Raw genomic sequence first — 115,343 nt, forward strand, 5'->3', positions numbered from 1 at the left:
AGCCTCGATGACCGTGTTCCATACCTCGTCGTCACCGTGATGAGTACGTACGACCAGCGGGTTCTCGCTCACGGGGAGCCGAGACGGACGTCCTGTGCAGGGGCGATAGCGGGGAGGGGCGGACAGCAGGTCCAATTCGGCGCCGAACACCTGGTCGGGCTCCCGGGGCGGTGCGGCCCTGTCGGCACCCAGCACTACCGTCCCGGAGGAGAGCACCAGGTAGAGCATCGCCGCCTGTCGGGTTCCGATCCGCATCACACTCTCGCAGGGGAGGAAAGGTTCCTCTCGTGACTCGTTGCCCTCGGGAAAGGGCATGAAGGCGAGGAGGGGGCGGTGCACGGGATCGTCCATCGTGCGGCCGTCGGCCAGCAGCACCAGTTCCGGGCGCCAGGGGCCGGCCTGTTCCCATGCCGAGGCGATCTCGGCGATGGTGGCGTCCCGCCAGGCGGGATCGTCGACCAGGAACAAGATCCTGTCCTCCCGCGTGTGGGCGATCCCGTCGTCCCCACCCTGGGGGGACGGATACACACCGGGCAGGTCGATCAGGTGCGCAAGGGTGTTCCGCCACGCGTCCTGATCGTCGAAGGCCGTGCGCACCACCAGGAGGCCCGGGAGTGCCTCCTCGCTCGTGCCAGGGAAGGGAGGGGGCAGCGGGGGACGTCGCATGGGAGGCACCTCGTACGTGGAGGGGCGGGACTGTCCACATGGATATCAGGAGCCCGCGACAAAGCCATCGATTCCGGTCATGGCCCACCCCCGCGTGCGCGGGGAGCAGCGCTTCTTCGGGTCGGTGTTGGCTTGAAGGAAGGGTCCATCCCCGCGTGCGCGGGGAGCAGTTCGCGGCGTCCTGGATGCAGCCGCGCAGCGCGGGTCCATCCCCGCGTGCGCGGGGAGCAGAGAGACACCGCATGACGAAGCGTCGCGGCCAAGGGTCCATCCCCGCGTGCGCGGGGAGCAGCGCCGGGCGTGGCCGATCTTGAAGCTGCGCAGAGGTCCATCCCCGCGTGCGCGGGGAGCAGAGCGCCTACAGGAACGGGGTGAGAGCGACAATGGGTCCATCCCCGCGTGCGCGGGGAGCAAGTCGAGAACGCGTCTGCCAATACTGCATAACAGGGTCCATCCCCGCGTGCGCGGGGAGCAATGAGCAGAACCTTAATCGGCTCAGTGGCATTAGGGTCCATCCCCGCGTGCGCGGGGAGCAACCTTTCTGAGCTGCAATTCTATCCGCGTGCACCCCTCGAATATGCAAGTTGCCGAGAAACAGACATCTCACACATTTACATCCTCCATGCGTCATAAGACCCAAACGTTTTACGGCTATGCCCGCAACGGCCAGACCTCGACCACGCCCTGGGCGACCGCGCACGGGGTCTTCGACACGAGCTCGGCGGCCTCCTCGACGGTCGCGGCCTCGATGACCGTGAACCCGGCCACCGGAAGCGCCGAGGACATGAAGGGGCCGTGCCCCACCGTGATACCAGCGCCGCCGTGGTTGCTCACCTGCACAGGCGCTTCGGCGACGCCCATGAGGGCCCCGGCCTCACACAGGCGGGCGTCGTGCGCGTGTGCCTCGTCCCGGACCACCGCGTCAGTGCGGTCGTAGCCGTCCCGGTCCCCGTATCCGATGGCGATGAACTTCGCCATGACAGAACCTCCCTCTCGCTCGCGAGAAGCACCCACGGACACACCCCCGAGCGCGCACCACAGCACTTCCCTACCCTGATTTCGCTACTGTGTTCGATTAAGACAGTAGCGGAGCGGAGACGGCCTGTCAGGAGAACCGGCGAACTTCAGCCGACTTTCCCGATCAGCCGCCCAAAGGGAAGACGAGCGGCATGCACCTCACGCGTGCGGGCTCAGGCGATCCCCAGCAGCCGCCGGACACCGGGCCAGACCTCGTCCAGCAGACCCGGGTCGTCGCGCACCCGGGCCAACAGCACAGCACCCTCGATCTGGGCGACCACCGAGCGGGCGAGGGCGTGCACTGCGCGCCCCTCCCCGACCACACCCGCTCCCACGCCTCGGCGATGGGGCGGGAGGACCGGCTCAACCTGTGGTCGGGGCAGGCCGCCGCGCTGGCCTCCGGGGCGGGTGCCGGGCCGTACCTGGCAGCGCTCGTGGCGGAGGCGGAGAAGGCGCTCGGCACTCCGCTGTAAGCGCCCGGGGCCGGGGTCCGATCCTCACGGCCCCCTCGGATCCGTGCGTTTTCGGGAAGGAGGACCTCCCATGCGTCTCTGACGTTTCCCTCTGCTCTCCGCAGCCCGGTCGACGAAGGCCGTTCGAAGAGCGCGAGCGCTTCCACCGGGAAGGACGGCGGACTCCAGGAGGACAGCCGGACCGTTACACCTTGACTCCGCCACGTGACCGGGCGCTCTGGAAGATCACTGGTGCTTCCCGGAAACCAGGAGAAGCCGCACCGTTTTCAACGGATTTGTCGGCTGGCTCTGGTGCGGTGTCCCCGGGTGCCCTAGCGTTCGTTTCATGAAATTCCTGGTACGTGAACGCATCTTCGACATCGGTGACGACTACTGGGTCCTCGACGAGAACGACGAGAAGGTCTACCTCGTCGACGGCAAGGCCCTGCGGCTGCGCACGACCTTCGAGCTCAAGGACACCGAGGGCGAGGTCCTGGCGACCATCCGCGAGAAGATGTTCAAGATCCGCGACACGGTGCACATCAAGCGCGAGAACGGCCCCTCCGCCACCGTGCGCGAGCGCCTGTTCGACCCCCTGCGCGAGAAACTCGTGGTGGAGGTCGACGACGCCCCCGACTGGGAGATCACCGGCGACTTCCTCGGCAAGGAGTACGTGATCAGCGACGAGAACGGCACGGTCGCCCACATCTCGCGCAAGCTGCTCACGGTCGTCCGCGACACCTACGCGGTGGACGTCAACACCCACCGCGACGACGTCGGCGGCGACCCCGCCCTGGTGATCTCCGTGGCGGTGGCCGTCGACGCCCTGACCAAGGACGACAAGGAGGACGACGGGGAGGAGTGACCTCCCCCGGTCCTCAGGCGGCTGGCCACGAACTCCCGGTCATGTCGTAGGCCAGGTGGAACCAGACCTTGCGGATGCTGGGGTGCCCGTTGTCGCCCCAGGTGGTGGCGAAGCTGTCGACCAGGGCGAGCCCCCTGCCGCTCTCGGCGGTCAGCCGGTCGCCGGTCGGTACCTCGGCCGAGAGAAGGCCTCCCCCGCCGGGAAGCGAACGGGTGGGACGCCCGTTGTCCCTGCACACGAGCGTCAGCCCGTTCGCGGCCCGGGTCACCTTGAGGACGAAGGTCTGCCCCTCCTCTCCCGAACGGCTGTGCCGCAGGGCGTTGGTCGCCAGTTCCGTGCCCAGCAGGGTGAACAGGTAGCGGTAGTCACCCTCGCGCGAGGCCGCGCACGTGTCCAGGAAGGCGCGGACCAGGGGCATGTTCCTGGCCTGTCCGGGGAACTCCCAGTGCCGCTTGGTGTAGGGGACCGGGGGGCGGTGGTTGAAGTAGTGCCGGTACTCGTCCGGTACACCCGCCAGGACGGACTGGGTGTCCTCGGCGAGAGCGGGCACGGGAACGAGCGTGGGCATGGAGGGCTCCTTAGGGACGGTTCTGCGGGCGAGGGGGAACCGTGGCAGGGGGCTGCCAAGAGTCCGGGACCGTGTGGGGGGACGGGTCGGGACCGGCTACGACCTTACGCGATCGAAGCCCTGCGTAACAGGGGATGCGGCTATGGCGAGCGACCCGTTTCCCACCGCGCTGCCGCTCGGGTGCTCCCCCGCACGGGCGTCCGGGACAATGGGGACGTGACACGAGGCAAACTCCGCGTCTACCTGGGCCCGGCCCCGGGCGCGGGCACCACGCACAGCGCGCTGGCCGACGCCAGGCGCAGGGTGGCCGACGGGGGCGACGTGGTCGTCGCGGCCGTGCACACCCGCCACCGGGAGGGGACACTCGCCCTGCTCGAGGGGCTCGAAACGGTTCCCCCGCTCCCCTCCGGAGCGGTGGACACCGCCGCCGTCCTGACCCGGTCCCCGCAGGTGGCCGTCGTGGACCACCTCGCCTACAGCAACGGGGGCCGGTCTGCCAACGAGGCCCGCTGGCAGGACGTGGAGGAGCTGCTGGACGCGGGGATCGACGTCGTCTCCACCGTGGGCGTCCACCACTTGGAATCGCTCAACGACGTCGTGAAACAGATCACCGGCGTGCGCCCCGAGGAGACCGTCCCCGACCAGGTGGTACGGCGCGCGGCCGAGGTCGAACTCGTCGACGTCACGCCTCAGGAGCTGCGGCGGCGCATGGCGCACGGCGACATCCACCCCGCCGAGCGCGTGGACGCGGCCCTGTCGTCCTACTACCGGGAGGGCAACCTGGCGGCGCTGCGCGAACTGGCGCTGCTGTGGACCGCCGACAACGTGGAGGAGGGGCTGTCCCGCTACCGCGGCGAGCACGAGATCCGCAGCACCTGGGAAGCGCGTGAGCGTGTCGTGGTGGCGCTCACCGGGGGGCCGGAGGGGGAGACCCTGATCCGCCGGGCGGCGCGGGTGGCGGCGCGTTCGCGCGGGGGCCGGCCCCAGCCCAGCCACCTGCTGGCGGTGCACGTGGTGGGTCCGGACGCCATCGGACGGCCGCTCACGGAGGACCTGGTGCGCCAGCGCAAACTGCTCGCTGAGCTGGGCGGCACCTACCACCAGGTGATCGGCTCCGACGTGCCCAAGGGGCTGTTGGACTTCGCCCGGGGGGTGCACGCCACCCAGATCGTGCTGGGGTCGTCGCGCCGTCGGCCGTGGCAGTACGTGTTCGGCCCGGGGGTGGGCGCGATCGTCGCCCGGGAGTCGGGCGACGTCGACGTGCACATCGTCACCCACGAGCAGGTGGGGAGCGGGATGCGGCTGCTCCCCCGCCCCGGGCGCGGAGTGGGCGAGCACCGCAGGGTGACCGGCTGGGGGCTGGCCGGCGTGGCGCCCGCGGTGATGGCGATGGTGCTGCTGCTGCCGCCGTTCCAGGGTGTGGGGCTGTCCTCGGACGCCATGTTCCTGATGCTGGCCACGGTCGCGGCGGCGGCCGTCGGCGGCCTGTGGCCCGCACTGGCCTCGGCGTGCTGGAGCGCGCTACTGCTCATCCTCGTGCTGTCCCCGTACCACGGGCGGCCTCCGGTGTCGCTGGACAACGCGGTGGCCCTGACCGCTTTCCTGTCGGTAGGGGTGCTGGTGGCGGTGGTGGCGGAGATAGCCGCCCGGCGCTCGGTACAGGCGGCGCGGGGCCGGGCGGAGGCCGACATGATCGCTCTGCTGGCGGGGAGCGTCCTGGCGGGGAACGAGCCGCTCCAGGCGCTGCTGCGGAGGATCCGCAAGACCTTCGGGCAGCGTTCGGCGACCCTGTTGGAGCGGGTGGAGGGCGACCGGTGGCGGGCGGTGCACAGTGTGGGTGCCCCCGCGTGCGAGGCTCCCGACGACGCGGACGCGCTGGTGACGATCTCCGACTCCCTGGCGCTGGCGCTGCGCGGCCACGTGCTGCCCGCCGCCGACCGGGGGGTGCTGTGGGCGTTCGCCGCCCACCTGGGCATCGCCCTGGAGCACCAGCGGCTGGAGTGGGACGCGGCCGAGGCCCAGCGCAAGGTGGCGGGCAACCGTATCCGCACCGCGCTGCTGGCCGCGGTCTCGCACGATCTGCGCACACCGCTCACCTCGATCAAGGCGAGCACGGAGAGTCTGCGCGCCACCGACATCGCGCTCGCTCCGGAGGACCGGGACGCCCTGTTGGAGACCGTGGAGGAGTCCGCGGACCGGCTCAACCGTCTGATCGACAACCTCCTGGACATGAGCCGGGTGCAGACGGACAGTGTGCGTCCCAAGATCCGGCCGGTCGGTCTCGAGGAGGTCGTGGCGGCCACGCTGATCGGCCTGCCGGGCGGCGCGGTCACGGTGGACGTCCCCGACGGTCTGCCCCGGGTCAGCGCCGACGCGGGCCTGCTGGAGCGGGCGGTGGCCAACGTGGTGTCGAACGCGGTGCGCCACAACCCCGATCCGGACGTGCCGGTCCTCGTCGCCGCGAGCGCGCACGGCGACCGTGTGCAGTTGCGGGTGGTGGACCGGGGGCCGGGCGTCTCCGACGAGGGGAAGCAGCGGATGTTCGAGGCGTTCCAGCGGTTGGGGGACGCTCCGCAGGGCACCGGGGTGGGTCTGGGGCTGGCGGTCGCGCGTGGTTTCGTGGAGGCGGTACACGGCACGCTCACCCCGGAGGACACTCCGGGCGGGGGACTGACGATGGTGTTCGACCTCAGGGCCGAGGATCCGGGCACTGCGGACGAGACACGGGAGAGGGGCACCGATGCGGGTCCTGGTCGTTGACGACGACATGCAGATCATCCGTGCCATGCGGATCAACCTGCGGGCGCGCGGCCACGACGTGGACACGGCACCCGACGGGGCGGCGGCCCTGCGGCTGGCGGCCGAGCACCATCCGGACGTGGTGCTGCTGGACCTGGGGCTGCCGGACATGGAGGGCATGGAGGTCATCCAGCGGCTGCGCGGGTGGTCGCAGGTGCCGATCATCGTGCTGTCGGCGCGCCACTCGGCGGGTGAGAAGGTGCGCTGTCTGGACTCGGGTGCGGACGACTACGTCACGAAGCCGTTCGGGATGGACGAGCTGCTGGCGCGGATGCGCGCCGCCGAGCGCAGGTCGGTGCGCTCGGAGGAGGCACCGGTGGTGCGTACGCCCTGTTTCACCGTCGACCTGGGGGCCAAGCGCGTGCTCAGGGAGGGAGAGGAGGTGCGGTTGACCCCGACGGAGTGGCACATCCTGGAGATCCTGGCGCGCTGCTCGGGGCATCTGGTGAGCCAGCGCCGCCTGCTCCAGGAGGTGTGGGGGCCGGCGTACCAGAGCGAGACCAACTACCTGCGGGTGTACATGGCGCAACTGCGCCGGAAGCTGGAGCCGGACCCGGCGTGCCCGCGGTACCTCATCACCGAGGCGGGCCGGGGGTACCGGTTCGAGACACCGGAGGGGTCGGCCTGACCCTTACCGGGTCACCTGGCCTGGGCGCGGCCGTTGATGAGGGTGTCCTCCATCAGTTCCATGAGGGTGGCGAACTGGTCGGTGTGGCCCTGGGCCCGGTTGACCATGGCCACGGCCATGCAGGGGGCGAAGGCCCGGACCCACTCCATCATCCGTTGGCCGTCCACACCCATGGTGCGGGAGAGCACGTCCACCCTGCGCTCCACCTCGGTGACGCTCGCGGCCTTCCACACGGCCCAGTCCACGGCGTCCACCGCCCCGTCCCCATAGCAGGCGCGCGGATCGACGGCGACCAGTCCCCGCGGCCCCCCGTCCAGGACGTTGCCCGGGTGCAGGTCGCCGTGCAGGGGGGCGAGGTCGATCTCGCCGACGGCGAGGGCGCGGGCCCTGTTGTAGCCCTGGTGCATGGCCGTGGGGGAGACGATGTCCACGGCGGGCCCCTCGTTGCGTTCGCGGGACCAGAGGTCGAAGACGAACTGGACGCGGGCCATGAGCGGGCGCAGCTCCATGAGCCGTCGGCGCGGTACGTCGACGCCGTGGAGTTGGGAGATGAGGGTGCCGATGGTGGCCATCGGTGGGACGATCCCGGTCTCGGCGAGGGTGGTGTCGCGTTCGATCCGCTCCATGAGGATGGCGCCGTGCCCGGAGTCCACTGCCCACACCCGCGGTACCCGGCCCGTGGGTCTCCACATGCGGAGCATGGCGGCCTCGGAGACGGCCAGGCCGCTGTCAGGGGTCAGTTTGAGGACGCCCTTCCTGCCGTCGGCGAGGGTGGTGTAGAGGACCACGGACGTGCGTCCGTGCGTGGCGGGCCCGTCGACGGTCAGCCGCCACTCCGCCGCGAGCTTGTCCACCACGGCGGGGAGTTCGGACAGCCAGTCGGCCACGTGGCCTCCGAAGCGGCGTTTGAGCCGCCGCAACTGCCGATCATCGACGAACTGCGCCGTGATGTCGTTCATACGTCCACCTTCGGTTCGCTGACGTCGGCACCGTCGCGGTCCGGACACCGTGGCGGGGCGCACGCGCGCGTCCCGGCGGTCCGCCGTGGCCGGGGACTGCGGCGGGGGCCCTCCGTTGCGACGCGAGGGGCGCTTGGCCTGGGCGGAACCATGTCCGGCCCGTCCCGCGCCGCTTCCCTGCGGTACAAAGCCGTACGGTCGTGTGGGTGCGGGTTTTCCCACCCCCTGGGCACATACCCATCCGGGCAACTCCGGTAACGGTTGCGCCACAGTCGGGCCTGCCGGGCAACCGTCGCCGCCTCAGGCGAGGCGGCCCTTGGCCGCCCTGTGCTGGGCGAGCAGGGTGTCCACGACGAGCTCGGACGGCCAGAGCGGTGCGGTGAGGGCGGTGACGTCGAGTCCGCGGAGGAGGTCGAAGTCGGGCCCGTCCACCAGGCGCCAGGCGGCCACGGCCACGCGCTCGCGGCCGTCGCGGCGCAGCCGGTCGACCGCGTCGAAGACCGACGGCGCCCATGTGCGCAGGTAGCCGACCTGAACCGGGGCTCCGAGGCGTCGGCTGAGCATGCGGGCGACGTCTGTGACGACCTGGCGCTCGTCCGAACCGGTGGTGCCGTCAGCGGCGAGGACCACGCCGTCGTCGGTGCTCCACCCGGACTCGGTGAGGCGGCCGGCCAGGTCGGCGACGATGGAGGGGACCGCGCCCAGCGGGGTGGTCCGGCAGGCGTCGCCCATGCTGGAGAGGTCGAGCCGGGAGAGCAGGTTGGCGCTGGCCACGTCCCCTCCCGCGACGTAGGCGGGGACGACCACCTTGGGCCCCTGCACGGAGGCGATGGCGGAGGCCACCTCGTCCGGGCTTCCGAAGGCCGGGGCCACGGGGGCCTCACCGCGTTCGGCCACGGCCTCGGCCAAGCCGCACAGGGCGTCCCTCCGGTGGGCGTCGCGGGAATCGTCGGCTACGAGGACCATTGTGGGGACCATGTACGGCTCCTTGGGATCGCTGTGGAGATCTGCCGTTGCCCCGAGCGTAAAGCGACCCCGTTTCGGGGGCATGCACGCGTGTTACGCCGAGGAAAACATCGGACAATGGCTGTGATGGTTATCTCCGGATGCCGCCTTGGTGAACCATAACGATCCGGAGTTCCTTGTGGGCGCGACCATCATATCCGCCCCGATCTGCGACAATACTCCAAAAAATGGTGAAAGTGATCTCCGATGGGGCTGGAGAACTTCACGTGAATGCACAGAAGAGGATTCGGGAACACCACCGAACTCGATCCTGGAAGGTCTGCACAAAGGAATTCTCATGCATATGCATCAGACATATGCACATGCTTCTTCCGGCGCTCGCCGAGCCGGGTTCCCGGCTCGGTGCCGCAGCCGGAGCCGACCCTCTCATGCCACAAGCGGATGACACCTGTCAAGGGTGCGCTCTCCCCTTCCGGACTAGCCGCACACCACCTGGCATGGAGAGACCAGGGTGCGGGTACGGCGTGATCACTTGCTATCGCGCCCCCGCTCTGTCCAGACTTGATTGTCGGACGCGCACCGCGTCCCGGCCCCCGCCCCTCGGCGGAGCCGCCCCGAGCCGACGAACCTCTCAGACTGGAGTGAGCATGGCCGTCCACCCACGGGTGCAGACGCTGGCCCAAGTCTTCCTCGCGCACGCGGACCGGACCGCCCCCGGGCTGGTCGAAGGCCTCTATCTGACGGGTTCCGTCGCACTCGGCGACTTCCGGCCCCACACCAGCGACGTCGACTTCGTCATCATCACCTCCCGTACTCCGGAACCGCATCTGCTGCGCCGCGTCCACGCGCTCACCCGGGCCGACGTGCCGCAGCCGCAGTTCAACGGAATCCACCTCACCTGGGACGACCTCACCCGGGACCCGGCCTCCTGCGGCCCGGTCCCCTCGGTGGTCGGCGGGCGGTTCCAGGCCCGGGCCCGCAACGACGTCAACCCCATCACCTGGCACGTCCTGGCCGAGCACGGCGTGTCCGTGCGCGGGCCCCACCCGCTCGAACTGGACGTGTGGGACGAGCCCGGCAGTCTGCGCGCGTGGTCCCTCGGGTCGCTGGACGAGCACTGGAGCCGATGGCGTGAGAAGGCCGGGCGCCTGGTCACCCCGCGGGGTCTGGCCGTGCTCGGTTCCCTGGCCCCCTCCTGGAGTGTCCTGAGCGTCAGCCGACTGCACTTCACCCTCAAGACGGGGGAGATCACCTCCAAGTCGGGTGCGGGCGCCTACGCCCTGCACGCCTTCCCCGAACGCTGGCAGAGCATCCTCAACGAGTGCCTGCGCGTACGCCGCGGCGGCCAGGCCCCGTCCCTGTACGAGAACGCCCTGGCCCGCCGCCGTGCGGCCCTGGACTACATCGAGATGGTGCTGGACGACGCCCTGCGCCCCGGTCTGGCCGTCTGAGCACCCGCACGGGCGCACGCCACCGTGGGGAGGCCGGCACGGATCCGGGTCCTCGGTGAACCGCGCATGTCCTAATCTGTGGGGCATGGCCATGCACCCCATCGTCCGTTTCGGCGACCCCGTCCTCGTCACCCCGACTACCCCCGTCACCCGTTTCGGCCAGCGCACCGAGGCCCTGGTGCGTGACCTCTTGGACACGGTGGACGCGCCGGGCCGCGCCGGGGTGGCCGCCACCCAGATCGGGGTGGGGATGCGGGTGTTCAGCTACAACGTCGACGGACGCATCGGGTACGTCATCAACCCGCGGATCGCGGAGCGGTCCGCGCAGACGCAGGAGGGCGACGAGGGCTGCCTGTCGGTCCCTGAACTGTGGTATCCCACACGCCGCGCCCAGCACGCCGTCGTCACCGGGGTGGACCTGCGCAACGAGCCGGTCACGGTGGAGGGGACGGGGCTCATGGCGCGCTGCCTGCAACACGAGACGGACCACCTCGACGGCATGCTCTACATCGAGCGGCTCGACCCCGACACGCGCAAGCGGGCGATGCGCGACATCCGCCGCTCCTCCTGGTTTCTGCCGGACGCGGTGCCCTCCCCCGCCCCCGCACCGTCCCTTCCGAGCGCCTTCGGTGGTGCGGGTTGAGGCGGATCACCATTCGCCGCCTATCCGGTGCCCGACTCCAGGTATCTTTCAGGACACATCCCCGCACACTCCCCCGACGTCTCTTGAGTCGACACACCGCAACCGAGATCTCGTAGAGTCCGTCCTGCACTCCCCCGCCACGGCGCCTCCCACCCGCCACGGCAGGAAGCGCGCGGGCGGACCAGGTACGGAGTCAGCACGATGCCATCCTCTTCCGGCCCCACCGCCCTGCGCCGCGGGCGCAGGGCCCTCACGATCACCGCCCTCGCCTCGGCCCTCGTGGTCGCCGCGGCGGCCTCGGCCTACGCCGACCCCGAGGACGTCGACATTGACGAGCTCACCGAGCGCGCGGAGGAGCTGGAGGAGTCCTACAACGGCGAACTCCTCCAGTTCAACGAGATCCGCGACCGCGTCGAGGAGGCCGAGGAGGACCTGGCCGAGATCGAGGAGGAGCTGGAGGCCTCACGGGGCGGCGTCTCCGTCATCGCGCACTCGCGGTACAGGAACACCGGGATGGACCCCGCGCTCCAGATCGTGTTCTCCAGCGACCCCGAGTCGATGTTCGCCGACGCGGCGGCCGTCGACTACATCGGTGAGAGCCAGGCCGGGCAGATCAGCGGCCTCGTCCAGACGCACGAGGAGCGGGAACAGATCCTGGAGGACCTGAGCGACGAGCTGTCCGAGGCCGAAGAGCTCATCGACCACCTGGAGGAGCAGAAGGAGGAGGTCGAGGAGCAGATCGCCGAGTACGAGGCCGAGCAGGTCCCCGAGACCCGGGGCAACGGTACGGTCCCGGCGAGTGCCCAGGGCGGCGGCTGGAGTTCCACCACGCCCCGTATGGCGGCGATCCGCGACGAGATCATCCGGGTCCACGGCGCCCCCTACCCGGTGGGCTGCTGGCGCAACACCGCGGACGACCACGGCGACGGACGCGCCTGCGACTTCATGATGAGCTCCGGCGGCGCCTGGCCCTCGGACGCCAACAACGCGCTGGGCGACCAGATCGCCCAGTACGCCATCGACAACGCCTCCCGGCTCGGTGTGGACTACGTCATCTGGAAGCAGCGGATCTGGCAGCAGACCAACCCGTCGTGGGTGTTCATGAACGACCGCGGCAGCACCACCGCCAACCACTACGACCACGTCCATATCAGCTCGTACTGACCGCCCTCAACGGACGCCTACGGCACAGCCCCCGTGCGGCTCCGGGCCAGCGGCAGGGCGGCCGCCAGAGCGGCGGCGGCCAGAGCGAAGGCCGGGCCGTAGCCGAGCGACTGGATGAGCATCCCGATCACCATCGCCCCGGCGCCGGTACCCCCGTCGTAGCCCATGTTCCACACCGCACTGGCCCGGCCGACCCCGGCCGGGCCGGCGCGGTCCAGCATGACGGTGAGCGTCTCGTTCTGCACCGCGCCGAACCCGAGCCCGAGCAGGGCGGTCCCGGCCAGGACGAGGAGGACCGCCGCAGCCCCGTCCCCGCCGGACCGCAGAGCGACGGCGACGAGGCACACGCCCACCGCCGCCGCCACGGTGCCCGGCACCAGCAGCACGGTCCGCCCGAGGCGGTCGTACAGGTTCCCGGCCGTGCCCCGGCCGATGACGACGCCCAGCGCGTACCCGGCGAGGGCTCCGGCCACAGTCCACGCGGCCCCCTCGAAGGGGATCGCCAGGAAGGTGCTGACGGCGGCGCCCGCCGAGGCGGTCAGCAGCATGAGGACCAGCGGCGCGGCCAGGAGTGCCAGGGGAACCGGGGGCACGGGGGCGGCGGTCGGCATCCGCGCGCAGCCGGTGAGCGCCGCCCGGTTGCGGCCGCCGTCGGCGTACCAGATACCCATGGAGAACACGGCCCCCGCCACCGAGCACAAACCGGTGATCCAGAAGGCGGTGTCGAACCCGAAGGCGAGGGCCAGCCCCACACCGCCAGGCAGGATGAGGACCTGGGGCAGGCCGAGCGCCAGCCCGTAGTAACTCGTGGCCCGCCCCACCTGTGCCGGGGGCACCAGCCGCGCGGCAAGAGCGGTTCCGGCGACCGTGACCATCCCGAACCCGACGCCGCGCACGGCCGAGACGGCGATCAGCGGCACCAGGTCGTCGGTGAGCGCGAACAGAGGGGTGGGGACCCCCATGACCAGGCAGCCGACAGGCAGGATCCACCGGTATCCGCACCGCTCCAGGAGCCGGGGCATGAAGATCTGGGTGGCCACGGTGGTGAGCATGAACGCGGTCGTGGTGCTCCCGGCACCGAACTCGCCCGCCCCTCCCCGCGTCGCCCACAGGGGGACGAGGGGGAGTACGGCGGCGAATCCGCAGAACCCGACGGCGGTGGCCGCGAGCAGCAGGGCGAACCCCCGGCCTCGGAGCCCGGGACGGCCGGTCGCTTCGTGTGCACGCGTCGAGGATGATGGGCGGTTTCTTGCCATCATTCCTTTTTAGTCGATTTCCGCGGACGGACGGGCCGCGCGCTATCCCTGGTGTGCGGTGACCCGTGTCAGGAGCCAGTCCCGGAGCCTGACCGTCAGTTCGGGGGTAACGCCGCGTTCCGCGTGCTTCATCCCCGGAACGACCCACAGCTCCCGGGGCTCCCTGGCTGCGTCGTGGATCGCCACGGCGTGGGACACGGGGAAGTAGGCGTCGGCGTCGCCGTGGACGACCAGCAGCGGGACCGGGGCGATGTCCCCGGCCACAGCGCGGGGTTCTGCGGGGAGGTCGGCCCACTCCTGGTCGGTGACCCGCACCTTGCGGGCGTACCGGAGGAAGGCGCGCCCCAGGGTTGCGTGGACACCAAAGTGCAGCAGGCGCATCCGCCGCGTCCCCCGGTAGTACCAGCGGCTCGGTCCGCTGACGGACACCACGGCGCTGACGCCTCCGCAGGCGGCGGCGTGGCGGACGGCGACCGCCGCACCCATGGAGAAGCCGACGGTGGCCACGGAGGTGTAGCCCCGCTCCCTGAGGTGGGCGACGGCCGCCTCGAGGTCGTGGATCTCGGCGTTGCCGACCGTGCTGCACCCGCCGGAGTCGAAGTGGCCCCGGAAGTCGAAGGTCAGCACGTCCCCGACGGGCATCAGTCCTTCAGCGATGGCGCGTGTGTCGGAACTGTTGTGGGTACCGGTGAATCCGTTGGCGAGGACGACGGCTGTGGCGCGGGGGGCGTCGGAGCGGCGCAGGGCGGCATCGAGGGGGACTCCGTCGGAGGTGACCAGCCGGTGCCGCTGGAGGTGGATCGGGGACTTCGGGCGGTCGATCGCGTCAGTCACCAGACCATCGTGCCCCATCGGGCCGGACCTGGGGAGTCCGCCCCGTGTGTCCTCCCTCCCACCGGCCGCTCCCTCCGTGCCCGTGGGTGCGGGGCGGCGGAACCCGGCCCCGGCGGCCGCGGCGGCCCCGGCGGCCCCGTCCCGCTCCGGCGGGGAGGCGTCCCGGGGCCCCGGCGTACGCGGCGGGCGCGCCGTGCTCCGTGTTCGCCTCCGTGCGGGCGGACACGGGCGGGAACACCAGCGACCGCAGGTTGAGAGCCGTGTGCACGGCGATCGGCACCCACAGGCTCCCCGTGCCCAGGTACAGGACCGTGAACAGGGTGCCGGAGGCTCCGGCCCCGACCAGCCCCCACCACCCCTGGTACAGGTGAGCGACGGAGAACAGGAGCACGGACAGCACGGCCGCGGCCCACAGCGGGGCGCCCATGCCCGCCACCAGGACGATGAACAGTCCTCGGTAGAGCAGTTCCCCGAACACACCCCCGGTGACGGCGGCGCCCGCGGCGGCCGCGCGCTCGGGGGGCGTGTCGGGGACGAGCGTCCACTGGGGCACACTGCCCGGTTCCGGAAGGGGGGCGGCCCCGGCCGCCGGAGGGCGCCTGCGATGGCCGCGCCGGCCGCCGCGTTCCTGGACGGGACGGCTCCCCCAGGGGACCCACCGCGACGCCCACCCGGGCACGCCGTGGACCAGGACCCGGAGTGCGGCCAGCGCCAGCAGCCCGCCGACGGCGCCCCCGACGACCGGAGACCACGCCTGCGGGGCCCGCAGTCCCAGGTCAGCGGCGGTGAGGCCGTCTGACAGGGACAGGACCACCACCACCGCGACCCCCCAGAGGGCGTGGACCGCCATGGTGGAACAGTGCAGGAGGACCAGGGCGCGCGCGTCGCCGTCGCGGCGGCGGCGCAGCCAGGAGAGTGCTCGGCGGCCGAGGAAGGGCTCGCCGACCGCCGCGAAGAGCAGGAGCGCGACCGTCAGGAGAGTCCCGACGAGGCTGAACTGGGGGAGGGTGTCGGACCAAGGCACGGTGTCAGCTTAAAGCGCGCTTCACCTCACAAATGCCTTGATCTCCTGGATCGTGACACAACTTGCCACTTATTGCACACAACACATACCAGGACATAAGGGTGCCTTCTTGTGGTAGGGGGCATGACACGCGAACGTAGGGAGTTGTGACGCATCGTGCCAGGGGCGGTGACCACCGCCCAGACACGACCGGCGACCCCGGAAGGGTGGCGAGGGATGGCGGATCGAACCGCAGTGGTAGCCGGGGCCGCCAGGCCCGAGGACATCCGCAACGTGGTGCTGGTCGGGCCGTCCGGCTCCGGGAAGACCAGCCTCGTCGAGGCCCTGCTGCTCGCCGCAGGTCGACTGGACCGCGCCGGGCGCGTGGAGGAGGGCACGACGGCCAGCGACGGCGACGAGGTCGAGATCCGCCAGAAGCGCTCCGTGAACCTGACCCTCAACCCGGTGGCGGTGGACGGCGTCAAGGTCAACCTGCTGGACACACCGGGCTACGCCGACTTCATCGGAGCGGTGCGCGCGGGCCTGCGCGGCGCCGACGCCGCCCTCTTCGTCGTCTCCGCCCTGGAGGGGGTGGACGGGCGGACCCGTGTGCTGTGGGAGGAGTGCGCCGCCGTGGGCATGCCCCGCGCCGTGGCCGTCACCGGCATCGACCACCCGCGCGCCGACTACGACCGGGTGGTCGCCCAGTGCCAGGAGGCCTTCGGCGGAGGCGTGCACCCCGCCTACGTCCCCGCGGTGGAGGGCGAGGGCGATGCGCGCCGCGTCGTCGGTGTCTGGGGACTCGTGTCCGAGCGCTACTACGACTACTCCTCCGGTCCCGGCTCCGAACCCCGGCAGGCACCGGAATGGCTGCGCGAGGCGGCCGGGCCGCTGCGGCGCGTCCTCGTGGAGGAGGTCATCACCGAGAGCGAGGACGAGGACCTCATGGACCGCTACACCGAGGGCGGCCCGCTCGACACCGACCGCCTGGTCGCCGACCTCAAGCGGACGGTGGCGGCGGGCGGGTTCCACCCGGTTCTGGCGGTCAGCGGTACGACCGGGGTGGGGGTGCGCGAACTGCTGCACGAACTGCCGCTGGCGTGCCCGGGCCCGGAGCGCCGCGCCCTGCCGGAGGTGATCGGTCCCGACGGACGCCCGGTGGAGGGCCTGTCCTGCGACCCCGACGGCCCCCTGGCGGCCGAGGTGCTCAGCACCTCCAGCGACCCGTACGTGGGCCGCACGAGCCTGGTCCGCGTGTTCTCCGGGACGCTGCACGCCGACTCCGGGGTACACCTGCACGGGCACGGTGTGCCCACAGGCCGCACCGGGGACGAACGCCTCGACCGCACTGGCGACGACGAGCGGCTGGGGCCGCTCTCGATCCCGGCCCCCGGGAGCGCGCTGCCCGTGTCCGAGGTGATCGCCGGCGACCTGTGCCTGGTGGGCCGGGTGCCCGGCGCGCGGACCGGGGACACGCTGTCCGACCTCGGCCGCCCCCTGCGTGTCGCGCCCTGGGCGTTCCCGCATCCGATCCACCCGGTATCCGTCCGGGCGGCCTCCGACACCGACGAGGACAAACTGTCGCACGCCGTCGCACGGCTGGTCGCCGAGGACCCGTCGGTGCGCGTCGAGGTCAATCCGGAGACGCACCAGATGGTCCTGTGGACCCTGGGCGAGGCACACCTGGACGCCGCTCTGGACCACCTGGAGCACCGGTACGGGGTGAGCGTGGAGACCGGCGGGGTGCGGATCCCGCTGCGCGAGACCTTCGCGGGCCCCGCCGAGGGCCTGGGCCGCAACGTCAAGCAGAGCGGCGGCCACGGCGAGTACGGCGTCTGCCGGATCAGGGTGGAGCCGCTGGGGCCCGGGGCGGGGCTGGAGTTCGTCGACGAGATCGTGGGCGGCGTGGTGCCCCGGCAGTTCATCCCGTCCGTAGAGAAGGGCGTGCGCGCCCAGATGGCGGAGGGCGTGGAGGCCGGGTACCCGCTCGTGGACCTGCGCGTCGTCCTCTACGACGGCAAGGCGCACTCGGTGGACTCATCGGACATGGCCTTCCAGAAGGCGGGGCGGCTGGCGCTCAAGGACGCCGCCGGCTCCGGTCGGCTCGCGAAGCTGGAGCCGGTGGACGCGGTGTCCGTGGAGGTGGACGAGGCCTATCTCGGAGCCGTGATGGGCGACCTGGCCGCCCGCCGGGGCCGGGTGGTGGGCACGGAACCCGCCCCGGGCGGCCGGACGGTGGTCCGCGCCGAGGTGCCCGAACTGGAGATCACCCGCTACGCGGTGGAGCTGCGCTCCCTGGCGCACGGCACGGGGGTGCTCACCCGCTCCTACCTGCGCCACGAGCCGCTGCCCCCTCGGCTGGCGGCCCGCCTCCCCCGCCAGAGGACCGCCTGACGGCAGCCCCACCAGGGAATGACCGCCCCGCAGGCGCCGATCAAAGCACTCGGCCCGGCCTGCTCCGGTCGGCCAGGGCAGCGAAGCGGAACGTGTTCACCGGGTGGCTGGAGAGCAGGTTCACCAGCAGGACGAAGAACCCGGTGTCGGTGTCCGCGCGCGCGGCGACGGCGTGGAAGTCCACGTCCCGGTAGAGGTACTTGCCCACCGCGAGCGCCCGCATCCCGTACATGCCCTCGGGGCAGTAGGCGTAGGCGTGGTTGTCCGCGGTGTACTCCTGGGCACGCCCCAGCGTGGAGCCCACCCCGGGGATCACCTGGGCCACGGACACGCAGAAGTGCCGCCAGAAGGAAGTGTGGCCCGCAGCGATGTGCCCGACCTCGTGGCCGATCACGAAACGCAGCGCGTCGGGGTCGGCGAGCCTGCCGCCCACCTCGAACAGGTCGCTGTTGACCGCCACGTACCTGCGCAGGCCGTGCCCGGAGGCGAAGGCGTTGAGGACGCCGTTGCCCAGCACGACGTAGGCCTCGGGCACCCGGCGCATGTTGAAGGCGGCGGCCGCCTCGGCGACCATCCGGTGGGCCTCGGGGAACTGGTCCTCGGTGATGCGCACCCCGTTGACGCGCTGGCGTGCGTAGAGCTGGCCCCGCACGAAGTACACGAGCGCGGGGATGCTGAGCAGCAGGAGGGGCTCCTCCGGGTCGCCCGAGACGGCCCTGCTGACCGCGCCCACGACCGCGAGGAGCGTCACCGCCCCGCACGCCACCAGGATGCGGTTCTCCCTGGGGTGGCGGAGCCGCCTGCGCACACGGGGATCACCCCATTGCCAGGCGGATCCCATGCGCGGTCAGCGACCGTGCCCCGGGCCGGGCCGGTCCTCGTCCGAGCCGCTCTCCGGGGGCGGCCCGGAGAAGGCCGGTCCGGACGGGGGCTCCTGCGGAGGCGGCGGCCCCAGCGGCAGGTCGTCGTCGAGGTAGGGGGACAGGTCCGCGGAGAGTGTGGCCTCCTCGCCGTCCGCCTTCCTCTCCGAGGGCCACTCCTCGTCCCAGGCACCGCCGGGACGGTCCTCCGGGGCGGGGTCCGACCACGAGGACAGGAACGCGCTGTCGTAGGCGTCGCTCTCGTAGGATCCGCCGTCCGGCCGTGAGGGGGCCGAGTCGGGGAAGCGCCCCGGGGACTCCGCCGGGGGAGGTCCGGGGACTGCTCCGCCCGTCGGTGCCAGACCCTCGGCAGCGCTCGGGGAGAGGGGGTCGGGCGTGTCCGAGGCGAGCAGTTCGTGGGAGCGCGCGTCCGTCCCTCCGAAGGAGGCCGGCTTGTCACTGCCCAGGTAGGACAGCGCTGCCACGGTGATCGCCGCGAGCCCCGCGCGCAGGGTGGGCTCGCGCGCGGGGGCGAAGAACGGCGAGTGCGGGCTGGGCACGTTCGCCATCTTCTCGTAGGGGGTGGAGCCGGGGGCCGCCTCCCACACGTCGTGCGGGGTGGCGCCGACGAACCACAGTACGTAGGGGATCGGCTGGGGGTCGTCCGGCAGGCCGAACAGGCCGATGTCCTCGCTGCCCGGCGAGGGGTCGGGCAGGTGGATGACGTAGTCCTCGCCGAAGTAGGCGAGGTGGGCGGCGGAGACCGCCTCGGTGCTCTCGGGGTCGTTGCGGGTGATGCCCACGCCCCGGAAGGCCTCGACCACGGGCTCGCGGGTGGCGCCGGAGGCAGCGGCCTCGGCGCGCACCATCCGGCCGAGGGCCTCCTCCAACTGGGCGATGACGCCCTCGTTGATCGCTCTGGTGTTGATCTCCAGGTAGGCCTCGTCCGGGATGACGTTGGCCCTGGCCCCGGCGCGGATCCTGCCGACCGTGAGCACCGCCATCTCGCCCGGGCTGATCTCGCGGGCGACCACGCCCTGGAGGCGGGTCACGATGTGGGCCGCGATGAGCACGGGGTCGATCGCGGTGTGCGGCATGGCCGCGTGGCCGCCCTCGCCGAACACGCGCACCCGGTAGGAGCGGGTGGCGCCCATGACGACACCGGAGCGGTGCGAGATCAGTCCGGCGGGCTGCGGCCCCAGGTTCTGGGCGAGGATGACGTCAGGGCGGCCGAAGCGCTCGAACAAGCCGTCGTCGAGCATCCGCTTGGCGCCGTCGGTGGTCTCCTCGCCCGGCTGGGCGACGACCATGACGGTGCCGGACCACTCCTCGCGGGTCTCAGAGAGCAGGTCGGCCGCGCCCACCAGGCAGGCCGTGTGCGCGTCGTGCCCGCAGGCGTGCATGACGGGGACCTCGGCACCGTCGTCGCCGACCTCGCGTGCCGTGCTGGCGTAGGGCAGCCCGGTCCGCTCGGCCAGGGGGAGGGCGTCCATGTCGGCGCGCAGCATCACGGTCGGCCCGGGCCCGTTGCGCAGGAGTCCGACCACCCCGGTGCCGCCGACACCCGTGTGGACCTCGTAGCCGGTACGGTTCAGCCACTCGGCGACGCCGCTGGCGGTGCGGTGCTCGGCGTGGGACAGCTCGGGGTTCTTGTGCAGGTCGACGTAGAACCCCTCCACGAGCGGGAACAGCTCGTCGAGGAGTCGCATCACCACACTTCCGTGCTGAGCGGCACGGTTGGGATCCACCGCGTGCGGCACGGTTTCCACCGCCTTCTTCGTTCCGGACCTGGTCGGCGCTGCCCCGCGGGCACCTGCCAGGGATCACCCTATCTGCGCAGCCGTGACCGGCTCACACCAACGTGTCGGCCGGCGGCACCGCCCCGGGTCGGCCGTACACGGCGATCGGGCACGAAATCCCGCGCGATACGGCGTCACCCGTTGGCATATCGCCGTACGTCTCAGTAAGGTAACGCCCATTGGAAGGGGTCGTGAACATCCGGGTCTCCCCCTCGCGCTCCACGCGATCCGCAACGCCCGGATGCCTCCCGCCCGTGGGTTCCCGCGCCCGAGGTCCCGCGCCGCACCAACCCGCGACGCATCCGCCCACGGCGCACCGCAGGCCGACCCCGATTCCGTCACGGCCCCACCCGTCCGCCACCGCTTCCGCGTGCGGCGGCAGAGCCGTGGACCCGTCCCACACATCACGCATTCGGAGTCCGTACGTGGCCTCATCCACGACCAGTCCGCAACACGGCCGCCCGGGGGAAGAGCGGTGCGCGTCCTCCTCTCATGCCTCCGCTCCGACGCCCGCGCCCGACCGGGACGCGCGACTGGACAACGCCAAGTTCCTTCTCATCGCCCTGGTGGTCCTCGGCCACGGGATCGAACCCCTGACCGGCTCCTACGAACCGACCCGGGCTCTGTACTTCTGGATCTACCTCTTCCACATGCCCGCGTTCATCGTGATCAGCGGGTACCTCTCACGGTCCTTCGACGGCTCGTCCAAACGCGTGGAGAGGCTGTTCCTGTCCCTGGCGGTCCCCTACCTCGTCTTCTGGACGATCCACCAGGTGATCTCCGGCGCGGCACGCGGCGGCCTCCCCGACTCCCTGTCGGTCCTCAAACCGACCTGGACGCTGTGGTTCCTGGTCGCCCTCTTCCTGTGGCGGCTCAGCGTTCCCGTCTGGAAGCGGCTGCGGTGGCCCGTGGCCGTCTCCGTGGCCGTCTCGTTGTTCGCCGCCACGGCCGACCTCGGCTCGACCCTGTCGCTGGGCCGCGTGCTCAGCCTCCTGCCGTTCTTCGTCCTGGGCCTGTGCCTGCGCCGGGAGCACTTCGCGCTCCTGGACCGCACCTGGGTGCGCGTCTGCTCGGCCGCGGTACTGGTGGGGACCGCCGTCCTCGCCGTGCCGATGTCCGGCGACCTGAGCCGGGAGTGGCTGTTCTGGCGGAACAGCCTCACCGACCGCGACATCGACCCTCTGGCGCCCAGCATCGGCATCAGGCTCGCGTTCATGGCCCTGGCCCTGGCGATGACGGTGGCCGTCCTCGCCCTCACCCCCAAGCGCCGTACCTGGATGACGGCCCTGGGTGCCTACACGCTGTACGTGTACCTGGGACACGCCGTCTTCTACAGGGTCCTCAAGACCACGCCCTGGTACGACCTCACGGGGGGCGCCGTGGGAGCGGCGGTCAACATCGCGCTCGCGGCGGCCGTCACCCTGCTGCTGTGCGCCCCGTGGATGCGACGGTGCATGCGGTGGGCGGTCGAACCGCAGCCGACATGGTTCCTGCCCGAGGACTCCCCGCTGCGCCGTGGCAAGGCCGGATCCGGCGCGGGCACCGGCTGAGGCCCTCCCGGGGCCCGCGGGCCCCGGGAACGGGTGGACGGTCACCGGGCTGTGCTCAGCGGCCGTCCCCGGACCGCAGAAGCGCCTGGACCCGGCGGGACTCCCCCCACAGCCGCCCGACCAGGACCGCCTCGAAGAAGCCCAGGGCCGCGCACGAGAGGACCGCGATCGGAAGGATCAGGCTGTCCAGGGGGGTGGCCAGGGAGACCAGCGCGGACGCGGGGGCGACGATGCACAGGAACATCTCGAACTCGATACCGCTGAACAGGTGAGGGCGCACCCGGTGCCGCAGGAGGGACGCACGAACCCTCGCGTACAGGCCCCGTGGAGCGGGAGCGGGATCCCCCGGGGCCTCCTCGGCCCCCTCCCCCTCCGGATCGTCTTCGGTGCCGGCACGGACCGGCTCGGGCTCCCCGGCCATCTCCGCCAGGGCACGCTTCAGGGCCCGACGGGTCTTGGCGACCTGTGAGGCGTTGAGATAGCGCAGCAAGTCGAAGAAGACCACGACCGGCGCGGCGATCAGGTAGGCGGTGCTGCCCGTGGCCGCCCACTGGCCGACCAGCAGCGCCATCACACAGCCGAAGAAGCGGATGCGGTCGAAGACGAAGTCGACCCAGGCACCGAAGATCGAACCGGTGCCCTTGAGGCGGGCGATCTTGCCGTCCATGCAGTCCAGGACGAAGCTCAGGTGGAACAGCAGGGCACCGGCCAGGAGCCAGGCCCAACCCGCCGCGCCGGCCCACACCGGGGCCGCGAAGCAGACCGCTGAGAACAATCCGAGGAGACCGGCGCCCAGGGTGAGCTGGTTCGGGGTGAGCGAGGTCCGGTTCGCGGCCCAGACGACCAGGCGTCCGGCCAGGGGATCGACGAGGAAGACCGTCCACCAGGCGTCCCTGGTTTTATAGGTCTCTTTGACGTGGTCGAGTGTGAATCTGGACATGCGGTTTACTTCTACTTCCCAACGGGCCCGTCCCGGCCCGGCCGAAGTGCCGGGGGGCGTACCGTCCGAGCGGGGGTATGGCAGCGGTGAACCGGCCCATCATCCCAGACGGCTTTGGTGCCACCGGCCCTTCCGCTGCATAATCGACTGGTAAGAGGGGGATCAACAGGGTGCCGTACGCGCGAGCGGCGGAGTGGGCCACCCCCTTCGGTCTCGACCGAGGTAGACACTTGCGTTTTCTCAACGACCAGGCTCCCCAGCAGGACCTCACCTACAGCGATGTGTTCATGGTCCCGGGCCGCAGCGACGTCGGCTCCCGGCTGAGTGTGGACCTGTCGTCCCCGGACGGCACAGGAACCACCATCCCGCTGGTCGTGGCGAACATGACCGCGGTGGCCGGGCGGCGGATGGCCGAGACGGTCGCCAGGCGCGGCGGCATCACGGTCATCCCGCAGGACATCCCACTCGAAGTGGTCGCCGACGTCGTCTCCTGGACCAAGGAGCGGCACCTGGTCTACGACACGGCCATCACCCTGAACCCGTCGAGCACGGTCGGTGAGGCGCTCAACCTGCTGCCCAAGCGGGCGCACAACGCGGTCGTCGTGGTCGACGGGGCCCGCCGGCCCCTCGGCGTGGTCACCGAGGCCGACTGCTCCGGCGTCGACCGCTTCTCCCAACTGCGCGAGGTCATGACCACCGAGGTGCTGACCATCGCCTCGGGCACCGAGCCCCGGGAGGCGTTCGGGGTCCTGCACGACGCCCGGCACCGGCTCGCGCCGGTGGTCGACGAAGAGGGCGCGCTGGTGGGCGTCCTGACCCGGACCGGCGCGCTGCGCTCCACGCTGTACACGCCCGCGGTGGACGCCGGCGGCCGACTGCGGGTGGCCGCCGCCGTGGGTATCAACGGCGACGTGGCGGGCAAGGCCGCCGAACTGGTGTCGGCAGGGGCCGACGCGCTGGTGGTCGACACCGCGCACGGCCACCAGGAGAAGATGCTCTCGGCGATCGCCAAGGTGCGCGCGCTGGAGCCCGGCGTCCCGGTCGTCGCCGGGAACGTCGTCACCGCCCGGGGCACCCGGGACCTCATCGAGGCGGGCGCCGACATCGTCAAGGTCGGTGTGGGACCCGGTGCGATGTGCACCACCCGCATGATGACCGCAGTGGGCCGCCCGCAGTTCTCCGCCGTCCTGGAGTGCGCCGACGCCGCCCGCGAACTCGGCGGGCACGTGTGGGCGGACGGCGGAGTGCGCCACCCGCGCGACGTCGCCCTCGCTTTGGCGGCGGGCGCCTCCAACGTCATGGTGGGCTCCTGGTTCGCGGGCACCTACGAGTCGCCCGGCGACGTCATGCGCGACGCCGAGGGCGCGCAGTACAAGGAGAGCTTCGGCATGGCGTCGGCGCGCGCGGTCAGACTCCGCACCGCCGACGACTCCCCGTTCGACCGGGCCCGCAAGGCCCTGTTCGAGGAGGGCATCTCCACCGGCCGGATGTACCTCGACCCCGAGCGTCCGGGCGTCGAGGACCTCATCGACCAGATCGTCGCCGGTGTGCGCAGCTCCATGACCTACGCGGGCGCCGCCTCGCTCACCGAGTTCCGCGAGCGCGCCGTCGTGGGTGTGCAGAGCGCCGCCGGCTATCAGGAGGGGCGTCCGGTTCCGACCAACTGGTAGAGGGGGGTGCGGCGGACAGCGCCTTGCGGTGTTCGCCGCACAACCGGTCGGCGTGGCGGACCGGCTCGGGGATCCGGTACTTCGGTGACAGGCGCAGCACCAGGTCGGCCGCCCCGGGCAGGTCCACCCTGTGCCCGGCCGAGACGTAGACGGGCTTGACGCCAGCCCGGGTGCGCAGAACGCGCCCGACGACCTCCGCGCCCTGCTCGGCGAGGGCCGCCGAGTCGGGCACCGTCTCCGAGCGTCCGGCGACCATGGGCGTCCACGCCCCCCGCTCCAGTCCCGGGACGCTGTGTTTGCCGTACAGGACCGACTTGGCCGATCCCACGACCGGCAGGTCGAGCAGCACCCCCAGGTGGGAGGCGACACCGAACCGCCGGGGGTGGGCCAGTCCGAAGCCGTCGCACAGGTACACGTCGGGGATGGCCGTGAGCTGTGCCAGGGCCCTCAGCACCGGGGGGAGCTCGCGGAAGGAGAACAGCCCCGGGACGTAGGGGAACTCCGGTGCGGCGGAGATGACGGCCGAGTCGACCACCTCCCGTGTCCGTGCGTCCAGGACGACGGCGGCGGCCGAGAGCAGTGAGTCGTCCTTGGCGTAGCTGACGTCCAGTCCGGCGACCAGGCGCACCGCGTCCGCGTCCAGCGGCTCCTCACGCACCCGGTCCGCCATGCGCCGTTGCAGCGCGACGGCCTCGCTCGGATCACGGGGCCACAGCTCCGCGTCGTCCAGAACCTGTTCGACCCGTGCGGCGATCTCCGGCATATCCGCCTCCGTCCTCGCGTTCCGTGTTCCTCTCACATCCAACCGTGCACGCCTCACCGGCCAGAACGCGGAAACCGCGCCCGAACCCGGCCAGAGTGGTTGCACAAGTCCCGTGATCGTGCATTGTTGTGTGCGTGCCACGGGCGTGTCCCGGCCGACACAAGCGCAGAGAGGGCTCCGCGATGGCCGACCTGTACCCCCTGCTCCCCGTCGTCGCGGGACTGATCACACTCTGGACGGTGACCCGCAACACCCGCCTGGACCTGCGCCTGGCGCGGCACGGCGTGCGGGCCAAGGGACGGGTGATCGGTTACCACGAGACCTCGTCCGCCTCCCGGATGATCGTGCAGTTCCGCACCGAGGAGGGCGAGGTGGTGCACGCCGAGCACGAGAACACCGGTTGGACGGCCTCACGGGCCGGAGAGATCGTCACCGTCTCCTACGATCCGAACCTTCCGGAGATCGCCCGGATCGTCTCAGCGCCGTGGCTGAGCCACTGGGTCCGCGGACTGTTCGGTTCGCTCGGCCTTCTCCTTATGGCCATTGGACTGCTGCTCGGTTACCTGGCGTGGTGGTGACCCTGTCCTCTGCGTACATATTCCCTGACCAGTGTTCTATGGAGTTCCAAACGCCCTTATCCCCTGATAACGTCCCATAGCACTGATGTCCTGGTTTGACCCACAAGTCAAGCCTTTAACACAAGCCACCCTTCGTCACAGAAATCCGCGGAGACAAAGAGACGCAGCACCGGTGTAACGGCTGATCAGCGCCGCAGCCCTCCCCTGCCTCGAACCCACCCCCCTCGACAGGCGGTCCCCCACACCGCCCTTCGACGTGAAAAGGCACCCTGTGGTCGCTCCTCAGCAGGCTCCACACCGCCTTCGGCGACAGAGCGCAACCAAAGACCAGGTCTGTGCGGTGCTCCCCCACCACGGACCACCGCCGCACCGGCCTGGGGAAACGCTCCGCCTCGAGGCCCCCAGATTCGACGCGGACCGACAGGAGAACCGTGCAAGCAGTACAGAAGCGACGCGAGCGGACGATCGCCGCCCGCATCCGTTCCCTGGTCATGATCCCCACCTCCGCCCTGATAGCGATCTGGCTGGTCATCACGTTCTCCATGGCGTGGGACGGCATCTACCAGCTCCTGCGGGCCCAGGCGGTCGACAACATGATCGTCCCGGCCGCCGAGGGCATGGTGAACGTGATGCACGAACGCTCCGCCACCATCGCCTACATCGAGGACCCCCAAAACCCCGAACTGAAGGAGCGGCTCACGGAGTCGCGCGAGGAGTCCGACGCCACCCTGGGGGTGACCATCGAGGACCTCGTAGGCATCACCGACGTCTCACCGGGCCTGTCCGCGCAGAGGATCGAGACCCTGTACGAACAGTACGAGGAGATCGACGGCATCCGCTCCTCGGTCGACTCCGGTACGGCCACCCACGACGAGGCGCTGGAGTACTACGACGCCCTGATGACCACCGGCACGGACGTCTTCGACACGCAGGCCCGCCTGGTCAGCGAGGCCGCCTCCGTCAACCCGGGGTTCACCGCCACCTACATGTTCCGCGCCATCGACCTGTTCGCGCGCACCGACACCCTGCTCTCCTACGCCTTCGCTACCGGGGAGCTCAGCCGCGAGGACCAGCGGGAGTTCACGCAACTGGTCGGCTCCTACGAGCACCTCATGGAGTCCAACGCCCAGTATCTGGAGGGCGAGGGGCAGCAGGAGCGCTATGAGGCCCTCGTCAACGGCCCCGAGTACACACAACTGCTCCAGATGCAGCGGACGGTCATCGACCGGGTGCCCCCCACCGCGATCGAGACGAACCCGACCACCTTCGAGCAGGAGGTCGTCGAAGACCTGTCCATGCCGATCGAACACGAGGCCTGGGCCGCCCCCTACGAGCACACGCTCACGGAGCTGATCGGGATCGGCACCGACGAGGCCCTGCACTCGGCCCAGCTCACCGGTGACGAGGCCTGGTCGAAGGTCTTCGCCGCGATCGGCACGAGCCTCGGTGTCGCGGCCGTGGTCGGTGCGGCGTTCCTCCTGGCCCGACGGGGCTCCGAGGGGCTGACCACACGTCTGCTGCGCCTGCGCGACGACTCCCGGGACCTGGCCGAGAACCGGCTGCCCGACCTCATGCGCCGCGTGCACCAGGGCGAACGCGTGGACACGCGGTCGTCCCTGCCGGAACTGACCACCGACGACGACGAGATCGGTGACGTCGCCAAGGCGTTCAACACCGCGCAGCGCGCCGCCGTGGAGGAGGCGGTACAGCAGACCGAGCTGCGCCACGGCGTCAACCGCGTGTTCCTCAACATCGCGCACCGCAGCCAGACGCTGGTCCACCGCCAACTGCGCCTGCTGGACGCGATGGAGCGCGAGCAGGAGGACCCGGAGCAGTTGGCCCAGCTGTTCAAGCTCGACCACCTGGCCACCCGCTCCCGGCGCAACGCGGAGAACCTCCTCATCCTGGGCGGCGAGGCTCCCGGCCGCACCTGGCACCGGCCGATGCCGCTGATCGACGTGCTGCGCGGCGCGATCTCGGAGTCCGGTGACTACACGCGTGTCAAGCGCGAGCGCATCGCCCGGGTCAACCTGCACGGGCCCGCCGTCGCCGACGTGATCCACCTGGTCGCCGAGCTGATCGACAACGCGGCGATGTTCTCCCCGCCCCACACCCAGGTGCGGATCAGCAGCGAGGAGGTCCCCCACGGCGCGACGATCGAGATCGAGGACCGCGGTCTGGGAATGACCGGCGGTGAACTCGCCGACGCGAACGCGCTGCTGACGGACCCGCCCGAGTTCGACGTCATGCGACTGAACGAGAAGATGCGCCTGGGCCTGTTCGTGGTCTCGCACCTGGCGCACCGCCACGACATCAAGGTGCACCTGCGTTCCTCCCCCTATGGGGGCGTGCAGGCGATCGTGCTGCTGCCCCAGGGCCTGATCACGGAGACCGGGACGCCTTCCGGTGAGACCGGGGACCTCCGGAGGGACACCTGGCAGGTGCGCGAGCTCACCGAACACGGTGTCCCCGGCCTCGCCTCGGGCCCCGGCAACGGTGCGAAGCCGGCCCTGGCACCGGTCGCCACCCCCGTCTCCGAAGAGTCGGAGGACGAGGCGCCGACGCCCACCGAGGCGACGATCACCGCCGCGCCGGAGCCGGTGGAGGGCCCCGCCCCGCACGACGACCGCCCCGCACTGCCGAGCCGCAGACCCGGTGGGGCCGCGGCAACGGACCACGTCCCCTCCGCTGAGACCCCGGACGAACGGCCTTCGCTACCCAAACGGCGTCCGCAGGAGAACCTGGCCCCGCAGTTGGCCGCGGCCCCCTCCGGAGCGGGGCGAACCGAACCCGCCGGGAGTGCCGGTGCCGCCGACCCCTCGAACGGCTCCCCCGACGGCGCGGAGCGGCTGGCACGCCTGCGCCGGAACATGTCCGCGTTCCAGAAGGGAACGGACCGCGGACGGCGCGACGGCAGACAGCAGATCCACGACACCGACAAGGACGCCTAACGTGACGAGCACTCCTGACAGCGCAGAACTCGACAACGGCAGTGGCGCGGACAAGAAGAACATCGACTGGCTCCTGGACGAGCTGCTCGACCGGGCGGTCGGATCGCGCAGCGCGATCGTGCTGTCGGCCGACGGTCTGCTGATCGGCCGCTCGCAGGACCTGGCGGAGGAGGACGGAGAACACCTGGCGGCGGTGGCCTCCGCCTTCCAGAGCCTGGCCCGGGGCACCAGCCAGCGCTTCGGCGGCGGCCAGGTCCTCCAGAGCATCGTGGAGATGGAGCAGGCCTACCTGTTCGTCACGGGTGCGGGCCGGGGCGCCCGGCTGGCCGTCATCGCTGAGGAGAGCGCGGACGTCGGCCTCATCGCCTACGAGATGAACGTGCTGGTCGAACAAGTCGGCCGGTACATGGAAGCCGCGCCCAGGCAGGCGGACGCGTCCGGTGAAGCCGCACGGTAGGGGACGTTCATGCAAGAACACAGCGAGTACGGCCCCGATGGGGCCTCCGAGGAGCCCCTGGTCCGCCCGTACGTGATCGCGCAGGGCCGCGGCCGCTCGGACACCGTCCAGTTGGACATGATCAGCGTCGTCATCGCGGCGAAGCGTGTCGAGGTGGACGAGATGGCCCTCGAACCGGAACAGCTCCGCATCCTTGATCTGTGCCGCCGCCCCCAGTCGGTGGCCGAGGTGTCCGCGCACCTGGACATCCCGGTCGGTGTCGTCAAGGCCCTGCTCAGCGACCTCCTCAACCGCGGCCTGGCCCTGGCACGCGCCCCCTACACGTCCAAGAGCCCGGTGAACCGGGACGTCCTCCAGGCGGTACTCGATGGCATCCAGAAACTCTGACCCCACCCAGGAACCGGTCCCGTCCGCGCTGAAGATCCTCATCGCGGGCGGTTTCGGAGCGGGCAAGACCACGATGGTCGGTTCGGTCAGCGAGATCAACCCGCTCAGCACCGAGGAGTTGATGACCGAGGCCAGCAGGGGAGTCGACGACCTGTCGGGAGTGGAGGCCAAGTCCACCACGACCGTGGCGCTGGACTTCGGCCGCATCACCATCAACCCGCAACTCGTGCTGTACCTGTTCGGCACCCCCGGACAGGATCGCTTCTGGTTCATGTGGGAGGAGCTGTCGGAGGGCGCCCTGGGGGCGATCGTCATCGCCGACACCCGCCGCCTGGAAACCTGTTTCGCGGCGGTGGACTTCTTCGAGCGGCGGGGACTCCCTTTCGTGGTGGCGGTGAACCACTTCGAGGGCTCCCACCGCTACGAACAGGAGGAGGTGCGCTCGGCGCTGAGCCTGGACCCGTCGGTCCCGGTCGTCATCGGCGACGCACGCGAACGGGAGTCCTCCAAGGCGGTCCTGCTCTGCCTGATCAACCACGTGGTGAGCAACGTGGCGGCCTGACACCGGCGCACGGTCTCGGGGCCGGCCCGGCGTCCCTGTTCGCACAAGGACCATCCAGGTAAAGTTCTGGTGGGAAGGTGGCGCACCGACAGGGCCGACCGCGCCCGGCCCCGAGTCTGCCCGCACGGTCCCGGAGTGGCTGGAGTAGGTCGTGAAACGGTTCGAGTGGTATGAGCGGATCCACGCACTGGACGCCGAGCACGACTGCGAGCGGATCGTCCGCATTCTGAGCGGCCACGAGTTCCCCTGGGACATCGAACAGGCGCTGGGGCTGGCCCTGTACCGCACCTACGCGGTGCCCAGCATCGGTGAGCTCCTGGCCCGGACCAAGGAGTTCACCGCCCGCACCCAGTACCGCTACGACGACACCGCGCTGATCCTGAGCGACATCCTGGAGCACGGGTTCGGCCCGGGCCGGGGCCGTGACGCACTGCGCCGCATGAACCAGATGCACCGCTCCTACGGGATCGGCAACGACGACTACCGCTACGTCCTCAGCACCTTCGTCGTCATGCCCGTCCGCTGGCTCAACGACCTCGGCTACGGGTGGCGGCGCCTGTCGGACCACGAGATCGCCGCGCAGACGAACTACTACCGCAAGCTCGGCCGGCACATGGGCATCAAGGACGTCCCCGAGACCTACGCCGGGTTCCGCGAGCTCTTCGACTCCTACGAGCGCGAGCACTTCGCCTACACCGACGGCGGCCGGGCGGTCTCCGACGCCACCCTCGACCTCATGACCACCTTCTACCCCGCCTGGCAGCGCCCACTGATCCGGCCGTTCACCAGGGCGCTGCTGGACGACCACCTGATCGAGGCCTTCGGCTATCCCGCGCCCTCCCGCGCCTGGCGAACGCTCTCCCGCACCGCCCTGCGGCTGCGCGCCAAGGCGGTGCGCCGGATGCGGCCCCGCGAGGAGCCGCGTATGCCCGCGCAGAGCCCCAACATCCGCAGCTACCCGCACGGCCACGACCCGTCCCGGATCGGGACCTTCCCCCGGGGCTGCCCGGTCCCCCACGGCATGGCGACCGTGGAGATCCCCGGTACGGACACGCGCGTGCCCGCCCCCGGCCAGGAACGCGCCCCCGGGAGGTAGGGGGCCGGACGCGCGAGTGCCCGGCCAGGGGCCCCGGCCGGGCACTGGAACCGCGAACGCGTTACTTGCGCTTGTTGATCTCCTCGGTGAGCTGCGGGGCGACCGTGTGCAGGTCGCCCACCACGCCGTAGTCGGCGAGCTCGAAGATCGGCGCCTCGGGGTCCTTGTTGACCGCGACGATGTTCTTCGAGGTCTGCATGCCCGCGCGGTGCTGGATGGCACCGGAGATGCCCAGTGCCACGTACAGGTTCGGGCTGACCGTCTTACCGGTCTGGCCGACCTGGAACTGGTTCGGGTACCAGCCGGCGTCCACGGCGGCGCGGGAGGCGCCGACGGCGGCACCGAGCGCGTCGGCGAGCTGCTCGACGACCGTGAAGTCCTCCGAGCCCACACCGCGGCCACCGGAGACCACGACGGCGGCCTCGGTGAGCTCGGGACGGTCGCCCTTCTCCTGTGCGACGCGCTCGACGACCTTGGCGCCCTTGGCGGCGTCGGAGACCTCCACGGAGACCGTCTCCTCGGCGGCCGCGCCGGTGGCGGGCTCGGCCGGGATGGAGTTCGGGCGGACCGCGACGACCGGCACCCCGGTCCTCACGCGGGCGTGGGCGATGGTGGCGCCGCCGAAGATGCTGTGCTCGGCGACCGCCTCGGCCGTGACGTCGACGACGTCGGTGAGCACACCGGAGCCCAGCTTGACGGCGGCCCGGCCGGCGACCTCCTTGTTCTCGGGCGTGGCCGAGACCAGGATCGCGGCGGCGGACTTCTCCTGGGCCAGTTTCGCCAGCAGCTCGGCCTTGGGGGCCACGACGTAGTCGTTCAGCTCCGACGAGGCGACGTAGACCTTCTCCGCGCCGAACTCGGCCAGCCCGGCCTTGCCCGACTCGGCACCGTCGCCGACCCACACCGCGGCGGGCTCGCCGATGCGGCGGGCCACGGTCAGCAGCTCGGCGGTGACCTTCTTGACCTGTCCGTCGACGTGGTCGACGAGGACGAGGACCTCAGCCATAATCCTTGAACCTTCCCTGAGTCTCTCGCCTGGCCTACACGAACTTCTTCTCGGAGAGGAAGTCGGCGATCTTCGCACCGCCGTCGCCCTCGTCCGTGACGATCGTGCCCGCGGCGCGCGGCGGCGCTGCGGCGAAGTCGACGGTCTCGGTGGTGGCGTTGGCCAGCCCCACCTTGCCGGTGTCGATGCCGGCGTCGGCGGCCGACTTCTTGTCGACCGGCTTCTTCTTCGCCTGCATGATCAGCTTGAAGGACGGGTAGCGCGGCTCGTTGATCTTCTCGACCACGGAGACGACGGCGGGCATCTGGGCCTCGACGACGTCGTAGCCGTAGTCGGTCTGGCGCTGGATCCTGACGGCGCCGCCGTCGACGTCGACCTTGCCCGCGAAGGTGAGCTGCGGCAGGCCGAGGTACTCGGCGAGCGCGGCACCCACGACGCCGGTGCGCGCGTCGGTGGACTCGGAGCCGAGGACGACCAGGTCGTACTCGATGGTGCCCAGGGCCTGCGCGAGCGCGTAGGCGGTCTGGAGAGCGTCCGAGCCGTGAAGGGCGTCATCGTTGACGAAGACGGCCTTGTCGGCGCCCATGGACAGGGCCTTGCGGATCGAGTCCGTGGCCTGGTCCGGGCCCATGGTCAGGACGGTGACCTCGCCGCCGTGCTTCTCCTTGAGCTGAAGCGCCTCTTCGATGGCGTACTCGTCGAGCTCGTTGATGACGCCGTCGGACGCTGCACGGTCCAGCGTGTTGTCAGCGTCGCTGAGCTTCCGTTCGGTCGCCGTGTCCGGGACCTGCTTGACCAAAACGACAATATTCATGGCCGGTGGCCGACCTCCCTGCACTCCATGATCCGCCGTCTGGCGGAGCGGACGCTGGCGCGCCCCGTACTGCCAACAATGTCGAACGCCGTTCGGTCATCCGACGGCGGGGCCCGGTGTTCTCCTCCACCCGTCCCGCTGTGTACCGACACCCAGATGTTACTGGCTAGTAGCTTCAGGACCAACCCGCGCACCCCGGTTCGAGTAAGGAATACCTCACAAACCCGGAAGCGCAGCGCCCGGGGCCCTGTAACAGCGGCCCGCCGCCCGTGCATCGGCACGGGCACGCGGCTCCGGCGTCCCGGTCACCACCCTATGGCCAGCGCCCCCGGCGATCGGCCGCGGACACGGGCGCGCCCTCCGCCCCGCTCGGGGAGGAGGGCGCGCAGGGCTCATCCGCGGCCGCGGATCACCCGGAGAACCAGTCCGAGGGCCCCCCGAAGGGCTCCCAGTCCGGAGCGGCGCTCAGGCCGATGGACAGGATGAACATCATCAGCAGGACGACGGCGACGTTCAGGCCGACGAACAGGTAGATACTGCGGAACCGGGCACGGCGCACCGCCCACACCGCCTGGTGGCGGGCCTCCCGCCCGCTCGGCATGATGTAGCCGAGGAGCACCGCCACGAAGATCGCGAAGCCACCCGTGTAGTTCGCACCCTCACTGCCGGTCTCCACTATCTGTGAATACACCAGTCCGGCCAGGATGCCGCCGATCAGGTAGACCAGGCCGAACAGGACCGTGCGCACCAGCATCCGCCCGAAGGCCCAGGGGAAGCTCAGCGCCACCACCATGCCGTCGGAGCCGCGCGGGCCGCGCGTCTGGAGCCGCCGCTCGTGCTCGGCCTTGACCACGTCCAGCGCGCCCAGACCGGCGATCACCAGGACGCCGAGCGCGTAGCCGAACCACGGGAACCACAGCGCCGTACCGGCCAGGGCCACCATGAGCGGCAGGAGCGTCAGCGGGTGCATCCGGTAGCCGGGGTGGTCGTCGTAGTACTCCCCGTCGTCGTAGGAGTCCGTCTCCCCACCGCTGAAGTAGTCCCCCAGCCGGTCGCTGCGGCCGCGGCGGAAGCGGCCCATGAAGCCGCCCCCGCCGTCGTCGTAGTCGTCCTCGTCGAACTCCTGGGTGTGGCCGCGGGACCGCTGGTCCTGCCCCACCGGTGGGAGGATGTCGGAAAAGTCACCCTTGGCGAGCGGGGTGTTGAAGAACTGCGTCTGGGGCGCGTCGTTGGGCGGCACCTCGTAGGTGGACACCTCCTCGGCGTCCCGCCCCTGCGGGGGCATCATCATGGTGCCCGACGGATCCTGCGCCCTCTGCGGCTCGGGGTCCACCGGGTCCAGGTACCGCGTGCCCTGGAGACCGCCGGACTCGCGGGCGGCCGCCGGGGGGGCCTCCTCCTCGCCGCCGCGATCGCCCGCCGCGCCGTGGTCGTGCCCCCCGTCCGCGGGCTGCCACAGGTGGGCCTCCTCGACCTCGGCCACGCCGCCCAGGACGGCACCGCTGCCGAACCCGGGCGACGAGGCGTTCCCGTCCCAGGGCAGGTCGAGGTTGAGCCGGCTCGTCTCGGCGACCAGCTGGTCCGCGTTGGGACGGCGGGCCATGTCCCGCGTGACGGCCGCCTTGACCAGCGGCATCAGCGCCTCGTGCATGCCCTCGAGGTCGATCTCGCCGTTGAGGATGCGGTAGAAGATCACCTCGAAGGTGCCCGCACCGTAGGGCGGCCGCCCGGTGGAGGCGAATGCGACCGTACCGCCCCAGGCGTGGATGTCGGTGGCCGAACCCAGGTCGGTGCCCTCGATGACCTCGGGCGAGAGGTAGCTGGGGGTACCGACGAAGGTGCCGGTCTGGGTCAGCTTGGCTCCGTCCACCGCGTGCGCGATACCGAAGTCGATGACGATCGGCTCACCGTTGGAGATGATGACGTTGCCGGGTTTGAGGTCCCGGTGGATGACGTCGATCGCGTGGATGTCCTTGATCGCCCGGGCCAGCCCGGTGACGAACCGGGTCAGCGCACGGCCCCGGAGCGGCCCGTGGTCGGTCACCGTCGCGTCCAGCGTGGGCCCCGGGATGTACTCGGTGACCACCCACGGCAGCTCCGCCTGGGTGTCGGCGTCGATGACCTCGGCGACGTTGGGGCTCTGCACGCGGCGCATCGTCTCGACCTCGCGGTGCAGGCGCGCACGCGCGATATGGTCCCCCGCCACCTCGGGTTTGAGGACCTTCACCGCGACGAACTGCTCGGTCCGGGGATCCTCCGCCTGGTAGACCACACCCATGCCGCCCTGCCCGATACGGCGGCGGATCACGTAGTGGCCGATGCGCTCCGGCAGCTCCTCACCCGTGGGGAAACCTGCCGACATTGCCATCGAGAACTCATCCCCTCACAAGACCACATACCACCGCGTCCAGCTTATCGGCCGGGGGATGGGTCACCTTCGGCTTGTACGGCCCGGCTCGGGCCCGTTGCGGTCTGCTTTCCTTCCGCCGATGCGGCAGGGGTCCTGCGTCTGCTGTACGGGCCAGGGAAGAGACCACCACGAGTATGACGGAAAAACCGCCCGGCCGGTTCCGCGAAGCCCACGTACGGTGTCCGAACACGGACACGTCATGATTCAGTCCCCTAACAGAGCTTTGCGCACCCAGAACAGGTCCGGTCCGCTCCCCTCCCCGCGAGGTGTCACGAGAAGAGGAGCACCAGGGTGCCCAGCCGCACCGAAACCGTATAGGCGACCGCCAGCACACAGCACGCCCCCGCGATCAGGAGGGTGTCCGCGCCTGCCCAGCGACTCGTCCTCGCCCAGGTCCGGGGGCCGGTGCCGAAACCACGGGCGTCCATGGCCGTGGCCATGAGCGTCCCCGCACGGATAGCACGCACCAGCAGGGCGAACAGCCGCCCGAAGAACAGGTCCACTCCGCGGATCGGGTCGTATCCCGCCGCCAGTCCGCGTGCCCTCCGGGCAAGCGTGACCGTGCGCCACTGGGCGACGAGCAGCGGGATGAGCCGCAGCGCCGCGAGCACCGCCATCGCGGGGCGCTCGGGCACCCGAAGCCGCTGGACCAGCCCGTCCGACATCTCGGTGGGGTCACTGCCCGCTGCGGCCAGAAGCCCGGGCAGGGCGATCGCCAGCAGCCGGACCGCCGCGCCCACCGCCCCCTCCGCGCCGTGCTCGCCGTAGAGGTAGTTGACCAGTCCGCTGGACAGGCCCATGAGGACGAACGGGCCACCCAGCACCAGCAGAGTCCGGCGGTCGATCCCGCTGAAGGGCACTGACGCCAGCACGACCGCCAGCACCACCCCGCCGGTGACCGCGTCCACCGCCGGGACCAGGCCCAGCCCCAGGACCAGGGCGGCCAGGAGCTTGGCGGCCGGGTTGCGCGCGGCCAGCCAGTGGCGGGCACCGCCGCGGGGCACCTCCAGTGTCAGCATGTCGCCCACGCTCACCCACCGTCCCTCTCCGGCCGTGGCCCCGCCCGCTCCGTGCCGTCCCCGCACGCCTCGGTCCGCCCGCCGGCCACCCGTACCCGCACGTCCGCCAGGGAGCGCAGGAGCGGCTCGTCGTGGGTCGCCATGACCACGGCCCGCCCCTCGGCGCGCAGCGCCCCCAGCAGCTCCACCAGCTCCCGCCACGTGCGCGTGTCCTGTCCGAAGGTCGGCTCGTCCAGCACCAGGACATCCGGGGCGTGCAGGGGGCCGGAACTGAGCGCCGTGGCCACGGACAGCCGACGCTTCTCGCCCCCCGAGAGCGTGTAAGGGTGCATGTCGGCCAGAGCGGTCAGGCGCAGCCGCTCCAGGAGTTCACCGACCCACCCCTCGGCCTCGGCCCGCGCGGCCCCCGCCCGCAACGGCGCGAAGAGCAGTTCGTCGCGGACCGTCCCCGTCACGAACTGGTCCTCGGCGTGCTGGAAGACCGTGCCCACGTGCCGTGCCAGACGCCGGGCGGGCCAGCGGCACAGCGGACGCCGGTCGGCCCCGGCCAGCGGGCCGCGCGGCAGCACCACGCCCCGGTGGGGCCGGGTCAGCCCCGCGAGCATCATCAGCAGAGTGGACTTGCCCGCGCCGTTGGGCCCGGTGAGGGCGGTGGCGGTACCGGCCGCCACCGCCAGGTCCACGTCCGAGAGCACCGTGCGCGGCGGCGCGGCGCGCACCCCCGGCTCCCTCGGAGTACGCGCGGCGACCCCGGCCGCCTCGGCGAGCACCGGCCCGCCGGGGGCGACGGGTACCGCGGGCGCGGGGTCGGCGCCGGGGATCCACACCCCCTGGGCGGCGAGGGCCGCACCGTGCTCGGTGAAGACCGGTCCGGGAGGCCCGTCGGCGGCCACACCGCCGCCCGGTTCCAGGACCACGACACGGTCCACCAGGTCCACGACGTCGGCCACCCGGTGCTCGACCAGCACCAGTGTCGCCTCGGTCTCCATCAGCAGGGTCGAGAGCACACCCCGGACGTGTGCGGCGCCCTCCGGGTCGAGGTTGGCCGTGGGCTCGTCCAGCAACAGCAGGCGGGGGCGCATGGCCAGTGCCCCGGCGAGCGCCAGACGCTGCTTCTCCCCGCCGGACAGGGCGCCGGTGGGATGGCTCCGACCGTAGGGGAAGCCGACGGCGGCCAGGGCGGCGTCGACGCGCGGCCAGATCAGCTCGGGGGCCACGCCCAGGTTCTCCGGGCCGAAGGCCACGTCGTCGCCCGCGCGCGCCATCACGAGCTGGGTCTCGGGGTCCTGGCCGACGAGGCCGACCGCGCCCCGGCGCCGGTCGGCCGGGGCACCGTCCACCAAGAGGGTGCCCTCCTGGTCCCCGGCGATGGCGCCGTCGGGACCGGTGAGCCCGGCCAGTGCGTGCAGAAGCGTCGACTTGCCCGCTCCAGAGGCCCCTAACAGCAGGATCCGCTCACCGGGTTCGACGGTCAGGTCCACCCCGCGCAGGGCGTGGGCGGTGCGTCCTGAGTGCCTCCAGCCCCAGCCGGAGAGCTCGACGCGCGCCCCGCGGGGACCGGTGGTGCTGCCCACCGGGCTCAGCCCCGGGCCGAGGAGAAGGGGGTCAGCACGCCTGCCTTGGCCAGAGCGGTGGTCAGCAGGCGGGCACCCACCCCGGCGATGACCACCGAACTGGCGACGGCGATGAGGGCATAGGCGATCTGGTGGCCCAGCGGCCAGGCGACGTTGTAGAAGACGTTGTCGCGGATGGCGGGGGAGAGCCCGGCGATCGCGGCGGCGAAGACAGCCACGCCCATGCCCCAGTAGCGGTAGCCCAGGAGGAGGAAGACCAGTTCGGGCAGGATCCCCTGGAGGGCGCCGTGGAGGAGAACGATGATCTCCCAGTGGTCGCCCAGCGCGGCCGACACCGAGGCGGCGACGACCGAGGTGAGCAGGGCGGCCCCGGGCTTGCGGATGATCAGTCCGCCCAGCACACCGGAGATCAGCCACATGCCGTAGAGGACGGCCTGCCCGGGAGGGAAGGCCGCGAACAGCGGCGTGGTGGCGGTCCACAGAATATTCCACAGCCAGAACACGGCGCCGACGGCGATCCCGATCACGGCGACGGCCACAAGGTCGGCCCCATGCCAGCCCCATGCCCTGTCGACGGTGTCTCTTCGTTCCTGGAAGGAGGGGGTGTCGTTGCTCATTCGTGTCCCTTCGTCGGGTGACAAGGGCTCACGCGGCCAAAAGCGCCCCCGGAGGGCGTGGCGCCGTGCACCGGGAACCGGTGCACGGAACGCACGCCACCGGTGGCGGTTCCCACGACGTCCTTCGCCGACATGACCCAGATCAGGTGTGGACGGGTCCGCGGTCTCAGAGCCGCACTCTCAGCGCTCATGCGCTCCCCTGTCGATCGGCACCCATTATGCGCTAGAGATCGCCATATATGACAACAAGAGGTACTACCTCACCTCGTTGCTCGTGCCGGATGACCGGCCGGTGCGGGCGGGAGCACGGGCCTGCCCCGTCGGAGGATCCGGTCACCGGGTTCGACGGTCGGGTCGCCGACTCAGCCCCGGGCCGAGGGGAAGGGGGCCAGCGCGCCTGCCTTGGCCAGGGCGGTGGTCAGCAGGCGGGCACCCACCCCGGCGATGACCGCCGAACTGGCGATGACGATGAGGGCATAGGCGAGCTGGTAGCCCAGCGGCCAGGTGACGTTGTAGAAGACGTTGTCGCGGATGGCGGGGGAGAGCCCGGCGACCGCGGCGGCGAGGACAGCCGCGCCCATGCCCCAGCGGCGGTAGCCCAGGAGGAGGAAGACCAGTTCGGGCAGGATCCCCTGGAGTGTGCCGTCGAGGATCACCATGATCCCCCACTGAGTGCCCAGCACGGCCGACACCGAGGCGGCGGCGACCGAGGTGAGCAGGGCGGCCCCGGGCTTGCGGATGATCAGCCCGCCCAGCACACCGGAGATCATCCACATGCCGTAGATGACGGCCTGCCCGGGAGGGAAGGCCACGAACAGCGGCGTGGTGACGGTCCACAGAATATTCCACAGCCAGAACACGGCGCCGACGGCGACGCCGATGACGGCGGCCACCACGACGTCGACGGTGCGCCACTCGCGTGCCCTGCCGACGGTTTCCTTCCAGGATCCCGTCGTACGGGTGTCGTTGCTCATCGGTGTCCCTTCGTCGGTGTGACGAGGGCTCATGCGGCCAAGAGCGCCCCCGGACGGCGCGGCGCCGCGCGCGCCGGAAACCGGTGCGCGGGACACACGCCACCAGTGACGGTTCCTACGACTTCCTTCGCTGGCATGACCCAGATCAGGTGTGTAAGGGTCTGCGGCCTCAGTGCCGCACTCTCAGCGCTCATGCGCTCCCCTGTCGGTCGGCACCCATTATGTGCCATAGGACGGCGTATCTGACAAGGGGCCCTATTCTTCGGCCTGAATCCCGTCCCCGCCGTCGTCGTCACCGTCGTCCTCCTCCGGCTCCGCGTCGGGGTTCCCGAAGACCTTGGGCGAGCTCGCGAACCCGTTCGCGGGCAGCGACGCGGTCGCCCGGCTCATGGTGTCGCTCCAGATCGGACCGGGCAGGGTCCCGCCATAGACGATGCCGTAGTAGCGCCCGCCGATGGTCACCCCCTCCAGAGGGTGGCTCTCACCACCGCGGATGTCGCCGACGGCCACGGCTCCGGCCAGGCCCGGCGTGTAACCGGCGAACCACGCGTAGGCGGCGCTGTCGGTCGTCCCCGTCTTGCCCGCGGCGGCGCGCCCGATCCCCAGCCCTGCGGCGGTCCCACCATTGAGGGGCTCCTGGAGCAGGTGGTTGACACCGTCGGCCACCTGCTGGTCGATGACCTGCTCGCAGTCGGACTCCACCGGAATCTCCCGGTAGGACTTGCTCTCGGGTCGGCCGGCGGTGATAGAGCGCACCGGCAGGGGCTCGCAGTGCACGCCCCGGGCCGCGAAAGTGGCGTAGGCGGCGGCCATGGTCAGCGGCGAGACCTCCTGGTCCCCCAGGGTGAAGGAGCTCCACACCCCCAGCGGTGCCCCGTCGGCGCGGTGCACACCCAGCCGCTCGGCCATCCGCGCGGTCTCACACAGGCCCACCTTGCGCTGGAGCTGCGCGAAGTAGGTGTTCACCGAGCCTCGGGTCCCGCTGAGCATGTTGTGCGAGCCCGCGCTGCTCTCCCCGGCGTTGCGCACCTCCCAGGGCGCCATCCGCCCTCCGTCGCAGTTGGTCAGGCCCTTCACTTCCAACTCCTTGGGCGAGGAGAAGCTCGTCCCGTACCCCAGCCCGGCGTCGAGCGCGGCGGCGAGGGTGAACGCCTTGAACGTCGATCCCGCCTGGTAGCCGTTGCCGCCCCCGTCGATCCGGTCCACCGCGAGGTTGATGGAGGTGGTACCGGGGTCCGACTCGTCGAACCCGTACCGCAGGTTCTGGGCCATCGCCCGCACCTCCCCGGTACCGGGCTCGACCAGGGCCTGAACCGCGAACTTCGCCGACCCCTCACTCGGCACGCGGTCGTCGACGGCCGCCTTGGCCGCGGCCTGCATGCCGCTGTCCAGCGTCGTGCGCACGGTCAGGCCACCGTGCCGCATCAGTTGCAGGCGCTCCTCCTCCGTCTCGCCCAGGACGTCCGTGCGCGAGAGCCAGCGGATGACGTAGTCGCAGAAGAACGGGTGGTCGCTGGAGTAGCAGCTCCCCCCGCGCGGGGTCGGTTCCAGCCTCAGGTCCTCGCCTGCGTAGCGCGCCGCCTCCGCCTCGCTCAGCTCCCCCACGGCGACCATCCGGTCCAGAACGAGGTCGCGCCGGGCCCGGGCCGCTTCCGGGTTGCTCAGCGGGTCGTAGTAGGAGGGCGCACGCACGAGCCCGGCCAGCAGCGCGGCCTGGCCCGGGTCCAGTTCGGCGGCGGGCACGGAGAAGTACCGCTGGGCGGCCACCTCGATCCCGTGCGCGCCCGCGCCGAAGTAGGCGAGGTTGAGGTAGCCCTCCAGGATCTCGTCCTTGGTCATCCGCTCCTCGACGCCGAGGGCGTAGCGCAGTTCGACCACCTTGCGGGACAGGGTGCGCTCCTGGGCCAGGGCCACCTCCTCGTCGGTGACGGCGGACTCGATGAGCGCGTTCTTCACGAACTGCTGTGTGATGGTGGATCCCCCCTGGGTGTCGCCCTGGAGGGTGCGCACCGCGGCCCGCACGAAACCCTGGAGGTCGAAGCCGTTGTGCTCGTAGAAGCGGGCGTCCTCGATCGCCATCAGGGCCGCGGGCGCCCAGGTGCCCATACGGTCCAGGGCGACCACCTCGCGCTCGCGTTCGGCAACCTCCGCGATCCGCTCCCCGTCGACGTCCGTGAGCAGGACCCGCTGTGACAGGTGGGGCATCTCCAGTTCGTCGGGCATCGCCATGAAGGCCCGTGCAGTGTCGCGCCCCATGAGGCCCAAGACGCCGACCCACGGAAGGACGAGGGCGGCCACTAGCAGCCCGGCCAGTGCCGCGGTCCCCGCGAGCCGGGCGAGGTCGTGCCTTCGCCGGAGCGCTCCCGTCCCCTTGCCGCCAGCACCAGTCACAGGCCCCCCTCACCGCCGCGTTCAAAGACAGCTCTCGGAGCCCACACTCGCAGGGCCGGTGCGGACGGACCCCGACAGCAAGGGACGTGTCATCGAAAAACTTCCCCAACCCACGGCAAAACACATAGATCACCCATAAGCCGCATAACAAAGACAGGCCCGACGGACGCCGTGGAGCACGTCCACACATCTCGACACCGAGAGGAATCGGCCACGACGGGAACCGCGTTCGGCACAGCACTCCAAAACGGATGCAAACAACTCCTTTCGCACACCCCGAACGCAGGCCGGTGTCCGCAATAGGAGACTGAAAACCAGATCCGCATTCGACCATCCCTACCCACACCCACGGCGCGCCCAACATGCTGGGGGATAATTCCGACTTTCTCTACAGAAGCCCCGAAAACCTCCTCAGAGAGGGTCGCAGTCAGCTCTTCTTATGCACCTTATGAGAAGTTTGCCCAGGTCAAAGCGGCTTAATATCAAACAAATACCACCAAGGCCAGTGTGATAAGGATCACATAAATGATCCGGCCTCGACACTCAGCCAAAACCCACAAGAGGGCAGACGATAGACAGCGGAGTACCCTGAAGCCGCAATCCGGACAGCTTTTTTCCGACACTTCGTTACGCGCGTCTTTCCTTGGATGACGTTCGCGTAATTTCTTCAGAGACCCCCTCCACACGAAGTCCATAACGCCCGAACCATGACAATGACGGTGTAGCCAGTGATCGGTCGCCTGCCCATACTCGACATCTCTCCAGACAACGACCTGGGACCGGTGAAAGCCGTTCCCGGCGAACGCTTCACCGTGAGCGCCACGGTCATCCGGGAGGGCCACGGCTCCCTCGCGGCAGGCGTCGTCCTGCACTCCCCGGAAGGCCGGCGCGAAGCACTCGTCCCCATGCGCGAACACGTGCCCGGAACCGACCGCCACGAGGCCGAGGTCTCCCTGCCCCGCGAGGGCCGGTGGGCGTTCTCGGTCGAGGCCTGGACCGACCCCTTCGCCACCTGGCACCGCACGGCCCGGATCAAACTGCCACTCGGGCAGGACAGCGGCCCCGTGCTGGAGGAGGGCGCCCGTCTCCTCACCCGCGCCGCCCGCCGGGTTCCACGCAACCCGGCCCTGTCCAGAGCCGCCAAGGTCCTGCGCGACGCCGCGCTCCCTCCCGTGGAGCGTCTGGAGGCCGCCCTGACCGCCGAGGTTCTCTCCGCGATGGCGGACCACCCCCTCCGCGAACTCGTCACCCGCTCCAAACGCACCCCGGTCACGGTCCACCGCGAACGCGCCCTCGTGGGCTCCTGGTACGAGTTCTTCCCCCGCTCCGAGGGGGCCGAGGTGGGCACCGCGCCCGGCCGGGAGCGGTCGGGGACCTTCGCCAGCGCGGCCAAACGGCTGCCCGCCATCGCTGACATGGGCTTCGACGTGGTGTACCTGCCGCCCATCCACCCCGTGGGGACCACACACCGCAAGGGCGCCGACAACTCCCTGGCCGCGGGACCGGGCGAGCCCGGCTCCGTCTGGGCCATCGGGTCGGCCGACGGGGGCCACGACGCCGTCCACCCCGACCTGGGCACCCTCGCCGACTTCGACGCCTTCGTCGCCGAGGCCGCCGAGCACGGCCTGGAGATCGCGCTGGACCTGGCGTTGCAGTGCTCGCCCGACCACCCGTGGGTCACCGAGCACCCCGAGTGGTTCGTCCACCGCGCGGACGGGTCCATCGCCCACGCCGAGAACCCGCCCAAGCAGTACCAGGACATCTACCCGCTGCACTTCGACGCCGACCCCGAGGGCCTGTACGCCGAGATCCTGCGCGTGGTGCGCCACTGGATCGGCCACGGCGTGCGCATCTTCCGGGTCGACAACCCGCACACCAAACCGGTGGCCTTCTGGGAGCGCCTGCTCTCCGACGTGGCCGACGAGCACCCGGACGTGCTGTTCCTGGCCGAGGCCTTCACCCGCCCCGCCATGATGCGCACCCTGGCCAAGGTCGGCTTCCACCAGTCCTACACCTACTTCACCTGGCGCAACGGCAAGGAGGAGATCCAGGACTACCTCACCGAACTCTCCACCGAGACCGCGCACTACCTGCGGCCCAACCTCTTCGCCAACACGCCGGACATCCTGCACGCCTACCTCCAGCACGGCGGGCGCCCCGCGTTCGCGGTCCGGGCCGTCCTCGCCTCACTGCTCTCCCCCACCTGGGGGATCTACTCGGGGTTCGAACTGTGCGAGAACGAGCCCGCGGCCCCCAGGAGCGAGGAGTACCTGCACTCCGAGAAGTACCAGTACCGGCCCCGGGACTGGGCCGCGGCGGAGGCGTCGGGCGAGACCCTCAGCGGTCTCCTCGCCACGCTCAACCGGCTGCGCCGGGAGCACCCCGCCCTGCGGGAGCTGCGCAACCTGCGATTCCACCATGTCGACCGTCCGGAACTGCTCTGCTTCTCCAAGCACCGGCCCGGTGACCGCCCCGGCAACCCCGACGACCTCGTCATCGCCGTCGTCAACCTCGACCCGCACCGCGCCCACGAGGCGACGGTGCACCTGGACCTGCCGTCCATCGGCCGCACCTGGGAGGAGGAGTTCACGGTGACCGACGCGCTGTCCGGCCAGACACACACCTGGCGAGCGGACAACTACGTCCGACTCGACCCGGCGGCCGCGCCCGCCCACGTCTTCACCACCACCGGCAGATAGCGCGCTCCGGACGCCAGCGGGGCCGGCGCGCGCACGCGTCGGCCCCCGTCCGAAACGCCCGTTGATCCGACGTCGAACCCTTCTTGGTGGGGAGCAGCAGATGAGCAAAGAGGAGCCCGGACCGCGCGGCCACGCCGAGCACGGTCCGCTCGCCCCGGCCACCGGGGCCGCCACCGGACCGCTCATGTCCTCCGGTGGCACCAGTGACCCCCACTGGTACAAGCACGCCGTCTTCTACGAGGTACTCGCCCGCGGCTTCTTCGACTCCAACGGCGACGGCACCGGCGACCTCGCGGGCCTGGTGCGCAAACTGGACTATCTCCAGTGGCTGGGCATCGACTGCATCTGGCTGCTGCCGATGTACGAGTCCCCTCTGCGCGACGGCGGATACGACATCTCCGACTACTTCAAGATCCTCCCGGAGTTCGGCACCACCGCCGACTTCGTGGCGCTGCTGGACGAGGCGCACCGGCGCGGCATCCGCGTCATCACCGACCTCGTCATGAACCACACCAGCGTCCAGCACCCGTGGTTCCAGGCCTCCCGCACCGATCCGGACGGCCCCTTCGGCGACTTCTACGTGTGGTCGGACACCGACGACCGCTACGAGGACGCCCGCATCATCTTCGTCGACACCGAGACGTCCAACTGGGCCTACGACGAGGTCCGGGGCCAGTACTACTGGCACAGGTTCTTCTCCCACCAGCCCGACCTCAACTTCGAGAACCCCGCCGTCCAGGAGGCGATCCTGGAGGTCCTGCGCTACTGGCTCGACCTGGGCATCGACGGCTTCCGCCTGGACGCGGTGCCCTACTTGTACGAGCGCGAGGGCACCAACTGCGAGAACCTCAAGGAGACCCACGAGTTCCTCAAGCGGGTCCGTGCCGAGGTGGACCGCCTCTACCCCGACCGTGTCCTGCTGAGCGAGGCCAACCAGTGGCCCTCCGACGTCGTCCACTACTTCGGCGACTTCGAGTCCGGCGGCGACGAGTGCCACATGAACTTCCACTTCCCGCTCATGCCGCGGATGTTCATGGCGGTACGCCAGGAGCAGCGGTTCCCGATCTCGGAGATCCTCGCCCAGACGCCGACGATCCCCCGCGACTGCCAGTGGGCGATCTTCCTGCGCAACCACGACGAGCTGACCCTGGAGATGGTCACCGACGAGGAGCGCGACTACATGTACTCCGAGTACGCCAAGGACCCCCGCATGCGCGCGAACGTGGGGATCCGTCGGAGGCTCGCCCCCCTGCTGGACAACGACCGCGACCAGATCGAGCTGTTCACCGCCCTGCTGCTCTCCCTGCCCGGGTCGCCCGTGCTCTACTACGGCGACGAGATCGGTATGGGCGACAACATCTGGCTGGGCGACCGCGACGCGGTGCGCACACCCATGCAGTGGAGCGCGGACCGCAACGCCGGGTTCTCCCGGGGCGACCCCGGGCGCCTGTACCTGCCGCTGATCATGGACCCGGTCTACGGCTACCAGGCGATCAACGTGGAGTCCCAGCGCGACAACCCCGGTTCGCTGCTGCACTGGACCCGGCGGATGATCCACGTCCGCAAACAGCACCCCGTGTTCGGCAGCGGGGAGTTCACCGAACTCAACGCGACCAACCCCAGCGTGCTGGCGTTCATCCGCGCCCAGGGCGACGACCGCATGCTGTGCGTCAACAACCTCTCCCGGCACCCGCAGCCGGTGGAGCTGGACCTGACGCGCTACGCGGGGATCAGCCCAGTGGAGTGCGTCGGCGGCGCGCGCTTCCCCGAGATCGGTGAGCTGCCCTACCTGCTCACCCTGCCCGGGCACGGCTTCTACTGGTTCCAACTGCCCGCACCGGTAGCCGGAGGGGCCGACCGGACCGAGGGGGCCCCGAGCTACGGCCTGCCTGCGGCCGGGGTCCGCGTCCACACGGCCGACGCCGCCGCGAGGGGGCACGTGTCCGCGCCCGCCCTCCGCGACACCGACCGGTACAGCACAGCCACCACGACGCCCGGCACCCCGGCGGACCGCGCCGCCGCGTTCGGCGACGCCGCGTCCGCTCCCCGGACCGCCGTTCCCGGGTTGCCCGACCCGGTCGCGGAACGCTCGGACCGGGGTGGCGGCGGGAAGGGAAACAGGCCGGACTGACATGTCGACACTCGAAGAACTGCTCGCCTCCTGGCTGCCCCGACAGCGCTGGTTCTCCGGCAAGGGCGTCCCCATCCGGCGCCTGCGCGTGGAGAGCCGCCACACACTGGTACCCGCACGGCCGGACGGCCCCGGCCTCGACGTCCTGGTCGTCCAGACCGAACAGCGCGGGGCCGGCTCCCGCTACCAGGTCCTGCTCGGCTCCCGGCCGCCGCGGTCCCTGACACCGGATCTGGCGCACGAGGTCATCGGCGTGTGCCGCCTGAAGGGGAGCCGTCCGCGCGCGGTCTACGACGCCTCGCGCGACACGGAACTGACCGCACTGCTCCTCCAGAGGTTCGCCCACCCCCCGACGACGGGGGACGACGCGCAGGTGCGCTTCCGGACCCTGCCCGGCTGCCCGATCAGGGTCGGCGCCCACGGGCGCGTCCTCACCAGTGAACAGTCCAACACCTCCCTGGTCTTCGGCCAGGACTACATCCTGAAGACCTTCCGCAGGCTCTGGCCCGGACACAACCCGGACCTGGAGCTGACCACGGCGCTGAGCGGCTCGCCCCGGGTGGCGCGTACGTGCGGGTGGATCGAGGCGGACCTGCCCGGGTCCCGGGCCCCGGCCACGCTGGCCATGCTCCAGGCCTACATCCCGCAGGCCACGGACGGCTGGCTCCTGGCCACGAGCCGCATCGGCGCACTGGCCGACAGCGGCGGTCCCGACGGCGAGAACTCCTTCGCCGACGAGGCGGAACTGCTGGGCCGCACCACGGCCGAGGTACACCGGGCCCTGGCCCGAGAACTGCCCACCGACGTCCTCTCGCCCGTGGACGCGGCGGGACTCGCCGAGGGCATGATCGAGCGTCTGGCCATCGCCAGTACGGAGGTGCCCGAACTCGCCCGGCACGCACCGCGGGTCATGTCGGCCTACGCCGACTTCGCCCGGACGGACGAACCGCTGCCTGTGCAGCGCATCCACGGCGACTACCACCTGGGCCAAGCGATCCGCGCGTCCTCGGGATGGGTGCTGCTCGACTTCGAGGGCGAGCCCACCGTGCCGGTGAGTGAGCGCCAGAAACTCGCCAGTCCGCTGCGCGACGTGGCCGGCATGCTCCGGTCCTTCGACTACGCCGCCGGCCACCTGCTGGTCCGCCGGCCCGACGACGCGGGGCTGGAGTGGTCGGCCCGATCCTGGGCCCGGCGCAGCCGCGCCGCGTTCTGCGCAGGGTACGCGGACGCGGGCGGCACCGAACCGGACAAGCACCTGACGGCGCTGCGGGCCTTCGAGTTCGACAAGGCCGTCTACGAAGTGCTCTACGAGGCACGGAACCGGCCGGACTGGCTGCGTGTCCCGCTCGACTCGATCCGCTGGGCCACCTCCGGCGCCGCCGCGGCCACCGCACCGCCCGTACCCGGCTGACCACCCGCCACCGGCCCCGACACCCCGACCATCCGACGATGACGGAGACTCCTTGACCACGCCCAGCAGAAAACCGCGTACGCGCTCAACCACCACGACGACCGCCAAGGCCGCCCCCCGCCAGCGGGCCCCGAAGCCGAAGGCCAAGCGGGTCGGCCCTGCAGCAGCCGATCCGGCCCTGCTCGCCGCGCTGGACCGGGTGGTGGACGGGCACCACCACGACCCGCACGGCCTCCTCGGCGCCCACCCCGACGGCACCGGGCGCACCGCGGTCCGCGTCCTGCGCCCCGGGGCGCGGGAGGTGGGCCTGCTCCTGCCCGACGGCACCCGGGTCGCCCTCGACCACCTGCACCGCGGGGTGTTCGGGGGAACGCTCCCCGAGGGGTGCGGGCCCGCGACCGACTACCGGGTCGCCACGCGCTACCAGGACGGTCCGGAGACGGTCTCCGCCGACCCCTACCGTTTCGCACCCACCCTCGGCGAACTGGACCTGCACCTGATCTCCGAGGGGCGGCACGAGGAGCTGTGGCGCGCCCTGGGCTCCCACGTCCGCACGATCGACACCCCGATGGGCGAGGTCGAGGGAACCGGGTTCGCGGTGTGGGCGCCGGACGCGCGCGGCGTGCGCCTGATCGGCGGCCTCAACCACTGGAACGGGGGCGGACACCCCATGCGGAGCCTGGGCTCCAGCGGTGTCTGGGAACTGTTCGTCCCCGGGGTGGGCGACGGCGAGCTCTACAAGTTCCAGGTGCTGGGCGGCGACGGTCACTGGCGGGACAAGGCCGACCCGATGGCGCGCCGGACCGAGGTGCCCCCCGCGACGGCGTCGGTGGTGACGACCTCCTCCCACACCTGGGGCGACCAGGAGTGGATGGCCGAGCGCAAGGGCGTGGAGGCGCACCGCGCGCCGATGAGCGTGTACGAGGTGCACCTGGGGTCGTGGCGTCCGGGGCTGGGCTACACGGAACTGGCCGAGCAACTGGTCGAGTACGTCACCGACATGGGCTTCACCCACGTGGAGTTCCTGCCGGTGGCGGGGTATCCGTTCGACGGCTCGTGGGGCTACCAGGTGACGTCGTACTACGCGCCCACGCCGCGCTTCGGTTCGCCGGACGAGCTGCGCCACCTGGTGGACGCGCTGCACCAGGCGGGTGTCGGGGTGTTCTTGGACTGGGTCCCGGCGCACTTTCCCAAGGACGAGTGGGCGCTGGCCCGGTTCGACGGCTCGGCGCTGTACGAGCACCCCGACCCGCGCCGGGGCGAGCACCCCGACTGGGGCACCCTGATCTTCAACTACGGGCGCACCGAGGTCCGCAACTTCCTGGTGGCCAACGCCCTGTACTGGCTGGAGGAGTTCCACGTCGACGGCCTGCGGGTGGACGCGGTCGCCTCGATGATCTACCTGGACTACTCGCGCGACTCCGGCCAGTGGGAGCCGAACATGTTCGGTGGACGGGAGAACCTGGAGGCGATCGACTTCCTCAAGGAGCTCAACGCCACGGCCTACCGGCGCAACCCCGGCATCACGATGATCGCCGAGGAGTCCACCGCCTACACCGGCGTGACCACGCCCGTGGACCGGGGCGGCCTGGGCTTCGGGATGAAGTGGAACATGGGGTGGATGCACGACACCCTGGAGTACGTGAAGAAGGAGCCGGTCCACCGCCAGTACCACCACAACGACCTAACGTTCGCGATGGTGTACGCCTACAGCGAGAACTACGTTCTCCCGCTGTCGCACGACGAGGTCGTGCACGGTAAGCAGTCACTGCTGAACAAGGTGCCGGGCGACGAGTGGCAGCGCACGGCCACCGTGCGGGCGCTGCTGGCGTTCATGTGGTCGCACCCGGGCAAGCAGCTGCTGTTCATGGGCGGGGAGATCGCCCAGGGCGAGGAGTGGCGGCACGAGTCCGGGGTGCCGTGGTGGCTGCTCCAGTTCGACCACCACGCCGGGGCTCAGCGGCTGGTCCGCACGCTCAACGACCTCTACCGGCCGCGCCCGGCCCTGTGGTCGCTGGACACCGACCCGGCGGGCTTCCAGTGGCTGGACGCAGGCGACCACCAGGGGAACACGGTGACCTACCTGCGCCGCGGTGAGGACGGCTCCGCGCTGGTGTGCGGGGTGAACTTCTCCCCGGTGCCGCGCCCGGGTCTGCGGGTGGGGCTGCCCTCGGGCGGCCGGTGGAACCGGGTGCTGGACTCCGACGAACCCCGGTTCGGCGGCTCGGGTTACGAGGGGCCGGCCCACGTGCGGGCACAGGAGCGCGGGTGCAACGGCCAGCCGTTCTCCGCCGAGATCACCCTGCCGCCACTGGGTGCGGTCTGGTTCGAACCCGAGGGCTAGCCGAAAGCGGGGGCCGGTGCGCACCGGCCCCCGCGGCGCGGTCAGGGGCGGTGCCAGGCCTTCAGGCGCCGCACCGCCTCGTCAAGGACCTCGTCCCTCTTGCAGAAGGCGAAGCGCAGCAGGTGCACGCCCTCCTCCTCGTGGTCGTAGAAGACCTGGGCGGGGACGGCCGCGACCCCTGCCTCGCGGGGAAGGGCGAGCGCCAGCCGGACACCGTCGTCGTGGCCGAGGGGGCCGATGTCGGCCATGAGGAAGTAGGTCCCCTCACACGTGTGCACGCCGAACCCGGCCTCGGCCAGCCCGGCGGCCAGCCGGTCCCGCTTGTCCTGGAGCGAGGCGCGCTGGGCCTCGATCCACGCCCGCTCGGTGTCGAGAGCGTCGGCGACCGCCAGTTGCAACGCCCCGTTGGCGGAGAAGGTGAGGAACTGGTTGACCGTGCGCACCGCGCGTACCAGTGGTTCGGGGCCCGTGACCCATCCGAGCTTCCACCCGGTGACGGCGAAGATCTTGCCGACGGAGGACACCGACAGGGTCCGCTCCCCCATCCCGGGCAGCGAGGCCAACGGCAGGTGCGGCCGGCCGTCGAAGGTCAGGAACTCGTAGACCTCGTCGGTGAGGGCGATCAGATCGTGCTCGCGGCACAGGGCGGCGACCATCTCCAGCTCGTCGGCGGTGAACACCGTGCCCGTCGGGTTGTGCGGGGTGTTGACGACGATCATCCGAGTGCGGGGCCCCACGGCCGCACGCAGTTCGTCGGGGTCGAAGGTGAACGCGCCCCGCTGGGGGTCGGGCCTCAGCGGCACAGGTCGGCGCACACCCCCGGCCAGGGAGATCATCGCCGCGTAGGAGTCGTACATCGGCTCGAAGACGACCACCTCGTCGCCCCGCTCGACCAGGGCGAGCAGTGCCGCGGCGATGCCCGCGGTGGCCCCGACCGTCACGTACACCTCGGTGTCCGGGTCCAGGTCGATGCCGTACTCACGCGAGCGGTAGCGGCTCACCGCCGCACACAGTTCCGGGCGCCCCGGGCCCGGAGGGTACTGGTTCACCCCCTCCAGGATGTGCCCGGTGGCCGCCTCCAGCAGCGACCGGGGCCCATCGGTGTCGGGGAACCCCTGGCCGAGGTTGACGGATTCGGTCTCGACGGCCAGACGGGTCATCTCCGCGAAGACCGTCTCACCGTAGGAGCGCATGCGTTCGATCAGCGGTTCATCCACGCAAGCGAGCGTATCGGTCCCCCGGCGTACCGGACCGGGGTGGGGACCCGCGGGTCCCCACCCCGGTCAGAGCAGCAGGCTGAGCACCACCCACGCCACGGGGCTGGCGATGAGCAGGGAGTCGAGCCGGTCCATCAGACCGCCGTGGCCCGGCATGAAACTGCCCATGTCCTTCACCCCGAGATCGCGCTTGAACAGCGATTCGATCAGGTCGCCGACCGTGGCGGCGAAGACGACCGCCAGTCCCAGCACCGCGCCGACCCACCACGGACCGTCCAGCATCAAGACGACGCACAGGGCACCGGCGACGGCGCAGGCGACGACGGACCCGCCGAAGCCCTCCCAGGTCTTGTTCGGGCTGATCACAGGGGCCATCCTGTGTCGGCCGAGCAGGATCCCGGCGAAGTAGCCGCCGATGTCGCTAGAGATCGTCACCACGATGAACGCGATGAGGCGGAACTGGCCGTCCTCGGGATGGGCGATGAGCAACTGCCAGATACCGAACAGGAACGGCAGGTAGACCAGGATGAACAGGTTGGCGGACACATCGGCCACGAAACCGTCCTGGCCGCCGCGCAGCCGCCACACCAGGCAGGCGACGGCGGTCAGCGCGGTCGCGCCCACCAGCCACTCGGCGCCGCCGAAGTGGGCTGCCGGCTGCATGAGCGCACCGCCCACCGCCAGCGGCACCAGGGCCGGTTTCACACCCTTGCCGACGAACGCCCGGTTGACCTCCCGCAGCCCGATCAGCACCCCGGCCACGGTGATGATCGTGAAGAGCTGCGGCCAGGGGAAGATCGTGAGCAGCACGAGCGCGCCCAGGACACACCCGCTGATGATGGCCACCGGGAGGTTGCGGCCGGTCTTGACCGGATCGCCCCCCGGCTTGTGCAGCACGAAGCGCTGTCCCTCGGCCCTGTCGGAGTCGGGGCGCGACTCCGCGTCGGGTCTGTGCTCGTGCGAGGGGTCGCGCCCCTCGGAGCCCGTGGAAGGAGATGTCACCTAGACCTCGAGCAGTTCGGTTTCCTTGTGCTTGAGCACCTCGTCGATGGACGCGACGTACTTGTGGGAGAGGTCGTCGAGCTCGCTCTGGGCGCGGTGCGCCTCGTCCTCACCGATCTCACCCGCCTTCACGCCCTTCTCGAAGGTGTCCTTGGCACGGCGGCGGACGTTGCGGATGGAGACCTTGCCGTCCTCGGCCTTGGTCCGCACGACCTTGACGTACTCCTTGCGGCGCTCCTCGGACAGGTCCGGGAACACCACGCGGATGACCTGGCCGTCGTCGGAGGGGTTCACGCCCAGGTCGCTGTTGCGGATGGCGTTGATGATCTCGGTCCGCGCGTTGACGTCGAACGGCGAGATGACCACCATCCGCGGTTCGGGGACCGAGAAGGAGGCGAGCTGGTTGATCGGCGTCCGGGCACCGTAGTAGTCCACGGTGATCTTGTTGAAGGTCGCGGGGGTCGGGCGTCCGGTACGGATCGTCGCGAACTCCTCCTTGGTGACCGCCACGGCCTTCTCCATCTTCTCCTCGGCTTCGAGGAGGGTCTCTTCGATCATGTCAGCGCTCCCGGATTCGACTCTGGTGTTCGTGGCTTGCCGACCGTGCCGCCTCAGGCGGAGGCCGGTCCGACGATGGTGCCGATCTTCTCACCGCGGACCGCGCGCAGGATGTTGCCCTGGCTCATCAGGTCGAAGACGACGATGGGCAGCCCGTTGTCCATGCACAGGCTGACCGCGGTGGCGTCCATGACCTTGAGTCCGCGGGTGAGGACCTCGTTGTAGTTGAGCTTGTCGAACTTGACCGCGTCCGGGTTGCGCCGGGGGTCGGAGTCGTAGACCCCGTCGACCTGGGTGCCCTTGAGGACCGCCTGCGCCCCGATCTCCAGCGCTCTCTGGGCGGCCGTGGTGTCGGTGGAGAAGAAGGGGGCGCCCAGGCCGGCACCGAAGATGACCACGCGGCCCTTCTCCAGGTGGCGGACGGCCCGTCGCGGGATGTAGGCCTCGGCGACCTGGCTCATGTGGATCGCGGTCTGCACGCGGGTCTCCACCCCCAGACGCTCCAGGAAGTCCTGGAGGGCGAGGCAGTTGATGACGGTGCCGAGCATGCCCATGTAGTCGGCACGGCCGCGCTCGATCCCGCCCTCGGTGAGCTGGGCACCGCGGAACATATTGCCGCCGCCGACGACCACGGAGACCTCGATGCCCTCGGAGACGGCCTCGGCGATGGACTCCGCGACGTACTGGACGATCTCGGGGTCGATGCCCAGACCACCTCCGCCGGCGAAGGCCTCACCGGAGAGTTTGAGCATCACGCGTTTCCAACCGGAATCGTGCATTGCGGGTTCGGTGCTCATGGTTTCGTTCTCCGACACGGCCCCTTGGCCTCCCTTGGTGTCCCCGAGTGGCCCCAGGGTCCCCCGATTGTTCCTGCCGGGTGGGGAGCGGGCGCTCACACCCCGCTCGAACCCGCCCATATCCACCGAAGGTGCCGGGGGATCACGCTCCCCGGCACCTCCATCATGTCAAAGTCCTAGGCCTGGCCCACCTTGAAGCGGACGAAGCGTTTGACGCTCACCCCGGCCTCGTCGAGGACCTTCTGCACGGTCTTCTTGTTGTCCTTGACGAACGGCTGACCGACCAGCGTCACGTCCTTGAAGAAGCCGTTGAGGCGGCCCTCCACGATCTTGGGAATCGCCTGCTCGGGCTTGCCCTCCTCGCGGGTGGTCTGCTCCGCGATGGCGCGCTCCTTCTCCACCACGTCGGCGGGGACGTCGTCCTTGCCGACGTACTGCGGGGCCAGTGCGGCGATCTGCTGGGCGACGTCCTTGCCCACCTCGGCGTCGGCCTTGTCCAGCTCGACCAGGACGCCCATGCTCGGGGGCAGGTCGGGGTCGGACTTGTGGAGGTAGCTGGCGACGTAGGCGCCCTCGAACTTGGCGAGGCGGCGGAGCTGGAGCTTCTCGCCGATGACCGCGCCCTTCTCCTCGATGAAGGTCTGCAGGGTCTTGCCCGGCTCGATCTCGGCGGCAGCGACAGCGGCGAGGTCGTCGCTCTCCTGGTTCTCGGCGAAGTCCGCGACCTGGCCGGCCAGCTCGATGAACTGGTCGTTCTTGGCGACGAAGTCGGTCTCGCAGTTGAGCTCGATGAGCGTGGCCTTGCCGTCGCCGGCCTGCTTGAGGACGACCATGCCCTGGGCAGCGGTGCGCTCGCCGCGCTCGGCCTGCTTCTTGGCGCCCTTGATACGCAGGGCCTCGACGGCCTTCTCGAAGTCGCCGTCGGCCTCGGTGAGGGCCTTCTTGCAGGCCATCATGCCGGAGCCGGTCATGTCGCGCAGCTTCTTGACGTCCGCGGCGGTGAAGTTCGCCATGACTGTTCTCGCCAGTTCCCTTGAGTGGAGTGTCGTGGAATCGCGGGGCTGCCCGCGTGAGCCGCCCCACCGGCAGGCGATGGGGCGGCGGGATGTGACGGCCCTGGGCCCTACTCGGCGGGCTTCTCGGCCGGAGCCTCAGCCGGAGCCTCGGCGGGGGCCTCAGCGGGGGCCTCAGCGGCGGCTTCGGCCGGAGCCTCGGCAGCGGCCTCGGCCGGAGCCTCAGCGGGCTTGTCCTCAGCCGGAGCCTCAGCGGCGGCCTCGCCCTTGCCTTCGAGCAGCTCGCGCTCCCACTCGGCGAGGGGCTCCTCAGCGGGCTTGTCCCCACCGGCCGCCTCGGCTCCGGAGGCACCGGAGCGGACCAGCAGACCGTCGGCCACGGCGTCGGCGACGACGCGGGTGAGCAGGCTGACACTGCGGATCGCGTCGTCGTTGCCCGGGATGGGGTAGTCGACCTCGTCGGGGTCGCAGTTGGTGTCCAGGATCGCGACGACCGGGATGTTCAGCTTCCGGGCCTCGCTGATCGCGATGTGCTCCTTCTTGGTGTCCACGATCCACACCGCGCTGGGCACGCGGGACATGTCGCGGATACCGCCGAGGGTGCGCTCGAGCTTCTCCTTCTCACGGCGGAGGTTGAGGAGCTCCTTCTTGGTGAGCGTGGAGCCGGCCACGTCGTCGAAGTCGATCTCCTCCAGCTCCTTGAGGCGCTGGAGCCGCTTGTGGACGGTGGAGAAGTTGGTGAGCATGCCGCCCAGCCAGCGCTGGTTGACGAAGGGCATGCCGACCCGGCGGGCCTGCTCGTCGATGGCCTCCTGCGCCTGCTTCTTGGTGCCGACGAACAGGATGGTGCCGCCGTGGGCGACGGTCTGCTTGACGAACTCGTAGGCCCGGTCGATGTAGGCCAGCGACTTCTGGAGGTCGATGATGTAGATGCCGTTGCGCTCGGTGAAGATGAAGCGCTTCATCTTGGGGTTCCAGCGACGGGTCTGGTGCCCGAAGTGGACGCCGCTCTCCAGGAGCTGGCGGATGGTCACGACTGTGGCCATGACTCGGTCCTCCTTGAGGGGGCGGAGGGCTTCCTCCGCCATCGGTTGTGCCTGACGCCCCGGCCGTACCGCCGCCCCGCCGAAACGGTGCGGACCGTGGGTGCGGCCCCTCCCGGAGGAGGCGCGTGGACGTGCGAATTGTGGTCGGCCCAGCGGGCCACGGATGATTCTATCGCCCGTCGGGGATACACGGGACCTGCACTCTGTCAAGAGGAAGGGTTGTCCACAGGCTGGCGCGGCCTCTGGCGCGCCGCCTCCCGAGGTCCGACCCTTGACCCATGAGCCCACCCTCTCTCCGGTACCTGCCCCGTCTGCTCGCCGTCCTCTCGATTCCGCTGCTCTCCCTCGCCCCCGACCGAACCGCCGCGGAGGGCGTCTGGGAGTGGCCGGTGGAACCGCCCACCCCTGTGCTGCGCCCCTTCGACCCCCCCGAGGAGCGGTGGCTGCCCGGCCACCGGGGCGTCGACCTGGCCGCCGAACCCGGTGCGCCGGTGCACGCGCCCGGCCCCGGACACGTGCACTACGTCGGCGAGGTCGCGGGAACCCCGCTGGTGAGCATCGCGCACGGCCCCCTGCGCACCACCTACCTGCCGGTGGAGTCCCCCCTCGTACGGGGCGACCCGGTGCGTGCGGGCGAGGTGATCGGCACCGTCGCAGCGGAGCCGGCGCACTGCCCCGGCCGCCCCTGCCTGCACTGGGGCCTGCTGCGCGGCAAGACCTACCTGGACCCCCTGGGCCTCCTCGGCCTCGGAGAGGTCCGCCTCCTCCCCCTCACCCGGCGGGGAGAGGAGTTCCCACACGGGGGGGGTGACCCCCCTCCGACGGCGGGACCGGCCCCCGGGCCCCTCCCCCTCGAACCGGCGGGGGACCACCAGGGTGATCAGGCGCGGGGGTGGGCGCGGCGGTAGGTGTCGCGCAGCCGCTCCACCGACACGTGGGTGTACACCTGGGTGCTGCGCGGGCTTGCGTGGCCCAGGAACTCCTGGACGCTGCGCAGGTCCGCTCCCCCGTTGAGCAGGTGTGTGGCGGCGCTGTGCCGCAGGCTGTGCGGGCCCCCGTCCGTTCCGGCGGCGTGCAGGTGGGCGTGGACGTCCTCGCGGGCCTGGCGCACACCCAGCCGCCGGCCCCGGGTACCCAGGAACACCGCCGATCCGCTGGAGGGCACGGCCCACTCGGGACGCCCCCCGGTGAGCCAGGCGTCCAGCGCCTCCAGCGCGGGCACCCCGACGGGTACCGTGCGCTCCTTGGCGCCCTTGCCCAGGACGCGCACCGTGGCACGCTCCCGGTCCACGTCGTCGAGATCGAGGGCGCACAGCTCGGCCACCCGCACACCGGTGGCGTAGAGGACCTCCACCACGGCGTGGCGGCGCAGTTCCAGCGGGGAACCCGCGTGGGGCCGGGACAGCGCCTCAGCGGCCTGGTGCTCCTCCAGCACCGTGGGCAGCGACCGCCGCTGTCGTGGGGAGGCCAGGCGCGGGCCGGGGTCCGACGCAAGGACGCCCTCCCGGTACAGGTAGCGGGTGAGTGCCCGGACGGCGGCCACCCGGCGCGCGACCGTGGACCGGCTCGCGCCCGCGTCGCGGGCACGGGACAGCCACGCGCGCACCAGGGGCACGTCCAGTTCCTCGATCGGGCGGCCGTGCTCCTCCAGGTGGGCCAGGAGGGAGCGCAGGTCGGCCAGGTAACCGCGCACGGTGTGCGGCGACCGCCCCAGTTCGCCCGTCAGGTGGGCGGCGAAGTCCTCCAGCACCGCGCTCACCTCCGGGGCAGGCAGGCGACGGCGTCGATCTCCACCAGGAACCGCGGGTTGAGCAGTCCGTTCACCTCCACGAGGGTGCCCGCCGGACGCAGGTCGCCCGGCAGACAGGAGACGAGGGCGGGACGGAACTCGTCGAGGTCGGTGATGTGGCGCAGGTAGTAGGTGAGCTTGACCAGGTGGGTGAGGTCGGCGCCGTGCCGGGCCAGCACCGCTTCCATGTTGCGGAAGATCTGCCGGGTCTGGCCGGTGACGGTCCCGGCGACGCTCCCGTCGGGCGCCTGGGGCAGTTGACCGGAGACGAAGAGGAGGGGGCCGTCGGCCAGCAGAGCGTCACTGTAGGTGGCAGCCATGGCGTGAACCTACCCAGACGGACGAGACGGAACCGGTCCCGGGCGTGCCGAGGCGCTCCTCACCCGCCCGAGCCACCTGTCGGCCCCGGGCGCGCCCTGCCTCGCAGACCGACCGGGCGGCGGCACCCCACCCTCATCGCGGAACCCGCCAGCCGGCCGTGCAGCGCTCCACACGGCCGGCCGCGGCCAGCAGGCCCAGGGAGCGCATGGCCTGCTCCAGGGTGGTACCGCCGCGGGTGGCGATCGTCGCGGCACCGGCTCCGGACCGGGGCACGGCCTCCAGCACACGCGCCGTCTCCGGGTCGAGGTCGGCCGCCACCCGCAGCGGCCCCGGCCCGTGGTCCGGCAACGGCTCACCGAGCGGCGCCACGTGGGCCATCACGTCCTCGGCGCAGGTGACGCACGCCGCCTGCCGGTCCCGGAGGAGCACGTGGCAGCCCACCGAGACCGCGGAGGTGACCGGGCCCGGTACCGCCATCAGGGCCCGGTGCATCTCCAGGGCGTGCGAGGCGGTGTTGAGTGCCCCGCTGCGCCAACCGGCCTCCACGACCACCGTGCCCGGGGTGAGCGCGGCGATGAGCCGGTTGCGCACCAGGAAGTCCGGGGCGCGAGGTGTGGTGCCCACCGGGTGCTCGCTCACCAGCACCCCGTTCCTGGCAATGTCGGTGAACAGCGCGGCGTGCCCACGCGGGTAATCCACGTCCAGTCCGCAGGCCAGCACGGCCACGGTGCCCCCGACCGCCAGCGCGGCCCGGTGGGCTGCACCGTCGATCCCGTAGGCACCGCCGGAGACGGTCACCACCGAGCGTTCCGCCAGGTCGTAGGAGAGTTCGGAGGCGACGTGCCGGCCGTAGGCCGTGGCCGCCCGCGCACCCACCACGGCCACCGAGCGCAGGCAGAGGTTGCGCAGGTCGCCGCGGCCGCGCACCCACAGGCCGTGCGGACGGCTCCCCCCGTCCAGATCCAGGGCCAGGAGCCGCCCCGGCCACTCCGGGTCACCGGGGGCGACGAAGCGCGTCCCCGCCTCCGCCGACGCTTCGAGCAACGCGTCGGCGTCCACCCGCGCGGCCCGGACTCCCCACTGCCGCCAGCGCCGCGCCAGGCGCCCCTCCTCCGCTGGTGAGGGCTCCGGCCCCCCGGTGCCCGGCGGCGGAGCGCCGTCGGACAGCCGCCGCCACACCCGCTGCGCGCCGTGCTCGGCGAGCAGCGCCGCCACCCACGGATCCCCCGGCGGCACCGCCGCCGTGAGACAGGCCCGTGCCCGCGCCTCGGCCTCCTCCTCCACACTCCGTTCCGACACCGCCGGCCCTCCCTTCGTCCGCGCGGTGTACGGGCACCGCGCCTCCCCCGTCCCGCCCGACTCGCACCGTGGCCGCACCGCCTCGTGCTCTCCCGGAGCGCCCCCGCACCAACGCGGATGCTGGCCGACGCCAAGCCGTCTGCGGCCACCTGCCGAGGCGCCGAGTCCCCCGCAGCGATCCCGCTGTGCCGTCCCGTGCCGCGGCCGCACCCGACCGGCCTCGAACCGTGCTCACCACGCCCGCCCCGACCACAGGGCGAAGGCGTAGGCGGTCTCCTCCTCACCCGGCCGGTCGCGGTCCCACAGGTCGGCCAGTGTCCAGGCGACCCGCAGGGCCCGGTCCACACCGCGGGCGCTGATCTGCCCCCGGTCCATCGCCGTCCCGAGGACCCGCAGCGCCTCGGGTTCCACAGGGAACTCGCGCCGTAGGCGCGCCCCCGGAATCTGGGCATTGGTCCGCCACGGTGTGTCCACCAACCGGTCGGCGGCCCGCGCCCGGGCCTTCTCCACCCGGGCGGCGACGGTCGCCGAGGACTCCGCGAAGGCCCGGTCTGCCAGGAGTTCGGCGCGCGCCACCGGCTGGAGTTCCACCTTGAGGTCCACGCGGTCCAGCAGCGGCCCGGAGAGCCGGGCGAGGTAGCGGCGACGGTCGCCGGGCGGGCAGACGCACAGGCTGTCGGGTTTGGCGCAGGGGCAGGGGTTGGCGGCCATCACCAACTGGAAGCGTGCCGGGAAGACCACCGTGGCCGCGGAGCGGGCCAGGGCGATCTCGCCCCGTTCCAGGGGTTCGCGCAACGAGTCCAGGACCCCCCTCCCGAACTGGGGCGCCTCGTCCACGAAGAGGACCCCGTTGTGGGCCTTGGACGCCCATCCGGGCACGGGGTATCCGGGGCCGCCTCCGATGATCGAGGCCCGGCTGGAGGAGTGGTGCGGGGCGGCGAACGGGGGCGTGCTGATCAGCGGCTCCCCCGGCCGCAATGTTCCCGCCACGGAGTGGATCGCGGTGGACTCCAGCGACTCGGCCTGGGTCAGCCGGGGCAGGACCGTGGGGAGCCGTTCGGCGAGCAGGCTCTTCCCGGTCCCGGGGGAGCCCAGCATGAAGAGGTTGTGTCCCCCGGCTGCGGCGATCTCCACCGCCCTGCGTGCGACCGGCTGGCCGAGGACGTCCGCCAGGTCCACGCCCGGATCCCTCCGGTCGCCCCTGTCCGGCCGCCGCGGGGCGGACCACTGCTCGGGCTCCTCGGGCAAGTCGCCGCCGCGCAGCCAGTGGCACACGTCGGCCAGGTGGCCGGTGGCGAGTACCTCCACGCCGGGGATCAGGCGGGCCTCCGCTGCGTTGCCGTGGGCGACCACGAAGCGGTCGTAGCCGAGTTCGGCGGCGGCGATCACGGCGGGAAGGGTGCCCTGGACCGGTCGGGTCCGCCCGTCCAGCCCCAGCTCCCCGATGAGGACCGTGCGGGCCAGGCGGGCCACCGGCACCTCACCGGAGGCGGCGAGGACGGCCCCGGCGATAGCGAGGTCGAAGAGGCTGCCGGACTTGGGCAGGGCGGCCGGGGAGAGGCTGACGGTGACCTGGCCGCCGGGCCAGCGCTCACCGCTGTTGGCCACTGCGGCGCGGATACGGTCCCGGGCCTCCCGCAGGGCGGCGTCGGGCAGCCCCACCAGGGTCACGCCCGGGTTGCCGCCGCCCAGGTGCACCTCCACCTCGACGACGTGTCCCTGGACCCCCACGAGGGCGACGCAGTGGGTGCGCGCGTGCGACATCAGCCCACCCCCCGCTCGTGGGAGACGAACACGCGGGCACCGGCCAGCAGCACGCCGACGCCGTCGACGCGCAGCGGGCGAGCGGGGACGCGGTGGCGGTCCGCCCACGCTACGCCGAGCCGGCGCAGGCGGCGCCGCTTGGCGGGGGTGAGGGCCTCCAGCGGATGTCCGTAGCGCAGGGAGGTGCGCGTCTTGACCTCCGCCACGACCAGGGCGGGCCCGTCCCTGGCCACGATGTCGATCTCGCCGTCAGGGATCCGCCAGTTGCGGTCGAGCACCCGCATGCCGGCACGTTCGAGGAAGACCGCGGCCAGCTCCTCGCCGACACCGCCCAAGCGGCGGCGGTACTGTGCCCCCGTGTCCATCGGCGACCACCTCCCGCTACTACGGTCGGTGATCGGCGGTCAACGCGCCAGGGGTCCCCTCAGCCTGTGGACAACCTCAGTCACCGGCTCCCCCCGTGCGGGCCTCAGGACGCGCCCCCCTCCGGCGGCGGCACCTCCAGGTCGGACTTGGCGATCTCCTCGACGTTGACGTCCTTGAACGTCACCACGCGCACGTTGCGCACGAACCTGGCGGGCCGGTACATGTCCCAGACCCAGGCGTCCTCCATCACGACCTCGAAGTACATCTCCCCGTTCTCGGTGGAGCGCGGTTGCAGGTCGACGTGGTTGGTGAGGTAGAAACGGCGCTCGGTCTCCACCACGTAGCCGAAAAGGCCGACGACGTCCCGGTACTCGCGATAGAGCTGGAGCTCCATCTCGGCCTCGTACTTCTCCAGGTCCTCAGAACTCATGACGTGCTCGCTTTCGTCGCACTCTCCTCGGACCCCCTTCCGGCCGACGCCGCCGACTCCCGGGTGGGAGGGCGGCCCCGTGAACCGGGGGGACACGAAGGCGGCCCGGGTTCCATCATGCGGCACGAAGAGGCCGTAGTGGACCCCCTGAACGGATATTCTCCTCGGCTCCGCTGCCCCGGCACCGCCTCCCGGCACGCTCCGCGACCGGGGCGGGACTCACTGCCGCGCGCTGTCGAGGTCCTCGAAGGTCTCGGGCACCGACAGCCATCCGGCCTGGTCGAGCGGCCAGATGATGACGAAGGCCCGCCCCGCCACGTACTCCAGCGGCACCGCTCCGCCACCCGGGTCGTTCTGGTGGTCGCGCGAGTCCCCGGAGACGCCGCGGTTGTCACCCATGACCCACAGGTGCCCCTCGGGCACGGTGATCGGGCCGAACGGGTCGTGGGTCTCCAGCGCCCCCGGGTGGAGGTAGGCCTCCTCGTCCAGCGGTACTCCGTTGACCGTCACCCTGTTCTGCTCGTCGCAGCACTCCACCACGTCGCCCGGCAGGCCGATCACGCGCTTGATGTAGTCCTTGCCCGTGGGCGCGACCCCCATCTGCTGCTGCACCCACGTGAACGCCGCTGAGAACGGGTTGGTCGGCTCGGGCACGAAGGTGGCGGCGTCGTCCCAGGAGTCCTCACCGTTGAAGACGACGATCTCTCCGCGCTCGACGTCGCGGACCTCGTAGACGAGCCTGTTGACGAGGACCTTGTCCCCTATCAGGAGGGTGTTCTCCATGGAGCTGGAGGGGATGTAGAAGGCCTGCATCACCCAGGTCCTGATCACGAACGTCAGCACCAGGGCGATGGCGATGAGGATGGGCAGTTCCTTCCAGAACGACCCCTCCTTCTTGGCGCTCTCGGACTTGCTCATCTCACTGCCCGCCCCCTCTTCCGGGCCCGGACCGCCTCCCCCGGACACAGCAGCGGCTCCCGAGTACCCGTGCACTCGGGAGCCGGTTTCGGATCTGCTGTCCTCGGGACCGGACCGGGGGGACTGCCCGTCCCGGTCCTCGTCCGCCGCGCGGTCCCTGCCGTCGTCGTTGCTCATCGCCGAAAGCCTATACCGCGCGGCCTTCCGGAGCGGTGAGGTCCCGGCAACGAGCCGGAGGCGGGTTACTTGCCGACGGGCTCACGGCGCTCGCGGATGCGGGCGGCCTTGCCGCGCAGCTCGCGCAGGTAGTACAGCTTGGCCCGGCGGACACGGCCGCGGGAGACGACCTCGTACTTCTCGATGGCCGGCGTGTGGATGGGGAAGGTGCGCTCCACGCCCACGCCGTAGCTCACCTTGCGGACCGTGAAGGTCTCGCGGTTGGCCGCGCCCTGGCGACGGATGACGACACCCTTGAAGACCTGGGTACGGGTGCGGTTGCCCTCGGTCACGCGCACGTGGACGTTGAGCGTGTCACCGGGACGGAAGTCCGGGACGTCGGTGCGGAGCTGAGCCTTTTCGAGCTCCTGAATGGCGGTGTGCATCTGTCATCCTCATCGGTAGCGCTCCACGTCCTGCCCCGCCCGGCGGTGCCGGGAAGGGGAACGCGGGCGGGGCCCTGGACCCTGGATCTGGAGTCCGACTGTCGAACCGCCCGGGTGACCGTCACAGAGGCCGACGTCGGTCCGGCGGCATGCGGATGCGGCCGGTCACCAGGGGGGAACTCACCTAGTCTGCCACATCCCCGCGGCCGACCCGAACGCCCTCTGCTTCGAGAACCTCCCGGTCACGCCGGTCGAACGCCTCCTCGGGCGTGTCCCGCACCAGGTCGGGCCGGTTGCGCGCGGTCTTGCGCAGGGCCTGGTCGCGACGCCAGCGGTCGACGGCCCCGTGGTCACCGGAGAGCAGGACCGGTGGGACCGCACGGCCGCGCCACTGGGCGGGCTTGGTGTAGACGGGGCCCTCGACGAGGTGCTCCATCCCGCCGGAGGCGAACGAGTCCTGGACCGCCGACTCCCGGTTGCCGAGCACGCCGGGAAGCAGCCGGGTGATCGCCTCGACCATCACCAGGGTGGCGGACTCCCCGCCGTTGAGCACGTAGTCGCCGATGCTCAGCTCCTCCACCGGCATGCGCAGTGCGGCCTCCTCCGCCACCCGCGCGTCGATCCCCTCGTAGCGTCCGCACCCGAAGACCAGGTGTCCCTCGCCTGCCAGGCGTTCGGCGTCGGCCTGACGGAAGGGGCGTCCGCTCGGGGTCGGCAGGACCAGCCGCGGCGGACGGCCCTCCCCCTGCAAGGGGCCACCCGTCACCGCGTCGATCGCCTCACCCCACGGCTCCGGTTTCATCACCATGCCCGGTCCGCCGCCGCAGGGGGTGTCGTCGACGGTGTTGTGCCGGTCGTGGGTCCATGAGCGCAGATCGTACACGCGCACGTCGAGCAGTCCGGCCGCGCGCGCCTTGCCGATCAGCGACAGTTCCAGGGGGGCGAAGTAGTCGGGGAAGATACTGATGATGTCGATGCGCATGCGCGCCCTCTCACTCTGCGAGGTCGAGCAGGCCGGGCGGCGGATCGATGACGATCCGGCCCCGGGCCACGTCGACCTCGGGGACCAGGGCGGCCACGAACGGCACGAGCGTCTCACGCCCGTCCCCGGTGGTGACGGAGAGGACGTCCTGCGCCAGGTGGAGGACGTCCGACACCCGGCCGACGGGCTCGTCGGCGGTGGTCACCACGTCCAAGCCAATGAGTTCGTGGTCGTGGAACTCGTCGGGGTCGTCAGTCGGCGCAAGGTCGGCGGAGTCCACCAGCAGGGTGGTACCGCGCAGCGCCTCCGCGGAGTCGCGGCCGACGTGTCCCTCGAAGCGCGCGAGGGACTTCCCGCTGTGGCGGCGGAACGCGGCGACGGTCAGCGGCCCCCGGTCGGCCGGGTCGGTGGCGAGTACGGAGCCGACGGCGAACCGCTCCTGGGGGTCGTCGGTGCGCACATCGACGACCACATCGCCGCGCACCCCGTGAGCACGGCCGATCCGACCCACTACGAGCAGCATGGGGCTGTGCCCCTCCCTCTGGTGTCCGGCCCGGCTCAGGACCGGGACGACGGAGCCCGAGGCTCGTGGGAAGCGGCCCCGGGCACGGCGGCGGGGCGCCGCCCTTGCGGGCGGCGCCCCGAGAGGCGTGTCAGCGCACCTCGTGAAGATCCAGCAGGTCCACACGGACGTAGCGGCCCCCGGCAAGGGAACCGATGACGGTCCGCAACGCCTTGGCGGTGCGGCCGTTGCGGCCGATCACCTTGCCCAGGTCGTCGGGGTGGACCCGCACCTCCAAGACCTTGCCCTTGCGGAGCCTCCTGGCCCTCACCTGGACGTCGTCGGAGTTGGCAACGATCCCCTTGACGAGGTGCTCAAGCGCCTCTTCCAGCACGTCAGGCCTCGCCCTCGGACTTCTCTGCCTCGGCGGCGGCCTCGGCGGGCTTGTCAGCCTTCTCCGCCTTGTCCGCCTTCTTCTCGGACTTCCTGCCCTTGCCCTTGCCCTCGGCGCCCGGGAGCACGAGCTCCTTGAGGGCGGCCTGGAAGGCGGCCTCCTTGGCCTCGGGGTCCTTGGGCTCGGCCACCTTCAGCGGCGCCGGAGCGGGCAGACCCTTGAACTTCTGCCAGTCACCGGTCTTGCGCAGGAGAACCTTGACCGCGTCGGAGGGCTGGGCACCCACGGACAGCCAGTACTGCGCCCGCTCGGAGTCGACCTGGATCAGGCTCGGCTCCTCCTTGGGGTGGTACTTGCCGATCTCCTCAATCGCCTTGCCGTCACGCTTGTTGCGAGCGTCGGCGACGATGATGCGGTACTGGGGCGTACGGATCTTGCCCATACGCTTGAGCTTCAGTTTGACAGCCACTGGAGTGGTCTTCTCCCGGTCAACGGTGCGATCTGCCCGGCGGCGGGCCGCGTGGGGTTGCGGCGCGCGTTGGGGCTGACGTGGGCGACCGACGAGTTAGAGGGCTGGCCGGTCACCGTTAGTCGACTCCCCATTGTGCCAGACACCAACGGGTTCCTCTGCCAGGAACCCGACCGCGCACGGTCACACATCCGACGGTTGGTTGGACTACTTCTTCCCGCCCTTGCCCTGACCGAGTGTGAAATCCGACAGGTCCGGCATGTTGGGCCCGCCGAAAGCGGGCGGGAGCTTGGGCTGGCCGGACCCGCCCGCACCGCCGCCCAACCCCGGAGGCAACTGCGGCTGGCCGCCGCCCTCCTCCTGGCGGCGCCGGCGCTGTTCGGCACGCTCGGCCTCCTGCTGGCGGGCCTTCATCGGGTTGCCGCTGCGCTGCTTGCCCTTCTTCGCCTTCTTGGCCTGGGCCTTGGCCTTCTTGCGGTTGCCACCGCCCCCCATGCCCGGCATGCCCGGCATGCCGGGCATGCCGGGCATGCCGCCGCCCTCCTTCATCTTGCGCATCATCTTCTGCGCCTCGAAGAACCGGGTGACGAGGCCGTTGACATCGCTGACCTGCGTCCCCGAACCGTTGGCGATGCGCAGTCGGCGCGAGCCGTTGATCATCTTGGGCTGGGCGCGCTCAGCGGGGGTCATCGACCGGATGATCGCCTGGATGCGGTCCAGGGACTTGTCGTCGATGCTGTCGATCTGCTCGCGCATCTGCCCCATGCCGGGCATCATGCCGAGCAGGTTCCCGATCGGCCCGAGCCTGCGGACCATCGACATCTGTTCGAGGAAGTCGTCGAGCGTGAAGTCCTCGCCCGAGGCCATGGTCGAGGCCATCTTCTCGACCTCGGCCTCGTCGAACGTGCGCTGCGCCTGTTCGATCAGGGTGAGGACGTCACCCATGTCCAGGATGCGCGAGGCCATCCGGTCCGGGTGGAAGAGGTCGAAGTCGTCCAGCTTCTCGCCGGTGGAGGCGAACATGATCGGACGGCCGGTGAGATGGCGGATGGACAGCGCCGCGCCGCCGCGCGCGTCACCGTCGAGCTTGGTGAGCGCGACGGCGTCGTAGCCGACCCCGTCGAGGAAGGCCTGGGCGGTGTTGACCGCGTCCTGGCCGATCATGGCGTCGACGACGAAGAGGATCTCGTCGGGCTCGACCGCGTCACGGATGTCCGCGGCCTGCCGCATCATCTCGGTGTCCACACCGAGGCGGCCCGCGGTGTCGATGACGACCACGTTGTGGTTGTTGCGGCGGGCGTACTCGACGGAGTCCCGGGCCACCCGCACGGGATCGCCCACGCCGTTGCCCGGTTCGGGGGCGAAGACCGGCGCGCCCGCGCGCTCGCCGACCACCTGGAGCTGGGTGACCGCGTTGGGGCGCTGGAGGTCGGCGGCGACCAGCAGCGGGGTGTTGCGCTCCCCGGCCAGCCACTTGGCGAGCTTGCCCGCCAGGGTCGTCTTGCCGGCACCCTGAAGGCCGGCAAGCATGATCACGGTGGGCGGGTTCTTGGCGTACCGGACCTGACGGGTCTCGCCGCCGAGGATCTCGACCAGTTCCTCGTTGACGATCCTGATGACCTGCTGTGCCGGGTTGAGGGCCTTGGAGACCTCCTCACCGCGGGCACGCTCCTTGACCCGTGCGAGGAACGCGCGGACCACCGGCAGTGCGACGTCCGCCTCCAGCAGCGCGAGACGGATCTCGCGCGCGGTCGCGTTGATGTCCTCCTCGGACAGGCGCCCCTTGCCGCGCAGAGAGGAGAAGACCGATGTCAGCCGGTCGGAAAGCGTCTCGAACACGAGTGTGGCCAGTCCTTCGTCTCGGAATTGGTCTCCCAGATTACCTGCCCGCCCCGGCCCCGCCACCACACGGCGGCGGGCACCCGGGAGGGTGGATCAGTCCTCCGTGGCCTGCCCGGACGGCTCCGCCCCGGTCCCGTCCGTGGCCTCGCCCTCCCCGGCACCGCCCGACAGGGTGGCCTCGCGCTGCTCCTCGATCGCGGCCAGGAGCTCCTCCTGGCGCTCACCGGTCAGGCCCCGTGTGGACAGCCGGGACTCGGCGTTCACGTCGTAGACCTCGTCACCGGTCTCACCAGTGAAACCGTAGTCCACGGAGCACGCCAGTTCCAGGGAGCCCCCGGCCTCCAGGGTTGCGGTCTGGCTGCACTCCTTGTCCCCGAGCTCGTCGTTGCTGAAGTCCACGTCCATGACGACAGTCACGGACCCGCTGCCGGTGCCGCCCTGGTCGTGCACGACCCCGGACCAGGTGCAGTCGGGGCCCTCACCGCAGTTCAGGCTCGGCTGGCCGTCCCAGGTCACGTCGATGCGCGCGTCCCGGGACATCTCCAGCCCCTCCCCGGCGACGGTGCTCAGGCCGTCGTAGAGCTCCTCGACGGCGGCGTCGTCGGCCTCCGCCAAGTCCAGCCGGACCTGCGGTCCGCTCTCGGCCCCCTCGGGGACGAGTTCCTCGATGGCGACGCGCTCGACCTGGCCGGTCTCGGCGTTGATCCACAGCCGGTTGCGCTCGCCCGCCAGGTCCACCCTGTGGGTCAGGACTCCGTCCAGCTTCTCCGTGACCGCCTCCGGCGAGGCGACTTCCATCCCACCGAGGATCTGTGCGAGCGCGGGCGGTGCCAGCGTCGCGGCGGGGTCGATCCATGCCTGTTCCCCGGTGACGCGCACCCACTGCTCCGGGAATTCGTCGGAGTCGGGGCCGAAGACGCCGCGGTCGAGCCAGAAGCCCTCCGGAGCGCGCAGGAAGAGCATGCCGTCGGCTCCGACCAGTTCGCCGTCGAGGTCGTTGGCGCTGACCGTGCCCTGAGCGGCCCCGCCGTCGGCGACGGTGAGGGACACCTCCTGCGGGACCTCTCCAACGGAGGCGGCCACCTGGCCCGTGGTGGTGAGCGCGGGGTAGGCGGCCAGTGCGGTGAGGGCCTCCTCCAGGACCGGGGCGGCGGCCACCGTCTCGGCCTGCTCCCCCTCCCCCTCCCCCTCGTCCGTCCCCGGGGTGCATCCGGCCAGGCCGAGAACGAGGGCTGCACCCGCTGCCGCGCACGCGGCACGGCCGCGTCCGAGGGCCTTGCTGTGACTCACCGGGGCCATGCTGCCTCCTGACCCCGACGCACGGGGCACTGTACGAATACACGTGATTGCTCGGAGCTCGGGGGCCGGAAAGGGCCTCGGGGGCCGTCTCGGTCACACCCGTACCGCGACAGAAAGGTTATCCAACCGCGACGGGTGCCGGTGCCACACCGGTTCGGGACAGCGAACGGGGCCGACGGGGAGTAGTTCCCCGCCGGCCCCTTGGAGCACCTCACCGCGTCAGCGGCGCAAGACCCACTGCCTCAGCGTCGAGGGCTAGGCCTTGGCCTGCGATGAGGCCGTCTCCTCGCCCGGAGGCGTCGACGAGGAGACCGCTTCTTCCTCCAGCTCATCGAGCTCCTCGAAGGCGTAGGCCGACTCGGCGTGCAGCTCGTGGTCCAGGCCGTTGGTCTCCACCTCCTCGGCGATACGGAAGCCGACGACGAGGTCGATGATCTTGGCGATGATCCAGGTGACGACGAAGGAGTAGACGATCGTGGCGACCACGGCGATGAGCTGGACGAGCAGCAGGTTGATGCTGCCGCCGTAGGCGAGGCCGTCGGTGCCGTTGGCCGCGGAGGCGGCCACGAGGCCGATCATCAGCGAACCGATGATGCCGCCGGCCATGTGGATGCCGACCACGTCGAGGGCGTCGTCGTACTTGAACTTGAACTTCCAGCTGATGGCGTAGGCGCAGACGGCACCGGAGGCGAGGCCGACCGCGATGGCGCCGATGGGGGTGACATCGGCGGCCGCCGGGGTGATGGCGACCAGACCGGCGATGGCACCGGAGGCGAAGCCCAGGGCGCTGACCTTGCCGTAGCGCACCTTCTCCACCAGGATCCAGGCGAGGATCGCGGCGGCCGTGGCGACCTGGGTGTTGACCAGGGCCAGGGCGGCGACGGCGTCAGCGGCGTAGGCGGAGCCGGCGTTGAAGCCGAACCAGCCAAACCACAGGAGAGCGGCGCCCAGGAGGACGAACGGCAGGTTGTGGGGGCGCATGGACTCCACACCGAAGCCCTTGCGACGGCCCAGGACGAAGGTCAGGGCCAGGGCCGCAGCACCGGCGTTGATGTGGACAGCGGTACCGCCGGCGAAGTCGATGAGGCCCGCGCCGACGACTTCCTCGAGCAGGCCGAACCAGCCACCGCCCCAGACCCAGTGGGCGACGGGGAAGTAGACCAGCAGCGCCCAGAAAGGAACGAAGAGCAGCCAGGCTCCGAACTTCGCGCGGTCGGCGATGGCGCCGCTGATCAGGGCGACGGTGATGACGGCGAACATCATCTGGAAGCCGGCGTCGACGAGCAGCGGGTAGCCGCCCTCCGCGTCGACCTCGCCGACGATGCTGCTGAGGCCGACCATGTCGAAGCCGCCGATGAAGTAGTTGAGCGCGCCCGGCCCCTCGGCGTAGGTGAGCGAGTGCCCGATGAGAACCCACAGGACGCTGACGATCGCGATGCTCGCGAAGCTCATCAGCATCATGTTGAGAACGCTCTTGGCCCGGGACATGCCGCCGTAGAAGAAGGCCAGGCCCGGGGTCATGAGCATCACCAGCGCGGCGCTGACGAGCAGCCACGTGGTAGTGCCAGTGTCAATCATTTGGTCGCCTCCGATGGGACGGAAGGGGGATGAAAACGTGCGGGCGGCGGTCTAGCGAGCGCGTCATCGGGCCCGTCGCAGCACCACGGAGGCCACTTTCCGACCTGGGTGTTTCTCTCTCTGAGCCGACATGTTTCGTCCACGTAAAAGGACAGACAGAAGTATTAAGGCAGCGTGAAACGATGGCCCAGGTCACATCAACCGTGATGGACGGAACCAGAACACCCATACATCCCAGACTCAGAGTGACAAAACTACTACCGAGGATGAGATCTCACCTCGATAACGAAGCCTCCGTCAGCTCCCGCATCGTCGTGTTCCCGTCATGTTTCCGTTGCATGAAACAGATCACATCGGGGAACAGTGAACTCCCCGGACACACACGGGGACGGGCATGAGCATGGATGCCCGTCCCCGTGTGTCCGCGCACACCGGCTGGTCAGCCGGCAGCCAGGACGGCGTCCACGAAGACCTCCGGGTCGAAGGGGGCGAGGTCGTCGGGGCCCTCTCCCAGACCGACCAGCTTGACGGGCACACCCAGCTCCCGCTGCACCTGGACGATGATGCCGCCCTTGGCGGTGCCGTCCATCTTGGTGAGCGCGATGCCGGTCACGTTGACCACCTCGGCGAACACGCGCGCCTGGCGCAGCCCGTTCTGCCCGGTGGTCGCGTCCAGCACCAGCAGGACCTCGTCCACCCGGCACTTCTTCTCGACGACGCGCTTGACCTTGCCCAGCTCGTCCATCAGGCCGGTCTTGGTGTGCAGCCGCCCGGCGGTGTCGATGATGACGGTGTCCGCCCCGTCCTCGATCCCCGTGGCCACGGCGTCGAAGGCCACGCTCGCCGGGTCCGCGCCCTCCTCCTTGCGCACGACCGGCGCGCCCACCCGGGATCCCCAGGTCTGGAGCTGCTCGCTGGCGGCTGCGCGGAAGGTGTCCGCGGCGCCCAGCACGACGCTGTGGCCGTCACCGACCAGGACGCGGGCGAGCTTGCCCGTCGTAGTGGTCTTGCCGGTGCCGTTGACGCCAACCACCATGATGACGGCGGGCCGGTCGCCGTGCGGGCCGGTGCGCACCGTGCGGTCGGTGTCCGCCCCGATCTGGTCGATGAGCTCCTCGCGCAGCAGCCCGCGCACTTCATCGACCCCGCGCGTGCCGAGCACCTTCACCTTGGTGCGCAGGTGGTCCACGATCTGTGTGGCGGAGGTGACGCCGATGTCCGCCGTGATGAGGGTGTCCTCGATCTCCTCCCAGGTGTCCTCGTCGAGGGTGTCGGATGCCAGGAGGTTGAGCAGCCCCTGTCCCAGGGTGCTCTGCGAGCGGGCGAGCCGGGCGCGCAGCCGCACCATCCGGCCCGCGGAGGGGGGCGGGGTCTCCAGTTCCGGCACCACGGGCGCCTCTTCGGCAGGAGGGGCCTCCTCTGCCGGGGGCGCGTGGGCGGGAGGCGGGACGACCGTTCCCCCACCTGCCTCCGCTTCCTCAGGGGCCGCGGTGGGGCGGTCCTCCGTCTTCGTGGCCCCGGTGTCCTCCTCGTCCCGCGCGCCCGGACGCCGGACCGTCGTGACCAGGAAGAACCCGCCGACCACCAGCAACGCGACGACGAGGGCAAGGGTTGCGATCAAGGTGATGTCCATAGCCCCATCAGTATCCCAGAGCACCCGGTGCGATCGCCGTGACCCACGGCGGATCAGGTGTGCCGGTGGCGCGTCGCGCGCAGGACCACGACGAAGAAGGGGGCGCCCAGGAACGCCGTGACCACGCCGATCGGGAGTTCGGCCGGTGCCACCACGGTCCGTGCCACGATGTCGACCACGATGAGGAAGGCCGCCCCGAACAGGACTCCGCCCGGCAGGATCGCCCGGTAGTCGGCACCCACCAGGCGGCGCACGACGTGCGGGACGACGATCCCGACGAACCCGATCAGCCCGCTCACCGCCACCGCCGCAGCGGTGGCCAGGGACGCCGCGGCGATGACGACGAGCCGCACGGCGCCGGGGCGCAGCCCCAGGCTCACCGCCTTGTCATCGCCCAGGGCGAGCAGGTCCAGTAGGTATCCGCAGGTGAGCAGTACGGCCAGTGAGACCGCCGCGTAGGGCGCGACCAGCCGAACGTCGTCCCATCCGCCGCGGCCCAGGCCGCCCAGCAGCCAGGAGAAGATGCGCTGGAGCTGGTCCACCCCGATCTGCTGGACGAGGGTCTGGGCGGCGGACAGGAAGGAGGACACCGCCACGCCCGCGAGGAGCAGTCCGGCCGTGCCGCCCCCGCCCGCGACGGAGCCGAGGGCGTAGGCGGCGGCCACGCCGAGCAGCGCCCCGGCGAAGGCCGCCACGGGGAGCAAGGCGCGCGGCGATGCGGCGAGGTCCTGACCGAAGACCATGACCAGCGTCGCGCCGAGCCCCGCGCCCGAGGCGGCACCGAGCAGGTAGGGGTCGGCCAGCGGGTTGCGGAAGACGCCCTGGTAGGCGGCGCCCGCCGTGGCCAGTAGGGCACCGACCAGGGCGGCCGCGACCACCCGGGGCAGGCGCAGCTCCACCAGCAGGGCCGCCTGCCGCTCCGTCAGCGGGCTCTCCACGCCGTCCGCCACGAGACTGAGCAGGTGGCGGACGATACCGGCGGCGGAGAGGTCCGCCGCGCCCGCGGAGACCCCCAGGAGGACCGCCGCCGCCAGCACGGCGCATCCTGCCGGGAGCCACACGGACGCCCTCCGCCTCCCTCTCACCTTCAGCCGCCCGCGCTCGCCAGGACCGCGTCGCCGACCTCCTCGGCGAAGTCGACCACGCGCGGGCCCCAGCGGGAGGCGACGTCGGGGTCGAGCAGGACCACACCGCCGCTCCCGACTGCGGCGACGGTGTCGAAGGCGGGCCGTTCGGCCACCTCGGACACGGTGGCCTCGTCCCCGTAGGAGAGGAAGATCAGGTCCGGGTTCTCCTGGACGACGAACTCGGGGGACAGCTGCGGGTAGCCGCCCGTGGTGCCGTCGTCGGCCTCGTCGGCGATGTTGACCAGGCCGAAGGCACGGTAGACCTGTCCGACGAAGGTGTCGGAGGTGGCGGAGTAGAGGGTGTCGTCGAGCTCCTGGTAGAAGGTGAGCCCATGGTCGCCGACCTCCGAGCACACGGTCTCGACCGCCTCGGTGAAGGCGGTCTCGACGCGGTCGGCCTCGGTGTCGGCCTCCTCCGGCAGACCGGTAGCGTCGCCCAGCAGGCGGATCTGGGCGTAGACGTCCTCCAGGTCCGCAGCGGCGCCGATCGTGAGGACGGGGATGCCCACGGCCTCCAGTTGCGGGGCGGTGTCCGCCGCACTGTCGGCCAGGACGACGAGGTCGGGGTCGTACCCGGCGATCGCCTCGACATTGGGGGTGAACCCGCTGAGGTCGGTGGTGGGCACCTCGGCCGGGTGGTCGGAGTACTCGTCGGCCGCCTCGACCAGGTCACCCGCACCGATGGCGAAGAGCATCTCGGTGTGGCTGGGCGAGAGGGAGACGATCCGTTCCGGCGCCCGGTCGAGGGTGACCTCGCCGAGCGCGTCGGTGAGCGTGACGGGGAAGGTTCCGTCGCCGACACCGGGGCGGTCGGTGGCGGGGGCTGGTGCGCCGCAGGCGGCAGCGCTCTCCGCGGTATCCACGGCGGGCTCGGTTCCGGGCCCGGTCTCGGAACCGCCGCAGGCGGTGAGGGCGAGCGCGGCGCCGAGCAGGACGAGGGAAGGTTTGCGCGCGATCCGCACATGTGCTCCTTGGCGAGGCAGGGGGAAGGGGAGCACGGCCCGGGCAGGGACGGCCGGTCCTTCCCACGAGGACGGGTACGTCGGCACCGGCGAGGCGACCTGGCTCGTCCCCGCGGGGCGGGGCGTCACAGTTGCGGGACAGCGCCGGGTTGGGGCGGCGTGGCCGCCGGACCGGACTTCGCTCGTTCGGCACCGTCAGCTCACCGAGGGTGAACCGACCTTTCCACCTTACTCGGCCGCAAAACGCCGCTTCGTCCTCTATGGCTCCTCAGCGCGCGGTCGGCCCCCGGCTCAGCCCCTGCGTTCGATCTTCTGGCTGATCACCTGGGAGATGCCGTCACCCTTCATCGTGACGCCGTAGAGGGCATCGGCCGCCTCCATGGTGCGCTTCTGGTGGGTGATGACGATCAGTTGGGACGAGGCGCGCAACTCCTCGAAGATCACCAGGAGCCGTTGCAGGTTGGTGTCGTCCAGCGCCGCCTCGACCTCGTCCATCACATAGAACGGCGACGGCCGCGCCTTGAAGATCGCCGCCAGGAAGGCCACCGCGGTCAGTGACCGCTCCCCGCCCGACAGCAGGGACAGCCGCTTGACCTTCTTGCCCGGGGGACGGGCCTCCACCTCGATCCCGGTGGTCAGCATGTCCTCCGGTGCGGTGAGCAGCAACCGCCCCTCCCCGCCGGGGAACAGTCGGCCGAAGATCGCCGCGAACTCACGCTCCACGTCCAGGTAGGCGTCCGAGAACACCTCCTGTACCCGGGCGTCCACCTCCTGCACGATGTCCATCAGGTCCCGGCGGGTCTTCTTCAGGTCCTCCAACTGCGCGTTGAGGAAGGAGTGCCGCTCCTCCAGCGCGGCGAACTCCTCCAGCGCCAACGGGTTGATCTTGCCCAACTGGTTGAGCCGCCGCTCGGCAGCCTTGGCCCGTTTGACCTGCACGTCACGGACGTAGGGGAGCGGCACGGCGTCCTCCCCCGCGTCCGCGGCCGGCGGCACCGGCACCCTGGGCCCGTACTCGGCCACCAGTGTGGGCACGTCCACACCCATCTCGTCGACGGCCCTGGCCTCGAACTGCTCCAGACGCATGCGCCGTTCAGCACGGGCCACCTCGCCGCTGTGCGCCGAACTGGTGAGCTTCTCCAACTCCACCGACAGTTCACGCACCCGGGCGCGCACGGTCTTCAGCTCGGCGTCGCGGGCCTCCTTGGCCGACTCGGCGTCGGCCCGCTCGGACTCGGCGGCGGCCAGCGACACGGCGATCCGGCCCAGGGCCAGGCGCGCGCTCTCGGCGACCGCCTCGGAGACGGTGGCCTGCGCGGCGCGGGCCCGGCGACGCTCGGCGGCCTGCGCCGCGGCCCGGCGCTCCTGCTCGGCTTGGGCCCGCAGGGTGTCGGCCCGGCCCGCCAGGGAGCGGGCTCGCTCCTCCGCGGTGCGCACCGCCAGCCGGCGCTCCACCTCGGTGGCGCGGGCGCGCGAGGTCTGGGCGGCCAGGGAGTCTCGGGTGTCGGCGTCGGGAGCGTCCTCCTCGATGGAGGCGGCCATCTCCTCGGCCTCGGCGAGCTCCTCCTCCAGACGGACCAGCTTGGCGGTGTCCTCCTCCAACGCGGTGGCCGCCTTGGCGGCGGAGGAGGCACAGCGCCGCGCCTCCGCCTCGGCCGACCTGGCCTGACCCGAGAGCGTGCCCATCCGCTGCGCGGTCTCGTTGCGCCTGCGCTCCCCCTGGCGGCGGCGGGCGGCGAGCTCGTCCGCCGCCCCGACGAGTTCGGCGCGCTCGTGCTGTTTGGCCTCCAGCGCCACGACGGCCCGTTTGGCCGCCTCGGTGGCCTCCTCCAGCCGCTGCCCCGCCTCGTCCACGGCCGCCTGGACCTCCAGCAGGCTGGGCGCGGCCGCCGATCCTCCGTAGACGAACGCGGCACCGAACACGTCGCCTTCCGGTGTGACCGCACGCACACCGGGCAGCGCGGCGACCAGGCGTCGGGCTCCGTCGGCGTCCGCGGCCAGGGCGGTCCGGTCGAGCAGGGCGGTGACCGCCCCCTCCAGGTGGTCGGGTGCGGTCACCGCGTCGACCGCGTAGCGCACCCCTGCGGGCAGTTCGGGCCACTCGCTCCGGGCGTGTGCGGGCACGGCTCCGGCGATCACGACGCCCGCCCTGCCCGCGTCCCGTGCGCGCAACAGCGCGACAGCGGCCAGTGCGGTCTCCGGGGTGTCCACGGCCACGGCACCCGCAGCCAGTCCGAAGGCGGCGGCGACGGCGGTCTCGCGGCCGGGTTCGACCTGGACCAGTGCGGACACTGCGCCCAGCAGGCCGGACGGCCCCTCCTCCAGGAGGGCAGCGGCTCCGTCCTTGTGCGCCAGGCCCAGTTCGAGCGCCTCCTTGCGGGCGACCAGCGCGGTGCGCTCCGCCTCCGCCCCGCGCTCCGCGTCGCGCAGAGCGCCGAGTTCGGCGTCGACCGCGGCCAGGGCCTGGGCGGCGCGCTCCTGCTCCGTGTCGAGTTCGGCGTCGCCCTCGTCCAGCCCCGCGGACTCCTGCGACGCCGTCTCGTACTCGGCGCGGGCCTCGGCCGCGTGTTCGGCGGCCTGCCTGGCGGCCTCCTCCAGGCGGACGGCCTCCTCCCGTCCCTCCCCCAAACGGGCGCTCAGGTTCTCCACCCGCACCCCCAGACGCACGATCCCCTCGCGGCGTTCGGCGGCGGCCCGCGCGGCGGCCTCCAGGCGGCGCTCCTCACGGTGCAGGGCGTCCTCTGCGGCGGCCCGTTCCCCGACGGTGGTCTCCAGAGCCTCCCGGGCCTCCTCCAGGCGGGCGAGCAGCTCCTCCTCCTGGGCGGCGGCCTCGTCGGCCTCCGCCTCCAGCTCGTCGGGGTCGCGGCGGTTCACGGGTTCTTCGGCGGCCGAGGTGAGCAGGTTGCGGCGGCGCTCGTCGGCCAGGCCCCGGACTGCGTCGAGGCGCTCGGTGAGGCGTGACAGGGCATGGTAGGTCTCGGAAGCCCGGGTCAGGACGGGGGCGGCCTCGGCTGCCTGGGACTCCAGGGAGTTCTCCCGCTCCTGGGCCTGGGCGAGGGCCTCCTCCGCGGCCCGGCGGCGCTGGCGCACCTCCTTCTCGTCCGCTTCCTCCTGGGCCAGCCGCTCGGTGAGGCCCACGATGTCGTCGGCCAGCAGGCGCAGGCGGGCGTCGCGCAGGTCGGCCTGGATGACGGCGGCCCTTCTGGCGAGTTCGGCCTGGCGGCCCAGGGGCTTGAGCTGGCGGCGCAACTCCACCGTGAGGTCCGTGACGCGGTCCAGGTTGCCCTGCATCGCGTTGAGCTTGCGGATCGCCTTCTCTTTGCGTTTGCGGTGTTTGAGGATGCCGGCCGCCTCCTCGATGAGGGCGCGGCGCTCCTCGGGGCCGGCGTGCAGGACGGTATCAAGCTGTCCCTGGCCGACGATGACGTGCATCTCCCGGCCGATGCCGGAGTCGCTCAGCAGTTCCTGGAGGTCGAGGAGTCGGCAGGTGTCGCCGTTGATCGCGTACTCGGATCCGCCGTTGCGGAACATCGTCCGTTTGAGGGTGACCTCGGTGTAGTCGATCGGCAGGGCGCCGTCGGAGTTGTCGATGGTCAGGCTGACCTCGGCGCGGCCCAGGGCCTGGCGGGTGGAGGTGCCCGCGAAGATGACGTCCTCCATCTTGCCGCCGCGCAGGGACTTGGCGCCCTGCTCGCCCATCACCCAGGAGAGGGCGTCCACGACGTTGGACTTGCCGGACCCGTTCGGACCCACCACACAGGTGATCCCGGGTTCGAAGCGCAGCGCGGTGGCCGAGGCGAACGACTTGAAACCACGCAGCGTCAGGCTCTTCAGGTACACCCACACCTCCCACACCGGCCGCCGTACCCAGCCGAACACACAGGCGGACGGGCCGTCTGCTGTTCATGTATACGCTGCCGGGCGTTCGGCTGGCCACCCAAGGGTGCCACGAAGCCGGAGGTGAGCGGCGCGATTCGCGCCGAGAGGGCCGGCCCACGGTTCCGGCGGGTGAGGGGGATGGCCGGCGGACACCGAAGGATTGCGACGCGGCCCGCCGGGTACAACAGTCGTTAAATAAGCCGCAAAGGAAAAAGAAAAGAGTGCGGAGAAGGGCCACCTCGCGGCGCGGAGGCCTTCTCGGGTCCGGTGGGACGCCGGGGCGCGGATCCGCGGCGATGGGTGAGAACCCCTCAGGGACGCCTGTGGTGGTGCGTACGGCGTCCCGTCAGTGGTTCACACGCGGCGCCCTGCGTCCGAACGGAGCTCGGTGGGCTCGACAGCGCTGGTCAGGCGAGCGCGGGCTCGCGGTCGGTCGCGTTGGCGGCGACGTCGGTTACGGCCATGCTGAGCTGGTCGTTGCGGGCCTGGAGACGGCTGATCTCGTCCTCGAGGTCGCGCACTCGGTTCTGAAGTCGTCGCATCTCCTGGACCATACGAGGGTCGGAGCCGCCGACGTGGCCAAACAGAGCCTTCGCCATGATGTGGGTCCTCCACACTGAGTGACCAGTGGTAACGTGCGCGCGCAAGACCCCGCAGCACTCGGCTGGTGCCCGGTTCCACGGGTGGAAATCATGCGCGATGTGCCTTCAAGAGTCTCACTCCGCGCACCGCTGGTCAAGATTGGATTACGACAGTCGCCGGCCACCGTGCTCCGGACCGAAGAGACCCGGGCACGTGAGGCCGCACGATCCGAACATGATCCGCCCCCTGTGCTGCGCGCCCTTGCAGGACACGCGCGGAGCGGACAGATCCGCCGCCGACGGCCCCGTGGACCCCTGATCGGACGGCAGGCCCGAATCGCGTTACGTCACAAGCATACTCACCGCTCGACGAATCCGGTGAACGTCCCCCCAGGAGAAGCCCAACGTTCCACCACGGAGTCCACCCTTCCCGGTGCCAGACCGCCCTTCAGGTGCTCCAGGAGCCGTTCGCAGTCTCCCCTCGACCCTTCGGCGACCACCTCGACCCGGCCGTCGGCGAGGTTGGTCGCCGCGCCCGTGAGCCCCAGTTCCAACGCTCGGGACCGCGTCCACCAGCGAAAACCCACGCCCTGAACCCGGCCGCGCACCCACGCGGTGAGCCGGACGGCTTCGGTGCCGCTCTCCACGACCAACCTCTTCCCTTACCTCAAAGAGACACATTCCTCACCAACACCTGGAAAACCGCCGATCGAAGCACCGGCCCCTCACGGAACGCGCGGCGGCTGGCATCGGGGACAACTGAACGATGAGCGGTTCATGAACGACTCCCGGACGATGAGCGCACCGCAGCGCCCGCAGGGCCGGTCGCGGCGGCCGTAGGCGTTCAGTCCGCGCTCGAAGTAGCCGCTGCGTCCGTTGACGTCGACGTAGAGGCCGTCGAAGGTGGTCCCGCCGACCTCCAGTGCCTCGTTCATCACCTCGCGCACGTGCCCCAGCAGTTCCATGGCCCGGTCCCGGGAAAGCTCCCGCGTGGGGGCGGACCAGTGCAGCCGCGACCGCCACAGCGCCTCATCGGCGTAGATGTTGCCCACACCGCTGACGAGCGACTGGTCCAGCAGTGCCCGCTTGACCTCGGTCCGCCGCGCGCGCAGGGCGTGGACGAACTCCTCGGCCGCGAAGGCGCCGTCCAGGGGGTCGAGGGCGATGTGGTCCACGGAGGACGGCACGTCCGCGCGCTCACCGGGCACGTCCACCCGCACGTGTCCGAAGGTGCGCTGGTCGACGAAGCGCACCTCGTTACCGCAGGACAGGGGGAAGCGCACCCTCAGGTGCCGCTCGTCGGGTTTTCCCGCGGGCTGGACCAGCATCTGCCCGCTCATCCCCAGGTGCGCCAGCAGCATCTCACCGCTATCCAGCACCAGCCACAGGTACTTGCCGCGTCGGCACGCGGCCGTGGCCACCCTGCCGCGGAGGCGGGCGGTGAAGTCGACGGCCCCCGGCACGTGGCGGCGCACCGACCTGGGGTGCAGGACCTCGGCCTCACCGATGGTCCTGCCCAGCATGTGCTCGGCCAGGCCCCGGCGCACGACCTCGACCTCGGGGAGTTCGGGCACGTCAGCTCCGTTTCCGTCCCTGCTCGCCAGCGGCCTCCGCAGCGGCGTCAGTCTTCGCTCGGATGGCCTTCCACGCGGCCTCGGCCGCCTGCTGCTCGGCCTCCTTCTTGCTGCGCCCCTCGCCCAGCCCGTAGCTCTCCCCGGCGACCCTAACCGTCGCCCGGAAGGTCTTCTGGTGGTCGGGGCCGCTCTCGTCGACGTGGTACTCGGGCACACCCAGCAGTTCGGCCGCGGTCAGCTCCTGGAGGGAGGTCTTCCAGTCGAGTCCCGCACCCAGGCCGGAGGCGGTGGCGATGAGCGGGTCGAAGAGCCGGTGGACGAACTCGGAGGCGACGTCGAGGCCGCGGTCCAGGTAGACGGCGCCGATGATGGCCTCAAGCGTGTCCGCGAGGATCGAGGACTTGTCGCGCCCTCCGGTGCCCTCCTCGCCCCGGCCGAGCCGGATGAAGGAGCCGATGCCCAGGCCGCGGGCCACGTCGGCCAGGGCCCGCATGTTGACGACGGCGGCGCGGAGCTTGGCCAACTGGCCCTCCGGCAAATCCGGATGCTTGCGGAAGAGGGTGTCGGTCACCACCAGGCCGAGCACCGAGTCGCCGAGGAACTCCAGGCGCTCGTTGGTGGGCAGCCCGCCCTTCTCGTAGGCGTAGGAGCGGTGGGTCAGCGCCCGGAGTGCGATGGCGGGGTCGACCTCGACCCCGACGGCCTTGTGGAACGATGCGGTCTCGGCCGCGGAGAGTTGACTTGCCACTCGGGCCTCTTCCCTGTTCGGACGTGCCTCTCGGGCACGTGGTTCGGGTCCCCCTGACCGGTACGGGTGCTCGAAAACGAGGTGCTCGTCGCGGGAGCCGCGCTCCCCCGGCAACCACCACGAACTCGGGAACCCGTGCGGGCGCGGGTCACTGGTCGGGACGGTGTGGGCCACTCACTCTACAAAGCGGGCCGCGACAACACGTCGGGGCGGACCCGCTCGACGGGTCCGCCCCAAGGCGGTTCAAGAATCGGGCACCGTGCCCGAAGCCCGGCATGAGCCTTACGCCGGGTTGGTGACCTGACGGTTGTTGTAGGTGCCACAGGTCGGGCACGCGATGTGGGGCTGCTTCGGGTCACGGCAGCGCGGGCAGTTGACCAGCACCGGGCGCGACGCCTTCCACTGGGAACGGCGGGTCCGGGTGTTGCTCCGCGACATCTTCCGCTTCGGGACGGCCACTTCAATCCTCCTGGGTCACCCCCGCGGTCGCGGGAGGTCACTTATCTGGTCACCGCTCGCCGACACCCCGCAGGTGCCGACGTATCGCACCATTCCTGGGCGAAAGTCCCGTACCCACCCGACGAGGTGGGCCATGGGTGCACGCTTCGGTGCGCGGGCCACCCGGCTGGGTCTGGCCTCACACCCGCTCCACGTGCGGTCTTCCGTCTCCGGGGCGCTCCCGGCGACGCCGGGCCCGAACCCGGACCACCAAGCGTGTTTCACCTGCCGCCGCAGGGGTCAGACACCCGACCGGCCACGGGATCACCGCTCTCCGGGGTCCTCCGCGAGAGTGCGCAGGGCCTCCCAGCGCGGGTCGATCCGCTCGCCGTGCCCGTGCTCGGGACCGGCGTCGGCGATCTTGGCCCCGCAGTCCGCGCACAGACCGGGACAGTCCGGTTCGCACAGCGGCGAGAGCGGGAGCGTGAGCACGACCGCGTCCCTGACCACGGGACCGAGGTCGAGCAGGTCGCCCTCTAGATAGTAATCCTCATCCTCGTCGGACGCGTCCCCGCCGGATTCGGCGGCCTCCGCACTCTCGTCCGAGTACCTGTACAGCTCCTGGAACTCGGCCTCGAAGTCCTCGGAGAGGGGGTCGAGGCAGCGGGAGCACTCCGCGGTGACCCGGCCGCCCGCGGTACCGGTGACCAGGACGCCCTCCATCACCGCCTCCAGCCGGAGGTCGAGTGCGATCTCACTGCCCTCGGGCACGCTGGCCATCGCCGTGGAGTAGGCCTCCGGCGCGGCCACGAGGCGATCGACGGTTCGCATCGACCCCGGCTGGCGTCCCAGCGGACGGGTGTCGACCACGAAGGGGTCACGAGGTTCTAGGGTCATCGCGCTTTCACGAGAGTTGTGGGAGCAGCCGGCGCGGCGTGTGCGACGGCGGCGCCTGGCGGCCTCGCCGCGGACGCCGGGACCGGCGACGCTCAGGGTCGAACCACGATTCTACCTACCATGGAGCCGACCACCCAAATCAGCCGCCCGGGAGACGGGACCGCGCTCTCCTACGCGTCCCTGCGCTCGTCGAACTTCTCCCGGAGGCGATCTTCCACGTAGGGGGTGACCAGGCTGGAGACGTCCCCGCCGTGTTGGGCGATCTCGCGCACCAGGCTGGAGGAGAGGAACGAGTACCGCGGGTTCGCGGTCATGAAGACGGTCTCCACCCCCGAGAGCCGGTAGTTCATCTGCGCGATCTGCAACTCGTAGTCGAAGTCGCTGACCGAGCGCAGGCTGCGCACGATGGTCTCGATGCCGTTCACCCGGCAGAAGTCCACGAGGAGGCCGTCGAACTCTCTGACGCGGACGTTGTCGAACTCGGCGGTGGTCTGCCGGAGCATGTCCAGTTTCTCCGGGACGGTGAAGAGCCCGCGTTTGTTGACGTTGTTCAGAACCGCGGCGACGACCTCGTCGTACTGTTTGGCGGCTCTGCCGATGATGTCGATGTGACCGAAGGTGACCGGGTCGAAGGAGCCCGGGCAGACGACACGGCGCACGGTGGATCGCCCCTCTCAGGAGTCGTTCGGGTACCGCGATCGTAGGGGGTGCCTTTCACCTCAATCCCGGCAACTCCCATAAAAGGACCTGATAACCCGACGAACAGCCGATATACCCCATCAAGGCCGTCACTGAACGTTACCCGGCGGCGGGACGCGCGTACCAGAGCACGGCCTCCCCGTACCCCCGCTTGCGGTCGAACTCCAGCCCCTCGGGCCAGGGCGGCGCTGCCCCGCGTTTGGAGCGTTCGACCACGACCACGGCATCACGCGCCAGCCAGCCGCGCTCGACCAGATCGGCCAGGACCGCGGCCACGGTGTCGTCGGTGACGGCGTAGGGCGGGTCGGCGAACACCAGGTCGTAGGGCTCCTCCGGGTTGCCCCCCGCGAGCACGCGCTCGACCCGGTCGGCCGCCAGGCGCGCTCCGGGCAGCCCCAACAACGCGATGTTGCCCCGCACGACCCGAGCGGCCCTGGTATCGGCCTCCACGAGCAGGGCGTGTGCCGCCCCCCGCGACAGCGCCTCCAGCCCGACCGCTCCGGACCCCGCGTACAGGTCCAGGACGCGAGTGCCTTCGAGGTCGCCCAGATCGGACCGGACCGAGGCGAAGAGGGCCTCGCGGGCCCGGTCGCTGGTGGGGCGGGTGGTACGGCCGTCGGGGGCCTCGATACGCCGCCCGCCAACCGCCCCGGAGATGATGCGCGTCATGCCCCCACCGTAGCCCGAGCGACGTTCCGAGCCCCACCCGCCTGGCTCCAGGCCACGGCCGGAAGCAGAGCGAGGGTGCCGCCGGCGTCCGCGTGAGGAGTCTCCCCCGCGGCGAGGAACGAGCCGGGAGGGACCGCGCTGCAGGCGTCGGTTGAGGGTGCTGGCGGGCTGGCGGGCTGGCGGGCTGGCGGGCTGGCGGGCTGGCGACGAAGACGCCGGCCTCGGGGCCCCGAGCACCGTCCGAGCCTGCGGGGGTCACGCCTTGTCCAGGTACTCGGCCCGCTCCTCGGGCAGCAGCTCGTCGAGCGCCTGCGCCAGTGGCGGGTGGCCGGTGAGTTCGGGGTCACCGGCGACGTGGGCGGCCGCTTCCTCCCTGGCCCGGCCGATCAGTTCCTCGTCCTTGAGCAGAGTGAGCATCCGCAGGCTGGACCGTGCCCCGGACTGCGCCGCGCCCAGGACGTCTCCCTCCCTGCGCAGTTCCAGGTCCTTGCGGGAGAGCGCGAACCCGTCGCTCGTCTCGGCCACAGCGGCCAGCCGCTCCCTGGCCGCGGCCCCCTCCTCGGTATCGGTGACCAGGAGGCACACCCCGGGCAGGCTGCCGCGGCCCACGCGGCCCCGCAACTGGTGCAGTTGGGAGACGCCGAAGCGGTCGGCGTCCATGATGGCCATCACCGTGGCGTTCGGCACGTCGACGCCCACCTCGATGACCGTGGTGGAGACCACCACATCGGTCTCGCCTTCGGAGAAGCGCCGCATCACCGCGTCCTTGTCATCGGGGGGCATCCGTCCGTGCAGGACCTCCACGGTCAGGTCCGAGAGCGGCCCCTCGGCCAGGCGCCGTGCCACCTCCAGCACGGCCAGCGGCGGCCGGTTCCCGGTGCCGTCCCCGTCCGGCCCCTCGCCGACCTCCTCGTCCGCCGTCCCGGCGTCGTCGCCGATCCTCGGGCAGACGACGAAGGCCTGACGGCCCTGGGCTGCCTCCTCGCGGATGCGCTCCCAGACCCGGGCCAGGTGGCGGGGCTTCTCCCGTGCTGGGACGACATGGGTTCCCACCCCGGCGCGCCCCGCGGGCAACTGGGTGAGCGAGACGACGTCGAGGTCCCCGTACACGGTCATGGCGACGGTCCGCGGGATGGGGGTGGCGGTCATGACCAGCACGTGCGGCCGACCGTCGGCGGCCTTCTCCCGCAGCGCGTCGCGCTGCTCCACCCCGAACCGGTGCTGCTCGTCGACCACGACCAGGCCCAGGTCGGCGAAGGAGACGTGCTCCTCCAGCAGTGCGTGGGTGCCCACGACGATCCCGGCAGCTCCGGAAGCGGCGTCGAGCAGGGCCTCCCTCCGCGCCGCGGCACCCATCGACCCCGTGAGCAGCGCCAGGCGTGTGGCCCGCTCCGCGCCGTCGATCTGCCCGGCCCGTGCCAGCGGACCGAGCATGGCGCCGATGGAGCGGTGGTGCTGCTGCGCGAGGACCTCGGTGGGGGCCAGCAGGACAGCCTGGCCCCCGGAGTCGACGACCCTGAGCATGGCGCGCAGGGCGACGAGTGTCTTGCCCGCGCCCACGTCGCCCTGGAGCAGGCAGTGCATCGGGTGTGCGGCGTCCAGGCGTGCGGCAAGGCTCGCGCCGACCTCCCGCTGCCCGTCGGTGAGGGTGAAGGGCAGTTCCGCGTCGAAGGCGTCGAGGATCCCGCCGACCGCGCCCGGGCGGGGCTTGGCGGGCAGGCCCTCGGCGAGGTGCCGCCGCCGGGCCAGGGCGATCTGCAGGACGAACGCCTCGTCCCACTTCAGCCGTTTCCGGGCAGCGCCGATGTCGGGCCAGCCGGCGGGCTGGTGGACCTTGCGCAGGGCCTCCCCGACCCCGAGCAGCCCGTGCCGGTCGCGCACCCGGGGTGGGAGCGGGTCGGGCAGGTCCGCGGTGCGGGCGAGGGCCATCTCCACCCCGACCGCGATCCTCGCCGAGTCCAGCCCCTTGACCGCGGGGTAGACCGGGATGAGCTCTTCGGCATAGGCGCGGGCCCGTTCGCCCTCCTGTCCGTCCTCGTCGAGGAGCTGGTACTCGGGGTGGTCGAGTTGGCGGCGCCCCCGGTAGGTAGAGACCCGTCCGGAGAACATGGCCAGCCGTCCGGGCACGAGTGAGGTCTGGTGGTAGGCGCCCCGGTTGAAGAAGGTGAGGTGCAGCCTCCCCGTGCCGTCGGTGACGGTGGCTTCCAGCATGTCCATGCGCCGACGGCCCTGGCGCGCGGGGATGGTGCGCCGCTTGGCGTCCAGGACCCGGGCCTGCACGGTGACGTCCTCGCCCTCGGCCAGGGTCGCGAGGTCGGTCAGGTCCCCTCTGCGGTCGTAGCGGCGCGGGTAGTACCGCAGCAGGTCGCCGAGGGTGTGCAGCCCGAGTTTGTCCTTGAAGGCCCGTGCGGAGCCACCGAGGGCCCCGCGCAGCGGTTCGTCCCAGGTACTCACGTGTACAAAACCCCGTCCCGGCCGGTGCCGACTACTCGTTCCTCACGTTAGCCCGCCCCGACGACGGTCTCGGGGAGGGAGGACCCGGCGATCGCGCTATACTCGTCTGAGTTCATCGCGTTTTCGCCGTGCCCGCACGGCGGAACCGATGCTCCGGTGGGGTGCGGGTCTCCCGTGTCTGTCCCGCCAGGGTGGGTACACGCGCTGGTCTCGCGGGCGGCGATCCGCGCCCGACCTCGTTCTTCGTGTACTCTTCCACGGTTGGCGTCATCGTCAGCCCGTCCACCCGGCCCCTCTCGGCCGGACGACCCTTTTCGCGTGCGGCGACGTGCGCGATCCCGAGCGCTTGAATGGAGTTACCGTGGCTTCCGTCTGCGACGTCTGCGGCAAGGGACCAGGGTTCGGTAACAGTGTTTCCCACTCGCACCGTCGCACCCGCCGCCGCTGGAACCCCAACATCCAGACCGTTCGCACCCGCGTGGGCGGCACGCCCAAGCGTGTGAACGCCTGCACCTCGTGCATCAAGGCCGGCAAGGTGACCCGCTAGGGTTCCCGCTTCCGCAGCTCTTCGAGGGCCCCCGACCCCGGTCGGGGGCCCTCGTGCTCTCAGAACGATGTGTCACGGGGTGCAGACATGGCCGTTGAGGGAGCAGCGAACCGGGTCCTGCGCCGTTCCTCGGACGTCGATCTCCATCGTCGTCGAGGCACCGGAGGCGAGGTCGGTGCCGCCCGCGGGGCGGCGGGCGAGGATGCCGTCCTCGAAGTGCTCCCACTCCGCGCCGCGGACCTCGGTGACCCGCGCGGACGCGAAGGCCAGCGCGAGCTCCCAGCCCTCCAGCCGCACCAGGGAGCTATTGGTGACGGTGATCCGGGCCGTGAAGCCCTCGGCGTCTGCGGCGGTGATCTCGTAGCCGACCATGATGGGCTCGATCCCGGCCTGGACCTCGTCCTCACCGCCCTCCGACGGGGACACCGCGCCCCCGTGGTCCGACGCACCCTCCGTGGGCCGGACCCCCTCCAGTGACCCGGGAGCCTCGGTCGCGTCGGGGTCGGACCCGAACTGGAGGTAGATCTGGGTGGTGCTGTAGCCGAACAGGAGCAGGCCGAGGATGACCCCGGAGACGACAAGGACGTTGGTGATCCGCGGCGGCTCGACGCGTTTGGGGACCGTGCTCTCCATGAAGCCGACGATCCGTCGCAGCACGCCGGCGTCGGGCTGCACGCTCCGGTGCATGCCTCGGCGGGAGACGTGGTGGGAACCGTGACGCCCCATAGACCGCCTCTCGACGCTGCTCCGCTTCTCTGTCTTGCCGGGAGCGGGCTCCTGCTGCGGCAGGCTCCCCCCTCGGGTCCTACCTCGTACGGGATCTTCCGGGGCGCCTCACGCTTCGGGGCGCGGGCGGAGCGCCCGGAGAGCGGCGCGAGCCGCGATGCCAAAGCCTAGCGCGATCACCAAACAGGGCCAATCCGGAATGGTTCACCGCTGCCGGAAATGGTCCCATCCGCGCAATCGCGGAACACGCCCGCCCACGGTCACGGGGTCGGTACCGGGCTCCGTCGTCTCCTCGACGGTGCCCAGGCGGGTCCACCCCGCGGGGAGCCCGTCCCCCGGAGGGAAGGTGGCGGCGAGCGCGTGGTCCTCCCCTCCCCCCACCATGAGTTCCCTGGCGGCCGCCTCGGCTTCGGTCCGGTCCGCTCCCAGCGCGAGGACCGCCTCCAACAGGGCAGGGGCGGGACGGAGCGCGGAGGGGACCAGGTCGATCCGGACCCCGCTGGCACGGCAGACGTGCCCGAGGTCCTGGACGAGTCCGTCGCTCACGTCGAGCATGGCGGTGGCCCCGGACCGTGCCGCGATCGGCCCCTGGGCGTAGGGGGGGCGAGGCCTGCGGTAGGCGGCCAGGCACTCCTCCGGGCCGTCGGCCCCCTGTTGCAGGAGGGCCAGACCGGCCGCGGAGAGGCCGAGGCGGCCGTAACAGGCCACGGCGTCCCCCGGGCGGGCGCCGTCCCGGCGTACGGGGGCCCGCCCTTCGAGGTCGCCCAGAGCGGTGATCCCGATCGTCAGGGTCTCCGAGGAGACCGTGTCCCCTCCCACGACCGCGCCGCCCGCGAGCGAGCACTCGTCGGCGGCCCCGGAGGCGAACTCCTCGGCCCAGGAGACGGGCAGGTCGGGCGGGGCGGCGAACCCGACGAGCAGCCCGGTCGGGCGGGCACCCATGGCCACGACGTCGGCGAAGTTCTGCGCGACGGCACGGTGGCCGACGTCGCGCGCCGACGACCACTCCCGCGTGAAGTGGCGCCCCTCCACCAGCATGTCGGTCGTGGCAACCGTCCGGCCGTCGGGTGAGGCCACGACCGCCGCGTCGTCGCCGGGGCCGAGAATGACGTCGTCGGTCGTGGGGAGTCCGCCCGTCACGCGCGCGATCAGAGCGAACTCGCCAAGACCCCCAATGGTGCTCAACACAGGGACCAGGGTACGGTGACGCTCCGAAGCAATGGTCTAGACCCACGTTCGTCACAGGCCGCGGCCCGCGGCCCCGGTGGCCGACCTCCACGCCCGGCGGAACACAAAGGAGTGCTCATGGTGCAGGCCTACATCCTGATCCAGACCGAGGTGGGGAAAGCGGCGGAGGTGGCCGGACACGTGCGCGGCCTCGAAGGGGTCGATGAGGCACACGACGTGACCGGCCCCTACGACGTCGTCGTCCAGGCGCGCGCCGACGACATCGATGCTCTCGGAACCCTGGTCGTGGCCCGGATTCAGCGCTTGGAGGGCATCGCCCGTACTCTTACGTGTCCCATAGTCAATATCTGACGGGCCGAGTGGATCGGGGTTGCTGACAGTGATGAGACGGGGTTTCGGGGCGGCGTGTGCCGTCGCCTTACTCACCGCCGGGTGCGGAGCCGCGAACGTGCAGATAGAACCGCCCCGGAGCGACGGTACGACCATGGAGGTCTGTACCGAGTTCGTGTCCGCGCTCCCGGACACCCTGTTGGGCACCGAGCGGGCGACCGTACGCCCGGACACCGGGGTGACGGCCGCCTGGGGCGACCCGCCCATCGGTGTGCGCTGCGGTATCCCCCGCCCCTCGACGCTCTCCCCCGACTCCGCACTCCAGGAGGTCGACGGTGTGCTCTGGCTCCCGCAGCCGGAGGACGAACCGACCCTGTTCATCGCGGTGGGCCGGACCGCCTACGTAGAACTGATGGTGCCGCCCGCCTACGGCCCCCCGGCCGCGGCACTGACCACCCTGAGCGCTCTGGTCGAGGAACACGTCCCGGCCCAACCGGAGGGCAGGCTCTGACGCGGTACCGCGTTCGGGGAGACTTCGAGCGACACGGGGCCGCCGACGTCGGCGGCCCCGTGTCCGTGTTCCGAGAACTCGGAGGCGGTCGGCTACTCCTCCTCGGACGCCTCCTCGGAAGGCTCCTCGCTCGCTTCGGCGTCGGCCGACCCCTCCGGCTCCTCGTCCGCGCCGGAGCCGTCGTCCATGGTCTGACCGCCGAGGGAGCCGCCGGTTTCGAGCGCGGCGTCGACCTCCGCGGCGGTCTGTGACACCCCGCCGGAGCACGCGGCACCGGGCTCGGGCACGTCCCTGCCGCGCTCGTAGACGGTGACGAACTTGCGCAGGTCGTCGTCGTCCGCGGTCTCGACGGCCACCTGGCGGCCCCAGCTGGAGGCGACGATGGGGGCCTCCATACCACCCTCGTAGGGGCTGACCACCAGGTAGTCGCCCGGGTTGTACATACCGGTAAGCAGGTCGACCTGCTCCTGGTCCAGTTCGGGGTCGTAGTTGATCCAGACCGCGCCGTGCTCCAGGGAGTGGACCGCGAACTCGGGGGTGACGGGCGCGGGGTAGACCCCGCAGTTCTGCCACCGGTTCCAGTGGTTGCCGCCCACCGGGGGAAGCTGCTCGTAGTCGACGCGCTCGCCATCGGCGACGTGCTGGTAGGAACCGACCTCGTACTCCTCCAGACCCGCGATGTTGCGGTCGCGGATCGCCATGACGATCAGGAAGGCCAGCAGCCCCACGACCAGTACGACCGCACCGACGGTGAGGGAGGTGTTGCGCACCTTGCGCCGCTTCTCAAGCCTGCGGCGTTCCTCTCGCAACTCTGCTGCTTTGCGGCGACGCTCCTCCGCCGTCTTCTTCTTGGCCACGGGGTCTCCTGGTACAGATGTGGTCGAATGGGGGCGTATCTATCCTCTACTTTGACAGTATCGTTGCCCGATCCGACCAGGATGGTCCTATGGGACACACAAGCGAGATCGCCTCCGACCCGGACCTGGAGCGCTCCCCGGAGGCCCCGGAGGAGAACGCGCCCGGCCGCGGAGGCTCCGAGGGGGACGGGGGGCGTCCCGTGTCCCGCGGCTCCGGGCGCTTCCTCCCGCTGTGGATCGCCGCGGTCCTGGTCGTCCTCGCGCTCTGCGGGGGCTACCTCCTGGGCCGCCCCTCCTACCCGCTGGACACCAGTGCCGACGCCGGGTTCCTGAGGGACATGAGCTCCCACCACGCCCAGGCCGTGGACATGTCGCTGATCATCCTCGACAAGACCGACGACCCGGACCTGCGCACCATCGCCACGGACATCGCGCGGACCCAGCAGGCCCAGATCGGGATCATGCAGGGGTGGCTGACCGCCTGGGGGCTCAATTCGCGGGGTACCCAGCCGCCCATGACGTGGATGGTCGCCGGCGGGCACGACCACGGTGCCGGGCCGGGCGAGGTCCCGGAGTGGATGCCGGGCCTGGCCACCCCCGAGGAGATGGCGGCGCTGGAGGCCGCCGAGGGGGTGGAGGCCGAGGTCCTGTTCCTAGAGCTGATGATCGCCCACCACGAGGGCGGGATCGAGATGGCTGTGGCCGAGGCGGACCTTGGCGGCCAGGACCTGGTCGTGGAGTTGGCCGGCGGCATGGCCGACGCCCAGGAGAAGGAGATCGTCCTGATGGAGGGCATGCTGGCCGACCGCGGCGTGGACACGAACGGCACCCCGGCGGACTGAGCCGCCCGCCGCCGACCCGCGCGCCGCCCCCGGGAGTCCTCCCGGGGGCGCTCGCTTTGTCCCGGGGTCGGGTATCGTGACGACACGGCGTAGGACTACAGTTTGTAGTACTACGGCGAGTCGGAACCTGAGAGGCGGGTATGGAAGCCCTGGATCTCGCGAGGTGGCAGTTCGGGATCACCACGATCTACCACTTCCTGTTCGTCCCCCTGACCATCGGCCTGTCCCTGATCGTCGCCGTGCTCCAGACGCTCTGGCACCGGACCGGCAGACACGAGTACCTGCAGGCCACCCAGTTCTTCGGCAAGCTGTTCCTCATCAACTTCGCCATGGGCGTGGTCACCGGGATCGTGCAGGAGTTCCAGTTCGGCATGAACTGGAGTGAGTACTCCCGCTTCGTCGGAGACGTCTTCGGCGCCCCGCTCGCGATGGAGGCCCTGCTCGCCTTCTTCCTGGAGTCCACCTTCATCGGCCTGTGGATCTTCGGCTGGCACCGCCTCCCGCGCAGCGTCCACCTGCTGTGCATCTGGGCCGTGGCCGTCGGCACCAACCTGTCCGCCTACTTCATCCTGGCCGCCAACGCCTGGATGCGCCGACCGGTCGGCTACACGGTCAACGAGGAGACCGGCCGCGCCGAGCTCACCGACATCTGGGCCGTGCTCAGCAACGACCAGGCCTGGTCCACCTACCTGCACACCGTCTCGGCCGCGTTCATCACCGCGGGCCTGTTCGTCGTGTGCGTGAGCTGCTACAAGCTCTGGCGCGACACCGCGCACGGCGACACCGGCACCGCGGGCACCGCACCGCCCGCGGGCGAGCGCGCCCTGTTCCTCGGCACCCTCAGGATCGGTCTGGTGTTCACGCTCCTGGCCGGGCTCGTGGTGACCGTCACCGGCGACCACCAGGCCAAACTCGCCGCGGAGTACGAACCGATGAAGCTCGCCGCCGCCGAGGCGCTGTGGCACACCGAGGAGGGCGCGGACTTCTCCGCCTTCGCAGTCGGTGACACCGGCGCCCGGTACAACCCCGTCGACGTCACGGTTCCCAACGTGCTCAGCTTCCTGGCCACCGGGCACTTCGACGGCGAGGTGCACGGGATGAACGACCTCCAGGAGGCCTACGAGGAGTACTACGGCCCCGGGAACTACATCCCCAACGTGTTCGTCGTGTACTGGGCCTTCCGGCTGATGATCGGCCTGGGGCTGGCCGGCGTCGCGGTCGCCGCCCTCGGCCTGCTCCTCACCCGGGTCGGCACGCGACCGCCGCGGCAGCGCTGGTTCTACTTCCTGGGGATGGCCGCCCTGCCCGCCGCGCTGGCCGCCAACATCCTCGGCTGGGTTCTCACCGAGATGGGCCGCCAGCCCTGGACGGTCCACGGCGAGCTGCTCACCGCGGCCAGCGTCTCCCCCGGGGTGAGCCTGGCCACCGTGGCGACGAGCCTGGCGGCCTTCACCGCCCTCTACGGGATCCTCTTCGCCGTCGAGGTGGGGCTCCTGGTCAAGTACGTCAAGGCGGGCCCCTCCCACCTCGTCCCCGCGCTGGAGGACGGCGAGGACGAGGCCCGCATCCCCCACTTCAGTTACTAGGAGCCCGGGACCATGGAACTGGCCGTCATCTGGTTCATCGCCATCGCCGTCCTCTGGACCGGCTACTTCGTCCTGGAGGGGTTCGACTTCGGGGTGGGGATCCTGCTGCCGTTCATGGGCAGGCGCGACTCCGTCGACCGCCGGGTCGCCCTCAACGCGATCGGCCCGGTCTGGGACGCCAACGAGGTGTGGATGATCACGGCGGGCGGCGCGATGTTCGCCGCCTTCCCCGCCTGGTACGCCTCCCTGTTCAGCGGGTTCTACCTCCCGCTGCTGGTCATCCTCGTCGCCCTCATCCTGCGGGCCGTGGCCTTCGAGTACCGGGGCAAGCGCGACGACCCCGTGTGGCGCGCGCGGTGGGACCGGGCGATCGTCTTCGGCAGCGCCGCCCCCGCGTTCCTGTGGGGCCTGGTGTTCGCCGACGTCGTCCGGGGCGTGGCCATGGACTCCGACCACATCGTCACCGCCGGGCTCCTCGGACTGCTGCACCCCTACGCCCTGCTGGGCGGGGTGACCACACTGTCCCTGTTCACCCTGCACGGCGCCGTCTTCCTCACACTCAAGACCGACGGTCCGGTGCGGCTCCGGGCCCGGCGCGCGGCCGTGGGCGCGGCGTGGGCGGCGGTCCCGTCGGGGACGGCCTTCCTGGCCTGGACGCAGATCGCCCACGGCGCGGCGTGGACCCTCCCTGTGGTGGCCGCGGCCGCCGCCGCACTGTTCGGGGCGGTCGCCGCGGCCCGGCTGCGGCGCGAGGGGCTCTCGTTCACCCTCACCGCCGTGACCGTGGTCGCCGCCTCCGCCACGCTGTTCGGATCGCTGTTCCCGAACGTCCTGCCCTCCACCACCGACCCGGCCTTCAGCCTGACCGTGTGGAACGCCTCGTCCGCCGACTACACCCTCACCGTGATGTCGTGGGTCGCGGTCGTGTTCCTCCCCCTGATCCTGCTCTACCAGGGGTGGAGCTACTGGGTGTTCCGCAGGCGCGTCACCGGTGAACAGATCACCGGCACCAGCGCGGACGGTCCGAAGGAGGCCTCGGCCTCCTGATCGCCCCGGCCCGTCCGAAGGCCCTTCCGGTCCCGGCTGTGGACAGCCGGACCGCAAGGGCCGATCCGCGGCATCATCGAAGGGACGGGCATCCGTGAACCGTCCCGGACCCGCTGAGGAGACTCCGAGTGAAACCCCTGGACCCGCGCCTGGTCCGCGCCGCCGGAGCGGTCCGCCTCCATCTGGCCGTCTCCGTGGTCAGCGGCGTGCTCATCACAGGGCTGATCCTGCTCCAGGCCTGGCTGCTCGCCCGCGTCATCACGGGCGCCTGGGCCGGGGAGGGCCTGGCCGCCCTGGGACCAGCGATCACCGCGGTCGCCGGGGTGGCGGTGGCCCGGGCCGTGCTGTCCTACGCGGCGGAGGCCTCCGCCCTGCACAGCGCCGCGCGGACGAAGTCGCAGCTGCGCCGCCGCCTGGTTGCCCACGTGACCGGTTCCGGGAGGGTGTGGACCGCCGAGCCCGGCGACGGGCACGGCTCCCCCAGAGCCGGGGAACTGGTCACCCTGGCCACCCGGGGGCTGGACGCGCTGGACGACTACTTCGCCCGCTACCTGCCCCGGCTCGTGCTCGCCGCGATCGTGCCGCTGGCGGTCCTGGCGGTGGTCTTGCGGGCCGACTGGATCTCGGGCGCGGTCATCGCCCTCACGCTGCCGCTGATCCCGGTCTTCATGGCGCTGATCGGGATGTACACCCAGGAGCGCACCGAGCGGCAGTGGCGGCTGCTCAGCCGTCTGGGCGGCCACTTCCTCGACGTCGTGGAGGGCCTGCCCACCCTCGCGGTGTTCCAACGCGCCAAGGCGCAGGCCGCGCTCATCCGCCGGGTGGGCGACGCGCATCGCAGCGCCACCATGGGCACCCTGCGCATCGCGTTCCTGTCGGCGCTGGCCCTGGAGGTGCTCGCCACCCTGGCAGTGGCGCTGGTGGCGGTCGAGGTGGGGCTTCGGCTGCTGGGCGGGCACATGGACTACCAGACCGCCCTGCTGGTGCTGATCCTGGCCCCGGAGGCCTACCTCCCGCTGCGCGAGGTCGGCGCCCGATTCCACGCCAGCATGGAGGGCGTGGCCGCCGCCGACCAGGTGTTCGCCGAACTCGACCGCAAGCACGGTTCCCCCGTCTCGGGCGGGACCCGCACCGGCGCACCCCCCGAACCCGTCGGGCGGCCCCACCCCGCAGCCGCGGGAGACCTCCGCCTGGAGGGTGTGGGGGTACGCTACCCCGGCCGCGACGCCCCCGCCCTGTCCGGGCTGGACCTGAGCATCGCCGCGGGGGAACGCCTCCTGCTCACCGGACCCAGCGGCGCGGGAAAGACGACCCTGCTCTCCCTGCTGCTGCGCCTGCACGCCCCCACCGAGGGCCGTGTCCTCCTGCGCCCGCCGGGCGGCGCGTGGACCCCCCTGGAGGAGGTTCCCGCACAGGACTGGCGGCTCGGCGTCGCCTGGGTCCCCCAGCACCCCTACCTGTTCGACCTGTCGGTGGCCGACAACATCAGGCTCGGGGCGCCGGAGGCCCCCCTGGAGCGGGTCCGCGAGGCAGCGCGGCGGGCCGAGGCGGACGCGTTCATCACCGGGCTTCCGCAGGGGTACGACACCCGGCTCGGCGAACGGGGCGCACGGCTCTCGTCCGGGCAGCGGCAGCGGATCGCCCTAGCCCGGGCCATGCTCCGCGACGCCCCGCTCGTCCTGCTGGACGAACCCACCGCCCATCTGGACCCGGAGAACGCCGCGGCGGTGCGCACCGCCGTCGTCCGCCTCCTGGAGGGCCGCACCGGTGTCATCGTCACCCACGACGCCGCGTGGGCCCGCCAGGCCCTCTCCGGCGACCTCAGGGTCGTGGCCCTGCCCGCACCAGCCCGGGAAGGACGGCTTTCGCGATGAGCACCGAACGGCGCGGCCCGCTCCTGCGGATGCTCGCCCTGGCCCGGCCGCGCGGCGCGCGGTTCGCACTGGGCGTTCTGCTGGGCACCGCCGCCACCGGGGCCGGGGTCGCACTGCTGGCCGTGGCCGCGTGGATGCTGGCCACGGCCGCCGACCACCCCCCGATCACCGCGCTGGGCGTGGCGGTGGTGGCCACCCGGGCTCTGGGGGTCGGCCGGGGCGTGGCCCGGTACCTGGAGCGCCTGGTCACCCACGACGCCGCCTTCCGCGCCCTGGCCGAGGTGCGGGTGCGGGTCTACGAGCGGCTGGCCGCCACCGAGCCGTTCGGCCGCTTCCGGTCGGGCGACCTGGTCTCCCGCCTGGTCAACGATACCGAGGCCACCCTGGACCTGCTGGTGCGCGGGCTGGCCCCGCCACTGGTGGCGGTGGTGACCGGGGCGGGAACCGTCCTGTTCCTGACCGCGGTGTACGCGCCCGGCGGCGTCCTGCTGGCCGCGGGTCTCCTCCTGGCCGGTCTGGCGGTGCCGCTCACGGCGGCCGCCCTCGGCAAGAGGCCGGGGCTGCGACAGGCCCGGGCCCGGGGCGAACTGTCGTCGGCGCTCGTGGACACCCTGCACGGCGCTCCGGACCTGGTGGCCTACGGGGCGATGGAGCGCCAGGTGGCCCGAGTGGCCGACGCCGACGCCGAACTGACCCGGATGGCCCGGCGCGACGCCGCGGTCCTGGGGTTCGGGGCCGGAGCGAGCGCCCTGGTCACCGGGCTGACGGTGGGGGGCGCGCTGCTGCTGGGCGTGGCCGCGGTCGACGGGGGCGGCCTGGACGCGGTGTCGCTGGCCGTGCTGGTGCTGACCACGCTGGCGGCGTTCGAGATCGTCGCCCCGCTGCCGGAGGTCGCCGCCCGGCTGGGGGCGATCCGCGCCTGCGGGGAGCGGCTGTTCGGTGTACTGGACGCACCGCCCTCGACCGCCGAGCCCTCCCGCACCGGCTTGTCTCCGCGTCCCGGGGCCGCCGCCGTTCGGATACGGGGCCTGCGGGTGCGCTACGGCCCCGGCGAGCCCTGGGCACTGGACGGGGTGGACCTGGAGGTCCCCGAGGGGGCGACCGTCGCGGTCCTCGGGCCGAGCGGTGCGGGTAAGAGCACGCTGGCTTCGGTGCTGCTGCGTTTTCGCGACCCCGACGACGGGCGGGTCGAGGTCGGCGGCGCGGACGTGACCGCCTACCCGGCCGACGAGCTGCGCGCCGTGGTGTCGGGGGTGCCGCAGGACCCGCACGTGTTCGCGTCGACGGTGCGGGAGAACCTCGCCCTGGCCCGTCCGCGTCCCGTGGACGCGCCGCCCCCCTCCGTGGACGGGGAGGGCCGGGACGAGCCGTCCGGGGACGGGAACGCCGACCTGTGGGAGGCGCTGCGCCGGGTGCGGCTCGCCGACGAGGTGGCCGCCATGCCGGAGGGACTGGACACCCGGGTGGGCACCCACGGGCGCGGGCTGAGCGGCGGCATGGTGCAGCGTCTGGCGCTGGCACGCGCGGTGCTGGCCGCACCGGGGGTGCTGGTGCTGGACGAGCCCACGGCGCACCTGGACCCGGACACGCGGGACGCGGTGATGGGCGATCTGCTGGACGCCGCCGAGGGGTACTCCACCCTGCTCATCACCCACGACCTCACGGGGCTGGAGCGGGTGGACCGGATCTACGTGGTGCGTGAGGGACGGGTGATCCAGGAGGGCACCCACGAGGAGTTGTCGCAGCGGGAGGGCTGGTACCGGAGCGTGCTCCCGGGGTGAGCGCACGCCGGTGCGGATCCCACCCCGCAGAGGCTTCCCGCCGCCCTGTACGGAGGCCGTGCCGTCAAGCGGAAGCGAGAGCACACGCCCAGCCTAGGCGTTTTCCGGAAAGGCGCCGGAGAACGAACCCACCCGCCTGCGGAACGTATCCGGACGAGTACCCGCGAACCGCCCGGCTGACACCGGGGCACCGATCCTCTAGGGTTCCCCCGTGGGTAACTGGGTTCGGGAATTCCTCGGCGGCGCGGGCCTCCTGCCGCGCGGCCTGTTCATCCTCGCGCGCCGTCCGCGCATGCTGCTGCTGGGGGCGCTCCCCCCGCTGATCACGTCCGTGCTGTTCCTGTGGGCCTTCGCGGCCCTGCTGTTCCACCTGCCCGGCCTGGCCGCCTGGGCGACGCCCTTCGCCGCCGACTGGGATGAGAACCTGCGGGGGCTGCTGCGCCTGGCCGTCGCCCTGGGGATCGGCGCGGGCGCGGTGGCGGCCATGGTCGTCACGTTCACCACGGTGACGCTGACCCTGGGGTCGCCGATCTACGACAAGCTCAGCGAGATGGTCGAGCAGGAGCTCGGGGACGCCCCGGAGGGCTCAGACGAGCCGCTGCTGGCCTCGATCGTGCGGGCGCTGCGCCAGGCGCTGGCGATCGTCCTGGCGTCCCTGGCGGTGACCCTGGCCGTGTTCGTGATCGGGTTCGTCCCGGTCGTCGGCCAGGTGGCCGCCCCGGTCCTGGCGGCCACCCTGGGCGGCTGGCTGCTGACCATCGAGCTGCTGGGGAGCGCCTTCGACCGCCGGAACATGCTGTTCATCCGGGACCGGCGCCACCACATGCGCACGCGGCGGATGCGGGTGCTGGGGTTCGCCGTCCCCACGTACTTCCTGCTGGCGGTCCCGTTCGTGGCGATCGCGGTGTTCCCGGCCGCCGTCGCGGGCAGCACGATCCTCGCCCGGGACCTGCTCGGGGCCCCGTCCCAGCGTCCCGTACACGGTCCCAGGGCACCGCTGCCCCCGCAGGCACCGCACGGATCCCCGCCGCGGAGCGGCCCCGGGGTTCCGGGACCGCACCACGGTCCGGGGTGGCGCTAACGCAGGCCCGGTGACCGGCGCAGGGCGGTGGCGAGCATCCGCTCCACCAGTGCCGCGTAGTCGACACCGGTGGCCTCCCACATTTGCGGGAAGGCCGAGGAGGGGGTGAACCCGGGCATCGTGTTCAGCTCGTTGACGAGGATCTCGCCGTCGGCGGTGTAGAAGAAGTCGACCCGGGCCAGGCCCTCGCAGCCCATCGCCTCGAACACGTCGGCGGCCATCGCCCGCAGGCGGGCCGTGGCCTCCTCGGGGATCCCCGCCGGGATGGTGAGGCTGCTCGTGGACAGGTACTTGGCCTCGAAGTCGTAGAAGTCGAACCCGTCGGCGACGTGCACCTCGGCCGGCAGGGAGACGTCGGGAACCCCGCCGTCCTCGGACTCCAGCACCCCGCACTCGATCTCGCGCCCGACCACCTGCGCCTCGACGAGGACCTTGGGGTCGTGCTCGCGGGCGGCCTCGACCGCGGCGGACACGGAGTCGAGGTCGGAGGTGTCGGGCACCTTGCTGATGCCGACGCTGCTGCCGGCGCGGGCCGGCTTGACGAACACGGTGTCGCCGAGGGCCCGGATGTCGTCGAGCGCCTTCTTGCGCTCGCGCTCGGTCCGCCACTGCCGGTCGGTCACGGCCACGTAGTCGCTGGTGGGGATGGCGTTGCCGGAGAGCATCGCCTTCATGAACACCTTGTCCATGGCGGCGGCGCTGGAGAAGACCCCGGCGCCCGCGTAGCGCACGCCCATCATCTCGAACAGCCCCTGGATGGTGCCGTCCTCGCCGAAGGGCCCGTGCAGGAGCGGCAGCACCGCGTCCACCCGGGGCAGGCGCTCCGCCCGGCCGTCGGGGGCGAGGCACAGCAACTGCCCAGCACCGTCGAAGGACAGCGCCAGGTCCGCGCCGTCCTCGGGTACGGACGGCAGTGCGCTGGTCCCCGGGTCGATCCTGAGCCGTCCGGGGTCGGACGAGGCCAGGACCCAGTGGCCGCTCTTGGTCACCCCGACGGGCACGATCTCGTAGCGGTCGTGGTCGACGGCGGAGAGGACGCTGCCCGCCGTGACACAGGAGATCTCGTGCTCGGAGCTGCGACCGCCGAAGACGACCGCGACCCGAGTCTTGCGCTGCTCGGACGACATGCTGCCTGACCTTATCTCGCCTGTAGGAACCGGAACAGGGAAAATACCCGTTTCATGTAAGTTTCCGCCACCGCGCACCGTGGGAAGGGCCCTCCCCACGGTCACCGGTCCCTAGACCCCGTAGCGCTCGGGTTTGGCGCTGCGTGCCATGAAGGCCACGAGCGCCTCGGCCGGGGACAGGTCGTGGTGCATCATCTTGACGACGGCCTCGGTGATCGGCATGTCGACGCCGTTGCGCCAGCCGAGTTCGAGGATCGACTCGGAGGACTTGACCCCTTCAGCCGTCTGCCGGGTCTCGGCGATGACCTGTTCGAGGGTCTTGCCCGCGCCCAGTTTCTCACCGAAGGTCCTGTTCCGCGACAGAGGCGAGGAGCATGTCGCCACGAGGTCACCCATACCGGCCAGGCCGGACAGAGTGTGCTCGTCGGCGCCCAAAGTCACGGCCAGACGTGTGGTCTCGGCCAGTCCCCGGGTGATCAGGGACGCCTTGGTGTTGTCCCCGAGCCCCATGCCCTCGGCCACGCCCACGGCCAGGCCGATGACGTTCTTCATCGCGCCGCCGATCTCCACACCCACCAGGTCGGTACTGGTGTAGGGACGGAAGTAGGGTGCCTTGAACAGCCCCTGGAGACGGACCGCCGTCGCCTCGTGCGGGCAGGCCACCACGGCGGTGGCGGGCTGGCGTTCAGCGATCTCCCGGGCCAGGTTGGGTCCCGAGACGGCGGCGACGCGCTCCCCGGGCAGCTGCAGAACCTCGGCGATGATCTGGCTGACGCGCAACTGCGTACCCAGCTCCACGCCCTTCATCAGGCTCACGATCACGGCGTCCCCGCGCAGGTGCGGATGCCAGCGCACGAGGTTCTCCCGCAGTGTCTGGGACGGTACCGCGAGCACCACCACGTCCGCCCCGGCGAGCGCCTCGGCCTCGTCCGCGGTGGCTCGAAGCCGGGGATTCAGCGCGATACCGGGAAAGTAGTCCGGGTTCTCCGAGGTCTCGTTGATCGCGGCCACGACCGCCGCCCTGCGGCCCCAGAGGAGGACCTCGGCCCGTGGAGCGTCCCGGTTCTCCCGGCGCGCCTCAGCGGCCGCGTCCGCGACGATGTTGGCGAACACGGTTCCCCAGGAGCCGGCCCCGAGAACGGCGATCTTCACCTTGTCGGTCCCCTTCAGCACCGTCATGCCTGCGCGCCGCTCCTGCCGTTGTCGTCCTCGTCGGTGTGCTCGGCCCGGCGATCGGCCTCGGCCGCCTCGATACGGGCCCGCTTCATGTCGTAGGGGATCGCGGGCGGGCTCTCCCCGCGGATGTCCGCCTGCAGCGCGGTGATGTCCGCCATGATGGCCTCGGTCGCCTCCGCCAGAAGCGAGGCGGTCAGCGGCCTGCCCGCGAACCGGGACAGGTCCACGGCGGGCCCCGCCAGGAACTCCACCCGCTTGGGCGGGAAGAGGTTCACCCCCTTCTTCCTGTAGGGCAGGATCCTGTGCTCGCCCCAGTGGGCCACCGGCACGACCGGTACGCCGGTCGTCAGGGCCAGGCGGGCCACACCGGTTTTGGCGGTCATCGGCCACAGGTCCGGGTCACGGGTGCAGGTGCCCTCCGGGTAGAAGACCACCGAGGACCCGTCACGGGTGAGCGCCAGTTCGGCCTCCTTGAGCGCCTTCACGGCGTCGGCGCCGCCCCGCCTGACAGGGATCTGGCCGGTGCTCCTGGCCACGGCGGACACCACGGGAACCTTGAGGATGGAGTCCTTCATCGTGAAGGTCGGCCATCGGCGCGCGCCGATGTAGAGGTAGTGCGCGACCGTCAGGGGGTCGATCGTGGACAGGTGGTTGGCCGCGATGATCACGCCGCCCTCGGCCGGGATGTGCTCGGTTCCCCGCCAGACGGGTCGGGTGATCAGCCGCAGGACCGGGCGGACGATGGACGCCGCGACCGCCTTCACCCACTGAGATTCTCGTTGCTTGGCCACGGGACTCCTCACTTCATCGCTCCCGGCCCGATACGGACCCGGAGCACAGCCGGTTCAGTGTAGGCCGGGTCCGGCACCGCCCCACCCCGCCGAGAGCGCCTAATCTCGTGATCACCGCCGTTGCCGCAACCGACGTCCCGGGGGAACCGTGACCGGCTTTCGAGAGCGAGGCGGGACCGCGGGTGCCGGAGTGCCCTGGTCCCTGATCGTTCCAGTCAAGCACCTCGACCGCGCCAAGTCGCGGCTGGCCCACTCGCTCGGGCCCCACCGGGGTGACCTGGCGCTGGCCATCGCCTGCGACACGGTGGCCGCCGCCTTGGCCTGTCCGGGTGTGGGCGCGGTGTTCGCCGTGACCGACGACGACCGTGCCGGCACCCGGCTGGCCGCGCTGGGCGCCGTCGTGGTCGGCGACGAGCCCGGCACCGGCCTGAACCCGGCGCTGCGCCACGGCGCGGCCACGGCGCGGCGGCACCGGCCCGGGTCGGGGGTGTGCGCCCTGTCGGCGGACCTGCCCGCGCTGCGGCCCGAGGAGCTGGGCCGGGTGCTGTCCGCGGCGGCGGCGCTGGACCGCTCGTTCCTGCCCGACGCACCGGGTGTGGGGACGACCCTGCTCGCTTCGGCCCCCGGCCGGCGGTTCACCCCCGCCTTCGAGGGGGCCTCGCGCGCCCGCCACCTGTCCTCGGGCGCCCGGGAGCTGGTGGTGCCGGGCACGGCCTCGGTCCGCCGCGACGTGGACACGCCCGAGGACCTGGCCGCGGCGGCCCGTCTGGGGCTGGGTGAACGCACCCGCGCCCTGCTGGAGCGGATCGGCCCGGGGCGCGGAACGCACACCGCCCGGGTCCCTGTGGGGGACCCGGGCGGTGTCGAGCGGTCGCCGCGGCGCGGCGGGCCGCCTACTTCTCCCCGTTGACCAGGGTCTTGAAATCGGCGCCGGCGCGGAACTTCGGAACGAAGCTCTCCGGGACGTCGATGGCCTCGCCTGTAGCGGGGTTGCGGGCGGTACGGGCCGCGCGCTTGGACTTCTCGAACACTCCGAAGCCCGTGATGGCGACCTTGTCGCCCGACGCCACGGTGTGCTGAATGGTGTCGAGCACAGCGTTGACCGCCTCGGTGGCGGTCTTCTTGTCCCCGAGCCGGTCGGAGATCGCGTCGATCAGGTCACGCTTGTTCATAAAGGTTCCTCCGGTTCCCCCTTGCCCGCACGAAATTAGGGGAAGCGAAGGGCCTTGCACAAATACAAACGCCTGCGATCCAGGCGTGTCGGTCCCTCCCCGAACTGCGGAGAAGCTACGGAAGGCGATCGGAACACACCGCCGCACACGCCCCCAGGTGCCCCGTTTGCCCCTCTGCGGGGGACTCGAATGCCTACGTATAACCGGATTCCGGACACGAGGCGACCTCCACGGGAAGACCAGGAAAGCCTCATTGGCCGGTCACTCCAAGTAAAGGTAAAATCTTTGTGATCATGGGGCCTGCGGGCCCGCCGAGGCCGCCGTCCCCGCCCCGGAAGGCGATCCCGCACGCGGGGCCGCCCGGCACAGCGCGGCCCGGACCGGAGGGTTCCGGTCCGGGCCGCGCGGCTCGTCGGAGGGCCTCAGAGGGTCACCGGCAGCCAGCGCCTGCGCGAGGTCTCGAACTCGCTGATCTCGTCCGTGTGACGCAGTGTCAGGGCGATGTCGTCCAGCCCCTCCATGAGGCGCCAACGGGTGTAGTCGTCCAACTCGAAGGGCTCACGCACGCCCGGGCCGCGCACCTCGCGGGCGACCAGGTCCACGGTCACCTCGGTGCCGGGGTCGGCCTCGACGGCCTCCCACAGCCTGTCGATGACCTCCTGGGGCAGCAGGACGGTCAGCAGGCCGCCCTTGAGCGAGTTGCCGCGGAAGATGTCGGCGAAGCGCGACGACAGGACCACCTTGAACCCGTAGTCCTTGAGGGCCCACACGGCGTGCTCACGGGAGGATCCGGTACCGAAGTCCGGCCCCGCCACCAGCACGGTGGCGCCCTCGAACTCGGGGCGGTTGAGGACGAAGTCCGGGTCGCTCTGGCGCCACTCCGCGAACAGGCCGTCCTCGAACCCGGTGCGGCTCACCCGCTTGAGGTAGACGGCCGGGATGATCTGGTCGGTGTCGACGTTGCTGGCGCGCAGCGGCACGGCCCGACCGGTGTGGACGTCGAATTTCTCCATGGGGGTTCTCTCCTCGGTACTGGTCGGGGCCTACAGGGCTTCCAGGTCGGCGGGCGAGGACAGCGTGCCGCGCACCGCCGTGGCGGCGGCGACCTGGGGCGACACCAGGTGGGTGCGGCCACCCCGGCCCTGGCGGCCCTCGAAGTTGCGGTTGGAGGTGGAGGCGCTGCGCTCACCCGGCTTGAGCTGGTCCGGGTTCATGCCCAGGCACATCGAGCACCCGGCCTCGCGCCACTCGGCCCCGGCCGCCTCGAAGACCACCCCGAGCCCCTCCTCGTTGGCCTGCTCCTTGACCCGCATGGAGCCCGGCACCACCAGCATTCGGACCCCGTCGGCGACCCTGCGGCCGCGGATGATCTCGGCCGCGGTGCGCAGGTCCTCGATACGGCCGTTGGTGCACGAGCCCAGGAAGACGGTGTCGACGCTCACCTCCCGCATCGGTGTACCGGGCACCAGGTCCATGTACTTCAGGGCCTTCTCGGCGGCCGCGCGGGCGGAGGGGTCCTCGAAGGAGGCGGGGTCGGGCACCGGGGCGTCCAGCGGCACGCCCTGGCCGGGGTTGGTGCCCCAGGTGACGAACGGGCTGAGCTCGTCGGCGTTGAGGACGACCTCGGCGTCGAACCGGGCGTCCTCGTCAGTGCGCAGGCTCTTCCAATGCTCGACGGCGGCGTCGAAGTCCTCGCCCTGCGGGGCGTGGTCGCGCCCGCGGATGTACTCGAAGGTCGTCTCGTCGGGTGCGATCATGCCGGCGCGGGCGCCCGCCTCGATGGACATGTTGCACACGGTCATCCGGGCTTCCATCGACAGGGACCGGATCGCCTCGCCCCGGTACTCGATGACGTAGCCCTGGCCGCCGCCGGTACCGATCTTGGCGATCACCGCGAGGATGATGTCCTTGGCGGAGACGCCCGGCCGGAGCGTGCCCTCCACGGTGACCGACATCGTCCTGAAGGGCGCGAGGGGCAGGGTCTGGGTGGCCAGGACGTGCTCGACCTGGCTGGTGCCGATACCGAAGGCCAGCGCGCCGAAGGCGCCGTGGGTGCTCGTGTGGCTGTCACCGCACACGATGGTCATGCCGGGCTGGGTGAGACCGAGCTGCGGGCCGACCACGTGGACGACGCCCTGGTCGATGTCGCCCATCGGGTGCAGGCGGACGCCGAAGTCCGAGCAGTTCTTGCGCAGGGTCTCGACCTGCTTGCGGGAAACCGGGTCGGCGATCGGGGCCAGGAGGTTCTGGGTGGGGACGTTGTGGTCCTCGGTGGCGATGGTCAGGTCCGGGCGGCGCACGCTCCGCCCGGCCAGGCGCAGTCCCTCGAACGCCTGGGGGCTGGTCACCTCGTGGACGAGGTGGAGGTCGATGTACAGCAGGTCCGGCTCGCCGTCGGCACGCCGGACGACGTGCTCCTCCCAGACCTTCTCGGCCATCGTGCGTGCCATGGGCAATCGCCTCTCTCGTGCTCGGTCTCGGGCCCGGCCTTGAGGGCCCCGCGCGGATGTGCGACCTGACTTGCATTCCATATATCGAGACGGCAATATCAAGTCATGGACAACTCTAGCCCATCCAGCGGCGTTGGTGTGCTCGACAAGACGATGTCGGTCCTCGACGCACTGGAATCGGGGCCCGCGTCACTGGCCCAACTGGTGCAGATCACCGGACTGGCACGGCCCACCGCGCACCGTCTGGCCGTCGCCCTCGAACGGCACCGCATGGTCACCCGCGACAGCCAGGGCCGGTTCGTCCTGGGCCCCCGCCTGGGCGAGCTCTCCATCGCCACCGGCGAGGACCGGCTGCTGGCTGTGGCCGCCCCCGTTCTCGTCCAGCTGCGCGACCTGACCGGCGAGAGCGCCCAGCTCTACCGACGCCAGGGCGACCTGCGCGTCTGTGTGGCCGCCTCCGAACGCACCAGCGGCCTGCGCGACACCGTCCCCGTCGGCAGCGAACTGCCCATGAACGCCGGCTCGGCCGCCCAGATCCTGCTCGCCTGGGAGGATCCCGACCGCATCCGTCGCTCCCTGGTGGGCGCACGCTTCACGGCCGCCAGCCTCGCCCAGGTTCGGCGACGCCGGTGGGCCCAGAGCGTCGCCGAACGGGAGCAGGGCGTCGCGTCGGTGTCGGCACCCGTCTCCGGACCGGGCGGGCGAGTGATCGCGGCGGTCTCGGTGTCCGGCCCGATAGAGCGCCTGACGCGCGCCCCCGGACGCATGCACTCCCAGGCGATACTGTCGGCCGCGGAGAAGATCAGCGAGTCGCTGCACACCTACGAGAACCGGTAGGTCCGTCAGGGCTCGGACGGACCTACCCGGAACCCTGGAAACGCTGAAGGCCCCGCTCCACGGAGCGGGGCCTTCAGCGCCATGTCGTACCCCCGAGCGGATTCGAACCGCCGTTACCGCCTTGAGAGGGCGGCGTCCTAGGCCACTAGACGACGGGGGCCTGCAAGTTCGACCATCGCGATGATGAGTATCACAGCTACTCGAACCGGACATCGTCGGCATACGCCGACCAAGAAGAGAACCACACCGTGGAGACCTCTCCCTGCTGGTACCCCCGAGCGGATTCGAACCGCCGTTACCGCCTTGAGAGGGCGGCGTCCTAGGCCACTAGACGACGGGGGCGCACATGGGTCATCGACCCGCACGGCCCGCGGAACTCCGCAGGGCCGAGAGCTGGGCTACCAGGACTCGAACCTAGACTAACTGAACCAGAATCAGTCGTGCTGCCGATTACACCATAGCCCATAGTCTTCGGAAGGGCCCGGCGGTTCCCACCGCCCCGCCCCTCTCGGCGACGTCGTTAACTCTAGCGGACATTCGGAGTGCTCGCGAACGGAAAACGGGGCGGCCGGCCCGTCGAACCGGCCGCCCCGCTCCCTCAGCCCTGCGCGGTCTCCTTCTCCTGGGCCCGGAGCCGCTCCAGCGCGGCACCGACACGGCCGAGGACGCGCTCGCGCCCCAGCAGCTCCAGCGACTCGAACAGCGGCAGGCCGACGGTGCGCCCGGTCACGGCCACCCGCACGGGTGCCTGTGCCTTGCCGAGTTTGAGGCCCAGTGAGGCGCCGGCCTCCTCCGTGGCCGCTTTGAGGGGCTCGGCGGCCCACTCCAGCCCGGGGTCGGCGAAGCGGGCCTGGGCGGCCTCCAGCATCTCCCTGCCCACCTCCGGCTTCATGGCCTTGTTCCAGCTCTTGTCGTCCTCGACCGGCGTATCGAGGAAGAGGAAGTCCACGTTGGGCACGATCTCGCCGAGGACTGCCACGCGGCTCTGCGCCAGGGGGGCGACCGCACGGAACACGTCCTCGTTGAAAGCGGCGTCGTCCCACGGTGCGGCCTCCCCGCTCAGCCACGGCCGACAGCGCTCCACGAACTCGTCGGCCCCCAGCGCGCGGATGTACTCGCCGTTGAAGGCGCGCAGCTTCTTCTCGTCGAAGAAGGCGCTGGAGCTGTTGACGTCGGCCACCCGGAACAGCGGCTGCATCTGCGACCACGGCATGATCTCCCGGTCCTCACCCGGGGCCCAGCCCAGCAGCATGAGGTAATTGACCATCGCCTCGGCCAGGTAGCCCTCCTCCTGGTAGGACTCCAGGGCGACCTTGTCGCGGCGTTTGGACAGCTTCTTGCGCTGCTCGTTGACGATGACGGGCAAGTGCGCCCACACCGGCGGGGCCAGGTCCAGGGCCTCCCACAGCAACTGCTGCTTGGGCGTGTTGGACAGGTGCTCCTCGCCGCGGATGACGTGGGTGATGCCCATCTCGACGTCGTCGACCACGTTGGCCAGGACGAACAGGGGCGAGCCGTCGGCGCGCGCGATCACGAAGTCCTCGATGGCGGCGTGCTCGAACTCCACACGGCCGCGGATCCGGTCGTCGACGACCGTGGGACCGCCCTCGGGGACGCAAAAGCGCAGGGCACGGCCCGGACCCGCCTCCAGACCGCGGTCACGGCAGAACCCGTCGTAGCCGAGGTTGGGGTTGTCGCGGCGCTCCTGCACCTGTTCACGGGTGCAGTCGCAGTAGTAGGCCCGGCCGCTCTCGTACAGGCCCCGGGCGGTCTCACGGTGCCGGTCGGCCTGCTCCGACTGGAAGTGCGGCCCCTCGAAGTGCGGGTCGTCGGCACCGATCCCGAGCCAGGCCAGTGCGCGGATGATGCCCTCGGTCCACTCCGGACGGTTGCGAGCGGCGTCGGTGTCCTCGATGCGCAGCACCATGCGGCCCTCGGCCTGCTGCTGTGCCAGCGCCCAGTTGAACAGCGCGGAGCGCGCGCCGCCGACGTGGAACATGCCCGTGGGGGACGGGGCGAATCGGGTGCGAATAGGAGTCTCAGTCACGGGACCCAGCGTAGCGGCGACGGTCAGTCCGGCGAGGTCAGCGGACGGGGGTGGGCGGGGCCCATGCCGAACTCCTCGGAGAGGGTGTCGGCGAAGGCCGCCGCGATCTTCGCCTCGCCGCGCGCGCTGGGGTGCGTACCGTCGCGGGTGTCGACCGACGGATCCCAGCCCTCCCGGTCCGCGATGCTCAGACTGACCACCGGGGAGCGGTCCGTGCACAGGTCCGCGGTGACCCCGCGCACGAGCGCGTTGTAGTCGCGCAGGCGCAGCGCGAACGCCGGGTCGGCACCGGCGAGCGCGATCGGCGGGGACTCGGCGGCGGCGATTCGCAGATCGGGGTTGCCCCGGCGGGCCGCCGCCGCGTAGGAGCGCAGGCGGCGCTCCATCTCCGCCGCGCGCACCGGCCGCAGCAGGTCGTTGACGCCGATGAGCACACACAGGAGGTCCGCCCCGTGGCTGCGGACCTCCTCCTCGATGGATTCGGCGGCCTCGGCCAGGGTGCGCCCCCACACGGCGTTGTGCTCCCGGTCGAAACGGGGGTCCCGGTACCGTGCGGTGCCCGCCAGCCCACCGTCCCCAGCGGACGGTCCGGCGGTCTCGGCCCCCGCGATCGGGAACGGGAAGATCACGTCCTCGGCGGCGGGCGCGGTGTAGGGGCCGACGAAGTCCAGTCCCTGCACATGCGGGGCGAGGTGGTTCCACAGGTGGTACCGCCAGGTCCGGTCGCCGTCGGCTCCCTGCGTCATGGAGTCGCCGGCGATCATGACGCGTCGGAGTCCGCTCACGGGGCCTCCCCTTCCTCCCGTGTGAGGTGCGCGGGCTCGGCGGTCAGTCCTGGGCGACCACGCGGTTCCTGATCGTACCCAGGCTGTCCACGGTCACCGCGACCTCCTGGCCGGGCTCCATCGGCCCCACGCCCGCTGGAGTCCCCGTGAGGACGACGTCGCCCGGGAGGAGCGTCATGAAGGAGGTGACGTACTCGATGACCGCCGGGATGTCGTGGATGAGGCTCGACGTGCTGCCCCGCTGGCGGGTGTGCCCGTCCAGCTCGGTGGTGAGGGTCAGGTTCTGGGCCTCCTCGATACCCATCCCGGTGGTGATCCAGGGCCCCAGGGGGCAGAAGGTGTCGAACCCCTTGGCCCGGGTCCACTGCTTGTCCTTGCGCTGAAAGTCGCGGGCGGTGACGTCGTTGGCGACGGTGTAACCGAAGATCACGTCCTTGGCGCGCTCGCGCGGCACCTGTCGACAGGGCCGGGAGATGACCAGGGCGAGCTCGCCCTCGTAGTGCACCTCCTGGGACAGGGACGGGTGGATGACGGGGTCGTAGGGGCCGCACACCGACGTGGAGGGCTTGAGGAAGACCACGGGCTCCTCCGTGGCCTCCCCGGTGACGTCCGCCATCTCCGCGACGTGGTCGGCGTAGTTCTTGCCGATGCACACCACCTTGGTCGGCAGTACCGGGGAGAGCAGCCGGACGTCGGCCAGCTTCGCCCGCTCACCGGTCACCGTGATGTCGCCGATCAGGGGGTGGCCGTTGAGGCGTGAGACGTACTCCTCCCCGCTCTCGCCGTCGGACTCCACCAGTCCGAACCCGACGTCGTCCCCTGACGCGAAACGTGCGATGCGCACCCGGTGCCTCCCTCGTCGAACCACTTGCGCATCGAAGGCTATCGGCGCCGCGCCGCGAAGGCACACACGCGGACACAGGGCCCCGGCCGGGAGCACCCTGCGCTGGGGAGGCGCACAGCATGGCTTGGTTCGGGGTTGGAACGGGCTCTGGCATGCTGGATCCAGCATCTGATACCGGAGAGGTAACACCCCGTGCCCACATCCTCCTCGCCCCGGAAGGCCGCCCGTGACCGGCACCGCCGCGGTTCGCTGGGGCTCGCGCTCGGCCTGAGCCTGGCTATCGGCGCGATCATCGCGCTGATGGTCGGGATGCCGGAATCGCAGCACACCCGGCTGTTCCCCCAGGAGACGGGCGTCTCCGGTCCCGCCGCCCAGGAGGTTCCAGCCGCACCGGGCACCGGTGCACCGACCGAAGACGGGGACTCGGCGGGCACCGAACCGCGGGGCGGCGACGATCCCGCCGCACCGGACGCCCCAGCCGACGGGAGCGATCCGGCCGACGAGGGGACGCCGGCCACCGGTGGCTCCCCGACGGGGGAGCCTGGGGCGACCGCGGACGAGGAGGACAACGTCCTGCTCCGCTCCGTGGAGGAGGAGGTCGACACCGCCGGGGGCGAGTTCCGCACCATGGAGGGTGAGGGCGAGGTCATGGGCGAGGGCCCGCTGCTGACCTACGCCGTCGAGGTCGAGAAGGGACTGCCCGAGGATCCCGAGGACTTCACCGCGGCCGTCGAGGAGATCCTCGGCGACCCGCGCGGCTGGACCGGTGACGGCGAGCGGTCGGTGCAGCGCGTGGACTCCGATGACGCCGACATCCGCGTGCTCCTGTCCGCACCCGACACGGTGGACCGCCTGTGCGCGCCGCTGGACACCAACGGGTTCGTCTCGTGCGCCAACGGCAACCGCGCCATCATCAACCAGAACCGCTGGGCCACGGGCGTGGACCACTTCGACGGCGACCTGGAGACCTACCGCGTCTACCTCATCAACCACGAGGTGGGCCACACCCTGGGGCACGGGCACGTCTTCTGCCCGGGCCCGGGCGAGCCCGCCCCGGTGATGCAGCAGCAGACCCTGTTCCTCCAGGGGTGCGAGCCCAACGGCTGGGTCCACCCCGACCCCGAAGAGGCGGACTAGAGCGGGCCGCCACCGCCTCCCGAAACGCGAAGGGCCGCCTCCCGGGGCGGCCCTCGGTGTCGTCCGGGGTCAGCCCTGCGGGTAGCCCTGCTGGCGCAGGCCGTAGGTGACCGCCTGTTCGAGTGCCACCCACGAGGCGTCGACGACGTTGGCGCCGACCCCGACCGTGGTCCACTCCCGTACACCGTCGCTGAAGGTGATGAGGGTGCGTGTGATGGCGTTGGTACCGGAGGTGCCCTCCAGAATGCGCACCTTGTAGTCGGTCAGCTCCAGCCCCGCCAGTGCCGTGTACACGCCCTCCAGGGCGCTGCGCAGCGCCCGGTCGAGCGCGTTGACCGGACCGTTGCCCTCGGCCGTGGCCAGGACGCGCTCGCCCTTGACCTGGAGCTTGACGGTGGCCTCGGTGAGGCTCTCGTACCGGTCGTCCAGCGGTCCGGCGCCGTCCCGGGGCCGCCGCTCCGTGATCACCCGCCAGGACTCGGTGCCGAAGTAGCGGACCGGGGAGCCCAACTCCTCCCACAGCAGCAGTTCCAGGGAGGCGTCGGCCGCCTCGAAGCTGTACCCGGAAAGCTCCAGGCCCTTGACCCGGTCCACCACACGACCGGACAGCTCACGGTCCGCGAACAGGTCCAGGCCCAGCTCCTTGGCCTTGAGCTCGATCGAGGCGCGCCCGGCCATGTCGGACACGAGCATGCGCATACGGTTGCCGACCAGCTCGGGGTCGGTGTGCTGGTACAGGTCCGGGTCCACCTTGATGGCGGAGGCGTGCAGCCCGGCCTTGTGCGCGAACGCCGACACCCCGACGTAGGGCTGGTGGGTGTCGGGCGCCAGGTTGACAATCTCGGCGATCGCTGTGGCGACCCGGGTCATCTCGGGCAGGCAGCCCTGCGGCAGCACCTCGCGGCCGTGCTTGAGGGTGAGTGCCCCGACCACGGAGAACAGGTTGGCGTTTCCCACGCGCTCGCCGTAGCCGTTGGCGGTGCACTGCACGTGGGTGGCACCGGCGTCGACGGCAGCGAGGGTGTTGGCCACGGCGCACCCGGTGTCGTCCTGGGCGTGGATGCCCAGGCGGGCACCGGTGGCGTCGATGACCTCGCCGACGACACGGGTGATGTCGGCGGGGAGCATGCCGCCGTTGGTGTCGCACAGGACGACGACGTCCGCGCCCGCCTCCGAGGCCGTGCGAACCACGTCGAGCGCGTGCGCAGGGTCGTGGTGGTAGCCGTCGAAGAAGTGCTCGCAGTCGACGAACACCCGCTGCCCGTGCTCACGCAGATGGGAGACGGTGTCGGCGACCATGGCGAGGTTCTCGTCGGGGGTCGTGCGCAGCGCGCGCTCGACGTGGCGTGAATCGCTCTTGGCGACCAAGACCACGACCGGCGCGCCGCTCTCGCGCAGGGCGGCCACCTGCGGGTCGGCGGCGGCCCGCACACCGGCTCGGCGGGTCGCCCCGAACGCGGTGAGCAGCGCGTGCTTGAGGTCCAGCTCGCGTGCGGCCCGCTGGAAGAACTCGGTGTCCTTGGGGTTGGCCCCCGGCCACCCGCCCTCGATGAACCCCACCCCGAAGTCGTCGAGCAACTGGGCGATGGCCAGCTTGTCGGAGACCCGTAGGTTGATCCCCTCGCGCTGGGCTCCGTCACGCAGCGTGGTGTCGAAGACGTGGAAACTGTCGTCCCTCATCGGTGGAACTCCCCTGGATGCTGTGGTGTGGCAGTCGGCCCCAGCAACGAAAAAGACCCCTCGTGGACACGAGAGGTCAGCGCGCTGGCAGGGTCCGCGGGGCTGCCGGGATACGGACGGGCAGCCGTTCAGCCAGCGCGCCTCACGATAATGAGCACCTGAGACGGCATGGGGACAGTGTGCCACACGAGGTTCGGGTTACCGCACGCCGGTGCCAGAATATCCCACGATCCGAGACAGGCATATCTCACTGCGGACACCGGCGGCCCTGACCACGGGCGCGGGGCGCCCGAGAGCGTCGGACCCCCCGCGCCGCGGTCCGCGGCGTCTCAGAAGCGGGTGATCCACCCGTGCTTGTCGGCGCGGTGGCCGGTCTGCAGGCCCACCAGTTCCTCGCGCAGGCGCATCGTGACGGGGCCCGGTGCGCCGTCCCCGATCCGGAACTCGCCGTCGTGGCTCTTGACCCGGCCGACCGGGGTGATCACGGCGGCGGTGCCACAGGCGAACACCTCGGTCATCTCGCCGGACTCGACGGCCTCGCGCCACTCCTCGACGGACAGCGGCCCCTCCTCGGCCTCAAGGCCCAGTTCGGGGGCCAGGCTCAGCAGCGATTCGCGCGTGATACCCGGCAGCAGCGTGCCGGTCAGGGCGGGGGTGCGCAGCCGCGCGTCCTCCCCCGAGCCGAACACGAACCACAGGTTCATGCCGCCCATCTCCTCGACCCAGCGATGCTCGCGGGCGTCGAGCCAGACCACCTGGTCACAGCCCTGCTCGACCGCCTGGGCCTGGGCCAGGAAGCTCGCGGCGTAGTTGCCGGCGAACTTCGCGGCCCCGGTGCCACCCGGAGCGGCACGCGTGTAGTCCTTGGACAGCCACACGGTCACCGGCTTGACGCCACCGGAGAAGTAGGAGCCGACCGGCGAGGCGATGAGCAGGTAGAGGTAGCTGCGGGAGGGGCTGTTCACCCCCAGGCCGACGTCCGTGGCGATCATGAACGGACGCAGGTACAGGCTGAAGTCGGGCTTGTCGGGCACCCAGGCTCCGTCGTGTTCCAGCAGGAGTCCGATCGACGCGAGGAAGAGCTCCTCGGGCAGGTCGGGCATCGCCATCCGTGCGGCGCTCCTGTTGAACCGCGCCGCGTTGGCCTCGGGCCGGAAGGTGGCGAGTGAGCCGTCGGGGTGGCGGTAGGCCTTCAGCCCCTCGAAGATCTCCTGCGCGTAGTGCAGGGACGCGGTGGCCGGGTCCAGGCTCAGGGGCCCGTAGGGTTCGAGCCTGGCGTCGTGCCAGCCCTTGCCCTCGGTGTAGCGGATCGTCACCATGTGGTCGGTGAACACCTGGCCGAACCCGGGATTCTCCAGCAGTGCCTCACGTTCGGACGGGGTCCTCCGCCGGTCGGAGAGCTGGATGTCGAACGTCAACCCGCTTGTGGTGGTGTTGGTGTCCATGTCGTCGTGGGTCCTCTCGGGTGCATCGGGTCGACGACGGCGTCGACCCGCTCTCTAGTCTGGCGGAAAGAGCGCACCCGTTGCCACGGTGGTGGCCCGACGGCGGGCGCGCGTCGGTGGTTCCGGGCGCGCCCGCCGGTGTGTCGGATCATGGGCCGCCGGCCGCGCCCGGGGGTGGGCAGGGCCGACCTCCTCGTGTCAGCCCTGCTCGGTTACTCGGGCGGCGAGGTCGTCGCCGATGCGGGTGGTGGAGCGCACCGCGGTGCTCTGGTCCCGGGTCTTGAGGTCCGCGGCGACCGCGGACTCGATCCGGCGGGCCGCCTCGGTCTCGCCGAGGTGGTCGAGCATGGTGGCGACCGACAGGACCGTGGCGGTCGGGTCGGCCTTGCTCTGGCCCGCGATGTCGGGTGCGGAGCCGTGCACGGGCTCGAACATGCTCGGGAAGGTGCCGTCGGGGTTGACGTTGCCGCTGGCGGCCAGGCCGATGCCGCCGGTGATGGCTGCGCCGATGTCGGTGATGATGTCGCCGAAGAGGTTGTCGGTGACCACGACGTCGAAGCGGGCGGGCTGGTTGACGAAGAACATCGCCGCCGCGTCGACGTGGCAGTAGTCGACGGAGACCTGCGGGTAGGCCGCTCCGACCTCCCTGACGGTGCGCTGCCAGAGCTCACCGGCGAAGGTGAGGACGTTGTCCTTGTGGACCAGGGTGAGCCGCTTGCGCGGACGGGCGGCGGCCTTCTCGAAGGCGTAGCGGACCACGCGCTCGACCCCGAAGCGGGTGTTGACGCTGTCCTGGGTGGCGATCTCGTGCGGGGTGCCCTTGCGGAGCACACCGCCGGCGCCGGCGTAGGGCCCCTCGGTGCCCTCGCGCACGACCAGCATGTCGATGTCCTCGGGGGACACACCTGCCAGGGGGCTGTCCACGCCCGGGAACAGACGGACGGGACGCAGGTTCACGTAGTGGT

102 protein-coding genes, 3 tRNA genes, 1 CRISPR repeat array and 2 riboswitches (2 of these 108 running past the window's edge) are annotated in these 115,343 nt (G+C 71.2%); of the genes, 33 read left to right on the forward strand and 72 right to left on the reverse strand.

The window, feature by feature from the left end:
- Together B042_RS24205 and B042_RS0102040 are read right to left on the reverse strand one after the other, a co-directional pair.
- Nucleotides 1-666, reverse strand: the 5' portion of a protein-coding gene (locus tag B042_RS24205) for a DUF6924 domain-containing protein (protein WP_155988829.1). The gene continues 378 nt to the left of window position 1, outside the view; the window shows 666 of its 1,044 coding nt (coding positions 1-666); the start codon lies at nt 664-666; its stop codon lies beyond the left edge, outside the window.
- 80 nt (nt 667-746) lie between these two features.
- Nucleotides 747-1,201: direct repeats of the CRISPR family, unit length 27 nt; unit sequence GGTCCATCCCCGCGTGCGCGGGGAGCA.
- A gap of 116 nt (nt 1,202-1,317) precedes the next feature.
- On the reverse strand, nt 1,318-1,644 hold the full coding sequence (locus B042_RS0102040) for a YciI family protein (RefSeq protein WP_028646832.1): 327 nt from the start codon (nt 1,642-1,644) through the stop codon (nt 1,318-1,320).
- Nucleotides 1,645-1,835: 191 nt separating this feature from the next.
- Between B042_RS0102040 and B042_RS25980 the strand changes: the two genes are divergently transcribed.
- Complete coding sequence (locus tag B042_RS25980; protein ID WP_197024153.1) at nt 1,836-2,156, forward strand: hypothetical protein; 321 nt, start codon at nt 1,836-1,838, stop codon at nt 2,154-2,156.
- A 325-nt stretch (nt 2,157-2,481) separates the two neighbouring features.
- Complete coding sequence (locus tag B042_RS0102055) at nt 2,482-3,000, forward strand: LURP-one-related/scramblase family protein (protein ID WP_028646833.1); 519 nt, start codon at nt 2,482-2,484, stop codon at nt 2,998-3,000.
- Nucleotides 3,001-3,013: 13 nt separating this feature from the next.
- Here B042_RS0102055 and B042_RS0102060 read toward each other — a convergent pair whose 3' ends face one another.
- A complete protein-coding gene (locus B042_RS0102060) occupies nt 3,014-3,568 on the reverse strand; it encodes an ATP-binding protein (protein ID WP_028646834.1) in 555 nt (184 codons plus the stop codon).
- 216 nt (nt 3,569-3,784) lie between these two features.
- Between B042_RS0102060 and B042_RS21655 the strand changes: the two genes are divergently transcribed.
- Nucleotides 3,785-6,328, forward strand: a complete 2,544-nt coding sequence (locus B042_RS21655) for an ATP-binding protein (RefSeq protein WP_051415405.1) — start codon at nt 3,785-3,787, stop codon at nt 6,326-6,328.
- A complete protein-coding gene (locus B042_RS0102070) occupies nt 6,309-6,995 on the forward strand; it encodes a response regulator (RefSeq protein ID WP_036553672.1) in 687 nt (228 codons plus the stop codon). Before B042_RS21655 ends, B042_RS0102070 begins: the two co-directional genes overlap by 20 nt.
- Nucleotides 6,996-7,006: 11 nt before the next feature.
- Here the strand turns inward: B042_RS0102070 and B042_RS0102075 are convergent, their stop codons facing one another.
- Together B042_RS0102075 and B042_RS0102080 are read right to left on the reverse strand one after the other, a co-directional pair.
- Nucleotides 7,007-7,954: an aminoglycoside phosphotransferase family protein gene (locus B042_RS0102075; protein WP_028646836.1), complete on the reverse strand. Its 948-nt coding sequence runs from the start codon at nt 7,952-7,954 to the stop codon at nt 7,007-7,009.
- A gap of 300 nt (nt 7,955-8,254) precedes the next feature.
- Nucleotides 8,255-8,932 carry a sirohydrochlorin chelatase gene (locus B042_RS0102080; RefSeq protein WP_028646837.1) on the reverse strand — a complete coding sequence of 226 codons (678 nt, stop codon included), beginning with the start codon at nt 8,930-8,932 and terminating at the stop codon, nt 8,255-8,257.
- A 635-nt stretch (nt 8,933-9,567) separates the two neighbouring features.
- Between B042_RS0102080 and B042_RS0102085 the strand changes: the two genes are divergently transcribed.
- The 3 genes from B042_RS0102085 to B042_RS0102095 all read left to right on the forward strand — a co-directional run bounded on the left by B042_RS0102085 (nt 9,568) and on the right by B042_RS0102095 (nt 12,178).
- Complete coding sequence (locus B042_RS0102085; protein ID WP_028646838.1) at nt 9,568-10,371, forward strand: nucleotidyltransferase domain-containing protein; 804 nt, start codon at nt 9,568-9,570, stop codon at nt 10,369-10,371.
- 85 nt (nt 10,372-10,456) lie between these two features.
- Complete coding sequence (def, locus tag B042_RS0102090) at nt 10,457-11,014, forward strand: peptide deformylase (protein ID WP_028646839.1); 558 nt, start codon at nt 10,457-10,459, stop codon at nt 11,012-11,014.
- A 201-nt stretch (nt 11,015-11,215) separates the two neighbouring features.
- The gene (locus tag B042_RS0102095; RefSeq protein ID WP_028646840.1) at nt 11,216-12,178 is read left to right on the forward strand and encodes a hypothetical protein; all 963 of its coding nucleotides are present in this window, start codon (nt 11,216-11,218) and stop codon (nt 12,176-12,178) included.
- 17 nt (nt 12,179-12,195) lie between these two features.
- On the opposite strand, the gene B042_RS0102100 is transcribed toward B042_RS0102095, so the two are convergent.
- The 3 genes from B042_RS0102100 to B042_RS21660 are packed head-to-tail and all read right to left on the reverse strand — an operon-like array spanning nt 12,196 to nt 15,292.
- Nucleotides 12,196-13,434 carry an MFS transporter gene (locus B042_RS0102100; protein WP_028646841.1) on the reverse strand — a complete coding sequence of 413 codons (1,239 nt, stop codon included), beginning with the start codon at nt 13,432-13,434 and terminating at the stop codon, nt 12,196-12,198.
- A 42-nt stretch (nt 13,435-13,476) separates the two neighbouring features.
- Nucleotides 13,477-14,268, reverse strand: coding sequence for an alpha/beta hydrolase (locus B042_RS0102105; RefSeq protein ID WP_028646842.1), 792 nt, complete (start codon nt 14,266-14,268; stop codon nt 13,477-13,479).
- Nucleotides 14,261-15,292, reverse strand: coding sequence for a CPBP family intramembrane glutamic endopeptidase (locus B042_RS21660; RefSeq protein ID WP_081748548.1), 1,032 nt, complete (start codon nt 15,290-15,292; stop codon nt 14,261-14,263). The genes B042_RS0102105 and B042_RS21660 overlap by 8 nt, the downstream gene beginning before the upstream one ends.
- A gap of 216 nt (nt 15,293-15,508) precedes the next feature.
- Here B042_RS21660 and B042_RS0102115 point away from each other — a divergent pair, with 216 nt between their 5' ends.
- Nucleotides 15,509-17,665, forward strand: coding sequence for an elongation factor G-like protein EF-G2 (locus B042_RS0102115; RefSeq protein ID WP_028646843.1), 2,157 nt, complete (start codon nt 15,509-15,511; stop codon nt 17,663-17,665).
- A gap of 40 nt (nt 17,666-17,705) precedes the next feature.
- Here B042_RS0102115 and B042_RS0102120 read toward each other — a convergent pair whose 3' ends face one another.
- The gene (locus B042_RS0102120; RefSeq protein ID WP_051415406.1) at nt 17,706-18,506 is read right to left on the reverse strand and encodes a M48 family metallopeptidase; all 801 of its coding nucleotides are present in this window, start codon (nt 18,504-18,506) and stop codon (nt 17,706-17,708) included.
- 6 nt (nt 18,507-18,512) lie between these two features.
- Nucleotides 18,513-20,294, reverse strand: a complete 1,782-nt coding sequence (locus B042_RS0102125; protein ID WP_028646845.1) for an amidohydrolase — start codon at nt 20,292-20,294, stop codon at nt 18,513-18,515.
- A 455-nt stretch (nt 20,295-20,749) separates the two neighbouring features.
- Here B042_RS0102125 and B042_RS21665 point away from each other — a divergent pair, with 455 nt between their 5' ends.
- Nucleotides 20,750-21,874 (forward strand): acyltransferase family protein, encoded by a 1,125-nt coding sequence (locus B042_RS21665; RefSeq protein WP_051415407.1) that lies wholly within the window; start codon nt 20,750-20,752, stop codon nt 21,872-21,874.
- Nucleotides 21,875-21,929: 55 nt separating this feature from the next.
- Here the strand turns inward: B042_RS21665 and B042_RS0102135 are convergent, their stop codons facing one another.
- Nucleotides 21,930-22,814: a CDP-alcohol phosphatidyltransferase family protein gene (locus tag B042_RS0102135; protein WP_028646846.1), complete on the reverse strand. Its 885-nt coding sequence runs from the start codon at nt 22,812-22,814 to the stop codon at nt 21,930-21,932.
- 230 nt (nt 22,815-23,044) lie between these two features.
- On the opposite strand from B042_RS0102135, the gene B042_RS0102140 reads away from it, so the two are divergent.
- Entirely contained in the window at nt 23,045-24,484 is a 1,440-nt protein-coding gene (locus B042_RS0102140; RefSeq protein WP_028646847.1) for a GuaB1 family IMP dehydrogenase-related protein, read from the forward strand.
- On the opposite strand, the gene B042_RS21670 is transcribed toward B042_RS0102140, so the two are convergent.
- Nucleotides 24,399-25,247 carry an endonuclease V gene (locus B042_RS21670; RefSeq protein WP_051415408.1) on the reverse strand — a complete coding sequence of 283 codons (849 nt, stop codon included), beginning with the start codon at nt 25,245-25,247 and terminating at the stop codon, nt 24,399-24,401. The genes B042_RS0102140 and B042_RS21670 overlap by 86 nt on opposite strands.
- 182 nt (nt 25,248-25,429) lie before the next feature.
- On the opposite strand from B042_RS21670, the gene B042_RS0102150 reads away from it, so the two are divergent.
- The 6 genes from B042_RS0102150 (at nt 25,430) to B042_RS21675 (ending at nt 31,278) form a co-directional block, all read left to right on the forward strand.
- On the forward strand, nt 25,430-25,825 hold the full coding sequence (locus tag B042_RS0102150; protein WP_028646848.1) for a DUF3592 domain-containing protein: 396 nt from the start codon (nt 25,430-25,432) through the stop codon (nt 25,823-25,825).
- 431 nt (nt 25,826-26,256) lie between these two features.
- Complete coding sequence (locus B042_RS0102155) at nt 26,257-28,776, forward strand: nitrate- and nitrite sensing domain-containing protein (protein WP_028646849.1); 2,520 nt, start codon at nt 26,257-26,259, stop codon at nt 28,774-28,776.
- A gap of 1 nt (nt 28,777) precedes the next feature.
- Nucleotides 28,778-29,233: a roadblock/LC7 domain-containing protein gene (locus B042_RS0102160; protein WP_028646850.1), complete on the forward strand. Its 456-nt coding sequence runs from the start codon at nt 28,778-28,780 to the stop codon at nt 29,231-29,233.
- Nucleotides 29,234-29,242: 9 nt separating this feature from the next.
- Complete coding sequence (locus B042_RS0102165; protein ID WP_028646851.1) at nt 29,243-29,620, forward strand: DUF742 domain-containing protein; 378 nt, start codon at nt 29,243-29,245, stop codon at nt 29,618-29,620.
- Complete coding sequence (locus B042_RS0102170; RefSeq protein WP_028646852.1) at nt 29,601-30,182, forward strand: ATP/GTP-binding protein; 582 nt, start codon at nt 29,601-29,603, stop codon at nt 30,180-30,182. Before B042_RS0102165 ends, B042_RS0102170 begins: the two co-directional genes overlap by 20 nt.
- A gap of 151 nt (nt 30,183-30,333) precedes the next feature.
- The gene (locus tag B042_RS21675) at nt 30,334-31,278 is read left to right on the forward strand and encodes an oxygenase MpaB family protein (protein WP_051415409.1); all 945 of its coding nucleotides are present in this window, start codon (nt 30,334-30,336) and stop codon (nt 31,276-31,278) included.
- Nucleotides 31,279-31,339: 61 nt separating this feature from the next.
- On the opposite strand, the gene B042_RS0102180 is transcribed toward B042_RS21675, so the two are convergent.
- The 8 genes from B042_RS0102180 to B042_RS21685 form a co-directional block, all read right to left on the reverse strand.
- Entirely contained in the window at nt 31,340-32,284 is a 945-nt protein-coding gene (locus B042_RS0102180; protein WP_028646853.1) for an electron transfer flavoprotein subunit alpha/FixB family protein, read from the reverse strand.
- Nucleotides 32,285-32,318: 34 nt separating this feature from the next.
- A complete protein-coding gene (locus tag B042_RS0102185; RefSeq protein ID WP_028646854.1) occupies nt 32,319-33,098 on the reverse strand; it encodes an electron transfer flavoprotein subunit beta/FixA family protein in 780 nt (259 codons plus the stop codon).
- A gap of 409 nt (nt 33,099-33,507) precedes the next feature.
- A complete protein-coding gene (locus B042_RS0102190; protein WP_231493690.1) occupies nt 33,508-35,466 on the reverse strand; it encodes a serine/threonine-protein kinase in 1,959 nt (652 codons plus the stop codon).
- A gap of 311 nt (nt 35,467-35,777) precedes the next feature.
- Nucleotides 35,778-36,527: an energy-coupling factor transporter transmembrane protein EcfT gene (locus B042_RS0102195; protein WP_051415421.1), complete on the reverse strand. Its 750-nt coding sequence runs from the start codon at nt 36,525-36,527 to the stop codon at nt 35,778-35,780.
- 11 nt (nt 36,528-36,538) lie between these two features.
- Nucleotides 36,539-38,101, reverse strand: coding sequence for an ABC transporter ATP-binding protein (locus tag B042_RS21680; protein WP_036553674.1), 1,563 nt, complete (start codon nt 38,099-38,101; stop codon nt 36,539-36,541).
- A gap of 5 nt (nt 38,102-38,106) precedes the next feature.
- Entirely contained in the window at nt 38,107-38,718 is a 612-nt protein-coding gene (locus B042_RS0102205; protein WP_028646857.1) for an ECF transporter S component, read from the reverse strand.
- A 102-nt stretch (nt 38,719-38,820) separates the two neighbouring features.
- Nucleotides 38,821-38,929: riboswitch (TPP riboswitch) on the reverse strand.
- Between the two features lie 151 nt (nt 38,930-39,080).
- Nucleotides 39,081-39,692 carry an ECF transporter S component gene (locus B042_RS0102210; protein ID WP_028646858.1) on the reverse strand — a complete coding sequence of 204 codons (612 nt, stop codon included), beginning with the start codon at nt 39,690-39,692 and terminating at the stop codon, nt 39,081-39,083.
- Between the two features lie 105 nt (nt 39,693-39,797).
- Nucleotides 39,798-39,906: riboswitch (TPP riboswitch) on the reverse strand.
- A 41-nt stretch (nt 39,907-39,947) separates the two neighbouring features.
- Nucleotides 39,948-42,083, reverse strand: a complete 2,136-nt coding sequence (locus B042_RS21685; protein ID WP_036553676.1) for a transglycosylase domain-containing protein — start codon at nt 42,081-42,083, stop codon at nt 39,948-39,950.
- Nucleotides 42,084-42,811: 728 nt separating this feature from the next.
- Between B042_RS21685 and B042_RS0102220 the strand changes: the two genes are divergently transcribed.
- The 4 genes from B042_RS0102220 to glgB all read left to right on the forward strand — a co-directional run bounded on the left by B042_RS0102220 (nt 42,812) and on the right by glgB (nt 50,668).
- Nucleotides 42,812-44,782 carry an alpha-1,4-glucan--maltose-1-phosphate maltosyltransferase gene (locus tag B042_RS0102220; protein ID WP_028646859.1) on the forward strand — a complete coding sequence of 657 codons (1,971 nt, stop codon included), beginning with the start codon at nt 42,812-42,814 and terminating at the stop codon, nt 44,780-44,782.
- Between the two features lie 100 nt (nt 44,783-44,882).
- Nucleotides 44,883-46,913 carry a maltose alpha-D-glucosyltransferase gene (treS, locus tag B042_RS0102225; protein ID WP_028646860.1) on the forward strand — a complete coding sequence of 677 codons (2,031 nt, stop codon included), beginning with the start codon at nt 44,883-44,885 and terminating at the stop codon, nt 46,911-46,913.
- 1 nt (nt 46,914) lies between these two features.
- Nucleotides 46,915-48,324: a phosphotransferase gene (locus B042_RS0102230; protein WP_028646861.1), complete on the forward strand. Its 1,410-nt coding sequence runs from the start codon at nt 46,915-46,917 to the stop codon at nt 48,322-48,324.
- 178 nt (nt 48,325-48,502) lie between these two features.
- Complete coding sequence (glgB, locus tag B042_RS0102235) at nt 48,503-50,668, forward strand: 1,4-alpha-glucan branching protein GlgB (protein ID WP_394296892.1); 2,166 nt, start codon at nt 48,503-48,505, stop codon at nt 50,666-50,668.
- 41 nt (nt 50,669-50,709) lie between these two features.
- Here glgB and B042_RS0102240 read toward each other — a convergent pair whose 3' ends face one another.
- From B042_RS0102240 to rpsB, 6 genes are all read right to left on the reverse strand, one after another.
- Nucleotides 50,710-51,861, reverse strand: coding sequence for a pyridoxal phosphate-dependent aminotransferase (locus tag B042_RS0102240; RefSeq protein WP_231493726.1), 1,152 nt, complete (start codon nt 51,859-51,861; stop codon nt 50,710-50,712).
- Between the two features lie 90 nt (nt 51,862-51,951).
- Nucleotides 51,952-52,887, reverse strand: a complete 936-nt coding sequence (locus B042_RS0102245; protein WP_028646864.1) for a phosphatidate cytidylyltransferase — start codon at nt 52,885-52,887, stop codon at nt 51,952-51,954.
- Nucleotides 52,888-53,445, reverse strand: a complete 558-nt coding sequence (gene frr, locus B042_RS0102250; RefSeq protein WP_028646865.1) for a ribosome recycling factor — start codon at nt 53,443-53,445, stop codon at nt 52,888-52,890.
- 53 nt (nt 53,446-53,498) lie between these two features.
- The gene (gene pyrH, locus B042_RS0102255) at nt 53,499-54,242 is read right to left on the reverse strand and encodes a UMP kinase (RefSeq protein WP_028646866.1); all 744 of its coding nucleotides are present in this window, start codon (nt 54,240-54,242) and stop codon (nt 53,499-53,501) included.
- 176 nt (nt 54,243-54,418) lie between these two features.
- Nucleotides 54,419-55,255: a translation elongation factor Ts gene (tsf, locus tag B042_RS0102260; protein ID WP_028646867.1), complete on the reverse strand. Its 837-nt coding sequence runs from the start codon at nt 55,253-55,255 to the stop codon at nt 54,419-54,421.
- 110 nt (nt 55,256-55,365) lie between these two features.
- A complete protein-coding gene (gene rpsB, locus B042_RS0102265) occupies nt 55,366-56,301 on the reverse strand; it encodes a 30S ribosomal protein S2 (protein WP_028646868.1) in 936 nt (311 codons plus the stop codon).
- Between the two features lie 278 nt (nt 56,302-56,579).
- Between rpsB and B042_RS21690 the strand changes: the two genes are divergently transcribed.
- On the forward strand, nt 56,580-57,209 hold the full coding sequence (locus B042_RS21690; protein ID WP_155988831.1) for a murein hydrolase activator EnvC: 630 nt from the start codon (nt 56,580-56,582) through the stop codon (nt 57,207-57,209).
- Here B042_RS21690 and B042_RS0102275 read toward each other — a convergent pair.
- From B042_RS0102275 to recG, 28 genes are all read right to left on the reverse strand, one after another.
- A complete protein-coding gene (locus B042_RS0102275) occupies nt 57,182-58,051 on the reverse strand; it encodes a tyrosine recombinase XerC (RefSeq protein ID WP_028646869.1) in 870 nt (289 codons plus the stop codon). The two genes, B042_RS21690 and B042_RS0102275, sit on opposite strands and share 28 nt — an antisense overlap.
- Nucleotides 58,052-58,056: 5 nt before the next feature.
- Nucleotides 58,057-58,410 carry a RidA family protein gene (locus B042_RS0102280; RefSeq protein WP_028646870.1) on the reverse strand — a complete coding sequence of 118 codons (354 nt, stop codon included), beginning with the start codon at nt 58,408-58,410 and terminating at the stop codon, nt 58,057-58,059.
- 133 nt (nt 58,411-58,543) lie between these two features.
- On the reverse strand, nt 58,544-59,710 hold the full coding sequence (gene dprA / locus B042_RS0102285; RefSeq protein WP_028646871.1) for a DNA-processing protein DprA: 1,167 nt from the start codon (nt 59,708-59,710) through the stop codon (nt 58,544-58,546).
- A gap of 231 nt (nt 59,711-59,941) precedes the next feature.
- A complete protein-coding gene (locus B042_RS0102290) occupies nt 59,942-61,474 on the reverse strand; it encodes a YifB family Mg chelatase-like AAA ATPase (RefSeq protein WP_028646872.1) in 1,533 nt (510 codons plus the stop codon).
- On the reverse strand, nt 61,474-61,839 hold the full coding sequence (locus B042_RS0102295; protein WP_028646873.1) for a YraN family protein: 366 nt from the start codon (nt 61,837-61,839) through the stop codon (nt 61,474-61,476). Before B042_RS0102295 ends, B042_RS0102290 begins: the two co-directional genes overlap by 1 nt.
- A gap of 104 nt (nt 61,840-61,943) precedes the next feature.
- Entirely contained in the window at nt 61,944-62,270 is a 327-nt protein-coding gene (locus B042_RS0102300) for a DUF2469 domain-containing protein (RefSeq protein WP_028646874.1), read from the reverse strand.
- A 219-nt stretch (nt 62,271-62,489) separates the two neighbouring features.
- Nucleotides 62,490-63,365 carry a signal peptidase I gene (gene lepB, locus B042_RS0102305; protein ID WP_028646875.1) on the reverse strand — a complete coding sequence of 292 codons (876 nt, stop codon included), beginning with the start codon at nt 63,363-63,365 and terminating at the stop codon, nt 62,490-62,492.
- 65 nt (nt 63,366-63,430) lie between these two features.
- Nucleotides 63,431-63,790 (reverse strand): 50S ribosomal protein L19, encoded by a 360-nt coding sequence (gene rplS, locus B042_RS0102310; RefSeq protein WP_028646876.1) that lies wholly within the window; start codon nt 63,788-63,790, stop codon nt 63,431-63,433.
- A 184-nt stretch (nt 63,791-63,974) separates the two neighbouring features.
- Nucleotides 63,975-64,772 carry a tRNA (guanosine(37)-N1)-methyltransferase TrmD gene (gene trmD, locus B042_RS0102315; protein WP_028646877.1) on the reverse strand — a complete coding sequence of 266 codons (798 nt, stop codon included), beginning with the start codon at nt 64,770-64,772 and terminating at the stop codon, nt 63,975-63,977.
- A gap of 10 nt (nt 64,773-64,782) precedes the next feature.
- The gene (gene rimM / locus B042_RS0102320) at nt 64,783-65,295 is read right to left on the reverse strand and encodes a ribosome maturation factor RimM (RefSeq protein WP_028646878.1); all 513 of its coding nucleotides are present in this window, start codon (nt 65,293-65,295) and stop codon (nt 64,783-64,785) included.
- A gap of 130 nt (nt 65,296-65,425) precedes the next feature.
- Nucleotides 65,426-65,668, reverse strand: coding sequence for an RNA-binding protein (locus tag B042_RS0102325; RefSeq protein WP_017598215.1), 243 nt, complete (start codon nt 65,666-65,668; stop codon nt 65,426-65,428).
- A gap of 1 nt (nt 65,669) precedes the next feature.
- Nucleotides 65,670-66,137: a 30S ribosomal protein S16 gene (gene rpsP / locus B042_RS0102330; protein ID WP_028646879.1), complete on the reverse strand. Its 468-nt coding sequence runs from the start codon at nt 66,135-66,137 to the stop codon at nt 65,670-65,672.
- Between the two features lie 207 nt (nt 66,138-66,344).
- The gene (ffh, locus tag B042_RS0102335) at nt 66,345-67,976 is read right to left on the reverse strand and encodes a signal recognition particle protein (protein WP_028646880.1); all 1,632 of its coding nucleotides are present in this window, start codon (nt 67,974-67,976) and stop codon (nt 66,345-66,347) included.
- Nucleotides 67,977-68,072: 96 nt separating this feature from the next.
- Nucleotides 68,073-69,278 carry a hypothetical protein gene (locus B042_RS0102340; protein WP_028646881.1) on the reverse strand — a complete coding sequence of 402 codons (1,206 nt, stop codon included), beginning with the start codon at nt 69,276-69,278 and terminating at the stop codon, nt 68,073-68,075.
- 255 nt (nt 69,279-69,533) lie between these two features.
- Nucleotides 69,534-70,856: an ammonium transporter gene (locus B042_RS0102345; RefSeq protein ID WP_028646882.1), complete on the reverse strand. Its 1,323-nt coding sequence runs from the start codon at nt 70,854-70,856 to the stop codon at nt 69,534-69,536.
- Between the two features lie 439 nt (nt 70,857-71,295).
- Nucleotides 71,296-72,489 carry a signal recognition particle-docking protein FtsY gene (ftsY, locus tag B042_RS0102350; RefSeq protein ID WP_028646883.1) on the reverse strand — a complete coding sequence of 398 codons (1,194 nt, stop codon included), beginning with the start codon at nt 72,487-72,489 and terminating at the stop codon, nt 71,296-71,298.
- A gap of 53 nt (nt 72,490-72,542) precedes the next feature.
- Nucleotides 72,543-73,550 carry an iron ABC transporter permease gene (locus B042_RS0102355; RefSeq protein WP_028646884.1) on the reverse strand — a complete coding sequence of 336 codons (1,008 nt, stop codon included), beginning with the start codon at nt 73,548-73,550 and terminating at the stop codon, nt 72,543-72,545.
- A gap of 26 nt (nt 73,551-73,576) precedes the next feature.
- Complete coding sequence (locus B042_RS0102360; RefSeq protein ID WP_028646885.1) at nt 73,577-74,578, reverse strand: ABC transporter substrate-binding protein; 1,002 nt, start codon at nt 74,576-74,578, stop codon at nt 73,577-73,579.
- Nucleotides 74,579-74,869: 291 nt separating this feature from the next.
- Nucleotides 74,870-78,418 carry a chromosome segregation protein SMC gene (gene smc / locus B042_RS0102365; RefSeq protein ID WP_028646886.1) on the reverse strand — a complete coding sequence of 1,183 codons (3,549 nt, stop codon included), beginning with the start codon at nt 78,416-78,418 and terminating at the stop codon, nt 74,870-74,872.
- A gap of 446 nt (nt 78,419-78,864) precedes the next feature.
- Nucleotides 78,865-79,056, reverse strand: a complete 192-nt coding sequence (locus tag B042_RS0102370) for a hypothetical protein (RefSeq protein ID WP_028646887.1) — start codon at nt 79,054-79,056, stop codon at nt 78,865-78,867.
- A gap of 341 nt (nt 79,057-79,397) precedes the next feature.
- A complete protein-coding gene (locus B042_RS0102375) occupies nt 79,398-79,685 on the reverse strand; it encodes an acylphosphatase (protein ID WP_028646888.1) in 288 nt (95 codons plus the stop codon).
- Between the two features lie 78 nt (nt 79,686-79,763).
- Nucleotides 79,764-80,612 (reverse strand): bifunctional DNA-formamidopyrimidine glycosylase/DNA-(apurinic or apyrimidinic site) lyase, encoded by an 849-nt coding sequence (mutM, locus tag B042_RS0102380; protein ID WP_028646889.1) that lies wholly within the window; start codon nt 80,610-80,612, stop codon nt 79,764-79,766.
- A gap of 1 nt (nt 80,613) precedes the next feature.
- Complete coding sequence (gene rnc / locus B042_RS0102385; protein WP_028646890.1) at nt 80,614-81,360, reverse strand: ribonuclease III; 747 nt, start codon at nt 81,358-81,360, stop codon at nt 80,614-80,616.
- Between the two features lie 282 nt (nt 81,361-81,642).
- On the reverse strand, nt 81,643-81,819 hold the full coding sequence (rpmF, locus tag B042_RS0102390; protein ID WP_013151268.1) for a 50S ribosomal protein L32: 177 nt from the start codon (nt 81,817-81,819) through the stop codon (nt 81,643-81,645).
- 303 nt (nt 81,820-82,122) lie between these two features.
- A complete protein-coding gene (locus tag B042_RS0102395; RefSeq protein ID WP_036553683.1) occupies nt 82,123-82,695 on the reverse strand; it encodes a DUF177 domain-containing protein in 573 nt (190 codons plus the stop codon).
- A gap of 170 nt (nt 82,696-82,865) precedes the next feature.
- Complete coding sequence (gene coaD, locus B042_RS0102400) at nt 82,866-83,354, reverse strand: pantetheine-phosphate adenylyltransferase (protein WP_028646892.1); 489 nt, start codon at nt 83,352-83,354, stop codon at nt 82,866-82,868.
- 139 nt (nt 83,355-83,493) lie between these two features.
- Nucleotides 83,494-84,063 carry a 16S rRNA (guanine(966)-N(2))-methyltransferase RsmD gene (gene rsmD / locus B042_RS0102405; protein ID WP_028646893.1) on the reverse strand — a complete coding sequence of 190 codons (570 nt, stop codon included), beginning with the start codon at nt 84,061-84,063 and terminating at the stop codon, nt 83,494-83,496.
- A 255-nt stretch (nt 84,064-84,318) separates the two neighbouring features.
- Nucleotides 84,319-86,517: an ATP-dependent DNA helicase RecG gene (recG, locus tag B042_RS0102410; protein ID WP_028646894.1), complete on the reverse strand. Its 2,199-nt coding sequence runs from the start codon at nt 86,515-86,517 to the stop codon at nt 84,319-84,321.
- 361 nt (nt 86,518-86,878) lie between these two features.
- Here recG and rpmB point away from each other — a divergent pair, with 361 nt between their 5' ends.
- Entirely contained in the window at nt 86,879-87,064 is a 186-nt protein-coding gene (gene rpmB / locus B042_RS24640; RefSeq protein WP_013151263.1) for a 50S ribosomal protein L28, read from the forward strand.
- Between the two features lie 72 nt (nt 87,065-87,136).
- Here the strand turns inward: rpmB and B042_RS0102415 are convergent, their stop codons facing one another.
- Nucleotides 87,137-87,790 (reverse strand): cellulose binding domain-containing protein, encoded by a 654-nt coding sequence (locus B042_RS0102415; protein WP_028646895.1) that lies wholly within the window; start codon nt 87,788-87,790, stop codon nt 87,137-87,139.
- A 204-nt stretch (nt 87,791-87,994) separates the two neighbouring features.
- A complete protein-coding gene (locus B042_RS0102420) occupies nt 87,995-88,978 on the reverse strand; it encodes a thiamine-phosphate kinase (RefSeq protein ID WP_028646896.1) in 984 nt (327 codons plus the stop codon).
- 117 nt (nt 88,979-89,095) lie between these two features.
- Here B042_RS0102420 and B042_RS0102425 point away from each other — a divergent pair, with 117 nt between their 5' ends.
- Nucleotides 89,096-89,329 (forward strand): Lrp/AsnC family transcriptional regulator, encoded by a 234-nt coding sequence (locus B042_RS0102425; RefSeq protein WP_028646897.1) that lies wholly within the window; start codon nt 89,096-89,098, stop codon nt 89,327-89,329.
- Nucleotides 89,330-89,360: 31 nt separating this feature from the next.
- The gene (locus tag B042_RS0102430) at nt 89,361-89,819 is read left to right on the forward strand and encodes a DUF3515 domain-containing protein (protein WP_036553687.1); all 459 of its coding nucleotides are present in this window, start codon (nt 89,361-89,363) and stop codon (nt 89,817-89,819) included.
- A gap of 92 nt (nt 89,820-89,911) precedes the next feature.
- On the opposite strand, the gene B042_RS0102435 is transcribed toward B042_RS0102430, so the two are convergent.
- Complete coding sequence (locus B042_RS0102435) at nt 89,912-90,676, reverse strand: DUF3105 domain-containing protein (protein ID WP_028646899.1); 765 nt, start codon at nt 90,674-90,676, stop codon at nt 89,912-89,914.
- An 89-nt stretch (nt 90,677-90,765) separates the two neighbouring features.
- Here B042_RS0102435 and B042_RS0102440 point away from each other — a divergent pair, with 89 nt between their 5' ends.
- The 6 genes from B042_RS0102440 to B042_RS0102465 all read left to right on the forward strand — a co-directional run bounded on the left by B042_RS0102440 (nt 90,766) and on the right by B042_RS0102465 (nt 98,887).
- Nucleotides 90,766-91,518 carry a DUF305 domain-containing protein gene (locus B042_RS0102440; RefSeq protein WP_036553689.1) on the forward strand — a complete coding sequence of 251 codons (753 nt, stop codon included), beginning with the start codon at nt 90,766-90,768 and terminating at the stop codon, nt 91,516-91,518.
- A gap of 140 nt (nt 91,519-91,658) precedes the next feature.
- The gene (locus B042_RS0102445; RefSeq protein WP_028646901.1) at nt 91,659-93,104 is read left to right on the forward strand and encodes a cytochrome ubiquinol oxidase subunit I; all 1,446 of its coding nucleotides are present in this window, start codon (nt 91,659-91,661) and stop codon (nt 93,102-93,104) included.
- Between the two features lie 12 nt (nt 93,105-93,116).
- Nucleotides 93,117-94,151, forward strand: a complete 1,035-nt coding sequence (cydB, locus tag B042_RS0102450; RefSeq protein WP_028646902.1) for a cytochrome d ubiquinol oxidase subunit II — start codon at nt 93,117-93,119, stop codon at nt 94,149-94,151.
- Between the two features lie 128 nt (nt 94,152-94,279).
- Nucleotides 94,280-96,025, forward strand: a complete 1,746-nt coding sequence (cydD, locus tag B042_RS0102455) for a thiol reductant ABC exporter subunit CydD (protein ID WP_028646903.1) — start codon at nt 94,280-94,282, stop codon at nt 96,023-96,025.
- Nucleotides 96,022-97,806, forward strand: coding sequence for a thiol reductant ABC exporter subunit CydC (gene cydC / locus B042_RS0102460; RefSeq protein ID WP_028646904.1), 1,785 nt, complete (start codon nt 96,022-96,024; stop codon nt 97,804-97,806). Before cydD ends, cydC begins: the two co-directional genes overlap by 4 nt.
- A 211-nt stretch (nt 97,807-98,017) precedes the next feature.
- Nucleotides 98,018-98,887, forward strand: coding sequence for an EI24 domain-containing protein (locus tag B042_RS0102465; RefSeq protein WP_028646905.1), 870 nt, complete (start codon nt 98,018-98,020; stop codon nt 98,885-98,887).
- On the opposite strand, the gene B042_RS0102470 is transcribed toward B042_RS0102465, so the two are convergent.
- The 3 genes from B042_RS0102470 to B042_RS21695 all read right to left on the reverse strand — a co-directional run bounded on the left by B042_RS0102470 (nt 98,884) and on the right by B042_RS21695 (nt 101,981).
- A complete protein-coding gene (locus tag B042_RS0102470) occupies nt 98,884-100,014 on the reverse strand; it encodes a D-alanine--D-alanine ligase family protein (protein ID WP_028646906.1) in 1,131 nt (376 codons plus the stop codon). The two genes, B042_RS0102465 and B042_RS0102470, sit on opposite strands and share 4 nt — an antisense overlap.
- Before the next feature lie 111 nt (nt 100,015-100,125).
- On the reverse strand, nt 100,126-101,193 hold the full coding sequence (locus B042_RS0102475) for an NAD(P)H-dependent glycerol-3-phosphate dehydrogenase (RefSeq protein WP_028646907.1): 1,068 nt from the start codon (nt 101,191-101,193) through the stop codon (nt 100,126-100,128).
- Nucleotides 101,190-101,981: a 1-acyl-sn-glycerol-3-phosphate acyltransferase gene (locus tag B042_RS21695; protein ID WP_036553691.1), complete on the reverse strand. Its 792-nt coding sequence runs from the start codon at nt 101,979-101,981 to the stop codon at nt 101,190-101,192. Before B042_RS21695 ends, B042_RS0102475 begins: the two co-directional genes overlap by 4 nt.
- 148 nt (nt 101,982-102,129) lie before the next feature.
- Between B042_RS21695 and cofC the strand changes: the two genes are divergently transcribed.
- Nucleotides 102,130-102,891 (forward strand): 2-phospho-L-lactate guanylyltransferase, encoded by a 762-nt coding sequence (cofC, locus tag B042_RS0102485; RefSeq protein WP_028646908.1) that lies wholly within the window; start codon nt 102,130-102,132, stop codon nt 102,889-102,891.
- Here cofC and B042_RS0102490 read toward each other — a convergent pair.
- The 3 genes from B042_RS0102490 to leuC all read right to left on the reverse strand — a co-directional run bounded on the left by B042_RS0102490 (nt 102,875) and on the right by leuC (nt 105,603).
- Nucleotides 102,875-103,153, reverse strand: a complete 279-nt coding sequence (locus tag B042_RS0102490; protein ID WP_028646909.1) for an HU family DNA-binding protein — start codon at nt 103,151-103,153, stop codon at nt 102,875-102,877. The genes cofC and B042_RS0102490 overlap by 17 nt on opposite strands.
- A gap of 422 nt (nt 103,154-103,575) precedes the next feature.
- Nucleotides 103,576-104,166, reverse strand: a complete 591-nt coding sequence (gene leuD, locus B042_RS0102495) for a 3-isopropylmalate dehydratase small subunit (RefSeq protein WP_028646910.1) — start codon at nt 104,164-104,166, stop codon at nt 103,576-103,578.
- Between the two features lie 30 nt (nt 104,167-104,196).
- Complete coding sequence (gene leuC, locus B042_RS0102500; protein WP_028646911.1) at nt 104,197-105,603, reverse strand: 3-isopropylmalate dehydratase large subunit; 1,407 nt, start codon at nt 105,601-105,603, stop codon at nt 104,197-104,199.
- A gap of 153 nt (nt 105,604-105,756) precedes the next feature.
- On the opposite strand from leuC, the gene B042_RS0102505 reads away from it, so the two are divergent.
- The gene (locus tag B042_RS0102505) at nt 105,757-106,440 is read left to right on the forward strand and encodes an IclR family transcriptional regulator (protein WP_028646912.1); all 684 of its coding nucleotides are present in this window, start codon (nt 105,757-105,759) and stop codon (nt 106,438-106,440) included.
- 87 nt (nt 106,441-106,527) lie between these two features.
- Here B042_RS0102505 and B042_RS0102510 read toward each other — a convergent pair.
- From B042_RS0102510 to B042_RS0102535, 6 genes are all read right to left on the reverse strand, one after another.
- Nucleotides 106,528-106,600 (reverse strand) — tRNA-Glu (locus tag B042_RS0102510).
- A 106-nt stretch (nt 106,601-106,706) separates the two neighbouring features.
- Nucleotides 106,707-106,782 (reverse strand) — tRNA-Glu (locus B042_RS0102515).
- A 51-nt stretch (nt 106,783-106,833) separates the two neighbouring features.
- Nucleotides 106,834-106,905 (reverse strand) — tRNA-Gln (locus B042_RS0102520).
- Nucleotides 106,906-107,038: 133 nt separating this feature from the next.
- Complete coding sequence (gene gltX / locus B042_RS0102525) at nt 107,039-108,487, reverse strand: glutamate--tRNA ligase (protein ID WP_081748550.1); 1,449 nt, start codon at nt 108,485-108,487, stop codon at nt 107,039-107,041.
- A gap of 23 nt (nt 108,488-108,510) precedes the next feature.
- Nucleotides 108,511-109,272 (reverse strand): GDSL-type esterase/lipase family protein, encoded by a 762-nt coding sequence (locus tag B042_RS21700; RefSeq protein WP_369797657.1) that lies wholly within the window; start codon nt 109,270-109,272, stop codon nt 108,511-108,513.
- A 43-nt stretch (nt 109,273-109,315) separates the two neighbouring features.
- Nucleotides 109,316-110,116, reverse strand: coding sequence for a fumarylacetoacetate hydrolase family protein (locus B042_RS0102535; protein WP_028646914.1), 801 nt, complete (start codon nt 110,114-110,116; stop codon nt 109,316-109,318).
- A gap of 249 nt (nt 110,117-110,365) precedes the next feature.
- Between B042_RS0102535 and B042_RS0102540 the strand changes: the two genes are divergently transcribed.
- Complete coding sequence (locus B042_RS0102540; RefSeq protein ID WP_028646915.1) at nt 110,366-111,253, forward strand: DUF3152 domain-containing protein; 888 nt, start codon at nt 110,366-110,368, stop codon at nt 111,251-111,253.
- Nucleotides 111,254-111,322: 69 nt separating this feature from the next.
- Here the strand turns inward: B042_RS0102540 and cimA are convergent, their stop codons facing one another.
- The 3 genes from cimA to B042_RS0102555 all read right to left on the reverse strand — a co-directional run.
- The gene (gene cimA, locus B042_RS0102545) at nt 111,323-112,933 is read right to left on the reverse strand and encodes a citramalate synthase (RefSeq protein ID WP_028646916.1); all 1,611 of its coding nucleotides are present in this window, start codon (nt 112,931-112,933) and stop codon (nt 111,323-111,325) included.
- A gap of 329 nt (nt 112,934-113,262) precedes the next feature.
- Nucleotides 113,263-114,378 (reverse strand): branched-chain amino acid aminotransferase, encoded by a 1,116-nt coding sequence (locus B042_RS0102550; protein ID WP_028646917.1) that lies wholly within the window; start codon nt 114,376-114,378, stop codon nt 113,263-113,265.
- 198 nt (nt 114,379-114,576) lie between these two features.
- Nucleotides 114,577-115,343, reverse strand: the 3' portion of a protein-coding gene (locus tag B042_RS0102555) for a 3-isopropylmalate dehydrogenase (RefSeq protein WP_028646918.1). Its footprint extends 298 nt past the window's final position; only the last 767 of its 1,065 coding nucleotides appear in the window; the start codon falls outside the window, past its right edge — the gene reads right to left on this strand; it ends in the stop codon at nt 114,577-114,579.

The organism is Nocardiopsis sp. CNT312 (assembly GCF_000515115.1).
GTDB lineage: Bacteria > Actinomycetota > Actinomycetes > Streptosporangiales > Streptosporangiaceae > Nocardiopsis.

Excerpts from the sequence above, each read along its gene's own strand:
- B042_RS0102040 (WP_028646832.1), bottom strand. The coding sequence starts at position 1,644 with ATGGCGAAGTTCATCGCCATCGGATACGGGGACCGGGACGGCTACGAC.
- B042_RS25980 (WP_197024153.1), top strand. The coding sequence starts at position 1,836 with ATGCACCTCACGCGTGCGGGCTCAGGCGATCCCCAGCAGCCGCCGGAC.
- B042_RS0102055 (WP_028646833.1), top strand. The coding sequence starts at position 2,482 with ATGAAATTCCTGGTACGTGAACGCATCTTCGACATCGGTGACGACTAC.
- B042_RS0102060 (WP_028646834.1), bottom strand. The coding sequence starts at position 3,568 with ATGCCCACGCTCGTTCCCGTGCCCGCTCTCGCCGAGGACACCCAGTCC.
- B042_RS0102070 (WP_036553672.1), top strand. The coding sequence starts at position 6,309 with ATGCGGGTCCTGGTCGTTGACGACGACATGCAGATCATCCGTGCCATG.
- B042_RS0102075 (WP_028646836.1), bottom strand. The coding sequence starts at position 7,954 with ATGAACGACATCACGGCGCAGTTCGTCGATGATCGGCAGTTGCGGCGG.
- B042_RS0102080 (WP_028646837.1), bottom strand. The coding sequence starts at position 8,932 with ATGGTCCCCACAATGGTCCTCGTAGCCGACGATTCCCGCGACGCCCAC.
- B042_RS0102085 (WP_028646838.1), top strand. The coding sequence starts at position 9,568 with ATGGCCGTCCACCCACGGGTGCAGACGCTGGCCCAAGTCTTCCTCGCG.
- def (WP_028646839.1), top strand. The coding sequence starts at position 10,457 with ATGGCCATGCACCCCATCGTCCGTTTCGGCGACCCCGTCCTCGTCACC.
- B042_RS0102095 (WP_028646840.1), top strand. The coding sequence starts at position 11,216 with ATGCCATCCTCTTCCGGCCCCACCGCCCTGCGCCGCGGGCGCAGGGCC.
- B042_RS0102100 (WP_028646841.1), bottom strand. The coding sequence starts at position 13,434 with ATGGCAAGAAACCGCCCATCATCCTCGACGCGTGCACACGAAGCGACC.
- B042_RS0102115 (WP_028646843.1), top strand. The coding sequence starts at position 15,509 with ATGGCGGATCGAACCGCAGTGGTAGCCGGGGCCGCCAGGCCCGAGGAC.
- B042_RS0102120 (WP_051415406.1), bottom strand. The coding sequence starts at position 18,506 with ATGGGATCCGCCTGGCAATGGGGTGATCCCCGTGTGCGCAGGCGGCTC.
- B042_RS0102135 (WP_028646846.1), bottom strand. The coding sequence starts at position 22,814 with ATGTCCAGATTCACACTCGACCACGTCAAAGAGACCTATAAAACCAGG.
- B042_RS21670 (WP_051415408.1), bottom strand. The coding sequence starts at position 25,247 with ATGCCGGAGATCGCCGCACGGGTCGAACAGGTTCTGGACGACGCGGAG.
- B042_RS0102150 (WP_028646848.1), top strand. The coding sequence starts at position 25,430 with ATGGCCGACCTGTACCCCCTGCTCCCCGTCGTCGCGGGACTGATCACA.
- B042_RS0102165 (WP_028646851.1), top strand. The coding sequence starts at position 29,243 with ATGCAAGAACACAGCGAGTACGGCCCCGATGGGGCCTCCGAGGAGCCC.
- B042_RS0102170 (WP_028646852.1), top strand. The coding sequence starts at position 29,601 with ATGGCATCCAGAAACTCTGACCCCACCCAGGAACCGGTCCCGTCCGCG.
- B042_RS0102180 (WP_028646853.1), bottom strand. The coding sequence starts at position 32,284 with ATGGCTGAGGTCCTCGTCCTCGTCGACCACGTCGACGGACAGGTCAAG.
- B042_RS0102185 (WP_028646854.1), bottom strand. The coding sequence starts at position 33,098 with ATGAATATTGTCGTTTTGGTCAAGCAGGTCCCGGACACGGCGACCGAA.
- B042_RS0102190 (WP_231493690.1), bottom strand. The coding sequence starts at position 35,466 with ATGGCAATGTCGGCAGGTTTCCCCACGGGTGAGGAGCTGCCGGAGCGC.
- B042_RS0102195 (WP_051415421.1), bottom strand. The coding sequence starts at position 36,527 with ATGCTGACACTGGAGGTGCCCCGCGGCGGTGCCCGCCACTGGCTGGCC.
- B042_RS0102205 (WP_028646857.1), bottom strand. The coding sequence starts at position 38,718 with ATGAGCAACGACACCCCCTCCTTCCAGGAACGAAGAGACACCGTCGAC.
- B042_RS0102210 (WP_028646858.1), bottom strand. The coding sequence starts at position 39,692 with ATGAGCAACGACACCCGTACGACGGGATCCTGGAAGGAAACCGTCGGC.
- treS (WP_028646860.1), top strand. The coding sequence starts at position 44,883 with ATGAGCAAAGAGGAGCCCGGACCGCGCGGCCACGCCGAGCACGGTCCG.
- B042_RS0102230 (WP_028646861.1), top strand. The coding sequence starts at position 46,915 with ATGTCGACACTCGAAGAACTGCTCGCCTCCTGGCTGCCCCGACAGCGC.
- B042_RS0102240 (WP_231493726.1), bottom strand. The coding sequence starts at position 51,861 with ATGCGCTCCTACGGTGAGACGGTCTTCGCGGAGATGACCCGTCTGGCC.
- frr (WP_028646865.1), bottom strand. The coding sequence starts at position 53,445 with ATGATCGAAGAGACCCTCCTCGAAGCCGAGGAGAAGATGGAGAAGGCC.
- pyrH (WP_028646866.1), bottom strand. The coding sequence starts at position 54,242 with ATGAGCACCGAACCCGCAATGCACGATTCCGGTTGGAAACGCGTGATG.
- tsf (WP_028646867.1), bottom strand. The coding sequence starts at position 55,255 with ATGGCGAACTTCACCGCCGCGGACGTCAAGAAGCTGCGCGACATGACC.
- rpsB (WP_028646868.1), bottom strand. The coding sequence starts at position 56,301 with ATGGCCACAGTCGTGACCATCCGCCAGCTCCTGGAGAGCGGCGTCCAC.
- B042_RS21690 (WP_155988831.1), top strand. The coding sequence starts at position 56,580 with ATGAGCCCACCCTCTCTCCGGTACCTGCCCCGTCTGCTCGCCGTCCTC.
- B042_RS0102280 (WP_028646870.1), bottom strand. The coding sequence starts at position 58,410 with ATGGCTGCCACCTACAGTGACGCTCTGCTGGCCGACGGCCCCCTCCTC.
- B042_RS0102290 (WP_028646872.1), bottom strand. The coding sequence starts at position 61,474 with ATGTCGCACGCGCGCACCCACTGCGTCGCCCTCGTGGGGGTCCAGGGA.
- B042_RS0102295 (WP_028646873.1), bottom strand. The coding sequence starts at position 61,839 with ATGGACACGGGGGCACAGTACCGCCGCCGCTTGGGCGGTGTCGGCGAG.
- B042_RS0102300 (WP_028646874.1), bottom strand. The coding sequence starts at position 62,270 with ATGAGTTCTGAGGACCTGGAGAAGTACGAGGCCGAGATGGAGCTCCAG.
- lepB (WP_028646875.1), bottom strand. The coding sequence starts at position 63,365 with ATGAGCAACGACGACGGCAGGGACCGCGCGGCGGACGAGGACCGGGAC.
- rplS (WP_028646876.1), bottom strand. The coding sequence starts at position 63,790 with ATGCACACCGCCATTCAGGAGCTCGAAAAGGCTCAGCTCCGCACCGAC.
- trmD (WP_028646877.1), bottom strand. The coding sequence starts at position 64,772 with ATGCGCATCGACATCATCAGTATCTTCCCCGACTACTTCGCCCCCCTG.
- rimM (WP_028646878.1), bottom strand. The coding sequence starts at position 65,295 with ATGCTGCTCGTAGTGGGTCGGATCGGCCGTGCTCACGGGGTGCGCGGC.
- B042_RS0102340 (WP_028646881.1), bottom strand. The coding sequence starts at position 69,278 with ATGGCCCCGGTGAGTCACAGCAAGGCCCTCGGACGCGGCCGTGCCGCG.
- B042_RS0102345 (WP_028646882.1), bottom strand. The coding sequence starts at position 70,856 with ATGATTGACACTGGCACTACCACGTGGCTGCTCGTCAGCGCCGCGCTG.
- ftsY (WP_028646883.1), bottom strand. The coding sequence starts at position 72,489 with ATGGACATCACCTTGATCGCAACCCTTGCCCTCGTCGTCGCGTTGCTG.
- B042_RS0102370 (WP_028646887.1), bottom strand. The coding sequence starts at position 79,056 with ATGGCGAAGGCTCTGTTTGGCCACGTCGGCGGCTCCGACCCTCGTATG.
- B042_RS0102395 (WP_036553683.1), bottom strand. The coding sequence starts at position 82,695 with ATGACCCTAGAACCTCGTGACCCCTTCGTGGTCGACACCCGTCCGCTG.
- rsmD (WP_028646893.1), bottom strand. The coding sequence starts at position 84,063 with ATGACGCGCATCATCTCCGGGGCGGTTGGCGGGCGGCGTATCGAGGCC.
- B042_RS0102415 (WP_028646895.1), bottom strand. The coding sequence starts at position 87,790 with ATGGGGCGTCACGGTTCCCACCACGTCTCCCGCCGAGGCATGCACCGG.
- B042_RS0102425 (WP_028646897.1), top strand. The coding sequence starts at position 89,096 with ATGGTGCAGGCCTACATCCTGATCCAGACCGAGGTGGGGAAAGCGGCG.
- B042_RS0102430 (WP_036553687.1), top strand. The coding sequence starts at position 89,361 with ATGAGACGGGGTTTCGGGGCGGCGTGTGCCGTCGCCTTACTCACCGCC.
- B042_RS0102440 (WP_036553689.1), top strand. The coding sequence starts at position 90,766 with ATGGGACACACAAGCGAGATCGCCTCCGACCCGGACCTGGAGCGCTCC.
- B042_RS0102445 (WP_028646901.1), top strand. The coding sequence starts at position 91,659 with ATGGAAGCCCTGGATCTCGCGAGGTGGCAGTTCGGGATCACCACGATC.
- cydB (WP_028646902.1), top strand. The coding sequence starts at position 93,117 with ATGGAACTGGCCGTCATCTGGTTCATCGCCATCGCCGTCCTCTGGACC.
- cydC (WP_028646904.1), top strand. The coding sequence starts at position 96,022 with ATGAGCACCGAACGGCGCGGCCCGCTCCTGCGGATGCTCGCCCTGGCC.
- B042_RS0102470 (WP_028646906.1), bottom strand. The coding sequence starts at position 100,014 with ATGTCGTCCGAGCAGCGCAAGACTCGGGTCGCGGTCGTCTTCGGCGGT.
- B042_RS0102475 (WP_028646907.1), bottom strand. The coding sequence starts at position 101,193 with ATGACGGTGCTGAAGGGGACCGACAAGGTGAAGATCGCCGTTCTCGGG.
- B042_RS0102490 (WP_028646909.1), bottom strand. The coding sequence starts at position 103,153 with ATGAACAAGCGTGACCTGATCGACGCGATCTCCGACCGGCTCGGGGAC.
- leuD (WP_028646910.1), bottom strand. The coding sequence starts at position 104,166 with ATGGAGAAATTCGACGTCCACACCGGTCGGGCCGTGCCGCTGCGCGCC.
- leuC (WP_028646911.1), bottom strand. The coding sequence starts at position 105,603 with ATGGCACGCACGATGGCCGAGAAGGTCTGGGAGGAGCACGTCGTCCGG.
- B042_RS0102505 (WP_028646912.1), top strand. The coding sequence starts at position 105,757 with ATGTCGGTCCTCGACGCACTGGAATCGGGGCCCGCGTCACTGGCCCAA.
- cimA (WP_028646916.1), bottom strand. The coding sequence starts at position 112,933 with ATGAGGGACGACAGTTTCCACGTCTTCGACACCACGCTGCGTGACGGA.
- B042_RS0102550 (WP_028646917.1), bottom strand. The coding sequence starts at position 114,378 with ATGGACACCAACACCACCACAAGCGGGTTGACGTTCGACATCCAGCTC.